This is a genomic window from Bhargavaea ullalensis (genome assembly GCF_042432615.1).
In the GTDB taxonomy this organism is placed as follows: domain Bacteria; phylum Bacillota; class Bacilli; order Bacillales_A; family Planococcaceae; genus Bhargavaea; species Bhargavaea ullalensis.
The window spans coordinates 57672-169552 of record NZ_JBHLWY010000042.1; the positions used below are offsets into that span (position 1 = coordinate 57672).

The window sequence follows — 111881 nt, forward strand, 5'->3', positions numbered from 1 at the left end:
GCCGACTGTCCGGTCCTGATTGTAAAATGAAAGACTGGGAAGGGACAGTGGGGCGTAATTTCGGAGTATGGGATGCAAATTCGGAGGATGACCGTCAAATTCGGAGTATGGAACGGAATATCGGAGCATGGCGCCCGATTTCGGAGTATGGGATCGAAAATCGGAGCAAGGCCGTCAAATTCGGAGCATGGAACGAAATATCGGAGCATGGCGCCCGATTTCGGAGTATGGGATCGAAAATCGGAGCAAGGCCGTCAAATTCGGAGTAAGGCACAAAATATCGGAGCATGGCGGATTTCGTAATAAGGAACATAATTTCGGGGTATGTCCACTAGAATCGGGATTGTATCCGGTCAATCGAAAAAAACAGAACACACGTTCTTCCCCGGCAAAACCGGCATTCCACAGCAAAAAAGCAGCGCATGAAGAGAATGATTCCTCTTCATGCGCTGCTTTTGTATCATCCTTTTCATGATGGACGGTCTTGCGCTTTGTCGGCGACGGCGATGAGGCGCTGTTTGAGCTCTTCTTCCATCCGGGCGATTTCGGCTTCGGCGGCTTTGCGCTTGGCACGGCCGTCTGCCTGGATCGCCAGCGTTTCCTCGATTGTCGAGATCAGGTTTTCCTGAGTCTTTTTCAGCGTGTCAATCTCGACGATGCCGCGTTCGTTCTCTTTGGCGGTTTCGATCGAATTCATCTTCAGCATTTCGGAGTTGCGGAGCAGCAGGTCGTTTGTCGTCTTCGTGACAAGCTTCTGGGATTCCACGGCCTGGCGCTGTCGATTGAGCGTCAGCGCGATGGCGATCTGGTTTTTCCAGAGAGGGATGGATGTCATGATCGACGACTGGATCTTCTCTGCGAGCGTCTGGTTCGTCTGCTGGATCATCCGGATCTGCGGCGCACTCTGAATGGTGATCTGGCGGGACAGCTGGAGGTCGTAGATCCGTTTTTCAAGACGGTCCACGAACTGGGCCATGTCATTCACATCCTGGAGTGCCATCTGGTCGTTGGAGGCCTCCGCTTCCGCACGCATCTTCGGCAGAATTTCGGTGACGATTTCATCCCGCTTAAGCTCGGCCGCGGCGATATAGACGTTCAGTGCCTGGAAATACGCCTTGTTCTGCTCATACAGATTGTCGAGCATATGGACGTCCTCGATGAGCCCGCGCTTGGAATGTTCCAGTTGGATGCCGATCCGGTCCACCTGGGTGCTCAGTTTCTGGTACTTCGTCATCATCTCCTGGACGGAACGCTGGACGCGGCCGAACAGCTTTTTCAGACCGCTTTTCTTTTCCATGCTGAGGTCTTCCGGATCGATGGCGTTCAGCTTGCCCATCAGGTCGCTCAAAATGTCGCCGACGGGCCCGATGTCCTTGGCCTGCACATGATCAAGCATTTTGTGGGAAAAGGATGAAAGCTGATTTTGCGCGTTGGCGCCGTAGGTCAGAATCGCTTCATAGTCGCCCGCCGGAATCTGTTTGGCCAGCTCCTTCGCTTTTTCCCGTTCTTCCTCACTCAGACGGTCCATCAGTTTGACCCCCGGCTTGGCCGGCGCCTGTGTCTGCATTTCTTCCGGAAGCAGCGCCGCTTCCGGTTTCAGGTCAAACGGGTTGTCGAGCAGGTCATCCATTGTTGTATTCATCGGTTCATGAGCCGATCTGTTTTCGGTCATCCGAGTCATCTCCTTCCAGAGGCAGCGTTTTGTCTTTCGGTGCTTCAAGTTCCTTTTTCTCTTTACCCGTCAGGACGTCCGCATAGTCCAGTTCGAAGCGGAGCGTTTCCAGATCGGTGGCAAGTGCGCGCTTGACGTCCTTTTGAATTTCAATGTTCAAATCGCCAAGGGTCTCCCGGGTCTGCTGCAGCGCCGCCTTCATTTCTTCGTCTTTCGTCGGCTGATTGGCGAGGAGCGCATACTTGGAAGAGAGCTCGACGGCCGAATCGAGATGGGCATAGAAGAACTTCTCGACATTGTAGAACTTCTTCGGATTTTGGCGGACGATGCCGATGATCCGCTTGGAAAGTTTGTTCAGTTCATTCAGCTGGCGGAACGCCTGCACCGAGCGGATGTTGCCGTAATGGGCATTCAGTTGGCGGAGCTTGGCCTTCGCCTCGCTGAGCTGATGATCAATATGTTTATATTCGGAGCGGGTCATGCCGAGCCGCTTCACTTCGGAAGTGGTCTGAATCTGCCGGATGGAGAAGTCACCCGCCAGGTAGATGGCGATGAGCAGGCCGGTCGCCGGCACAAATCCCATCCCTGCTCCGAGAAGCAGGGCGAGCCATGACCCGAAGCTGACTGGCAGCATGATGGCCTGCCTTGTCAGGAATTGCTGAAAGTTATTCATGAGCAGCCGGACCTCCTGTTTGAATCTTATCTTTAGCTACGTTTCGGAAAGGAAAAAAGTTTCACCGTCTCCCATTTTCCATTCCGGTCCTTGGCTATATTATAGCGCATCGCCGTCCGGACGGCATCCGAACCGCATGGTCCTTTGAGCAGTTAAGTGGAGGGCGGATTCAAATCTGCTAAAATGGGGGACATAGACCAATCGACAAAAGAGGCTGATCACAATGTATGAAATTATCTACATGAGGGCAGATTATGAGCCGTGGTGGCTGTTTGAAGGCTGGCAGGATGAAGTCGTGCAGCGCTGGACCTATGACTGTCCCGAGGAGGCATCCGTCCAGCTTGCGCGGATACTGGAAGGATTCAGGAAGGAACACCGGAACGAGGCTTCCCGAGATCAACGGTTCTGGGCCTTCTGGTCAGAAAAGGAAAGCTGCTTTTGTGAAGACTGTGCCGAAGATCTCCAGCTTTATCACGGGATTCTGACGCTCAGGGACGGACAGCCGTCGCCGTTTTCACGAAAATGAAAAATGTTCTGCAAAATCGATTGACAACGACTTGGAAGATGCTATACTTGTCTTTAATCGAACAAGGGGACCAAACGCGGATTCACATATTATAAAAAGTGATCGGGGTCGTTGCGGTACTTTTTATAATATGTGAATTTTTTTGTTCATCAAAAGGGTTCCATATTAATTTTTGATTTTGATCTGGGGGTATCATGATGAAACAAGGTACAGTGAAATGGTTCAATGCTGAAAAGGGCTTCGGATTCATCGAAGTCGAAGGCGAGGACGACGTATTCGTCCACTTCTCCGCCATTCAGGGCGAAGGCTTCAAAACGCTTGACGAAGGCCAGCAGGTCGAGTTCGAAGTTGTCGAAGGCAACCGCGGACCGCAGGCGGCAAACGTCGTCAAACTGTAATAGCCGACATTCAAAAGGAGCATCCGGTATTCCGGATGCTCCTTTTTTTCGGTCCGTCCGCTTACATGCCGGACACTGATTCCAGTACGGAAGTGACGACAAACGGCTCCTGGCCTTCCTCTTCCATCACTGATTCTCTTTTCACTTCCCCAAATCCGGGAACGAGCCATGTACGGTTCGTGAAGTCTGCCGTTTCCTCTTCAATGAGGACCGCATGCTCAAACGTCTTGAACGGCGTCTCTACGGACTCATCTGTGCTGACCACTTTCCAGCCTTCAAATTCTGCGCCTTCTTGTGCAGGGAAGACGAGGTAGGTGTTCATCGGATCCATGGCACCGAGTTCTTCGGCTGTCGGCACGGGTTCGGTGCCTTCAAGCGGCATGGCCATCACTTGTTCAATACGGTCGTCACCGATGCGGTAAGCTTTGCGCATCGTGACGCCGCCGTTGTCTTCGTCGAAGACAACATGCTTGCCGTCCGACAGAAGCACCCGGATATCCAGTTCGGCAAACTCATTGCCTTCTCCTTTGAAATGCATCTGTGCGCCTTCAGGAGGGAACAAACCGGATGCGGTGAATTCGGACCCGGATTCGATATTCTCCTGTTGCCCGCCGCTTTCCTCATCCTCGGAAACCTCGCCGTCTTCTTCGCCGTCTTCTTCTGCGGCTGCTTCCTGATCGTCTGTTTCCTTGTCAGGCGCCTGTTCGGTACCCGGGTCCGTTTCGGCGCCCGTTACTTCGCCGGAATCTTCCGTGACCGCATCGTCCGCTTTGTCACCGTTTTCGTTGTTTCCGGCCCCGCAGCCTGCAAGCAGAAGCGCAATCGATGCTGCGGCGGCCCATCTCAGTTGTTTCATAGATGTCTCTCCTTTCCGTTGACTACACCCATTCTACCTAATTTGTCGTCCGCGGTGGTAAAGAGGTTTCAAAAAGAGTCGAAACCGGTAATTTAATCGTAGAAGGGGCGTGTGCCGAATGGAACAAGAACTCAAACAGCCGCTGCCGTCTCCGGAAGAGCAGCAGGGCTTCTATGAACGGCTCCGCTCCCGGATTGCCCGATGGCTCGGGCAGAAGCCGGGGAAGCGGGGGAAGGTCGCAGATATCGTCCTGTTTGCGCCGGATCTGTTTCATCTGCTCATGAAGTCGATGACGGACGGACGCATCGACCGGAAAAGCAAGCTGCTCATCGCGAGCGGCATCTTGTACTTCATCAGTCCGATCGATTTTCTGCCGGAAGGGCTGCTCGGGCCCGGCGGCTATCTCGATGATGTGGCAGTGGCGTCATTCATCGTCACAACGCTCATCGGAAGCGCCGGAGAAGAAGTGATGCAGGATCATTGGACGGGAAGTACGCGACTGCTCCGTACGCTGGAGAAGATCAGCAATAAAGGCGGACGCCTCGTGCGGAAACTGCCTGCGGGCGTGCTGGCGAGACGGTATTTGAGGAAAAAGTAAAAGGGAGGCGGATGTCCGCCTCCCTTTTAAGCTGTTCAGTTGGCGACGCTCTGTGAGTCCCGCCATTCCAGATATTCGTCGTAGGTGAGCTGCTTATCGAGAATCGACCCGTCGTCCATGATTTCGATGACGCGGTTTGCGATCGTCTGGATGAACTGATGGTCATGAGAAGTGAACATCATTGCACCCTTGAAGGCGATCAGTCCATTGTTGAGCGCCTGGATCGATTCAAGGTCCAGGTGGTTCGTCGGCTCATCAAGAAGCAGGACGTTCGCATTCGTCAGCATCATCTTCGAAAGCATGCAGCGGACTTTTTCTCCGCCGGAAAGAACCGACGGCTTTTTCTTCACTTCTTCGCCCGAGAAGAGCATGCGGCCGAGGAAGCCGCGGAGGAATGTCTCCGTCTGGTCTTCAGGTGAGTACTGGCGCAGCCAATCGACAAGCGTCGGCTCGCTGCCGGAGAAGTACTCTTCGTTGTCCTGAGGGAAATACGCCTGGGAAGTCGTCACGCCCCATTTATAGGAACCGGCATCCGGCTCTTTTTCGCCTGCAAGCACATCAAGCAAAGCGGACTTTGCCAATGGGTTGCCGATGAGGATGATTTTGTCATCCTTGTTCATCGTGAAGTTGATGTTCTCGACGAACGTGTGTCCTTCCTCGGAGATCGTAAGGTCCTTCACTTGGAGGACGTCATTGCCGATTTCGCGGGAAACCTGGAAATTGACGTACGGATAGCGTCGGGAAGACGGACGAATGTCGTCCAGTTCGATTTTGTCGAGCATTTTCTTCCGGGAAGTCGCCTGTTTGGATTTGGAGGCATTGGCGCTGAAGCGCGCGATGAATGCCTGCAGTTCCTTGATCTTTTCTTCTTTTTTCTTGTTTTGCTCGGAGGCCATCTTGGCTGCGAGCTGGCTCGATTCATACCAGAAGTCATAGTTGCCGACGTACAGCTGGATCTTGCTGAAGTCGAGGTCGGCGATATGGGTGCACACTTTGTTCAGGAAGTGGCGGTCGTGGGAAACGACGATGACGGTGTTTTCAAAGTTGATGAGGAACTCTTCAAGCCAGCGGATGGCCTGAAGGTCCAGGTGGTTTGTCGGCTCATCGAGCAGCAGGACATCCGGCTTGCCGAACAGGGCCTGAGCGAGGAGCACTTTCACTTTGTCGGAACCGGTGAGTTCCTTCATCTTTGTGTGGTGAAGCGATTCCGGAATGCCGAGGCCCTGGAGGAGGATGGATGCGTCGGTTTCCGCCTCCCATCCGTTCATCTCCGCGAATTCGCCTTCAAGTTCCGCTGCGCGCATGCCGTCTTCGTCGGAGAAGTCTTCCTTCATATAGATTGCGTTCTTTTCGTTCATCACTTCATAGAGGCGCTTGTAGCCCATGATGACTGTTTCGAGGACTTCGTTTTCTTCATATTCGAAGTGGTTCTGTTTCAGGATGGCGAGCCGCTCATCCGGCCCCATCGAGACATTGCCCGTCTGGGGTTCGAGTTCTCCGGAAAGGACCTTGAGGAAGGTCGATTTACCGGCGCCGTTCGCACCGATGAGCCCGTAGCAGTTGCCCGGGTTGAATTTTATGTTGACGTCTTCGAACAGCTTGCGGTCGCCGAAGCGAAGACTGACGTTACTGACTTGGATCATGAGTTCTCCTCCTTGTACACAATGCTCCGATTATACCATAAAGCGCCCCCGGACCGAAACAGCCGGGGACGCACAAAGACAAAAGGGGGATGACGGCGGGTCAAGAGACATCCAGGCCGCGGGCGCTTCTGCGGTTTTGGTAATGGTTGAGCGTGCCCAGTTCTTCGTTGACGAGCTCTTCCATTGCCGTATAATCGCGCCGCTCCGGCAGCATGCCGTATTCGCCGCCCCGTGAGGAATACAGGAAATAATAGTCCCCGATTCTCCTGAACAGGAAAACCGTTTCGGGGAAGTCATCGAACAAGGCCTTTACCTGATACTTGCGGGTATAGGCCCACTGCATCAGCTTCATATGATGATCACCTTCCTGCTATATTTTACCTGCAGGGAGCGAAGGGTGCAAGTCCGGCGTGTGCGGACAAACCGGCAGTCCAAAATAAAAAGCATCCGCCGGAGCGGGTGCCGTCAATTTTTCCAATGCCCCGCGATAAATTCATCACGGCCCGAATCCGAGCGATCTTGTTCATAATGGCCGGGTTCTTTGAGATAATAGTCCTGATGATACGATTCAGCGGGATAAAAGACCGACGCGGGCAGAATTTCCGTGACGACCGGTTTGCCGAAGCGGCCGCTTTCATCCAGTGCTCTGCGGGAACGGAGGGCCTCCTCCTTTTGTCCATCCGTTGTCCAGAAGATGGCCGTCCGGTAGGAGTCTCCGCGGTCATGGAACTGACCGCCGTCATCGGTCGGATCGATCTGCTGCCAATACACATTGAGAAGTTCCGAATAAGGGAAGACGTCCGGGTCAAACTCGATCTCGACGGCCTCGTAATGGCCGGTACCGCCTTTTTTCACTTCTTCGTAGGTCGGATTTTCCAGCGTCCCTCCGGTATAGCCCGAGACTACATCCACGATGCCGTCCCATTCCTTGAACGGCTTCACCATGCACCAGAAGCATCCGCCTGCGAAGATCGCTTTCTCTGTCTTGGCTTGCGACATGTCGGTCACCCTCTTTTCTGTTCTGCGGTGATTGTAGCACGGCGGCCGAACCGGCGGCAAGGCACGTGCAACCCGGGGGTTGCACATGCCGTCCTATGAACGAATACAACTTTGGAGGAATTTTTATGGAACAGCCACATACAAGGGCGCAGCGAAAAAAACGGAGAAAGCTCCGGCCGTTCAGGACACTGTTTGCCCTCTTGTTCGTCGGGTTCATCGCCGGCGGCCTGTATTCCGTCTGGCAGTACAACCAGGGCAAGGAATTGGCGGCAGGAAACAAGCCGGACTCCGGCACATTCCGCGGAGACCCGGCTGATGCCAGGCAGCCGTACATTGAAAACTACCTGCTGCTCGGCGTAGACGACGACGGTTCCGGCAAGTCCCGGTCCGACACGATGCTGCTGGCCTCCTGGAACCGCGAGTCCGGAAAAGTGAAGCTGGTCTCCTTCATGCGGGACATTTATGCGGACATCCCCGGCTACAAGTCGTACAAGCTGAACACCGCCTATTATCTTGGAGGCGTCCAGCTTGCAAAAGACACGATATCCGGAATGTTCGGCGTGCCGATCCACCATTATGCGGTGACGGACTTTGACAATTTTGAAAAGCTGATCGATATTGCCGCGCCGAACGGTGTCACGATCGATGTCGAGAAGGAAATGTCCGAGAAAATCGGCGTCACCCTCTTGCCCGGGGTCCACGACCTGAACGGGAAGGAACTGCTCGGGTACGCCCGGTTCCGTGCAGACAGGGAAGGGGACTTCGGACGCGTGGACAGGCAGCAGAAAGTCATCGCTGCGCTGAAAGACGAAATTGTGTCGCCTAAGACGCTGACAAGGCTTCCGAAACTCGCCGGAGCGGCAACCGGCTACGTGGAAACGGACATCGGCGGGATGGACGGCCTCCAGAAAGTGATGCGGGCCATCCTTTCCGGAGGCGTGGAGATCGAGCGCATGACCGTGCCGGAGGAAGGCACTTATTCATTCGCCTCTTATCCGCATGCCGGGTCCGTACTTGAAATCGACGTGCCCGCCAACCGGGAGGCGCTCGGGAAGTTTCTTGACCTTCCGCTCACCGAAACGGGCGCGTCTGCATTCGCCAACTAACGATCTGGGGGAAAACCAATGGAGAAAAGGGGAGAGTCGAGGGTGATCCGCTTTCTCGGCGGTCGCAGCACGCTGTTTGTGCTTTCCGCCGTCCTGCTGGCAGGGCTGATCATCCTCGTCTACGATCGGGTTTCGTTTATCTTCACGCCGGTGAGGGTGCTGTTGCAGACCGTCGTCCTGCCGGTCATCCTGGCGATGATTTTGTTTTATCTGCTGCGTCCGTTGCTGCGGCTTCTGGAGCGGGCCAGGGTGCCGCGTTTATGGGGAATCTTGATCATCTACATCGGCGGGATCGGCCTCATCACGCTCATCATCTTTCTGATTTTCCCGTTCCTGAAAGAACAGTTCCACAATCTCGTTCAGGAATTCCCGGGCTATTTCCGGACGCTTATGCTGAATATCGACAAGTACTTGAGCACTTCGCTGTTTGCGACTTATTACAATGAGCTGAATTTCAGCCTGGCCACAATTACGGATACGTTTTTTGAGAATATCGCAGGGTTCTTCCAAGACACCGCCGGAGGCATTGCGTCGGGCATTAGTAATTTCATCTCGACGCTCACCGGTATCATCCTGTCGGTCATCACCGTCCCGTTCATCCTGTTTTATCTGCTGAAGGACGGCGAGCAGTTGCCGCGGTATGTCCTGAACCTGCTGCCGCCGAGGATGAGGGACGATGCGACCGAGATCTTCACGGATGCGGACCGCCAGCTCAGCGCGTATATTCTCGGCCAGGTGCTCGTATCGTTGTGCATCGGGTTCATGGTCTCGATCGGGTTTCTCATCATCGGCATGAAGTATGCACTTGTGCTCGGCGCACTTGCCGCCGTCACGAGTGTCGTGCCGTACCTCGGCCCGGTGATCGCGATCACGCCCGCACTGATCATCGCGCTCGTCACCTCGCCGTTCATGATTTTGAAGCTTGCGGTCGTCTGGACAGCCGTCCAGCTCGTCGAGTCGAAGTTTATTTCTCCGCAGATCATGGGTAAAACAATGCATATCCATCCGGTCACAATCATTTTCGTCTTGCTGACGTCCGGTTCGCTGTTCGGCGTCCCCGGGGTCATCCTCGGGATTCCGGGCTATGCGCTGGTCAAAGTGCTGGCAACCCATTTGTTCAAGCTGTTCAAAAAGCGATATGATGAACATGAAGAACCGGCGATGCGCTATACGGAAAATACCTTCGTGCCGGATGAGACAGGGAGAGATTGAGTGAGATGCTGAAATCCTTTTTATCGAAAATCGGGATCGGAAGTCTCCAGGTGGACACGGTGGTTGACAATCAGGTGCTGGAAGAAGGAGAAATCCTAAACGGTACGATTTACATTGACGGCGGGGAAGCCGACCAGATGATCGATCATATTACACTGGAAGTATTCGTACGGACGCACAACTACTCGCCGGACAGCGACTTCGACACAATCGACAAGCCCATCACCAGACAGTCTATTGAACTGGTCGGAGATGTCCGTTCAAAGGAAACCCGGATGATCCCGTTTGAGATCGTGCCGGATGAGCGCTGGCAGATCGATCCGGAAAAGTCTTCGCTCATGTTGAAGACGACGGTCCACATTCCGGGCGGCGCAGATGCATACGATGAAGACCAAATCCAATACGGCTAAAAAAGCGCATCCGGCTTTCCGGGTGCGCTTTTTGTTTTTTGAATGTACAATTAATAAAGCGGTTGACCAAAGGGGAGGGGATGGAAGTTGGATGAACTGCTGAGAATGTTCCATACATTGAACGGTGAATTGAACAAAGTGCACAAAGAGGCCTGCAAGGAAGTTTCTGTGCAGCAAAGCACGATCATGCATGAGATCCAAAACCTCAACGCCCCGTCCATGCAGGAAACAGCACGGGGCGTCGGCATGGACATTACGACCTTCTCCAGGCAGATCCAGTCACTTGTCACGTCCGGCCATGTGTCGAGAAAACCGTATCCCGGAGACCGGCGAATCCAGATCCTTTCATTGACCGAGACGGGGGAAGCGGCAGTGCAACAGATAGATGAAAAGATTATGATACAGCTGGAAGCTGCCTTTTCGGGAATGAAGGATTTTGAAAAAGAAATCATCATCCGATCTTTGCAGGAACTATATAAAAAGATGAACAGCAGCGAATAAAACTCCTTGTTGCATTGAGCAACTATTCTTTTTGATTGATACTTGCAATATTCAAGTTAATTGGTTGAGAGCTGATTGTTTATAGGTTGCAAGGTGATAGTTTCGCATTGCAACCATCAAAATTGCACTTTTCAACTTCGATAGATGCAATCTGCATCCTTGATGGATGCGCTATGCAACCACGTGGATTTCACAGAAGCTGACACGAGTTTTTATTGAGCGGGACTGTAATGAAACAGAAATTAAAAACGAATGAGTACAGCCGCAGATCCGGCTTATGTAAAACAGTCTGGCACGGATACGGAACACGGAAATGATGAACGTCCGAATGATCGGGCTTTGGTTTTGGTTTGTCTGCGTCTGGAGCCGATCACGAAAATCCGTGGCAGCCAGAGACAGATTCTGCCGGGACACGAAATCGACTCGGCGGCTTGAGCCAGACGGCCAAATAAACAGCAGCAGCTTTGGCAGGGAAAAACCGGCTGTCGGTCAAAAACAACCGGTTGCCGTGATACAATGATGAAGGACGTTACATGTAAGGAAGGGAGGCAAACAAAGCACCTCTCTTGACTGCTGTCTCTTTTAGTTTACATAATTTCTATTTTCGGAAGTTGCATATCATTGTTTAGTATACTTGAAACAGTGAGATGGAATGCGTTTTTTCAGTTGAAACGGCTTGCTTTTATGTCCGTTCGGTTGATTGTCATCTGGCGCAGATCCTGCGGTTTTATTGCGCTGCGCCTTGCTTGGCTTGGATACTGATCCGGCTTGTTTCAGTTGTTTTTCTGAGACCGCCGTCTCATCAGGTGTCGTCCGGCTATCGGACTTGTTCGTTCGTTGTTTCGTGATTTCTTGGTTCACCGTCTCATTAACCTGTGTTTTTTAATTGATGAACAATGCCCGAGTGATCTGTTTGATCCATTTGCCGACCGGATCCGCTCAGCAGCTCCATCCGATTAACCCGCGCATGCACACCAGCAACAGATTCGATTCCTGTGCCCATTCCATCCGCCATTTGGCCCGGGTTATGTCCCCTTCTTTCACCCCTTCGAAAGAAAATTCATCAAATCTCTTTACAAGCCCCTATTGTTGTTGTAGAGTTGTCTGCAAGATTCAAAATTGAATAGCAATGGATGAGGTGCAAAGATCATCAGTACCCCGCGGCAACGGCTGAGAACCGGCGGCGGGCGAAAGGGAGATTTGCCGAAATGGAGACCGGTTCTCAGGCCGTCTCCGTTGGACTGTATGTGAACAGCATGCAGGCTGTCATTATTCTTCGTGATAATGGAGTGCTTCCACTTGTGACCTTCCAGGTCGTGCATCGCATAAGCCAACAAGTCGGAATCGTAACCAGGTTCCGGCTTGTTTTTATTTTGCGTTGCATGGGACATTTCATCCATTGTCCGGGCATTCGTACCGGAAACCGGGAAACCGGAATACACTGGATAGAAAGAGGGATGGAACATGAATCATCTGTTTACCGGAGTTGCAGCAGCCGTCACCACCCCGTTCAACAATCAGCAGGTCGACTATGAAAGCTTCCGCCGGCATCTTGAGTTCCTGATCGGCAACCGGATCCAGGCGCTGGTCATCAACGGGACGACCGGAGAAGGATCCACGCTGACGGCAGAAGAACGCCGCCGCCTGCTTGAGATTGCCGTGCAGACATCGGCGGGACGCGTGCCGGTCATCGCCGGAACCGGGTCCAACTCGACGATCGAATCCATCGAAGCTTCCCGCGAAGCGAAGCAGATCGGTGCGGACGGCATCATGCTCATCACGCCCTACTACAATAAAACGAGCCAGCGCGGACTCATCCGCCATTTTGAAGCGATTGTCGATGCCGCGCAGATTCCGGCGCTTCTGTACAACGTCCCGTCGCGGACCGGCATGACGATCGAGCCGGATACGGTGCTGGAGCTCAGCCGGCATCCGATGATCGTCGGCCTGAAGGATGCGACCGGTGACTTGAACTACATGTCTCAGGTGCGGCTCATGACCGACCCGTCGTTCGCCCTTTACAGCGGCAATGACGACACTGCCCTCCCCTTCCTTTCCCTCGGAGGCAACGGCGTCATCTCCGTCGTCGCCAATGTCGTTCCCGATGAATTCCAGGAAATGTTCGAATGCTCCCAGACGGGCCCGGCCGGCGCACAGGAGATCCATTACCGGCTCACTCCGCTCATTGCCGCGCTGTCTGTGGACGTCAATCCGATCCCGATCAAAGTCCTCACTTCGCACCTCGGTTTCGGGGGCTATGAAGTGCGGCTTCCCCTTCTGCCGCTTGAGGAGGCGGGACGCGGGCGCCTGATCCGCCAATTTGAATCCATCCGGATGGAGGTTTGACCATGAAACTGCTGCTCTGCGGCTACGGCGCGATGAATCGCCGGGTTGCCGCTCTTGCCACGGGACGCGGCCATGAGGTCGCCGGGGTTCTGCTCACCCGCGGAAGCTCTGCGGACGGCCATCCGGTGTACCGGCCGGACGAACGGCTTCCGGAAGCAGATGCCATCATTGATTTTTCCCATCCTGCGCTCACTTCGGCGCTCCTTGAAGCGGAGACCGGCCTGCCGCTCGTCATTGCGACGACCGGCGAAAAAGAGGCGCTGACCGAAATGATGAGGGAAAAAGCGCAGGGCCAGCCGATCTTCTTCAGCGCCAACATGAGCGCCGGCGTGCATATGCTGACGGAAATCGTCCGTTATGCCGCTTCCCTTCTTCCTTCATTCGATATTGAACTGACAGAGCGCCATCACCGGAAAAAAGTCGATGCGCCGAGCGGGACGCTCATCAAGCTGTTCGACGCCATCGCTTCGGCCAGGCCGGACGTCCACCCCGTCCACGACCGCCACCAGTCGGAAAACCGCCGCACCGACGAGGAAATCGGCATTCATTCGCTGCGCGGCGGGACGATCGCCGGTGAGCATGAAGTGCTGTTTGCGGGACACGAAGAAACGATCACGATCGCCCACCATGCCCAGTCGAAGGACATTTTCGCGTCAGGGGCGCTGGACGTGGCTCAGCGGCTGATCGATAAGAAAAACGGTTTTTATACTTACGATAACCTGGGGGTTGACTGACCATGAATGAATTCACTGCAGAAGAAATCATCTCGTTCATCAGCAATGCAAACAAAACCACACCGCTTAAAATTTATGTGAACACGCAGCTCGACCGCTCACAGTTCCCGGACAGCTTCCACGTGTTCGGAAACGGCGGTTCCTACACGATCTTTGCCGACCATTCTGACTGGGCCCCCTTTGAAGAAGCCAACCGCGAACGGCTGGAAGACGTTGTCATCGAGCAGGACCGCCGCAACAGCGCCGTCCCTCTCCTTGATGCAACAAATGTGAACGCACGGATCGAGCCGGGTGCCTATATCCGCGAGCATGCATCCATCGGCGACAATGCCGTCATCATGATGGGCGCGGTCATCAACATCGGTGCCGTCGTCGGCGAAGGCACGATGGTCGATATGAATGCCGTGCTCGGCGGGCGCGCCATCACCGGGCGCAACGTCCATGTCGGCGCCGGTGCCGTCCTCGCCGGCGTCATCGAACCGGCGAGTGCCGTGCCGGTGACCGTCGGCGACAATGTCCTCATCGGCGCGAATGCCGTCCTCCTGGAAGGCGTCCGGGTCGGAGACGGCGCCGTCATCGCGGCTGGGAGCATCGTGACGGATGATGTGCCGGCGGGTGCGGTCGTTGCCGGCACACCGGCGCGGGTGATCAAACAGGCAGCGGACGTCCGGTCCGGCAAAATCGGGATCGTGGATGCACTGCGCAGGCTGAACGACTGAGTTTTCGACTTTGAGGGAAGGGGCCTCCCTTCCCTTTTTACATATTCACGGGGGTGGACTGCATGGAACTGATGGAACGACTGACCCGGCACAGGCGGGCGCTGCACCGGATTCCGGAAGCCGGATTCCGGGAAGTCAAAACGGCCGCTTATATCCGGCGGGAACTGGACGCGCTTGGGATCCGCTTTGAGACGCCGATGGAAACGGCGACCGTCGCCCGGATTGACGGACGTTCGGAGCGGACGATCGCTTTCCGTGCGGACATCGACGGCCTGCCGATCGAGGAAGAAACCGGTCTTCCGTTCGCATCCGGACATACCGGCTGGATGCATGCATGCGGACATGACGGGCACAGCGCCATCCTGCTTGCGTTCGCCGAGCGCTGCATGGAGTTGAAACAGGACGGCGCCCTGCCCTGCAGCGTCCTGCTCATCTTCCAGCCTTCAGAGGAATCCGGCGGCGGCGCGGCACACCTTGTCCGGACCGGTATTTTTGAAAAACACCGGCCGGATGCGGTGTTCGGGCTTCATGTGATGCCCGATGAGGCGGAAGGCCGGCTGCTCACGAGAAGCGGCGAACTGACCGCCAGCGCGACCGAATACCGGCTGCGGGTGTCCGGCCGGGCGGCGCATGTCGCAAACAAGCAGAACGGCGCATCCGCACTCGGCGCGCTCGTCCACCTTGCCTCCGGCATCGAGCGGATTCAGCATTACCGGCTTGACGGGCTCAACCGCAACATCATCCACGTCGGCAAGATGAACGCAGGCGAAGCGATCAATACGGTCGCTTCCTCGGCTTATCTGGAAGGGACGATCCGGACTTATTCCGAGGATGATCTTGAAACGGCCACCGATGCCCTGAGGAATCTGGCAGACAGCGCGGACTTGCTGTTCGGCACAAAAACAGAGCTGGACGTTTCCGAGGGCTATCCGGCCGTCGTGAATTCCCCTTCCCTCCTGCCGCTTTCAAAGCGGGCGGCGGAGGCAGCCGGCCTGCAGTTCATCGAAAAAGAAAAGCCGTACCTCTTCGGCGAAGATTTTTCGTTTTACCGCGAGGCGGCGCCGGTGCATTTTGCTTTTCTCGGCGTGCGCAATGAAGCGCTCGGCCACACGTCGGCACTGCATACGCCGACACTGAACTTCCGGGAAGAGGCGCTCGCACCGGGCGTGCACTTTTTTGAGCAGGTGCTTCTTCATTCAGGAGGTGACGTCTGATGCCGGCCGTACTGGAGATCAACAGGGGCCGCATGCTCACCAAGGCGGCGGAAGTCCAAAAAGATGCACCCGTGCTCGCCGTCGTGAAAAATGATGCCTACAACACCGGTCTTCCCCTCGCCTGGCGGACGTTCCGTGAAGCGGGCATCCGGGCGTTCGCGACGACCAGTCTCAGAGAAGCGGTGGCACTTCGGCGGATGGATCCGGACTGCACGCTTTTCCTCATGAACCCGGTGATTGATTTTGACCTGCTCCGGGAATACCGGATCGACATGACGCTCCCTTCGCTTGATTTTTACGAAACGCACAAAGAACGCCTGCACGGAATCCGCCTTCATCTGGAATACCGGAACCTTCTCCGGCGCTCCGGATTTGAGACGGCGGAACAGATGGAGCGGGTGTTCCTGGACAAACAGGCGGATATCACCGGAATCTGGACCCATTTTGCGTTCGCCGATGAACCCGGTGCCGAACACGACCGGGAAAAGCGGGACTGGCTCGGACTGCTGGAACAGCTTTCCGGCCATGTCCGCAGCCTGCCGTTCATCCACGCCCAGAACAGCGCCTCCTACATGCTGGACGGACTGCTGCCGGGCCACACGCATGTCCGGCCGGGGATTCTCCTGTACGGTTCGAGGCCCTGTTCCGGGATTCCCGAATCCGCCGTGCCGAACGTCATCACGCTCAGCGCCCGGGTTATCCAGACGATCCGGCTCAAGAAAGGCGAATCATCCGGCTATTGTTCCGCTTTCAGGGCGGACGAGGACTGCACGGTCGCCGTCTGCGACATCGGCTACGGAGACGGATTGCTGCGGACGCGCGCCCGCCACGATGTGATGATCAACGGCCGCCGGTTTCCGGTCGCCGCGCTCATGATGAGCCACCTGCTCGTGCAAACGGATGATTCGGTGCATGCCGGCGACCGGGTCGATCTGTACAGTGACGAGCTGCGGGTGGACCATTACACCGCGCTGGGCGTCGGGGCAAATTCAGAACAGATGTCCGCGCTGAACCGGATGTCGCTCCATACGATCATCAAGGAATGAAAAATCCCGTGCACCGGCTCCACAGAGCCCTGCACGGGATTTGTTTATTCTTCTTTTGTTTCCATGTCGATCTCGGTGTAAAGGGCCGTCACATCGCCGTCTTCCTTTTGATCCGCGGCGAAGGAGCCGTTGGAATAGCGGTCGGCGAGCCGGTACCCGCCCGGATCCACCGCGATCCGCTTGTCCTTGTCAGTGAGCAACATGACCCGGATGCCTTTCTGGACGGCGACCACCCCGGCCACCCGGTGGGGGTTCGACTTGAGTTCTTTCAGGCAGACGAGTCCGCGCTTGGCACGCGTGGACAATTCGAATTCGGACACCGGCATTTTCTTGACGGCACCGCGGTGTGTTGCGAGGAACAGCGCCTCTTCATCACCCGGCCGGTTTACAACAGAAGAGACGACGGTGTCGCCTTCTTTCAGGTTGATCCCTTTCACGCCGGCCGTGCGCACGCCCGTTTCGGACACTTCCGACAGCGGGAAGCGGAGACCGTAGGCGAGGCGGGTGAACAGCAGGAGTTCCCCTTCTGCCGGCACGAGATGGACTGCCTGCAGCGCATCGCCTTTTTTCAGGGACACGGCCTTGTAGGTCCTGCCGTGGCGCTGGACCTGGTAGTCGGCAAGCGCCGATCGCTTCACGAAGCCGTTTGCCGTGACGGTCAGGATGCCCGCTCCCGGTTCGTCAAATGAGCCGACGCCGAACGCCGTGACGATTTCTTCCTCCGGTGCAAGCGGCACGATGCTGGAGAGATGCTGGCCGAGGTCCTTCCAGCGGATGTCCGGCAGTTCATGAACCGGCTGGTAAACATAATTGCCGAGCGACGTGAACAGAAGAAGCGCCTGCTGGGTGTTGAGCGTTCCGCCGAACAGCAGCCGGTCGGATTCCTTCATTTCCAGGTCCCGCCCGCCCGACGCGCCGTACGAGCGCTGGCTTGTCCGCTTCACATAGCCGTCTTTTGTCACCGTGACGACCACATCCTCGCTCGGAATGAGAATGTCGAGGTCCAGCTTGATCTCCGCGATTTGTTCTTCGATGACCGAGCGGCGCGGTTCGGAAAACTGTTTGCGGATCTCCTTCAACTCGGTTTTGATGACTTTCATCAGTTTCTTTTCCGAGCCGAGGATGCCGGACAGCTCTTCAATGAGCGCGTTCAGTTCTTCCTGTTCGCGCTGCAGTTCGGTGATGTCCGTATTCGTCAGTCGGTAAAGCTGCAGGGAGACGATCGCCTCGGCCTGCGGTTCCGTGAAGTTGAATGCGCTGACGAGGTTGTTTTTGGCGTCCCGCTTGTCTTCGGAGGCCCGGATCGTCCGGATGACCTCATCGAGGATCGACAGGGCCTTCATGAGTCCCTCGACGATGTGGAGCCGGTCTTTCGCCCGCAGCAGGTCGTATTCGGACCGCTTGGTGATCACGTCCCGCCGGTGGCCGATGTAGGCATCGAGCATCATGCCGAGCGACATGAGCTTCGGCCGCCGTCCTTCGATGGCGATCATGTTGAAGTTGTAGTTCACCTGCAGGTCCGTGTTTTTGAACAGATACTGCAGAATCCCTTCGCCGGCGATGTCTTTTTTCAGTTCGATGACGATCCGGAGGCCCGTCCGGTCGGATTCGTCCCGGACTTCGGAAATTCCTTCAAGTTTGCGGTCCAGGCGGAGTTCATCGATTTTCTTGACCAGATTGGCTTTGTTGACGTCGTACGGGATTTCCGTGACAACGATCTGTTCCTTGCCGCCGCGCAGCGTTTCGACTTCCGTCTTTGCGCGGATGACGATTTTGCCGCGGCCGGTCTCATAGGCCTTGCGGATCCCGTCGGCTCCCTGGATGATGCCGCCCGTCGGGAAATCGGGACCTCGCAGGACGGTCATCAGCTCATCGGTGGAAACGGCCGGGTTGTCGATCCTCATGAGGACCGCGTCGATCACTTCATGCAGGGCATGCGGCGGGATGTCGGTCGCGTAGCCGGCGGCGATCCCCGTCGAACCGTTGATGAGCAGGTTCGGCAGCCGGGCCGGCAATACGGTCGGCTCGGTTTCGTTGTCATCGTAGTTCGGCACAAATTCGACCGTCCGCTTGCCGATGTCGCGGAGCATTTCCGCTGCAATCGCGGACAGCCTCGCTTCCGTGTACCGCATTGCGGCGGCCGGGTCTCCGTCAAGCGAGCCGTTGTTTCCGTGCATTTCAATGAGCGGATGGCGGAGCTTCCAGTCCTGGCTCATCCGCACCATCGCTTCATACACCGACGAGTCGCCGTGCGGGTGATAATTCCCGATGACGTTCCCGACAGTCTTCGCCGATTTCCGGAACGATTTTTCGTGTGTGTTGCCTTCCATGTGCATCGCATACAGGATGCGCCGCTGGACCGGCTTCAGCCCGTCGCGTGCATCGGGCAGCGCCCGGTCCTGGATGATGTACTTGCTGTAGCGGCCGAACCGGTCGCCGATCACTTCTTCAAGCGGAAGATCCTGATATTGTGCGTTTTCATTCATGAGATGATGTCCTCCTCAGCCGTCAGGAATTCGTTCTCGAGGATGTTGTCCCCGTCTTCCATGCCGAAGTCGACATTCTCTTCGATCCATTTGCGCCGCGGGTCGACTTTGTCGCCCATGAGCGTCGTCACCCGGCGCTCGGACTTCGCCCCGTCTTCAATCGTGACGCGGATGAGCGTCCGGGTTTCCGGATTCATCGTCGTTTCCCACAGCTGATCGGCGTTCATTTCCCCGAGGCCCTTATAGCGCTGGAGCATGTAGCCTTTGCCGACTTTCTTGATCGCCCCGTCCAGCTCCGCTTCCGTCCAGGCATATTCGATCTTTTCTTTCTTGCCCGTTCCCTTGGACACTTTAAAGAGCGGAGGAAGGGCGATGTACACCTTGCCCGCCTCCATGAGCGGTTTCATATAGCGGTAGAAGAAGGTGAGGAGGAGCACCTGGATATGTGCGCCGTCGGTATCGGCATCGGTCATGATGACCACTTTGTCGTAGGCGATGTCATTGATGTTGAAGTCGGCGCCGACTCCCCCGCCGATCGCATGGATGATCGTTGAGATCTCCTCGTTTTTCATGATGTCTTCAAGCTTCGCCTTCTCGGTGTTGATGACCTTGCCCCGGAGCGGCAGGATGGCTTGGAAGGTGCGGTCCCTTCCCTGCTTGGCGGAGCCGCCCGCGGAGTCGCCCTCGACGAGGTACAATTCGTTCTTTGCGGCGTTCCGCGACTGTGCCGGCGTCAGCTTGCCCGAAAGCAGGGCTTCCGAGCGCTTGCGCTTCTTGCCGGAGCGGGCGTCTTCGCGCGCTTTGCGTGCCGCTTCCCTCGCCTGCTGGGCACGGACGGCCTTGCGCACAAGCGCGGCGGACAGCTCGGCATTTTCCTCAAGGAAATAAAGCAGCTTCTGCGAAACGATCGCGTCCGTCACGGTCCGCGCTTCGCTTGTCCCGAGTTTGCTTTTCGTCTGTCCCTCGAACTGCAGGACGGCTTCCGGGATCCGGACCGAAATGATCGCCGAAATCCCTTCCCGGATATCGGCGCCGTCGAGGTTTTTATCTTTCGGCTTGAGCAGGCCCGCCTTGCGCCCGTATTCATTGAACACGCGGGTCATGGCCGTCTTGACGCCGGTTTCATGCGTGCCGCCGTCTTTCGTGCGCACATTGTTGACGAAAGACAGGATCGTCTCGGAATAGCCGTCGGTGAACTGGAAGGCGAACTCCAGTTCGATGCCGTCCTGTTCCCCTTCGATATAGGCCACTTCATGGAGCGTGTCTTTTTCTTCATTCAGATAATGGACGAACGCTTCGATGCCGGTCTCAAAATGGAAGGCATCGGACTTTCCGTTTTCTTCGTCGGTGATCGTGATTTTCATGCCTTTGAGCAGGAAGGCCGATTCCCGGAGCCGTTCACTGAGCGTCTCGTAATTGTATTTGACCGTCGAAAAGATGGCCGGGTCTGGCTTGAATTGAAGCAGTGTGCCGTGTTCCCTCGTTTTCCCGATTTCTTCAAGTCCCGTGACCGCATGGCCGCCGTGCTCGAAGCGCTGGCGGAATTTCTTCCCGTCCTTGAAGACGGTCACTTCCAGCCATTCGGAAAGGGCGTTGACGACCGAGGCCCCGACGCCGTGGAGGCCGCCGCTTGTTTTATAGCCGCCCTGGCCGAATTTACCGCCGGCGTGAAGGACGGTCAGGATCACTTCCGTCGTCGGCTTGCCCGTGCTGTGCATCCCGGTCGGCATGCCCCGGCCGTGGTCGCGCACACTGACGCTGCCGTCTTTATGGATGATCACATTGATCTCCTCGCCGAAGCCGGCCAGCGCCTCGTCGACCGCGTTGTCGACAATTTCATAGACAAGGTGATGAAGGCCGCGTGAATCGGTTGAGCCGATATACATGCCCGGCCGTTTCCGGACCGCGTCAAGACCTTCGAGCACCTGGATCGATTCATCGTTATATGTGGTGATTTCACTGATGTTAGTCAAAGATTCTCCCCCATCAAACGTTTGTTCTCATTTTATTTTAATCGTAATCGTTTTGCCGGAGCCTGTCAAACCGGCGGCTTCCGGCACTCCCGGTCTTCATTGTATGACATCGGGGCGCTCCGTGGCAATGTTGCCGGGAACGGGAGTGCCGTCCGCGACACCGGATTTTCGCGCCTGCCCCGCCTGTTGCATCCTGTTTTTCCGCCTGGTGACATTGTACGGGACGGTCGGTTAAGGTAAACTGAAAGTACCTTTTTACGGTACTATGAATCAACGGGGTGCGTTTTATGCAGATTGCAGTGATGCTTGTGATCGCTTACCTGCTCGGATCGATTCCGACGGGTCTGTGGATCGGAAAGCTATTTTACCATACGGATATCCGCGAGTCCGGCAGCGGGAACCTCGGGGCGACGAACTCGTTCCGCGTCCTCGGCAAAAAAGCGGGAATCGCCGTCACGGTGATCGACATCCTTAAAGGAACGGCGGCCGTGCTTCTGCTCCATCTGCCCGCCTTCCAGGACGCCGGCATCCACCCGCTGACGCTCGGGATTGCGGCGGTCGTCGGCCATATGTTCCCGGTGTTCGCAAAGTTCCGCGGCGGCAAGGCGGTGGCGACGTCCGGCGGCGTGATCCTCGGCTACAGCTGGCCGTTTTTCATTGTCTTGATCGCCTCGTTCCTGATCGTGCTCAAGCTGACGAAGATGGTCTCCCTCACTTCGATGGCGATGGGCATCGTCGGGCTCGCTTATGCGGCCGTGAATTACTTCATGACCGGCGATCTGTACCTGCTTGTCGTGATTTTCCTGCTCACCGCATTCATCTTCTACCGCCACCGGGCGAATATCGGCCGGATCAAGGCGGGAACCGAGCCAAAGGTGAAGTGGCTCTAGTATACTGGGGGCATCTACCCGAAAGGCGGTGGCACGCTTGAAGATCAAGATCAGCGACGGGGCGCTCGCCTGGTTCAAAGATGAAATGGATGTGTCCGCCGGAGACCATATCCGGTTCCGCGTCCGCTACGGCGGCGCCGGCCTGCAGCCCGGCTTTTCCATCGGGCTGTCCCCTGATGATCCGGACTCCCCGGCAGCAAGCGAGGAGCGGGACGGCGTCACGTTCTTCGTCGAGAAAGACGACGAATGGTACTTTGACGGACACGACCTGATCGTGGACTACGATGAAAACCTCGATGAACCCGATTATCGTTATGAAAAAGCGTGAGCCCTATGCGGCTCACGCTTTTTCATGTTCTCGGGCGCATGCGGAACCTTTCGATCAGGTCTTGCCGGCCCTCTGCTTCAAGGATGGCGTATTCTCTCTCCCCGAACAAGTCGAAATGGGGATACAGGTCCTTGTGGTCGATCCATTCTGGACGGAGGCCGTGTTTTCTCCCCCATGCTTCCAGTTTCGCCAGGTCGGCGCACCCCGCTTTCGTGACGGTGTTGCATCCCGGAAACCGGTCGTCCAGCCAGTAGTGGGTCAAAAATGCGATTTCCCCGCGCCGGACCGCAGTCTTCCACGCGTTCAGCTCATCGCGTTTGATCCCGAACGCCATCAGTCCGTTTCCTTCGCGATCTCTATGTACTTCGCTTCCCACAGCGGATCGATCTTCCGGAGTGCCACCGGGCGGAACGTGTCTTTGTGGACAAGTGTATGCTCGGACCGGGCGGTTGCCGCCACGGTTCCGTCCGGGTGGGCGATTTCGTAGCCGTAAGTCGTCCGGAGCTTGCCGTGGCGCTCGATCCACGTGCGGATGACCGCCGTGTCCCCGTAGCGCATCGGCTGCTTGTACTGGATGTTCAGGTCGATCACCGGTGATAAATACCCTTTTTCCTCAAGCCCGGCATACGAGAACCCGATGTCGCGTATGAGGGCCGTGCGCCCGATCTCCATCCAGACGAGATAATTGGCGTGGTAAACGACGCCCATTTGATCCGTCTCCGCGTACCGGACTTCCACTGTTGTTTCACTGATCTGCATGATTTCTCACCTCTGTCTACTATTATAAAGGAAACCTCTCCGGTTCGCCGGCCCGGGGGATGCAGTCCAATGAAGTTCTTGGACATCATCCAGGAGGCTGCCCGGGGTGAGTGGAATCATACAGGCCGTGAGTGAGCGCGTTGCCTGGGTGAGTGGAATCGTAGGGCCTGTGAGTGAGCGCGTTGCCAAGGTGAGTGGAATCATGGAATGATTGTGGTCAGTTCTCTGTGTCATTTCACTTAGAAGGAGAAGAAATCCGCGAGACGGGCGGGAAAAGCGTCAGGCGAAGACCCCGCAGAGCGCAGCTCGAGGAGACTGCGGCGACGCCCGCGGTAAGCGAGCGGATTTCTTCGACTGATGGAGTTTTGGACGCCATCCATGGAGCTCCCGGGACGAGTGGAATCATACAGGCCGTGAGTGAGCGCGTTGCCGGGTTGAGTGGAATCATAGGGCCTGTGAGTGAGCGCGTTGCCGGAGTGAGTGGAATCATGGAATGATTGTGGCCAGTTCTCTGTTCTTCGACTGATGGGGTTTGCACAATGCTGTGGCCACGCTTGATTTGCCTAAAGTATGCACCAAAAAAGCCGGAGGGAACGGGTCCCTTCCGGCTTTTCTTAAATCAGATATTTTTCAGTTTGTCGCGGAGGACCATCTGAAGGATGCCGCCGTTGCGGTAGTAGTCCACTTCCACTTCGGAGTCGAAGCGTGCGAGTGCCTGGAATTCCTTGACGGAGCCGTCCGGCGATTTGGCCGTGACAGTCAGGATATCGCGCGGCTTGACGCTGTCCGTGAGGTTCACGCTGATTTCCTCTTCGCCGGTGAGGCCGAGGGTTTCGGCGTTTTCGCCTTTCATGAACTGAAGCGGAAGAACGCCCATCATGACGAGGTTCGAACGGTGGATCCGCTCGTAGCTTTCCGCGATGACGGTCTTGATGCCGAGAAGGTTTGTGCCTTTCGCAGCCCAGTCACGGGAAGAGCCCATGCCGTAGTCTTTGCCGGCGAGGATCGCAAGGCCCGTGCCGTCTTCCTGATAACGCATCGCTGCGTCATAGATCGCGCAGATCTCTTTTGTCGGCCAGTAGGTCGTGTAGCCGCCTTCAGTGCCTTTTGCGATCTGGTTGCGGATCCGGATGTTGGCGAATGTGCCGCGCATCATGACTTCGTGGTTGCCCCGGCGGGAACCGTACGAGTTGAAGTAGCGCGGTTCCACACCGCGTTCGCGCAGGTATTTGCCGGCCGGCGTATCTTTGCCGATGGCGCCTGCAGGCGAGATGTGGTCCGTTGTGATGGAATCGCCGAACTTGCCGATGACGCGCAGTCCGGAAAGCGTTTCGATCGGGCTTTCTTCTCTCGAGAGGCCTTCAAAGAACGGCGGGTTCTGGATGTACGTCGAGTTTTCATCGAAGTCATACAGGGAATCATCCGTCGTCTCGATGGCATTCCAGCGCTCGTTTTCCGTGAAGACATGCTCATACTCTTTGCGGAACAGGTCAGGCGTGACCGTCTTCTCGATCTCCGCCTTCACTTCTTCCGTGGATGGCCAGATGTCTTTCAGGTAAACGTCCGTGCCGTCGCTTCCGCGGCCGATCGGCTCTTTGTCAAAGTCGATGTCGACCTTGCCGGCGAGCGCGTAGGCCACGACGAGCGGCGGCGAAGCGAGATAGTTGGCTTTGACGAGCGGGTGGATCCGGCCTTCAAAGTTCCGGTTGCCGGAAAGAACGGAAGACACGAGCAGGTCGTTGTCCATGATCGTCTTTTCGATTTCCGGGAGAAGCGGACCAGAGTTCCCGATGCACGTTGTGCAGCCGTAGCCGACTGTGTTGAAACCGATTTGGTCGAGGTAGTTGTCGAGACCTGATGCCTGAAGGTAGCCGGTGACAACTTTCGAACCCGGTGCGAGCGAAGTCTTGACGTAAGCCGGCGGGTGGATGCCGCGCTCAACCGCTTTTTTCGCGACGAGCCCTGCACCGAGCATGACGTACGGGTTCGATGTGTTCGTGCAGGAAGTGATCGCCGCAATCGCGAGATCGCCCGTCTTCATGTCGACCGTGCGGCCGTCTTCGAATTCGATCGTGCCTTTTTTGTCGAATTCTTTTTCCGGAAGGCCGAAGCCCTGGTTGCCGGCAGGCGCCGTGACGGACTTGATGAACTCTTCCTTCATCTTGGACATCGGAATGCGGTCCTGTGGACGTTTCGGTCCGGAAAGGCTTGCTTCGATCGTCGACAGGTCCAATTCCACAACATCCGTGTAGAATGGATCTTCTTTGTCCGCAGTGAAGAACATGCCGTTTTCTTCGAGGTATTTCTTTGTCACGGCGATGTGGTCTTCATCACGGCCGGTCAGGCGCATGTAGTTGAGGGATTCTTCGTCAACCGGGAAGAATCCGCATGTGGCGCCGTATTCAGGTGCCATGTTGGCGATCGTCGCGCGGTCCGCAAGCGGAAGCTTCGATACACCCGGTCCGAAGAACTCGACGAACTTGCCGACCACGCCTTTTTCGCGCAGAAGCTGCGTGACGCGGAGGGCCAGGTCAGTCGCCGTGGAGCCGTTCGGCAGGTCGCCGGTCAGCTTCACGCCGATGACTTCCGGAATCGGGAAGTACGAAGGCTGTCCGAGCATGCCGGCTTCGGCTTCGATGCCGCCGACGCCCCAGCCGAGGACGCCGAGTCCGTTGATCATCGTCGTGTGGGAGTCCGTGCCGACGAGTGTGTCCGGATACGTTTCGAACGTTCCGTCTTCATTCTCGTTTTCATGGACGACGCTTGCCAGGTACTCCAGGTTGACCTGGTGGACGATGCCGGTTGCAGGAGGAACGGCACGGTAGTTGTCATAGGCTTTTTGCGCCCAGTTCAGGAACTGGTAGCGTTCGGCGTTGCGCTCGAACTCGAGTTCCATGTTCGCACGGAGCGCATCTTCCGTACCATAGCGGTCGACCTGTACGGAGTGGTCGATGACGAGGTCAACCGGGATTTCCGGATTGATCTTGTCCGGGTTGCCGCCCATGTCGGCCATTGCCTGGCGCATCGACGCAAGGTCGACGACGACCGGGACACCCGTGAAGTCCTGAAGGATGACGCGGGAAGGCTTGAACGGCACTTCCGCTGCAGGATCGGCGTCTTTCCCCCATTTTGCAAGGTTTTCAACGTGCTCATCTTTGATCACATAGCCATCATGCTGACGAAGGACGGACTCGAGCAGCACTTTGATGGAGTAAGGCAGGCGGGATACGTCTGCGATGCCCGCATCCTGAAGCGCTGCAAGACGATAGAAGTTGTACGTCTTGCCGTTCAGTTCGAACGATTTGCGGCTGTTGTGCAGATTGCTTTTAGCCATTAGCTTTTCCTCCTCTGACTCTACTGAAAAGGTCGGTTGGACCCACTTTTCACCCTTCCATCATATCGGATTGGAGATGATAAGTAAAATACATAATCTAGATTGAAGAACATAAGGAAAAGTGATCGATCGTCGGTTGCTGCATCGCCTCTGCTTTTTTGGGCACACTAAAACCCGGCGCCGAAGCACCGGGTTTTGAAGGGTTCGTCAGCTTTTCTTCAATAGAACGTCAAAAACTCGGTTGCGAGGGAGATGATGAATACCGAATGCACCGCAGCGAACAACAAACCGTAGCGATCAAGCTTCTTTGTCAGTTCCATATCCATTTGACCATCTCCTTTTCCTGATTATAAAGGAAAGGATCCGAAAACTCAATACTGTAAACATTCAAAATACGTATTTTTTCATTGGAAAATCGAAAGGAACTTGCGTATTTAGGTTTTGCTTTTGCGCATAATGGATATATCAATTAATGTAAGCAGCATTAATCATCATCAACAACAAAGGAGGAAATCATCATGGGATTCATTCTGTATCTGATCGTCGGCGGTATCATCGGCTGGCTCGCAGGACTCATCCTTGGCAAAGACATCCCGGGTGGCATCATCGGCAACATCATCGCAGGGATCATCGGAGCTTGGGTCGGCGGAGCACTCTTCGGGGACTGGGGTCCTGACCTTGCGGGAATCGCCATTGTACCGGCATTGATCGGCGCAATCATTCTCGTGTTTATTGTCAGCTTCATTCTCAAAGCCATGCGCAGAGCATAACATCAAAAAGCAACAAAAAAAAGGACCTGAAAAGGTCCTTTTTTGTTGCTTTCCTTTATTCCAGGTCCTGAATCCTCGCCTCGTAGTCTTCATAAAACGCCAGCACGTCCTTGACGTATCGATCGCTGTGGTTGTAACGGAAGACCGCCCGCTCGATCTCCCCGTCCGCCGCCCCGTTCTTGGACAGATAATAAGCCGCGCTGTAGACGGCGTCTTTCAGATTGTACGGATCCGCCTTGCCGTCCCCGTCCGCATCAATGCCGTACCCGCCGTATTTGCCGATCACTTCGGGGTCGGTCTTTTCCTCTTCCGGGATGTCTCCTTCCCCGAGGCCGGAGCATGTCGGGTGCTCCCATCCGACCCACGTGCACGGCATGAACTGCATGTGGCCTTCCGCTCCGGCCGGAGACAGAAGCGGATCCATGGTGCTGAACCGGGTCTCCACCCGGTGGTGGGCTGCAAGCAGTGTCCACGGGATTCCGTACTCCGCCGCCGCTTCCTTGTACAGCGGGATGTAATTTTTAGGGACGTCCACATCAAACAGCCGGTCCGGTGCATGGAGCGCGTACTCATTGAGTTCCCGGATCCCCGGCAGTTCCCGTAGCGTGTCCCAGAACAGGGCCGTGGCCACATACATCACGATGAGTGAAGGGATGAGGAAGATGAAGGCCGCCAGCAGGCAGCCCCCTTTTCTGATTCTGCGTTTTGAGCGCTTTTTTGATGTTCTGCCCGCAGCCATCGGCTCCCCCCTCACACAAAAGGCCGGCGCTCGCGCCGGCCATGGTCACTTGCCTTCTTTGATCAATGCTTCCATGTCTTCGGTAATGATGTCAAACGGAACATCGACATACCCGTCATAGCTCTTCACGGCATGGCCTTCCTGGTTGACGAGGAAGAACGACGTGCCGTGCGTCACCTGGTCGGAATTCGGATCGTCGATGACCGGTGTCTTGAACGATTTCACCGCAAAGTTGCCGATGTCTTCCTGTTTATAGCCGGTCAGCATTTCCCATTTTGATTCGTCGGCGACATCGAACATATCGAGGTAATCCTGCAGGGCTTCCGGCGTGTCATGATCCGGGTCGACACTGAAGGAAACGATTTTATAGTCGGCGATCCCCTTGTCCTTGATCCGGTCCTGCAGTTCGGTCATGTTGAACATCATCGGCGGGCAGACCGAGTCGCAGTTCGTGAAGACAAACTGAGCGAGCCAAACGTGCCCTTTCAGATCGTCAAGCGACACTTTTTCGCCGTGCTGGTCCGTAAATTCAAACGGCTGGACTTTCCAGTTGAAGTCCCCTTGGAATTTCCCCGCATTGCAGGCACCCAGCAACAGGGCGGCCGCCAATGCCAAAGCCGTGAATGAAAGGAGTTTTCTCATCTTTATGTCATCCTCCCACATTTCATCTTTTCCCATCTTATCCGATGGGAACGGCCTCTTCAAGCGGGAAGGCGGTGTATTTTCCGACAAATTGTTGTCTTCAATGCGCTTTCATCGCAACGAGTGCGTCATGGATGGCCACAAGTTTCGACTCCACACGGTGCATCAGATAAAACGATACAAAAATCGGAAATCCGAGATCCTGTATGAACGACATCCACTGTTCCATGTCCATGCCCCCCTTTCCGTACCCAAACAGGGCCTCCCGGTTAAACTCCGGGAGGCCCTGTTGTCACGCCATGATCAGATCCGTCACTTCACGGGCGATGATGCGCGCCGTGGCCACTTCCGCGATCGGATGCCCTTCCGCTCCGAACACCCCGCTTGCGATGACGGCTTCCATGCCTTCCCGCACTTCCGCTGCCGTCAGCCCCTCTTTCGGCTCATCGACGGTCAGTGTCATTTTCTTGCCGCCGGATGTCGTGAATCCGAGTTCCAGTGTTTTTGCCATTTCTTCTCCCCCCTTTTACGATCCAGACGGATGATGATCACGCCATGATGACTGCGGTCTCGATCCGGTCCGCCGACAGGAACGGCAATTCCGACAGCTCGCCGAGCGCGAGTACAGCTCCGAACAGGTCTTCCGCATCCGCTTCTCCGTTCACATTGCGGTAGACTTTCGTCTTGCGGACCGGTTTCCCCTCGCCGTCCGTCCCGGCGTCGAAGTAGAGCCGGACGGAGGCATCCTTGAATTCGATGCTTGCCATGTTTCATCCCCTCCTTTCAACCGTTACATAGAGCCGTCCGGCCGGAAGGATACAGGAGATGAAATTTATTCGCCGCCCCTTTATAATTGAGAGAGAATCCAAATGAGGTGAGAATGTTGCTCCAAGGCTGGTTCCTTTGGTTTATCCTGTTCTGGGTCGTCGTCCTCGTCGGCCTGTTTGCAATCGGCGGCTTTTTCATGTTCCGAAAGTTTTTGAAGGTGTTCCCGAAAGAAGACGGGAAATCCACGCTCGACTGGGAAGAATATTATGTGGACCGCTCCCTGAAGCTTTGGACACCCGAATCCAAGAACCTGCTCAATGAGCTGGTTACCCCGGTCCCCGAGCTGTTCCGGCCTGTCGCCAAGCAAAAGATCGCAGGGAAAATCGGTCAGCTGGCACTTGAGGAAAAGGCGAAGCGGATCGAATTCGACCATATTATCCGCGGGTACATTCTCGCAACGCCAAAGCGCGACCATAAGTTCCTGCGCAAGAAGCTGGACGAAATGAAGATCGATGTCCGTCCATACGAACAGTTGTTTTAAGACGCAGAAAAGCCGCCGTCCGGTTTGATTCCGGAGGGCGGCTTTTCTGTCTGCATCGATGGAAGGGCTCAGCCTTCGCTTCGGAGGGCGGCCGTTTTCAGCCGGCGGTTCAGCTTTTGGAACTGGACATACATGGCGATCCGCCACGGGACGATCATGGCGAACGCAAGCAGGAAGAACATGCCCGCAAGCTCGCCGACATCGATCGAGCTGCTCAGGATGAGCTTGGCGATCACCCGGAAAATGAGCAGGCCGACGAGGATGAAGATGAATGCCTTCGACGGTTTCAGGTAGATGTCCCCTTCAAGCGTCTCGAACTTGGACGTCTTGATGAGGATCACCGAAAACAAAAGACCGACGACTGAGGCTTCCAGCACATGCGTCCAAGGAACCTTGAACGGGTCGAACAGGAACATGAGCGCTCCCGTTGACATCATGATTGGCGGAAGGAGGATTTTCTTGGCACTTGCCGGCCGCTTGGCGGACTTGGAGCGGACGATGAGCGCCATCGTCCCCATGAAGGCAAAAATAACCGTGGAACCGATGATGAGAACCGGTGCCGGCACTTCGTTGAACACCCAGTTCAACCAGTCATTGATCATCGGTCTCACCCGCCGCTTCTTCCAGTTCGTCCATCCGCCGTTCAAGTTCCGCCATCGGCACGAACCGGGCGAACCGGGCGAATTCCCGGCCGCTTCGGAACAGCAGGACGACCGGAGCGGAAAACAGGGACAGCTGCCCCGCCAGTTCCGGCACCCGGGCGGCGTTCACATAATAAAACGGAAACCCGTAATCCTCTTCCAATGCGGCGACCTGGGGAAACAGGGCTTCACAGACCGAGCAGTTGTCGGTCTTGACGAAGAGAAGGAACGTCTCCTCTTCGGCGAGTTCCTGCAGCCAGCCGTCATACGTATTGATTGCCTCCATATTCAATTTCTCCTTTTTTCAAAATCAGAATCCCTGGAAGTCCCCAAAGAACGGGCTCAGCCAGCCGATGATTTTCGTCATGCCGTCAAAGAACAGCAGGATTCCGACGAGGATCATGATCCAGCCGCCGATTTTCATGATGATGTTGCTGTATTTCCGGATCACGCCGAGCTTCGTGATGAAGAATGACAGCACGAAGAACGGAATGGCGAACCCGAACACGTAGGAAAGCATATACAGCATGCCGGCATCGGGATGCTGTCCGGCGAGCGTGATGATGGCCCCGACGATCGGGCCGTTGCACGGTGTCCATCCGGCCGCGAAGGCAAGGCCGATGACCAGGGTGCCGAGATATCCGGCCGGCCGGTTCTTGAATTGGAACTTTCGTTCTTTCATGAGGAACTCCGGCTGCAGCACCCCGACGATCATCAGACCGAACAGGATGATGAAAATGGCTCCGACCTGCCGGAGCAGGTTATCGTATTTCAGGAAGAACTCCCCGATGTAGGAAGTCCCGAATCCGAGCGCCACGAAGATGATCGAAAAGCCGATGAGGAAAAACAATGTGTGCAGGATGCCGGTCCTCGTCATCTTTTTCTGGTCGGATTTCAGGTCCTCAAGCGACATTCCCGTGATGTACGAAACAAATGCAGGATACAGTGGCAGCGAGCACGGAGAGATGAAGCTGAGAAACCCCGCCCCGAAGGCCAGGAGTATATTGAGATCCGTTGACATACCGGTCCCCCTTTCTCAGTTGCTCATCCTATCGTATCAAAAACCCGCCGGATTGGCGCCTGTTGCGCCTGTGACAGTTTGTTGACCGGTTGTGCGGGCGGGGTGTCGGCGCCCGTTTTTTTGGGGGCGTTGGGGGGCGAGTGGGATCATACGGGGCGCGAGTGAGCGCATAGACGGCCTGAGTGGCATCATATGGGGCGCGAGTGGGCGCATAGACGGCCTGAGTGGCATCATATGGGGCGTGAGTGAGCGCATGCGGCTTCCGGGCGGTTTCAATGGCCCCCTTTCCGCCCGGCCGGAGTTTTCCCGGCCGGAACAAGAAAAAGCAGGACCGCGGTTTTGCCGGTCCTGCTTTTTGGATCAGCCTGCTTCGTTTCCGAGGATGCCGTTCTGCAGGCGATACATGTTGTAATAAAGCCCTTTTTGGGCGAGGAGTTCGCGGTGGGTGCCGCGCTCGACGATCTCGCCCTGGTGCAGGACGAGGATGAGCTCCGCGTCCTGGATCGTGCTGAGCCGGTGGGCGATGGCGATCGTCGTCCGGCCTTTGCGCATGCGGGAGAGCCCTTCCTGGATCGCCGCTTCGGTTTCCGTGTCGATGTTCGCCGTCGCCTCGTCGAGCACGAGGATCTTCGGGTCGGCGGCCATCGTGCGGGCGAACGCGACAAGCTGGCGCTGGCCGCCCGAGAAGGTCGTCCCCCGCTCCGTCACCTTCTGCCGGTAGCCGTCCGGCAGCCGGCGGATGAACGGATCCGCCTGGAAGAATTCGGCGGCCGCCCGGACATCCGCCGGCGTCACCGACTCATTGAACAGCCGGATGTTGCTTTCGATGTCGCCGTAGAACAAGAACGGATCCTGCAGGACGAGCCCCATCTTCTGCCGCAGTTCCGATTGCGGGTATTCGCGGATCGGCTTTCCGTCGATCAGGATCTCGCCGCGGCTGAATTCATAGAACCGCATGAGCAGGTTGATGATCGAACTTTTGCCGGAGCCGGTATGGCCAACGAGCGCCACGGTTTCGCCCGGGTTCGCGGTGAAGGTGATGTGCTTCAGGACGTCGTTTTCCCCGTCGTAGGCAAATGACACGTCCTTGAACTCGATTTTCCCGTCCCCGATCTTCGCTCCTCCGTCCGCCGGCTGCGCCGGTTCCAATTCTTCGTCATCCATGAGTTTGAACACCCGGTGGGCGGCGACGATCGCCTGCTGGAAAATCGACAGCCGCTGCATGACCTGGTTGATCGGCTCAAAGAACCGGTCAAGGTAAGTGACGAATGCATAGATGACGCCGATCTCCACCGGACTGTTGAACGATGTGATGCCGAAGTAGGACAGCAGAAGGATGAGGCCGAGCGCATACACCAGGTCGACCGCGGGCCGCAGAAGCAGCCCGTCGAGCCGGATGTTGCGCATGCCGGCGTCATAGTGCTTTTCATTGATGTCCCCGAATTCCTTCCGCAGCCGTTTTTCCTGCCGGAACGCCTGGACCATCCCCATTCCGTTGAGCGACTCGGCGATCTTGCCGTTGAGCTGGCTGAGCCGCTCGCGCAGATCCTGGTAAAACACCGAGCTGTATTTCCGGTAGATCGCCATGATGACGAAGATGAGCGGAAGCAGCAGGAGCGTGATGAGCGCAAGGCGGACATTGAGCACGAACATGGCGATATAGACGCCGACAATGAGAAAGCCGCTCTGCAGGAATCCGACGAGCACGTCCACGAACATTTCAAGGATCGCTTCGGTGTCGTTCGTCACACGCGAGACGATGCCGCCCGCCGGCGTCCGGTCAAAGAAGCGCATCCCGAGCCGCTGGACTTTGGAAAACACGTCGATCCGGATCTGGCGGACGATGTTCAGCGCGATTTCCTGGAACTTGAGCAGCTGGATGTAGCCGAACACCGTATTGAGCACGAGGATGAGGAGATAGGCGGCCGCAAGCATTCCGAGCGGTCCTGCCGGGAAAGTTCCCGGCGTCAGGTAGTCGTCGATGAAGATCTTGATGAGCACCGGGCCGAGCACATCGCCGAGCACCATGAGCCCGAGCAGCACGAGCGCGAAAACCGCCGTCTTTGCATGGGGCCGGATGTAGCCCGTCAGCCGCTTGAGCACCTGCCACTGTTCCCGGTTGCCGAGGGCCGGCTGCTGTTCATTTTTGTTCATTACGATTCCCCTCCCTGCTCGACGAGCGCCTCCAGCCGCTGCAGCTCGTACATTTCGTAATACTGCCCGCGCAGGGCCATCAGTTCGTCATGAGTCCCCTTTTCGGCGACCGTGCCGCCGTCCATGACGAGGATCTGGTGCGCATGCTGGATCGCGCTCATCCGGTGGGAGGTGATGATCGTCGTCTCCCCCTGCCGCTCCGCCTTCAGCGAACGGAGGATCGCTTCCTCCGTCCTCGCGTCGACTGCGGACAGCGAATCGTCGAGGATGAGCAGCTCGGGATTCATGAGGAGGGCGCGCGCGATTGAAATGCGCTGTTTCTGCCCTCCGGAAAGCGAGACGCCCCGCTCCCCGACGACCGTCTCATAGCCGTCCGCAAATCCGAGAATGTCCCCGTCGATCTGGGCGAGGCGGGCAGCCCGCCGCACTTCCTCAAGCGGTGCCCCGATGTCCGTGAAGGCGATGTTCTCCCGGATGGTCGTTGAAAACAGGAAGTGGTCCTGCGGCACGTAGCCGATCGCCTCCCGGAGCCGCTCCTTCCGGTAGTCGCCGATCGGGACGCCTCCGTATGCAATCGAGCCGTCAAAACCGTCGAACTCCCGCAGCAAGAGCTTCAGGATCGCCGTCTTGCCTGAACCGGTCCGGCCGACGATGCCGAGCGTCTCCCCGCGCCGGAGTTCAAACCGCACGTCTTTCAGCGCGGGCCGCTCATCGCCCGGAAAGCGGAATTCCCGGACGTCAAACGACAGGTCGCCCTCCGGTTTCCGGTCGATCGCGCCCGGCACGTCTTTCACTTCCGGCTCCACGGCCAGCAGGTCCATAATCCGGCCGTAGGAGGCCCGCCCCCGCTCCACGATGTTGAACAGGAAGCCGAACGCGAGCATCGGCCAGACGAGCAGCCCGAGGTACGCCGTGAAGGCGACGAGGTCCCCGACCGACATTTCATCCGCAAGAATGAAGCGGGCGCCGAATGTGACCGAGAGGAAAAACGACACGCCGACGATGAGCGAGATCGTCGGGTCGAACAGCGCGTCCACTTTCGCGACCCGGACGTTTTTGTCGACCACGTCCGCGGACAGCCGGCGGAAGTCCTCGATGTCTTCCTCTTCCTGGCCGAATGTCTTGATGACCTTGATGCCCGAGACGCTTTCCTGCGTTTTGTCGTTCAGGTCGGAGAACGCTTCCTGTGCCCCGCGGAACCGCTCGTGGAGCATCCGCCCGTACCAGCTCGTCAAAACGGCCATGAACGGCATCGGCAGGAGGGCGATCAGCGTCAGCTTCCAGTTGATCGTGATCGCCATGGCGAGGATGACCGCCCCGCCCGTCGTGAGCGAGTCGACGAGCGTGAGGACCCCCTGGCCTGCCGTCATCTGGACCGCCCGGAGGTCATTCGTCGCATGCGCCATCAAGTCGCCGACCCGCCGCTGCTGGTAGAACGACGGCGACTGGTCGGTAAAATGGCGGAACAGCCGCTCGCGCATCTGACGCCCGAGCAGCACGGAAGAACCGAAAATCATGATCCGCCAGTAGTAGCGGAGAACATACATCCCGAGCGCCGCGGCCGCCAGGATCAGCAGCCATTTCTCGAGTCCGCCCGGCGTCAGCTCGCCGAGACGGATTTCATCGACGACGAATCCGATGATCCGCGGCGGCAGAAGCTGGAGCACGGCCACGACGATCAGCATGAGGATGCCGAAGAGATACTGCTTTTTCCTTTCTTTAAAGAACCACCCCAACTGCATGAATACTTTCACGGAAAACGGTCCCCCTTTGATTTTCGAACCGGATTCCAGTGTAGCAAATGTTCCGAATTTAGAGAAGCACCGGAAATCTGATTATCCGACCACTGAAATATCATGGACGTCCGCCGTCCGGATCATCTGCGGCTCCCCGTCCCCGTCCACCATCCGGATCGTTCCGGACAGCGGATCGAAATGGTGGACCGGCCCCGCGAAAGTCCTTTCTCCGCCGGCCGTCCGGCACCGGATGGCGAGTCCGCCTCCGAATTCGAGCGCTTCGTGCAGCAGCCGGTCCCACTCCTCCAGCTGCTGGGAATCCGGTTCCGCCGGCTCCCGCCTCTCTTCCCCCTCCTGCCATTCCCTCAACAGCTTCAGGTGTTCCGGCAGCATCATCGCCGTCCACTTGATGTTCCCTCTGTCGCGGATCATCCGCACCACTCCTTTCCCGAAATCAACCACCGTCCGGCCAAACTGAAACTTTTCCGGGTCCGGCCCCGTATGGAACTGTGTACATAAATCCTTCCAAGAAGGAGGAAACCTGATGATGAAACCGATTTTGACTTTCCTGCTTGCCGGCACTCTGCTCGCCGGCTGCTCGGGCGGCGCCGGAAAAGCCGGCGGCGGAGAAAAAACCGACCGACCGCCGGAAACCGCGGCGGACCCTGCTGAGGCCCCTGCTGAGGAGAACGCCGCCGCGGACGCCCCGCTTTCCGCCGTCACGGAAGCCGGGTCGCCCGAAGAGCTGGCCGCACTTCCCGCCGGCACGCTGACCGCGGACATCCCCGTTGAAGAGGAAGCGTCCCTCTGGAGCCGGCGGGAAGTGCCCGAAGATCTCCGCGGGGCCTTCCTTGATGAAATGAAATCCGTCTCTGCAGGCGAGGAAGACGCCGACGCCTGGTTCAGTGCCGTAACCGCCGCGCTCGCCACCCCCGCCTACGCGGAACAAGTCCCTTGGCTCGTCGGATTCCGTCCGGATTTCGATGAACCGCTCCTGCCGGAACCTGAAGAACGGCCCGCCGGGGAAGAGCGCGGCCAAGCGCCGGACCGGGCGGTCATTCTTCTTGACGCCAGCTCCAGCATGCTGCTGGAAGCGGACGGCGAACTGAAGATGGACACCGCCAAAAGTGCAGTGAGGAGCTTCGGCCGCACGATCGGCCAGAACAGCGACGTGTCCCTCTATGCATACGGACACGCAGGCACCCAGAACCGGGCCGACAAGGAACTGTCCTGCGGCACGATCGACGAAGTGTACCCGGCCGGATCTTATGATGAAGAACGCTTCAATGAGGCCGTCGCCGGCGTGAAGGCTGCCGGCTGGACGCCGCTCGCCGGCGCAATCCGTCAGGCGAACGAGGACCTTGCCGGGAGCGACGGCGACATCACCGTTTATATCGTGAGCGACGGGGCGGAAACATGCGGCGGCGACCCGGTCGCGGAAGCCGCCGCCTTCGCAGCCGGCCATCCGGGCCGCCATGTCGACATCATCGGCTTCCAGGTCGACGCAGACGCCGAAAGCCAGCTCCAGTCGGTGGCGGAAGCCGGGAACGGTCGCTACCTCGGTGCCGATACACTCGAAGAAATGACCGGCGGCATCGCGGACATGTGGCTGCCGTCCGACCTCGACCTCTCCCTCCTCGTGTATCAGTCGCCAACCGGCTGGGCGACCGCCACGGCGCTCCACGAAATTTCGGAAACGTCCGGCCACGCCAAGCGGTCCGTCTTCACCGAGCATCTCCGCTTTCTCGGCGCAGCCGACCTTCTGCTGGAAGAAGGGCTGATCGGCGCGTCCACACGCGATGAGCTCGTCGCGCTGATGGACAGCCGGAAGGAAACCCACGCCCGGCTGCTGGACGAACTGTCGGAAGAAAAGCGGGAGACCGTCACTTCGGAGGCCGAACGCATCGACAAGAAGATCGACGACTACCGCACCCGGATGGAAAAACTGAAGGAAGAACAGGGCAGTTGAGCCCGTTGCAGGCGGCCGTTCCGGGATGGAGCGGCCGCCTGTTTTGGTGTGCGGCGGGATGAGTGAGCGCATTGGGGTCGTGAGTGAGCGCGTTCGCCCCGTGAGTGAGCGCGTTGGGGCCGTGAGTGAGCGCGTTCGCCCCGTGAGTGAGCGCGTTGGGTTGCCCGGCGGGGCCGGGGTTCCTTTTTCAGGTTTTGTGGCCGCCGATCAGCTTTGCGCGGCCGACCGCCGTGCCGGCGTCGGTGTAGGAGACGGCGCGGAGAATGGCGGCCGGCCCGTATTTCGAGCGGATGGCGTCCATCGCGGCGCCAAGCTTCCGTTCTTCCCATTTGTTCTCCTCGAACAGGCTCAGCTGCATGGAATGCTCTTCTTCCAGATTGGAGAGCGAAATCGCCAGGCGCCGGATGGGCCGCCCGTCGTGGAACTCATCAAGCAGTTTTGTGCACACCCGGTAGATCGCCATCGTGGCGTTGACCGCCTCATCGACGGAGCGCGACCGGCTGAACCCGCCGCCGTACGCGTCTTCGCTGTAGCCGGCCGACAGATGGACGGTCCGCCCCGCCCGGCCGGCTTCGCGCGCCCTGCGCCCGACGTCTTCGCACATTTCGAGCAAGACGGCGAGGATGTCCTCCCGCTTCGAGTAGTCGCGGAACAGCACCTGCCCTTTCCCGTAGCTCACCTGGCCCTCGATGAGCGGTGCCCCAAGCTCCGACAGATCGACGCCCCAGGCATGGTGATGCAGCTGGTTGCCCATCACGCCAAATTCTTTTTCCAGTACGGCGAGATCGGCATGGGCGAGGTCGCCGACGGAGAAGATGCCGAGGCCGTTCAGGCGCTTCTCGAGCCGGCGGCCGATGCCCCACATGCCGGAAAGGGGCGCAACCGGCCACAGTTTCTCCGGCACGTCTTCATAGCCCCATTTGGCGAAGCCCCGCTTTTTCGCCTCCAGATCAAGTGCCAGCTTGGCCAGCAGCATGTTCGGTCCCATGCCGATCGCGGATGGCATCTGGAACTGGGCGAGCAGCTGGTCGCCGATCCGCTTCGCCGTCTTTTCGGGCGGCCCCCACAGCCGCTCCGTGCCGCCGAGGTCGACGAACGCCTCGTCGATGCTGTATACGTGGATCGCTTCTTTTGGAACATACTCGCTCAAGAGGCGGGTGATCTCCATGGAAATGCCGATATAGAAGCCCATCTTCGGTTCGATGAGCCGGATGGACGGATCGTCGGGTATTTCGTACAGCCGGTTGCCCGTCCGCACGCCGAATTCCTTTTTCAGCCGCGGCGAGGCGGCGAGCACGACACTGCCCTTCCGCTCCCGGTCGCCGATGATGGCGATCGGCTCCTTCATCACATCGAGCCCTTCATCGGCCGCCGCGCAGCTGGCGTAGAAGCTGCGCATGTCGAGACAGATGATTTTCCGCTCCGGCAGTCCTTCATACATCCGGATTTCCTCCCTTCCTCTGCATTTATTCGACTTAGAACAAGTGTTCCCCTCCTTCAGTATAGCCAAACCGGACGGAATCATTCAACGGCAATTTCGGGAAATGGAGGAAGGAAATCAACGGAACCACTGCGTATACGGGTTTTCGTTTCCATAAAAAAAGACCGGGAAGGATTCCGGCCAGGATATACGCGGTCTGCTTTAGACCCATGCCTTTTTCAGAAGCTCCGCCCCGAGCCCGATCTCTTCGGCAGAGAGGCTGCTGAACCCGAGCTTGATCATGGGGCGGTCTGGATGGTTGCAGATAAAATAAGCGGATGAAGGATAAACACGGACTCCCTGCAAGGCTGCACGGCGGATCAGTTCTTCTTCGGTGTACGGAAGATGCACCTTGATCAGGAGGAACAGGCCTGATTCCTTCCCGACCATCGTCACCTGTCCGCCGAAAAGCCGATCCAGCACGGAAATGAGCTGCATCATCTTGCGCTTATACACAAGCCGCATCCGCTTGATATGGCGGCTCCATTCCCCGTCTTCCATAAACCGGGCCATGGCGAGCTGGTTCGGAAGCGAAGCGGTCGTCTCGAAATTATGGAAACGGGTGCGATACCGATCGAGCAGACCGGGCGGCAGGACCATATAACCGAGCCGGATCCCCGGCAGAAAAGACTTTGAGAAATTCCCTAGGTAGACGACCCGCGACGAATCGATGGCCGCAAGCGCCGGGAATGGCTTGCCGGTATACCGGAACTCGCTGTCATAGTCGTCCTCGATGACGTATCCCTCCCTCGAGGCGGCCCAGTTCAGAAGTGCCTGGCGTTGCCGGATGGTCATGCTGACACCGAGCGGACTCTGGTGGGAAGGTGTGACATAGGCCACCCCGGCATCCGTCCGGTCGAGATGAGACAGGTCAATGCCTGTCTCATGGACCGGCAGCGTCCGGATTCCGAATGAGTGGAAACGAAAGGCCTCCCAGGCACCGTCATACCCGGGATCCTCCACGGCGACGGCGGAATGATCCTCCCTCAGAACATGGCCGAGCTGGAGGAGCATCTGCTGGGTGCTGCTCCCGATGATGATGGCATCGGGATCGGCCGATACGCCGCGCGACTGGAAAAGGTACTTCGTAATCTGTTCACGCAGGCGCCGCTCGCCGAACGGGTCCCCGTACAAGAAACTCTCTTTCTCCGCCAGCACCCGGTTAAGCATCCTTCTCCATGCCTTCAGCGGGAAGTGCGCCTGATCGACGGCGCCCGCCCGGAAATCGACGGTCACGGAAGGTTCCGGAGAAGCAGGTCTGACGGACCGGGAAGGCGCTTCACGGAGGAAAAGCGGTTCCATCCGGTTCACGAAATAGCCCCTCCGGCTCTCACCCTGTATGTATCCTTCGGCCATGAGCTGTTCGTAGGCCATCAGCGTCGTGTTCCGGCTCACTTGGAGCGAATCCGCGAGGCGGCGGATGGACGGCAGTTGCTCGCCTGGCAGCAGTTCGCCCTGCTCAATCCATCGCTTGAATCGTTCATACACCTGTTTATACTTCGGGGATCCTTCATGGAATGTGAAAATGATATCTTTCATGGGCAAACATCCTCTGACATGTGGACTTTTCTGATATTGTACCTTTTTCCATGACAGCCTGCATCGTATACTTTCAGAAAGAGGACCAAAACTGGAGGCGTTGTTCATGTACATACCAAGAAAATATCGGATCCGGGATATGGAAGAGATTGAATCGTTCATTCGGGCGAATCCGTTCGGCATTGTGGTCACCGTGAAAGAAGGCAGTCCCGTCGCAACCCATATCCCCCTGCAGTTTCGCACGGTGGACGGGGAACATTTCCTCACCGGGCATCTGGCCTACGGGAACGCTCAGTGGAAGGCATTCGGGGCGGATGAAGAGGTCCTCGTGATCTTCCAGGGTCCGCACGCGTACATCTCCCCCTCCTGGTATGAGCAGGAAAACGTGCCGACCTGGAACTACCAGGCCGTGCACGTGTACGGGAAGCCGGAGATCATTGAAGGCGAAGAACTGCACCGGGACCTCGCCCTCCTGATGGAGAAATACGAAAAACACCGGGAACACCCTGTGCTCTGGAAAACACTGTCCCCTGAACTGCTGGAGACCGAACTGAAGGGGATCGTCGGATTCAAGATCAGGGTGGAGAGGTTCGAAGCGGCCTATAAAATGAGCCAGAACCGCAATGAACGGGACTACCGGAACATCATCGACCGCCTTGGCGAGGAAGGCGATCCGCTATCGGATCAAGTGGCGGAAGTGATGAAAAAAATCCAGCCATAAAAAAGCAGACCGGAGCACCTTTTTGGGTGCCGGTCTGCTTTTCCGTCTTATTGAATGGTCTGGCAGAGTGCTTCCTTCGCCTTCCCGATCTGCGCAAGCACCTGGTCGAAGCCGGTGCCCCCGTAGGAGTTTCTCCGGCGGACGGCCGCTTCGGGCGCGAGCACGGCGTAGATGTCTTCTTCGATCAGCTTGCTTTCCTCCTGCATATCGGTGAGCGGCAGGTCTTTCAGGACGCAGCCTTTCTGGATGCAGGTGAAGACGAGCTTTCCGGTCACTTCATGCGCTTCGCGGAACGGCATGCCCTTCGCGGCCAGGTAGTCGGCGAGCTCGGTGGCGTTCGAGAAGTCTTTGGCGACCTCCTGCTCCATGACGTCCGCGTTCACGGTCATCGTGCGGATCATGCCCGCGAAAATGCGGAGCGAGCCGGTGACGGTCTTGACCGTGTCGAACATGCCTTCCTTGTCTTCCTGCATGTCTTTGTTGTAGGCGAGCGGCAGGCCCTTCAGCGTTGTGAGCAGGCCGGTCAGGTTGCCGTACACCCGGCCGGTCTTGCCGCGGATGAGTTCCGCCATGTCGGGGTTCTTCTTCTGCGGCATGATGCTCGAGCCGGTGGAGAACGCGTCGTCGAGCTCAATGAAGCCGAATTCCTGGCTCGACCAGAGGATGATTTCCTCAGCGAACCGAGACAAGTGCGCCATGAGCAGCGACGAGGCGGACAGGAACTCGACGATGAAGTCCCGGTCGCTCACCGCGTCCATGCTGTTTTCGTACACGCCGGCAAATCCGAGCAGTTCCGCGGACAGATGGCGGTCGATCGGGAACGTCGTCCCGGCGAGTGCGCCCGCGCCGAGCGGAGACAGATCGGTCCGCTTGAGCGAGTCTGTGAAGCGGCCTTTATCCCGCTCGAGCATCCAGAAGTACGCCATCAGGTGATGCGCGAACGATACCGGCTGGGCGCGCTGGAGATGTGTGTAGCCCGGTGCGAGCGTCTCGACATGCGTTTCCGCCTGCTCGAGGATTGCCTTCTGGAAGTCTTCGATGAGCACGATGACTTCCTTCAGGCGCGCCTTCAGATACAAGTGCATGTCGGTCGCGACCTGGTCGTTGCGGCTGCGTCCGGTATGGAGCTTGCCGCCGACCGGACCGATGTCGTCCGTCAGCATCTTCTCGAGGTTCAGGTGAATGTCTTCAAGTTCCACGGAAAATTCCAGTTCATCCGTCTCCGCCTTTTCCTTCAGGCGTGCGAGGCCGCCGAGGATGGCGTCCGTCTCCTCACTGGTGAGGATGCCGCACTTCCCGAGCATCCGGACGTGCGCCGTGCTGCCTTCCAGGTCCTCCAGGACGAGTTCCCGGTCGAAGCCGATCGACGCGCCGAACTCGTCGACCCATTCCTCGGCGCTCTTCTGGAAACGGCCGCCCCAGAGTTTCTCGGTCATGACTGCACCTTCTCCGGCTTCTTCGCGGACTCGGCGGCAGCCTTGTTGACGGATGCATGGACTTTCGTCGGCAGGCCCCACAGCTCGATGAAGCCGACGGCGGATTCATGATTGAACGCGTCTTCCTTCGTATAAGTCGCGAGCTTTTCGTCATAGAGGGAGTTCGGCGACTTGCGGCCTTCGACGATCGCATGTCCCTTGAACAGCTTCACGCGGACGGTGCCGTTGACGAACTGCTGGGTCTCTTTCAGGAAGGCCTGGAGCGCTTTTGTGAGCGGCGAGAACCAGAGTCCTTCGTAGATGAGCTCGGTCAGCTTCTTGCCGACGACCGGCTTAAAGTGCGCGAGTTCCTTCACGAGCGTGATGTCTTCGAGTTCCTTGTGCGCCGTGAGCAGCGTCATCGCGCCCGGGCACTCGTACACTTCGCGGGACTTGATGCCGACGAGGCGGTTCTCGACGTGGTCGATGCGGCCGACGCCGTGCTTGCCGGCGATGTCGTTGAGGCTGAGGATCAGTTCGTCCAGCTCCATCTTCTCGCCGTCGAGCGTGACCGGAACGCCGTGCTCAAAGCCGATTTCAATGACGTCCGGCGTGTCCGGTGCGTCTTCGAGGGCAACCGTCAGGTCATATGCATCTTCCGGCGGCGCCGCCCACGGGTTCTCGAGAATGCCGCATTCATTCGAACGGCCCCACAGGTTCTGGTCGATCGAGTACGGGCTGTCAAGGTTGATCGGAATCGGGATGTTGTGCTCTTTCGCGTATTCGATTTCTTCTTCACGCGACCAGCTCCACTCGCGGACCGGTGCAATCACTTCAAGTGACGGGTCAAGTGCCTTGATCGACACTTCAAAGCGGACCTGGTCATTCCCCTTGCCCGTACAGCCGTGTGCGACGGCGTCTGCGTTCGTTTCATGTGCAATCTCAACAAGCTTTTTCGAAATGAGCGGACGGGACAGCGCCGAGACGAGCGGATACTTTTCCTCGTAGAGCGTGTGGCCCTGGAGTGCAGGAAGCACGAATTCTTCCGCAAATTCCTTTTTCGCGTCGATCATGTAGCTTTCGGATGCGCCGACCTGGAGCGCCTTCTCCTTGACGAACGCGAGGTCCTTTCCTTCGCCGACGTCGAGGCAGACCGCAACCACTTCGTACCCCTGCTCCTTCAGCCATGTGACCGCCACCGATGTATCAAGACCTCCTGAATATGCGAGAACCACTTTTTTGCCCATATGCAATCCCTCCGTGTATGTTTATTCATGTTATTCATGTTTTATTCATGAGTGAATCTTAACACGGAATAAAAATCGATGCAAGCAAATGTTTATGCATTTTCAAAGAATTCTTTTTCAAGAGGGTCAGAGAGTGTGAGTGAGCGCGTAGGCCGTTTGAGTGAGCGCATAGGACGGCCGAGTGAGCGCGTAGAGGCGGCGAGTGGAATCATAGCCCTTCGCCACGGCCGATCCAGGCTGCTTTTAGGGTTGATGAGGACCCAAAAAGCGAGCCTGCGTCCGGATAGCCGGGTGCGGGCTCGCTTATGATCATTCGCTTTTTGGTTCTTTCGTATATTCATGGCTTTCGATGTCGAGTTCCACGGTGTAGGTTTCGTTGGATTCGACGATCGTGTAGTCGAACTTGATCAGGTCTTTGCCGAGCTCCGGCTTGCCGAGGAGGACGAAATCACTGCCCTCTTTTTCGAGGAACGCCTGGAATGCTTCGGTCTGGCGCTGGGACAGGTCGTCTTTCGGCACGACAAACACGGACGCATGCCCCTGGCCGGGGAACGATTTCGCGATCATGCCGGAATGATAAACGTCCGCGCGCATTCCCTTCTCCAGGTCGCTGAGCTCCAGTTCCCGTTCCGCACCGTCGCCGATCGAGACGAAGTGGGTTTCATCGTCGATCGTGTAGTAGATGTCGTTGACGAGCACCCGGTCTTCGTCGATGTCGGTGATGAATCCTTTCGCTTCCTCCATCCCTTCCACCGGGACGGACAGTTTGTCTTCGTCTTTCGGCGCATCGGCGCTTCCGCCGCTCCCGCCGTCCGTTCCGCTTGTGCCGCAGGCCGAAAGGAACACGGCCGCCGCTGTGCAAAACAGCAATTTTTTCATGAGATCACTCCTTCGGTAATGGAACCGTCAGTCCTCTGCCGGCTCTTTCGAATACTCGTGCGTGCCTGTGTCGAGCTCCACGGCGAACGCTTCATTGGAAGAAAGGACCGTGCACCGGAACCGGATCTTTCCTTCCCCGAATTGCGGCGCGCTGATCAGGAGCGGTTCGCCTTCCTTGTCCAGGAATGAACGGAACGCTTCTTCCCGCTCCGTCTCTTCTTCCCCGTCCGGGACGGTGAACACATCCGCATAAGCCTGGCCGGGATAAGACATGGCGACCGCTTCGGAATGGTACACATCCGCCCTCATGCCCGGTTTTAGATCATCTGCGGTCAATTTCTGTTCTCCCCCGTCGCCGAGCCGGACCAGGTGGGTGTTGTCGTCGATCAGGTAGTATGTATCATTGACAAGCACACGGTCGCCGTCAATTTCGACAATGAACCCATCCGTTTTCTCCATTCCCTCAACAGACACGGATAATTCCCCGTCCCCGGAGTTTCCGGAAGGTGCGGAAGAGCCGCCGCCCGTTCCGCAGGCGGACAGCAGCACCGCCGCGGCGGCGAAAATCAATAACTTCTTCAAAATTTTCACCCCCTCAACCGATCAGACGGTCGAGGGGGTGAGGAGTTTCATTTCTTTTCAAAGAAATTCCGGCCGAGCTTTTCGGTGAGTCCGGGGGCGATGGAATGGGCCTTGGCGGCGGCCGCCATGTACCACGGAAGGTCGATGTCGCGGACCGGACGGCCGAGTGCCCGGACGGCGGCTTCAGCGATTCGTTCCGGAGGCGTGAGGTAGCCGGCCATGGACGCCCGGTAATCGGCGCCCGGAGCGGCCAGATCAAGAAACGGTGTGTCCACCGGTCCCGGATTGACGGACGTGACCGAAATCCCGTACGGCGCCATTTCGAGCCGCAGGGCATCCGCATAGCCGAGGATGGCGCTTTTGGAAGCCGCATACACCGAGGCTTTTTTCGTCGCAACTTTCCCGGCGGCGGAAGCGATGAAGATCACCTGTCCGGCTCCCCGCACCATCATGCCCGGCAGAATCCGGCGAAGCAGCTTCATCGGGGAGGCGGCGTTCACTTCGAGCATCCGGCCGATCGATTCGTCGGACAGCTCATGGGCGTGGAGGAAAGTGCCGACGCCGGATGCGAGAATGACCGCGTCGGGCGCTCCCGCCGTCCGTGCCACCCGGTCGAGTCCGGCAATGGTCGTGAGGTCGGCCTCCAGAATCCCTGCCCCTTCCCGCCTGATGTCTTCAAGGATCGCCCGGTTGCGTCCGGTGGCGAGCACGAGATGCCCTTCCTTCAGCAGCCGCGAGACGATCGACCGGCCGATGCCGCCGGTCGCGCCGGTGACGAGCACCCGCTTACGCTTTTTCATAATCAAGCACCCCGTCTTCCCGGCGCACTTCCCTGGCAAGCCCTTCCTCGACGAGCCAGTCCGTCTGCCCGATCGTTTCGGACAAGGTCAGGCCGAGTTCTTTCTGATACATCGTCGGAAACAGCCGCTTCGTTAGCTCGAAGATCGTCTTCGGCCCGTCTTCCATCATGCCGAGCACTTTCATCGCGCGGTCTTTCTGCTGTTCGAGGCGGTGTTCGATGAGCGGCGCGATCCCCCGCACTTCTTCGCCGTGCCCCGGGTAGATGACCTCCACCGGCAGCGCGGCGACCCGCCGGAGCGAGTGGTTGTATTCCAGCAGCGATTTCGGCCGTCCGGCTTTCGGATCGAGCGGCGGTTCGATGAGCGGATTGGAGGAAATTTTCCCGAGCACGAGGTCGCCGCCGATCATGTCGCCCGTCTTTTCGTTGAAAAATGCAAGATGGCTTCGGGCATGTCCCGGCGTTTCGAGCGAGGACCAGCCGGGGTGCCCCGGCACGGCGTCACTGTCGGCAAGCCGGGCATCGAGCGGCCGGCTGCCCATGAAGCCGACCGGACGCTTCATCTTGGACACCCAGCGCAAGTATTCTTCCGGCACGCCTTCTTCGGTCAGGCAGTCCAGGTAAAACCGGTCGTGGTATTCAAAGAACGCCTCGTCGCGGCGCAGCCACGGGTCGTTGTAGGCGTGCCCGAGCAGCCGCGCCCGCTCAAAGCGGTCGACGAGCCCCGCGTGGTCCGGATGATGATGCGTCAGGATGACCTGCTCGATGTCTTCCGGCCGGTATCCGGCTTCCTTGAGCCCGTGAAGCAGGGCTTCCCAGGATTCCGGCGTGTTCGTTCCGGCGTCGAACAGGGTGAGTGCATCCCCTTTCAATAAATAAGCGTTGACGTCCCCGACCGCGAACGGCGTCGGCATGGTGATCGTATGGATCATCGGAATCCCCCCGTTGAATGAATCGTGATTCATTTATTGTACATGAGCCGAACCGCCGCGTCACCTGTTGACACCGCGGAAGACGATGCGTATAATCACGTTAACCGAATGAACGGAATGCTCCGACGAAGACGAGTACGGGCGGTGAAGGCGCACAGAAAATGCGGTCACCGGCTGAGAGCCGCATCCCCTCTCCCGCCCCGAACCTGCTTCCGAGCCGCCGTGGAAACACGGCCGCCCCCCGCTGCGTTAAGGCGGATGAGCCGCACCGGCCCTGCCGGTGAATGAAGGTGGTACCGCGGAAACCGATGCGTTTTCGTCCTTTTTCATGATGAGTCATGACTTGGGACGAGAACGCATCTTTTATTTTGGAAAAGGAGGATGAGCGGGATGAAAAATGTATTGTTTGTCGGCGCAGGCTCGATGGCCGAAGCCATCATGGCCGGGATCATTGGGAAAGGTGCCGTGGACCCGTCGTCCGTATTCGTGATGAACAAGTCTGATGAGGCGCGGCTGTATGGATTGAAGGAGAAGTACGGCGTCGTGCCGGTGAGGAAAGAAGACGTCGCGGTCGGACAGGCGGAACTTGTCGTGTTTGCGACGAAGCCGAAGGATGTGCGCCAGGCGATGGGAGACGTTGCCGGACGGCTTCATCCGGAGGCGGCGGTCCTGTCGGTGATGGCGGGCATCCCGATCTCTACTTTTGAAGAAGGGCTCGGCAGCCGGCCGGTGGCGCGCTCGATGCCGAACACATCGGCGACGATCGGGCTTGCCGCGACGGGCGTGGCGATGAATGAGGCCGTGTGCGACCGGGTGCGCGGGGACATTCTCTCCCTTCTCGGGGCGGTCGGCATCGTGAAGGAAGTGGCCGAAGACGATCTTCATCTGGTGACCGCCCTTTCCGGAAGCGGCCCGGCGTATGTGTATTATTTTACGGAAGCGCTGGAGGAAGCGGCGAAGGCGGCCGGTTTTGACGGAAGCGACGCGCGCGAACTCATCATCCAGACGCTTGAAGGCGCAGCGGCGATGATGCGGCAGACCCGGATGGAGCCTTCCGTGCTCCGGGAGAACGTGACGAGCCCCGGCGGGACCACGGCAGCGGGGCTCCGCGCGCTGGAGGAAGCGGGATTCCACCGGGCGGTCGCCTCCTGCATCCGGGCGGCGGAAAATCGATCCCGTGAGCTTGCGGACGGGAAGTGACAGGCCGCAACTGGTAGAATGGATTGGAATTCTGTCAGGGGAAGGTGAGTATGGATGGCAACATTGTTCGAACCGATCAAATTTGGCGAAGTGACCTTGCGCAACCGCATCGCCATGGCGCCGATGTGCATGTATTCCTGTCCGGAAGGAGACGGGCGGGTGCAGGACTGGCACCTCGTCCACTATCCTTCGCGGGCGGTCGGCGGCGCCGGCCTCATCATCTTGGAGGCGACCGCGGTCCAGCCGGAAGGCCGGATTTCCAATGAAGACCTCGGCATCTGGGAAGACGGCCAGACTGAGGGGCTCGGCCGGCTGACGGGTCTGATCAAGCAGCACGGTGCGGCCGCCGGCATCCAGTTGGCCCACGCCGGCCGCAAGTCGGAGACCGACGGGGACATCTTCGCCCCGTCGCCAATCGCCTTCAGCGACCGGTACAAAGAGCCGAAGGAAATGAGCGCCGAAGACATCCGGGCGACCGTTGAGGCATTCCGGGAAGCGGCACGCCGGGCGAAGGAAGCCGGTTTTGATGTCATCGAGCTCCACGGGGCCCACGGCTATCTGATCAACGAGTTCCTTTCCCCGCTCTCCAACCGGCGGGAAGACGAATACGGCGGCAACGCGGAAAACCGCTACCGGTTCCTGCGCGAGACGATCGACGCCGTCAAGGAAGTGTGGGACGGGCCGCTGTTCATCCGGATTTCTGCAAGCGACTGGGCGGACGGCGGGATGACGCCGGACGACTATGTGCCGATGGCGGGATGGATGAAGGAACAGGGCGTCGACCTGATCGACGTCAGCTCGGGCGCCGTCGTGCCGGCCGCGATCGAGAGCTATCCGGGCTACCAGGTGCCGTTTTCCGAGACGATCCGGAATGGCGCCGGCATCGCCACAGGTGCCGTCGGCCTGATCAACGAGCCGGAGCACGCGGAGGAAATTGTCCGCAACGGACGCGCCGACCTTGTGCTGCTCGGGCGCGAACTGCTCCGCGATCCGTACTGGCCGCGGCGCGCGGCAGATGCGCTCGGAGCGGACATCGAGGCACCGGTCCAATACCGGCGCGGATGGAATTGAAACAGAGCCGGACGGGATACGATTCCCGTCCGGCTCTGTTTTTGTAACTGGAGAATCGGAATCGTTCGATTCAAAGAGCTAATCATTCGACTCGGCGAGCTAATCGTTCGATTCAAACGGCTAATCATTCGACTCGGCGAGCGAATCGTTCGATTTGCGGCCGTGCTCCCATACCGCCCGTGATCCTCCGGAAATTCCCCGGATCGGTATCGCCTTCCGTGTTAACGGCCAGGACGACGGATGACGCATCAAGCCCCAGCATTTCCCGGTCGACGGAAGTGAGTCCGCCCAGAAGGCCTACCGCCACGGCTGCTCCGGATTCACCTGATACGACACGGGGATCCCCCGCGGATGGACGGGACAGGATCCGCATGCCGTTCGTGCTGACTTCATCGCTGCACGAGGCAAAGTGAGACACGAGCGGCTTCAGGATTGCCCAAGCATCGGGGCTCGGCACACCACAGGCGAGTCCGGCCATCATCGTGTCCAGGTCGCCGCCCACTTCGGCCGCGGCCCCGTCCCCTTTCAGTGCCGACCGGTAAAAACAGTCGGCCTTGTCCGGTTCCATCACAATGATTTTTGGCGCGTCTTTCCCGAGCCGGGCCGCCACATAGGCCGCCATGGCTGCGGCGAACGAGCCGACACCGGCCTGCAGGAATAGATGGGTGACGGGCGGCGCCGACGCTTCTTCCAGCTGACCGAACGCTTCGTCGATGAGCGTCAGATAGCCCTGCATGATGAGCCGCGGGACCTTCTCATAACCGGTCCATGCGGTGGCCTGGACGAGCACCCAGCCGTTGCACGCCGCTTCTTCTTCGGCAAGCCGGACCGTGTCGTCATAATTCAGTTCGGTGACGCGCGCATCCGCCCCCTGCTCCCGGATGGCGTCCACCCGTTCTTTTGCGGACCCGGCCGGCAGGAAAACGACTGCCCGCTGCCCGAGTTCCCTCGCCGCCCAGGCGAGTCCCTTTCCGTGGTTGCCGTCGGTGGCCGTGGCAAATGTGACGGTTTCCCCGCTTCCGCCGTGCAGCCGGCCGAGCGCATAGGAAGCGCCGAGCCCTTTGAATGCATGTAAGCCGAACCGCTCCGACTCATCTTTGACGTACAATCCGCCGATTCCGAATGACCGGGCCAGCCCGCCAAGCGAATAAAGCGGTGTTTCAGCGTATGCCGGAAGGCTCTCGTGAAATTTCCTCGCCCGCTTCGCCTCTTCCCATGAAAAAAGCTCTATCAGATCGGATGGTCGCTCCCCCGCATACGGGTTGGCCATCCACTTCATATTCCCCACTCCAGATCCCCCCTGATCTTTCGTTCCCCTACGGCAGCCGTCTCAGCTGCCCGTCTTTCCATTCGAATTCCGCAAGGTCTTCCGCGATTTCGACGACCGGGAACAGGTCGGCGGCCTCGCCTGCCAGTTTGCGGGCGTCTTCTGGCAGGAAGCGCGCGCTGATGTGGTTGGCGATCAGGGCCCCCGCGCCGGCTTCGCGCGCAACCTGTGCGGCGTCGAGGATCGTCGAATGGCCGTACGGTGCGGCGAGATGGGCGGTTGCCCCGTCATAAGTGGCTTCGTGGACGACGATGTCCGCCCCGCGCGCCAGCTCGATCGAATTGGCCGTAAAGCGGGTGTCGCCGAGGATCGCGACCGTGAAACCGGGCTGAGGCGGTCCGGTGACGTCGCCGCTCCGGATGATGCTTCCGTCTTCCAGCACAACGTCCCGCCCTTCCTTCAATTCCCGGAGCAGCGGCCCTTTCGGCACGCCGGCTTCGGTCGCACGGTCGATGAGCAATTTGCCGGGGAGCGGCTTTTGTTCGATCCGGTAGCCGAAGCTCGGAATCACATGATCTAGCGGCTGCACCTCCACGCGGAACGTTTCGTCTTCAAAGACGGTGCCTTCTTCCACTTCATGCACCGCCAGCTCATAGTTCAGATGGGTTCTGCTGATCCGGAGGGTGACTTCGATCCATTCTGCCAATCCAACAGGCCCGTACAGATCGAGCCGCTCCGTGCCGCCGAGAAACCCCCTTGAGCCGAGCAGCCCCGGCAAACCGAAAATGTGATCCCCGTGAAGATGGGTAATGAAGATTTTCTCCAGTTTTTTCGGCTTCAGGGTGGTGTGCAGCATACGGTGCTGGGTTGCTTCGCCGCAGTCAAACAGCCAGAACGTCCCCCGCTCCTCAAGCAGCTTCAGTGCAAGCGCGCTCGTATTGCGCTGTTTGGACGGCATGCCCGCGCCGGTCCCCAAAAATTCAATCTGCATGTTTTCCCTGCTTTCTTTCCGGCGCCGTTTCCCGGATGCCCCGGGTCACGGCGCCCTTCCCGAATTTCTGTTCCAGTTCGCCGAGCGCCTTCAGCACCGGCTCTTCCCTTGCATGCTTTTCGTAGCTGAAGATGGACAACTGTTCGGTCGCCTCCGAGCGGCTGACGACCCGGCCCACGGTGACCCCGAGCAGGCGGACGGGCTGCCCTTCCCAGTGCCGGTCAAGAAGCGCCTCGGCCTCCCGGAAGATCGCTTCTTCCGCATACACCGGATTCGTCAGCGTCCGGCTCCTGGAATGGTTCACCCAGTCCGCATCGCGGATCTGCAGGGTCACGACGTCCCCCGCGAGTTCCCGGCGGGCGAGCCGGAGCGCGACTTTTCCTGCCAGCATCTTCAGCGTCTTTTTCAGCTCGTCCGGATCCGTCTCGTCGATCGGCAGCGTGACCGACCCGCCGACACTTTTCCGCTCGTTCGCGGATTCCGGATCGACGGGCCGGTTGTCGACGCCGTTTGCCCGGGCCTTCAGATAAAGTCCCCGCTTTCCGAGATGTTCGCGGAGAAGGCCGTCGGGCGCTGCGGCGAGTTCGCCGATCGTTTTGATGCCGACCGAGTTCATTTTCTCTTCCGTACTCTTTCCGACGCCGTGCATCTCGATGACCGGGAGCGGCCAAAGCACGGCGGGGACGTCTCGCTTCCGGAGAATCGTGATGCCCATCGGCTTTTTCATGTCGGAAGCGGTTTTGGCGAGGAACTTATTGGGTGCAATTCCGATCGAGCACGGCAGGTCCAGTTCCGCCAGCACCCGGCGCTGGATCTCCTCGGCCAGGCCGACGGCGGATCCCGGCCAATCGGTTTCCGTTACGTCCAGATACCCTTCGTCAATCGACACCGGTTCAATCAGGTCGGTGAACGTCGCCAGAAGCTGAAACATCGCGTTCGACGCTTCCCGGTACCGGTTGTGGTCAGGCGGGATGACGATGAGGTCCGGGCACTTTTTCCGGGCTTCCCACACGGGCATCGTCGTATAAACGCCGTATGCCCGGGCTTCGTAGGAACAGGTGACGACGATGCCGCGACGCTCTTTCGGATTGCCGGCGATCGCCACCGGCTTTCCTTTAAGCGACGGATCATGCGCCTGCTCGACCGACGCAAAAAATGAATTCATGTCGATATGGAAAATGATCCGGGCCTTGCTGCGTCCGCGGTTGTGCATCGCCATCTCACCTCCCTCTCTTCTTCCATTATATCAACGGCGGCACGCAATGCACAAAAACCGCATGGAAAAAGCGGGCGTCCGGCCCGCTTTTGTGTTCGTTCCTTATGACTGTTTCGCTGCTTCTTTGACGATTTCCACAAGCAGGTCCGCCAGCTTTTCAAGTTCTTCGACCGGCATGCGCTCGTTCGTCGTGTGGATTTCTTCGTAACCGACGGACAGCGTGACCGTCGGAACGCCGAAGCCGTTGAAGATGTTGCCGTCGCTTCCGCCGCCGCTCGTCATCAGCTGTGGCTCGCGGCCGACTTTGCGGATGGCGGCCGCCGCGGTGCGGATGACCGGGTCTTCTTCCCCGATCGAAAAGCCCGGGTACATGAGGCGGACGTCGGTTTCCGCCGAGCCGCCCATCAGGCTCGCCTGCCGTTCGAACGTCCGGACCATGTGCTCCGTCTGCTCGTCAAGTTTCGCTTTGTCGATCGAACGGGCTTCGGAGAGGATCTTCACTTCGTCGCAGACGATGTTCGTCGCCTGTCCGCCTTCAAACCGGCCGATGTTGGCCGTCGTTTCCGAATCAATGCGGCCGAGCGACATGTTGGCGATCGCCTTCGCCGCGATTGTGATGGCGGAAACGCCTTTTTCGGGCGCGACCCCGGCGTGCGCAGTGCGCCCCTTGATCACCGTCTCAAGCTTCGCCTGATACGGCGCGGACGTGACGATGCCGCCGACTTTTCCGTCCGAGTCGACCGCGTAGCCGTAGTCGGCCCGGATGGCGTCCGGCGACAGTTCCCTTGCGCCGGCGAGCCCGCTTTCCTCGCCCGCCGTGATGATGAACTGAATATCGCCGTGCGGAATGTTTTCCTCGTTCACCCGGCGCATCATTTCAAACAGTGCCGCGAGACCGGCTTTATCATCCGCCCCGAGGATCGTCGTGCCGTCCGAATAAATAAAGCCGTCTTCCTTCAACTGCGGCCGGATGCCCTTGCCGGGGGTGACCGTGTCCATATGGCAGGTGAAGTAGATCCGGTCGGCACCTTCCGCGTTTCCCTTCATCGTGGCGATCAGATTGCCCGCCCCGTGGCCGGAGCGCTCCGCGGAATCGTCTTCTTCCACTTCAAAGCCGAGCGCCTCCATCTTTTCTTTCAGCACCCCGACGATTTCCTGTTCGTGCTTTGTTTCGGAGTCGATCCGGACGAGCTCCATGAATTCCTCTACCAGCCTGCTTTGTGCCATGCTGCATTCTCCTTTCTTTTATCAAAACAGCAGGACGCACCGCCGCAAAAAAACTGCCGGTGCGTCCGTTCCCCGCATCAGAGCGGAATGTTGCCGTGCTTTTTCGCCGGCCGGTCTTCTTTCTTGTTGCGCATCATCTCAAGCGCCTGGATGAGCTTGATCCGCGTTTCGCGCGGGTCGATGACATCGTCGACCATGCCATGGCTGGCGGCGACGTACGGGTTCGCGAACTTGTTCTTGTATTCCTCGATCTTCGCCGCGCGGGTCGCCTCCGGATTGTCGCTGTTCGCGATTTCGCGTGCGAAGATGATATTCGCCGCTCCTTCCGGTCCCATCACCGCGATTTCTGCATTCGGCCACGCATACACGATGTCGGCGCCGATCGATTTCGAATTGAGCGCGACATACGCGCCGCCGAACGCCTTGCGGAGGATGACGGTCATCTTCGGCACGGTCGCCTCCGAATACGCATACAGGATCTTCGCGCCGTGGCGGATGATGCCGCCGTGCTCCTGTTTGATCCCCGGGAAGAAGCCCGTGACGTCCTCGAACGTGATGATCGGGATGTTGAACGAGTCGCAGAAGCGGATGAACCGCGCCGCTTTGTCGGACGAGTCGATGTCGAGTCCGCCCGCCATCACCTTCGGCTGGTTGCAGACGAGGCCGACGACTTCACCCTTGATCCGCGCGAGGCCGACGACGATGTTCTTTGCGAACTCCGACTGGACTTCCATGAACGAATCCGCATCGACGACCTGGTCGATCACCTTGCGCACGTCATACGGCCGGATCGTTTCGAATGGAACGATGTCTGCAAGATCCGGTCGGTCGTCTTTTTCCGCATCCGCTTCGAGCCGAGGCGGCATTTCGTTGTTGTTCTGCGGCAGGTAGGAAAGCAGCCGCCGGACGTCTTCGAGCACTTCCTGTTCGGACGCCCCGCGGAAATGCGCATTCCCGCTGATCGCATTATGTACTTTCGATCCGCCGAGGTCTTCGGAAGAGATCTTTTCACCGGTGACGGTCTCGATGACCTTGGGGCCGGTGATGAACATCTGGCTCGTCTTGTCGGTCATGAAGACGAAATCGGTGATCGCCGGGGAATAAACCGCCCCGCCCGCACACGGTCCGAGGATGACGGAGATCTGCGGAATGACGCCGGAATAAATGGCGTTCCGGTAGAAAATCTCGCCGTAGCCGTCAAGCGACACGACCCCTTCCTGGATTCGCGCGCCGCCCGAGTCGTTCAGTCCGATGAACGGAGCGCCGTTCTTCGCCGCCAGGTCCATGACGTTCGCGATCTTCATGGCGTGCATTTCCCCGAGCGCTCCGCCGAACACCGTGAAGTCCTGGGAGAACAGGTACACCGGGCGGCCGTTCACTTTCCCGTAGCCCGTCACGACGCCGTCCCCCGGCCCCTTCTGCTTGTCCATGCCGAAGTCCTGCGTCCGGTGGGTGACGAACGGGTTCAGCTCGACGAACGTTCCTTCATCGAGAAGGAGGTCGATCCGCTCTCGGGCGGTCAGCTTGCCCTTTTCGTGCTGCTTGTCGATCCGTTCGTCCCCGCCGCCGAGCTCGATTTCGCGCCGGCGGTCATACAGTTCATTGATCTTTTCATAGATATCCATCAGCTGATCACTCCCGGTCTCCGGATTTGTCGCAGAGTTCATAAAGCACGCCGTAGGACGATTTCGGATGCATGAACGCCACCTGCGCCCCGCCCGCACCCGGACGCGGCTCGTCCGACAGCAGCCGGACGCCGTGCGCCTTCAGCTCGTCCATCCGCTCCTGAATATCGGTCACCCCGAAGGCGATGTGATGTACGCCTTCCCCCCGCTTTTCGAGAAACTTAGCGACGGCGCTGTCTTCTGAAACCGGCTCCAGCAGCTCAAGTTTAATGTTGCCGGCATCCAGGAACGCCACCTTCAGCCCCTGGCTCGGCACGTCTTCCATGCCGATCAGAGGGATGCCGAGCGTATCCGTGTAATATGGCAAGGTTTCGCTGATGCTCTTAACGGCAATGCCGATATGATCCACGCGCTTCATTTCCTCATGCCCCCTTTTTGTATCCGCCTTCAATTGTACCGCGTTGAAGGAGAAATCTCTATATATTGCGCGAACAACGAAAAAACCGTAGAATGGTGGCATCATGAACGAAGGAGACCGAACGTGAACAAAAAAATTCAGAAAACCGTCGTATACATCATGATCCTGCTCATGGTCCTCTCCATGGTCGTCTTCGGGCTGAGCATGGCGCTTTAAATCCAAAGCGGAGATAGGTGGATCAGGGACAAAACGTTGATTGTATCCACGGAAACGTTGATTGTATTCGGATAAACGTTGATTGTATCAGCGAAAACGTTGATTGTATCCGACTGACACGCTCGCAGCAATCCGCTATTAGATAAAGCCGGTTCAACTAAAGCGTAACGTGCCGTTCTGACCGGCCGGCTTAGCGGAAGGCAGCGGAAATACGCGAGTAAGCGGGATAAACAATTTGCGTCTCACTCGCGGACGAAAGCGTCTCACTCGCGGGCAAAAGCGTCTCACTCGGAGCCCATTGCGACTCACTCACAGACGAAAGCGTCTCACTCGGAGCCCATTGCGTCTCACTCACGCACAAAAGCGACTCACTCAATCAAAAAAAGAGAACCGGACGCCGCCTCATGCGGTGCCGGTTCTCTTTTTCACATTAAAGCTCTTCGCAGTTTTCCTCGAACTGGGCCTGAAGGTTGACGACGACCGACATCGGGTCGTGGCCTTCGATTTCGTGGCGCGGCACTTCGCCGACCACTTTGCCGTCTTTCATGAGGACGAATGCCGGGGACGACGGAAGGTGGTCGTCGCCGAAGTGCATGCGGGCCTGTGCCGTCGCTTCCTTGTCCTGGCCGGCGAAGACCGTGACGAGGTGGTCCGGACGCTTGTCGTAGTGGACCGCGTGTGCCGCAGCCGGACGTGCGATGCCGCCTGCGCATCCGCATACGGAGTTGACCATGAAGAGTGTCGTGCCTTCGCGTTTCACCGCATCCTCCACGGCTTCTGGCGTTGTCAGTTGTTCATAGCCGGACGCTTCCATTTCGCTGCGAGCCTGGCGGATCATATCTTGCATAAACAGGTTCATGTCCATGTTCATGGTTGCCTACCCCTTTCGGTTCATTCATTCGAATTTTACCAGTTTGGCGACAGGACTGCAAAGGACCGGTCTCAGTCGCCGAGCAGCTTGTCCAGCGCCGCGGTGACGGTCAGTTTTCCGCTGAGGATTTCCTGCTCCAGGGCGCTGACCTGTTCTTTACGGCCGGTCTCTGCAAAGAAGCGCTCGATGAGCCGGTCCTCGATGGCCGCCCGGAACCATTCCTTCAGCTGCCCGTTCCTCCGGGTCTCCCACCCGCCGGACGCTTCGAGCTGTCCGCGGAACCGGACAATCGTCTCCCAGACATCCTCCAACCCCTCAGGAATGATGGATGAAACCGGCAGCACGGACGTCTGCCATCCCGGCGTCGCCGGCTGCAGCATCCGAAGAAACTGCTTGTATTCCCTCGCCGTCCGTTTGGCGGCGAGCACATTGTCTCCGTCCGCTTTATGGACGATGATGCCGTCGGCGAGCTCCATGATCCCTTTTTTCACGCCCTGCAGCTCGTCTCCCGCTCCGGTGAGCACGAGCAGGAGGAAGAAGTCCGCCATCCCGCGCACAGCCGTCTCGCTTTGCCCGACCCCGACCGTCTCGATCAGGATGACGTCATAGCCCGCGGCCTCGCACAGCAGCATCGTCTCCCGGGTTTTCCGGTGGACGCCGCCGAGCGTGCCGGAAGACGGGGACGGCCGGATGAACGCGTTCGGATGCCGGGCCAGCTCTTCCATCCGCGTCTTGTCGCCGAGGATGCTGCCGCCCGTAACGGTCGAACTCGGATCGATCGCGAGCACCGCGACTTTGTGTCCGGCCTCTGCGAGCATGAGGCCGAACGCCTCGATGAACGTGCTCTTGCCCGCACCCGGCACGCCGGTGATCCCGATCCGGATGCTGTTCCCGGAATCCGGCAGCAGGCCGAGCAGCAGCTCCTGCGCCGCCGCCCGGTCATCCGCCGAACGGCTTTCCAGCAGGGTGATGCCCTTGGCGAGCGCCAGGCGGGAGCCGTCCCGGATGTCCTGGCTCAGTTCTGCGACGGGCACCGGCCGCTTCTTTTTCACAAAACGCCTGCGGGGACCGGCCGCCATTCCGTCATGCGGGGGAACCCCGCCGGCCGGCCTCTCCTCTCCGCCGAAATGTCCCGTCAATCGGATGTCGCCTCATAGCCGAGGCCTTCGTAGATCGACTCGATCACTTTCTGGGCGGAAACCGGGATGACGGTGCCCGGTCCGAAAATCGCCGCGACGCCCGCTTCGTAAAGGAACTCATAGTCCTTCGCCGGGATGACGCCGCCTGCAAAGACGACGATGTCCTCGCGGCCGAGCTTCTTCAGCTCCGCAATGAGTTCAGGGATGAGCGTCTTGTGCCCGGCCGCGAGCGAGCTGACGCCGACTGCATGCACGTCGTTCTCCGCCGCCTGAAGCGCCGTTTCGGCAGGCGTCTGGAACAGCGGGCCGATGTCAACGTCAAAGCCGAGGTCAGCGAATGCGGTGGCGACGACTTTCGCCCCCCGGTCGTGGCCGTCCTGGCCCATCTTGGCGACCATGACGCGCGGACGGCGGCCTTCGTTTTCAAGGAACTCGTCCGCCATTTCCTTCACTTCCCGGATCGCTTCGGAGTCCGAGTAGTTCGTGCTGTATACGCCGCTGATCGAACGGATGACCGCTTTATGACGGCCGGACGCCTTCTCGATCGCATCGGAAATCTCCCCGATCGATGCACGGGTCCGCGCCGCATCGACGGCCAGCGCCAGCAGGTTCCCTTCCCCGCTTTTCGCCGCGTCTGTGAGCTTGTCGAGCGCCATGCGGACGACCGCCTCATCCCGGTCCGCCTTCATTTTCTCCAGCCGCTCGATCTGTTTGCGGCGGACTTCCGTGTTGTCGATATCGAGGATCTCGATCGGGTCTTCCTCGTCCGGACGGTATTTGTTCACGCCGATGATCGACTCGGCACCCGAATCGATCTGCGCCTGGCGCTTCGCCGCGGCTTCCTCGATCTTCATCTTCGGAACGCCGGTCTCGATCGCCTTCGCCATGCCGCCGAGCTCCTCGATCTCCTCGATGAGCGCCCAGGCCTTCTCCATCAGCTCATCCGTCAGCTTCTCCACGTAGTATGAACCGCCCCACGGGTCGATGACGTTCGTCATCTGCGTCTCTTCCTGCAGGAACAGCTGTGTGTTGCGGGCGATGCGTGCCGAGAAATCGGTCGGCAGCGCAATCGCCTCGTCAAGCGCATTCGTATGGAGCGACTGCGTATGCCCCATCGCCGCCGCGTTCGCCTCAATCAGCGTCCGCGTGACGTTGTTGAACGGATCCTGCTCGGTCAGGCTCCAGCCGGACGTCTGCGAATGGGTCCGGAGCGCAAGCGACTTCGGATTTTTCGGGTCAAATGACTTCATCATCTGCGCCCAGATCCGGCGCGCCGCCCGCATTTTGGCGACTTCCATGAAGTAGTTCATGCCGATCGCCCAGAAAAAGCTGAGCCGCGGGGCGAATGAATCGATATCGATGCCCGCCGCAAGGCCCGTCCGCACATATTCAAGTCCGTCGGCGAGCGTATAGGCGAGCTCGATGTCCGCGGTCGCGCCCGCTTCCTGCATGTGATAGCCGGAAATCGAGATCGAGTTGAACTTCGGCATGCGGTTCGATGTGTAGTCGAAAATGTCCGCGATGATCCGCATCGACATCTCCGGCGGATAAATGTATGTGTTGCGGACCATGTACTCCTTCAGAATATCGTTTTGGATCGTGCCGGCCAGTTTTTCGGGCGGAACGCCCTGTTCCTCGGCCGCCACAATGTAAAACGCCATGACGGGGATGACCGCCCCGTTCATCGTCATCGACACCGACATCTGATCAAGCGGGATGCCGTCAAACAGGATCTTCATGTCTTCGACGGAATCGATTGCAACGCCCGCCTTTCCGACGTCACCGGACACACGCGGATGATCGGAGTCGTAACCCCGGTGGGTCGCGAGGTCAAATGCGACCGACAGCCCCTTCTGGCCCATCGCGAGGTTCCGCCGGTAAAACGCGTTGCTTTCCTCAGCAGTGGAGAAGCCGGCGTACTGCCGGACAGTCCACGGGCGCGACACGTACATCGTCGGATACGGCCCGCGCGTGTTCGGCGCGATGCCCGGCAGGTCGGACAGGTGCGAGAGGCCGTCCAGATCCTGTTCTGAATAAACCGGCTTGATCTGGATTCCTTCATAGGACTCCACCGGCGCTGCGGACTCTGCTGCCCGGGTCGCTCCCTTCAGCACCGCGGATGGGTCCACCTTCGAAAAATCAGGCTTGTTCATGCTGCGTACCCCCTTCAAGAATCCCTTTCAGCTCTTCCAGCTTGGCGAGGATGTCCTGCCCGCGCCGGTAGAATCCGGACAGCCCGGCTTCCAGGAGCGCCGCCTCGTCTTCAAAACGTCCGGCCGCATCGAGCCTGAGCCTCTCCGGCTTGTCCCGGAGCAATCCGGCGACCACCGTTTCCGCCTGAGCGGCCGGCGCGCAGACGACCGCATAGCCGACCGCGTTCTCGCGGACATAGTGAAGCGCTTCTTCCGTATTGTCAAACAGCGGGGACAGCTCGGGGCGGATGCCGCCGACCGCAAGCACCCCGGCCGTGAAGTCGGACACCGGCTTGACGTCTTTGAGTGATCCGAACTGCAGCAGGTGGACGGTTTTCCCTTGGAGTGAAAGCCGCAATTCTTCAAACGGCACGGCCAAACGCCCGTCCGCTGAGCTTCCGGCTGCAGCCGCATGAATCGGTTCATCCGGATCCGCGTACTGGTTCGTTCCGATGAGCGAATCTTTCCGGAGGGCGAGCCGCCGGACGCGCTGTTCCTGGAGGCCGGACAGAAGATCAGTCAATGTCCCGTCGGCCGAAATGGCTTCATACCCGCCCTTTTCTTCGAATTCAATGAAAAGGGCCCAGGCTTTCCGGTAAAGCGCCTCCGTCAGGGTCTCTATGTAGTACGAGCCGCCAGCCGGATCGAGCACCCGGTCGGCATGGACTTCTTCCTTTAAAATGTGCTGAACGTTTCGGGCAACCCGTTCGGAAAACACCGAGCCGCCGGTCAGACGGTCAAAAGGCGCCACCGAAATGGCATCCGCCCCTCCGACCGCCGCCGAGAACGCTTCGTTCGCGGAACGCAACAGGTTGACGTATGGATCCGCAAGCGTGAACGTCCGGAGCGATGTGCAGGCGATGACCGGCACGGCGGGCTCCTCCACCCCGTATGCGCTTGCAAAAGAACGGAACATGAGCCGGAATGCCCGCAGTTTCGCCACTTCGGTGAAGAAATGCGTATCCACGGCGAATGAGAAGAACAGACGGTCCGCCATGGCAGTAAAGTCGTCTTCCCCCGCAGCGATGCCCGCCGCTTTTGAGAACGCAACGGCAAGCTCGGTCACAGCATCCGCACCCTGCATCTGCTCGTCCACCGTACTGATGCCGATTGTGCGGAGTGCCGGGAACAGCCGGGACAGATCCGCCGACCGCTCAACGTCCGCGAATCCCGTGACGAGATCGCGGCGTCCTTCATCGACCGCGCCAAATACACCAAGGAACGGATCGTCAGGAGCGCACCGGACATAGACCGGCCACTCGGTGATCAGTCCGGCCAATTCCTTTAGGACCGGCTTGTCCCCTTCTGTGGTCCAGCCGCCCGTATAGACGACCGCGCCGTTGCCACGGCTGATCGACTCCTTCGTCCGCTCAAGGAAAGCAGCGGGATCTTCCGAATAGGTTTCCTGAAGGATGGTCCAGTCCGTCCCCTTCATCCCCTGTCGGATGGCGGAAATACGCTCTTCCGTCCCGGCCGTCAGATCATCGGTTGTGTAAAGCGGCTTCAGTGTAATCCCTTCAGGTGTTTCGGTCTCGAGCGCTGCAAGCGGTTTCCCTTTCAGCGAAGCCTCGGCCGTCTCCCGCCATTTCTCCAGGGACGGCGAATCAAACGATGTGTCTTTCATCTCTTGGATGGTCATCTGCTTCCTCCCGATTCGAATTTTTCTTATTTTCATTTTACCGGAGATTCCTACATCTTGAAAGTTGAAACACGAAAACAGGCGAATCCGTTCCTATCCGCAGATAGGATCGGATTCGCCTAGCATCATGCCGCCCTTATGCTAGCCACCAAAAAAACGCCACTCTCACCAGACGATAAAGACGCAGGCAACACCATCTGCCGAGAGCCAACATCGATTGACCGCTTAAACGGATGCCACAGCAAACGGTACAACTTCAATGAGCGTTCTATTTGTTAGTTAGCGTCCATTTTCATCCCAGTCTTCATACGAATTAAAATTATGATTAGGGTCTACAAAGTCTCTTCCAGCTTCCATTAAGCTGCTAGCACATTCTTTACAAAAAGATTCACCATCTGTCAGTAATTCCGGGTCAAGTTGATTTTTAGAGAATTCTCCTCCACACTCATTACAAATATAATTTTTCATCAGAATCCCCCAATTTTAATAGTGTATCTAAACATTGATTTCACAGAAAAAATATGTGTTTTTACTAGGCGCAATTACAATGCGATACACACACTGTCCAGAAAAGAGCCTGACATTTTTATAGGAAAATATTTTTGTAAGTTATCACATGACACAGATAAACGATTCATTCGCAAAAAACCACCAAGGCCCTTGCTGCTAAATTATAATAAATCTTTAGTCCGAACAGGCCGCCAGTCAGTAAACCGACGTATTCTCCGCCGTAATGTTCTCCAGGATCTCCTTCACTCGCGCCAGGAAGTTTCCTGCAACCAGGCCATCAAGCACGCGGTGGTCAAGCGACAGGCAGAGGTTGACCATGTCGCGGACGGCGATCATGCCGCCGTCCATGACGACCGGCCGCTTGACGATCGATTCCACCTGCAGGATTGCGGCCTGCGGGTAGTTGATGATGCCCATCGACTGGACGGATCCGAACGAGCCGGTGTTGTTGACGGTGAATGTGCCGCCCTGCATTTCGTCGGATTTCAGCTTGCCGGAGCGGACTTTCGCCGCGAGTTCGTTCACTTCGCGGGCGATGCCCTTGACCGTCTTTTCGTCGGCGTCTTTGATGACGGGGACGAAGAGGGCGTCTTCCGTTGCGACGGCGATCGAGATGTTGATTGCCTTCTTCTGGATGATCTTGTCGCCCGCCCACATTGAGTTCATCATCGGGAATTCCTTCAGTGCCTGTGCGACCGCCTTGACGAAGAAGGCGAAGTACGTCAGGTTGAAGCCTTCCTTCTTCTTGAAGTCGGCTTTGAGGGAATCCCGGTAGCTGACAAGGTTCGTCACGTCGACTTCGACCATCGTCCACGCATGCGGCGCCTCGTGCTTCGAGCGCAGCATGTTGTTCGCGATCGCGCGGCGCACGCCGGTCACCGGAATCTCGATGTCGCCTGCTGCGGTCTCGACACCTGCTGCCGGACGCTCCGCCGGCTTGGATGAAGCGGCAGGCTGGGACGCAGCCGGTTGTGAAGGGGCAGGTGCCGCTTCTTTCGCCGGTTCTGCAGCCGGGCGGCTTCCTTCTTTCGGAATGTTGCCGGATTCGATCAGGCTCAGCAGGTCTTTCCGCGTGATGCGGCCGCCTTTGCCGGATCCTTCCACCTGGGACAGGTCAATCCCGTTCTCCTGCGAAAGCCGGAGAACGGCCGGGGAATAGCGCCCGCCCGCCTGTTTCTGCGAAGCCGGTGAACTGTTGGTGCCTTTCGTGCCGGACAGGTTTTCCGGCTTGTCGGAACCGGCGGCCGGCATTTCGTTCGCCGGCTCATCCGCTGCGGGGGATGCTTCAGGTTCCGCCTCCCCGCCGCCTTCCGTCTCGATCGTGCAGACGGGCGCGCCGACTTCAAGCGTCTCGCCTTCCCCTGCGAGCAGTTCCTTGATCGTCCCGGAGAAGGACGAAGGAATTTCCGCCGTTACCTTGTCTGTGTTCACTTCTGCGAGCGCATCGTATTTTTCAACGGTGTCGCCCGGTTTCACGAGCCATCGCTCGATCGTGCCCTCGGTCACGGATTCTCCGAGCTGGGGCATTTTAATCTGTTCGGTCGCCAATGGTAACCCTCCGTCCGATTTAGAATTCCGCAAGTTCCCGCATGGCCTTTTCGACTTTGTCCGGGTTGATCATGAAGAACTTCTCCATAGTCGGCGCATATGGCATCGCCGGCACATCCGGTCCTGCCAGCCGCTGGATCGGGGCATCGAGATCAAACAGGCATTCTTCGCCGATGATCGCCGCCACTTCGCTCATGATGCTGCCTTCTTTGTTGTCTTCCGTGACGAGCAGAACCTTCCCCGTCTTGGACGCCGCTTCGACGATCGCTTCGCGGTCAAGCGGATAGACCGTCCGCAGGTCGAGGATATGCGCGGAAATGCCGTCTTCCGCCAGGCGTTCCGCTGCCTGCAGGGCAAAGTGGACGGCGAGGCCGTACGTGATGACGGTGATGTCGTCGCCTTCTCGCTTCACATCCGCCTTGCCGATCGGCAGGGTGTAATCGTCCGCCGGCACTTCCCCCTTGATCAGGCGGTAGGCCCGCTTGTGTTCAAAGAACAGCACCGGATCCTCGTCGCGGATAGCCGCCTTCAGCAGGCCCTTCGCGTCATAAGGAGTGGAAGGGATGACGATCTTCAGCCCCGGCTGGTTGGCGAATACCGCTTCCACCGACTGCGAGTGGTAAAGCGCCCCGTGGACGCCGCCGCCGAACGGTGCACGCACGACGAGCGGGCAGCTCCAGTCGTTGTTGGACCGGTAGCGGATGCGCGATGCCTCGGAGATGATCTGGTTGACCGCCGGCATGATGAAGTCGGCGAACTGCATTTCCGCGATCGGGCGCATGCCGTACATGGCCGCCCCGATGGCGACACCGGCAATCGCAGACTCGGCGAGCGGCGAGTCGATGACCCGCTCTTCGCCGAACTCATCGTAGAGACCCTGTGTCGCCTTGAACACGCCGCCTTTCTTGCCGACGTCTTCGCCGAGGATGAAGACATTTTCATCGCGCTCCATCTCTTCTTTCATCGCGAGTGTGATGGCATCGATATAGGACATGACCGGCATCACTCGTCTCCCCCTTTCTCCGCGTACACATACTTCAGCGCATCTTCCGGCTTTGCATAAGGAGCCGCTTCCGCATAGTCGGTCGCTTCGTTGACGACCTTCTTCACTTTCTCTTCAAGCGCTTTTTCTGTTTCTTCGTCCAGGACGCCCGTTTCTTTCAGATAAGCGGCGAATCTTGGAATCGGATCTTTTTCGCGCTCTGCCTTCAGGTCTTCATCCGACCGGTACGCCCGGTGGTCGTCATCGGACGAGTGGGCGGTCAGGCGGTAGCAGATCGTTTCGACGAGCGACGGGCCTTCTCCGCTGCGCGCGCGGTCTGCCGCTTCTTTCATCACCTTGTATACTTCAAGCGGATCGGTGCCATCAACGGTGACGCCCGGCATGCCGTAGCCGATCGCACGGTCCGAGACGTGTTCGCACGCGAGCTGCTTTTCAATCGGAACGGAAATCGCGTATTTATTGTTTTCGACCATGATGATCGTCGGCAGTTTATGGACGCCCGCAAAGTTTGCGCCTTCGTGGAAGTCGCCCTGGTTGGACGAGCCTTCCCCGAGCGTCACGAATGTGATGAAGTCCTTTTTCTTGATCTTCGCGGCGAGCGCGACGCCGACCGCATGCGGCAGCTGGGTCGTGACGGGCGAAGAGCCGGTAAGGATCCGGTTCTTTTTCTGCCCGAAGTGGCCCGGCATCTGGCGTCCGCCCGAGTTTGGGTCTTCCGCCTTCGCGAATGCGCTGAGCATGAGTTCCTTCGGCGTCATGCCGAAATGGAGCACGACGCCCATATCCCGGTAGTACGGGGCGATGTAGTCTTTGTCTTTGTCGAGCGCGTAGGCGGCGCCGACCTGGGCGGCCTCCTGGCCCTGGCACGAGATGACGAACGGGATCTTGCCGGCCCGGTTGAGCAGCCACATCCGCTCATCGAGGCGGCGTGCCGTCAGCATCGTTTCGTACATGTGCAGGACGTCCTCGTTGGACAGCCCGAGCTCTTCATGACGGTTGTTGGTCACTTGGTTTTCCCCCTTCATCACATATGGATCGCTTTGCCGTCGACGGCGAGCGCCGCTTCCCCCATCACTTCGCTGAGCGTCGGATGCGGGTGGACGAGCGATGCGATTTCCCAAGGTGTTGCGTCCAGCACTTTCGCAAGACCCGCTTCGGAGATCATGTCGGTCACGTGCGGACCAATCATGTGGACGCCGAGCAGGTCATCGGTTTCCTTGTCGGCGATAATCTTGACGAATCCTTCCGATTCGCCGTGGACGAGCGCCTTGCCGATCGCCTTGAACGGGAACTTGCCGATTTTCACGTCATGTCCCTGTTCTTTCGCCTGGGCTTCCGTCAAGCCTACGGACGCGGCTTCCGGGCTGGAATAAATGCAGCGCGGCACCAGGTCCGCATCCACATGACCGGCCGCTTCCCCGGCGATGTGTTCGACGGCAGCGATTCCTTCATGAGACGCGACATGCGCAAGCTGCAGTCCTCCGATAACGTCGCCGATCGCGTAAATATGCGATTCTTTCGTCTGGTAGGTCTTTTTCACTTTGATGAAGCCGCGGTCGACTTCGATGTCGGTGTTTTCAAGACCGATGCCTTCGGTGTTCGCCTGGCGGCCGACGCTGACGAGGATCTTGTCTGCCGTGAAGGTCTCTTGTCCGCTTTCCATGTCCGCAGAAATGGTGACGGCGCCTTCTTCTTTCTGGAGGGTTTCCGGCAGGACTTTCGCTGAGGTAAAAATGTTCACGCCCCGCTTTTTGAGCAGTTTCTCCATTTCCCTGGAGATGTCTGCATCTTCCGTCGGCAGGATCCGGTCGGCGTATTCGACGACCGTCGTCTCGACACCGAAGTCATTGAGCATGGACGCCCATTCGATGCCGATGACGCCGCCGCCGATGATAATGATCGACTTCGGCAGACTTTCCATGTTAAGCGCCTCGTCCGAGGTCAGCACGTGCTCGCCGTCGATCTCAAGACCCGGCAGCGTGCGCGGCCGGGAGCCGGTCGCCACGATGACATTGTTCGGGATGAGCATTTCATTTTCATCGCCGTTTTCATACTCGACGGAGATGGTGCCCGGCATCGGGGAGAAGATCGACGGACCGAGAATGCGCCCGGTGCCTTCAAAGACATCGATCTTCCCTTTTTTCATGAGTCCCTGGACGCCTTTGTGGAGTCCGGAGACGATCGATTCTTTCCGCTTTTGGACCTTGCCGAAGTCGAGCGATACTTCACCCGTCGAAACCCCGAACGACTCGGCGTCATCCTTGGCCAGACGGTACACTTCCGCACTGCGCAGAAGCGCCTTTGACGGAATGCATCCCCTATGGAGGCAGGTGCCCCCGAGTTTTCCTTTTTCAACGATCGCCGTCTTCAGGCCGAGCTGCGCGGAACGGATCGCCGCGACGTAGCCGCCGGTGCCGCCCCCGAGGATGACGACATCATATTCAAGTGCCATTGGTTAAACTCCTTTCGCTTCAAGGACGATTTCAGATCAGCGGTTCGACAGGCTGTCCTTGCCGTTCCGGAGAAACTGGCTGCGGGACTTCGCCACATTGGCGATGCGTTCTTCAGCCAGGCGGTCCGCCGCTGCGTAGGTCGGGATGTTGTCGCGCTTGGAGATGGCGATGACTTTCTCGATCGTGTCGTAGATCTTCTCGACTTTCTTCAGAGCCCGCTCTTCGTTGAATCCGTCGAGCTCGTCCGCCACGTTGATGACGCCGCCGGCATTGATGATGTAGTCCGGTGCATAGACGATGCCCATTTCGTGGATGCGGTCGCCGTGTTCAGGCGTTTTCAGCTGGTTGTTCGCGGATCCTGCGATGACTTTCACTTTCAGCTGAGGAATCGTCTCGTCGTTGATCGACGCGCCGAGTGCGCAAGGTGCGTAAATGTCCGCTTCCACGCCGTAGATGTCGTTGATGCCGACCGCTTCTGCGCCGAATTCTTCGACTGCGCGCTGGACGGCCTGTTCGTTGATGTCGGTGACGATGAGCTTCGCGCCTTCTTCATGGAGATGGCGGCAGAGCGTGAATGCGACGTTGCCGACGCCCTGGACGGCGACCGTGCGGCCTTCGAGCGAATCCGTGCCGAATGCTTCCTTGGCCGCCGCTTTCATGCCGCGGTAAACGCCGTATGCCGTGACCGGGGACGGGTTGCCGGACGAGCCGGATGTGGTCGGGGAGACGCCTGTGACAAAGTCCGTCTCCAGGTGGATGAGGTCCATGTCGGCTTCGGTCGTGCCGACGTCTTCAGCCGTTATGTAGCGGCCGTTGAGGCCCTGGACAAAACGGCCGAATGCCCGGAACAGCTCTTCGCTTTTGTCGGTTTTCGGATCGCCGATGATGACCGTCTTGCCGCCGCCGAGGTTCAGGCCGGCCGCCGCGTTCTTGTAAGTCATGCCGCGTGCGAGGCGGAGTGCGTCTTCCACCGCTTCTTCTTCGGATCCGTAGGTCCACATGCGGACGCCGCCGAGTGCCGGTCCAAGTGTCGTGTCATGAATGGCGATGATCGCCTTGAGTCCGGAAGTTTCGTCTTGGCAGAACACCACTTGCTCGTAATCGTATTTTCCCATGTATTTGAACAGTTCCATCATCGTTCTCCTCCTTTTATGTACAGGCGGACGCCTGTCCCCGCTCACAGCAGGTTATGCTTCTCGAGTTTATAGTAAAGCGTTCGCACAGAAATGCCCAGCAGCCTGGCGGTTTCGGATTTGTTGCCGCCGCCCGTTGTAAGCGCTTCCTTAAGAATGATTTTTTCATGGGCATCCAGCTGCTCGGCGAGCGTTCCGGATGCCCCTCCGCCTTCCGCCCGGAAGACGGCGGCCAGCTCGGCCCTGCCGAGGATTTTGTCCATCGGCTGCATGAAAATCAAGGCACGGCTGATCACGTTTTCAAGTTCCCTGACGTTGCCGGGCCACTCGTGCTGCATGAGAAGCTCTGCCGCCTCCGGGTGGATCTCCTCGACGGAGCGGTCCAGGTCCCGATTGAGACGAGGCAGCAATTTCGCGGCGAGTGCCGGAATGTCTTCTTTGCGGCTGCGCAGCGGCGGCAGGTGAACCGGCATCCGGTTCAGCCGGTGGAACAGGTCCTCCCGGAACCGGCCTTCTTTCATCGCCTTCTCCAGGTTGCTGTTCGAAGCCGCGATGATGCGCGCGGTGACCGGCACCGGCCTGCTGCCGCCCGCCCGGTGGATCTCCTTTTCTTCAATGGCTCTCAGAAGTCCCGACTGGACATTCAGCGGCAGTTCCCCGATTTCATCGAGGAACAGGGTGCCGCCGTCCGCTTCCTCGAACAGGCCGGCTGACGGATCGTTTCCGTCAGATCCGAACAGTTCGCGTTCCAGTCGGTCACCCGGGAGTGCGGCACAGTTCACCCGGATAAATGCGCCGCTGCCGGATTCGTTGTGGATCGCCTGGGCGAACACTTCCTTGCCCGTTCCGGATTCCCCGCGCAGCAGGATCGGCACATACATCGCCGAAGCGAGCTTCGCCTGCTGGATCGCCAGCTTCATCTCCGGCGTCCCGCCGGCAATATCGTCGAATGAATAACGGGTTTCAAGCGACCGGATCAGCCGCCTGGCCTGGTCCAGCTCTTCGGAAAGCGACCGGATTTCCGTCAGGTCATGGATGATCCCGACGCTTCCCTTCAGTTTGTCGCCGACAAGGACGGGCGCCACATTGACGACGACTTCCCTGCGCGCCGGCCCGACGCGCATCCGGACGCCGCGGATCGGGCGCCCGGTCTCCAGCACTTTCATATGGATGCTCTCGCCTTCCGTTATGTCCACGGTTGCGGGCTTGCCGATGACCTCTTCCTCGGAAAGGCCGGTCAGTCGGGTGTAGGCGGGATTGACGATGAGGCCGCGGCCCTCTTCGTCTACGACGGAAATGGCATCGTCGCTTGACTGGATGATCGCCTTGAGCATCGACTGGATCTCCCGGAGGTCCGTGATTTCCTCCGCCAGCTCAAGCAGCCCCGTCACATCGCGGAACACGGCGAATGAACCGGTCCGCACTCCGCTGCTGTCCTGCAGGGGCCGCCTGGAAGTGACGACCCGCACACCGTTGGACAGCGTCAATTCGCGGTTCAGCTCCGGCATGCCTGTTTCGGCCACCCGGGGCAGCCCGCTTCCGGGAATGATCTCTTCGACGGGGGAGCCGATTGCATCCGATGCGGGAACTCCGGTGATGAGCGCGGCGCTCCGATTGTAGAACCGGATGATGCCGTCGAGCCCGATCCCGATCATTCCCTCATCAAGCGAGTTGAAGATCATCCGGTTCCGAAACGATTCCGAACGGAGCTGCCGGATGTATTGCCCGTTCTCCTCCAACAGGCTGACGAGGAGCCGGGCGATGGTGCCGGGAATGACGACGGCATGGGCCGGCCGGGATTTCAGCAGTTCGCCGAACACGCCCTGCTCGCCCGTCACGTCGAAGATCAGATGCAGGTCATTCGCAAGAAAGCCCTTCCAATCCGACCCGGTCGGAATTTCATTTTCTGCAGCCAGCGCAAGTCCCGGGGCATCCGGATTCGGATCAACCATTCCGGTCACCTGCATGTAGTCCAGCTGCAGCATCAGTTTTAGGATGGCGGTACCGCCAGCTCCGGCACCGACGATAAGCACATTCTGCAAAATCGTTCAGGCCCTTCGTATGATTTATGCAAAGCTTTGCAATACCATCCCCATCATAACCGATTGCGGCTTTCTTGACAATCCTGACATGGCATCGGAAAATGAGAACGAGAGAAAAGGGGAGATCAGCATGCAGCGGCTTGCCGCTTTTATTGTCCTGCTCATTCCCGGTATCGGCGCCGCGTGGGGCATCAAGCTGATGAGGGATTCCTTCTTCGGAATCCGGTTCGGCCTGTTCCCGTGGGTCTGGCTGCAGTTTTTGGCGGGTCTCGCCCTGCTGATCGTCTGCATCGGCTTTTTTGCAGGGTTTCTGCTTCGCCGCGACCAGCGAAAAGGCAAGATACCGGAAGACCGGTTCAAACGAAAAAAAGAGGGTTCCTGACGATTCCCGTCAGAAACCCTTTTTCATTGCCTGTTGGACCTGTTCCGGATAATCGGTGATCCAGCCTTTGACAAATGCTTCGGGCCGCATGATGAACGGCTCGCTCCCGTCCACTCCGTACACCCGGACGGCTTTTCCGCTATCGGCGAGTGCTTCAAGATAGCGTCCCGTCCACAGCCTCTTATGAATATGGAAGGCATCCGCGGACCGGTAGCCGGCCAGGTTGTCCCAGTCTGACTTTTTCGTTGCTATGAGTGCAGTTTCCACAGAGGGATCCAGCCACTTGGCTTTGACGAGCAACGGATAATGGAAGGAGGACAGATGAACATCTCCGAATTCATTGCAGATGTCCAGCACACTCCCCACCTTTTCCGGCCTTTCCAGGAACGTTTCTTTGATTTCAATGTTGAAGGCGACGCCCGGGTGGCCGGCCGCCCACGCGGCCAGGTCCCGGAGCGTCATCATCCGCTCGCCGGACAGCCGCTTCCAGCGGTTTCTCCCCAGCCTGAGGCGGGCCGCTTCTTGTGCGCTCAGCTCCGTGATGAACTTCCGTTTGCCGGTGACCCTGTACAGGTCCGCGTCATGCACAATGACCGGTTCTCCGTCTCCCGTGAGCTGCACATCGGTCTCGATCCCGTCCGCACCGAGCCGGACCGCTTCCTCAAAGGCATGGCGGGTGTTTTCAAACGCCGAGCCGGACGCTCCCCTGTGCGCATAGATCCTCATGATCCCTCACCACCGTCCTTTTGCGCCGGCAATTTCGCCACACGGCGTGTATACCCGCAGAACGGATGCAATTAACGCGAAAGGACCGTGAGGCGGTCGCAGGCAGGATCACGCGATCATGAACTCCAGGCGCAGCCGGTCAGAGACCATTGCGATGAACTCCGAGTTGGTCGGCTTGCTCTTCATATGATGGACCGTATAGCCGAACATCTTCGAAATGACTTCGTAGTTGCCCCGGTTCCAGGCCACTTCGATGGCATGGCGGATCGCCCGCTCAACACGCGACGGCGTCGTCGAGAATTTCTCGGCGATTTCCGGATAGAGGACTTTCGTCACGGAGCCGAGAAGATCGACGTCGTTGTAGACCATCGTGATCGCTTCACGGAGGAACGCATAGCCCTTGATGTGGGCCGGCACGCCGATTTCCTTGATGATCGCGGTGACGGCGGTGTCGATCGCTTTTTTGCTGACGGTCTGCTGTCGCCCTGTCTCCAGCACGGATGCCGGCTGCTTCACCGAACGGCCGCCCTTCATCTGGAGAATCTGGTGGACGAGCCGGTCAAACTCAAACGGCTTGAGGATGAAATAGGAAGCGCCCAGTTCCGCCGCCTGTTTCATGATTTCTTCCTGACCGAATGCCGTCAGCATGATGATGTCCATGTTGTCTGCCCGGCCATCCGCACGCAGCTCCTCCAGCACGCCGATTCCGTCCAGGTGCGGCATGATAATGTCGAGAAGGAGGACATCCGGCGATTGTTCTTCCAGCATCGACAAACAGAGCTTCCCGTTTGCGGCCGTTCCCGTCACTTCAATCTCCGGATGATTTTCGAAGTATTGCAACATCGTTTTCACCAATTCACGGTTGTCGTCGGCGATTGCGACTTTAATTTTATCCACTTTCATGCTCCCCCTTTATAAGTGAAGACCATCCCAGGCACTTACCCGTGTAATTCGACATTTGCGACCTCTCCCCTCCATGGATTGGAAAATTGAGACCTTTGGACGAACTTTTAGACAAGATTCGACGTGATTCCACAATTCGCACTCTGTGATGTACACTTTCATTATAATGAAAAATCAGGAAAAGACCATACCTGCTTAGGTATGGCCGACAACTTTCTATTCAAGGTTTTTTCTTTGTCATTTCTCCGACAGGAAGACCCGCGCCTTTCGTCGGCTCTTCCACAAACATATGGGTGATCACACCCGCAAATTTCCCGTCCTGGATGATCGGACTGCCGCTCATTCCCTGGAGAATCCCGCCCGTTTTTTTGATGAGTTCCTCATCGGTCACAGTGAAGCGGAATGCGCCGGATGCCGTGGAAGTGATGCGGATGCCGTAAGTTCCGATCTCCACGCCTTCGATGGTCGTCAAGATCTTGGCGTCGCCTTCCTTGATTTCCTCCGGCCGCATAACTCCGAGTGGTTCGGGGAATGCTCCTTTTAACGATGATGTCCATTTGCCGAAAATCCCGTATACATCATTATCCCGGATGTCTCCGAGCAGTTTTGTGCCGGATTTCACCGAGGAAATTTTGTACCCGGGAACACCCGGCTCACTTTTGCGGATCTGCTCGATGTCGGCCAGGTGGATCGACCCGCCCGTAAACGGTGGCGGTCCGTCCAGCGCACGGTCGACGATCTGATGGCCGAGCGCACCGTACTCGCCCGTCTGCGGATCGATATAAGAAAGCGTTCCGACGCCTTCCGTCCGTTCTCTGATGAATGCCGGCAGATTTTCAAGTTCCTTTTTTTCTGCCGTCACGACCACCGGTTTTCCTTCCCGCTCAACAGACAGCTCTGCCTCCGCCCCGTCTTTCAGATTGCCGGCAAGTTGGGTGATGCCGGCCGTGTCGGTGACTTTGGCTCCGTCCAGTGACTCGATGAAATCGCCAGCCCTCAGCCAGTTTCCGTTTCCGACCATCACGTCATCGGTCACCATCACCCTGCCCAGGTCAAGATGGATTCCGATCGAGTGGCCCATCGGGATGAGTGATTTCGGCTTCTGCGCCATCGCGGCGCCGGCCGGAAGCATCATCAACAAAAGGAGGACCGGCAACAACAGTTTCCGGCTAATCCATCGCATGTTTCACCTCCTGATCGTTGTACCGTTATGATGCTCGCGGCGGCTTTTGTTATGTCCGGTACTTTTAAGCAGGAGAGGAACTTCGAAAAGCAAAATTTACATTAAAAAACAATAGAAAAAGACACGCAATCACCCTGCGTGTCCGGAAAGTTCAATCTTTCGTTCTTCGGCCATGCGGAGAAGCTCATCCGCATGCTGTTTTGTCAATTCCGTCATTTCCGCCCCGGTCATCATCCGGCTCAGTTCTTCCGTCCTGCCGACGCCCGCCAGTTCCTCCACGGTCGTCTCGGTCCGGTCTCCCGTGACATCCTTGCGGATCAGGAGATGGTGGTCTGCCATCGCCGCCACCTGCGGAAGATGGGAAATGCAAAGAACCTGGGAATGAATGCTGATTGCGGCAATTTTTTCGGCAATTGACTGTGCCACCCGTCCGCTGACGCCTGTGTCGACTTCGTCAAAGATGATCGACGTCACTTCCTGGTGTTTGGAGAAGATGGACTTCAGGGCCAGCATGATCCGCGACAGTTCCCCGCCGGAAGCCACTTTGGCAAGCGGCTTCAGCGGCTCGCCGACGTTTGCCGAAATGAGGAACGTCACGTCCTCCGCCCCTTCCCGGTCGAACCTCTCCCGAGGACTGAAGGAAACACTGAACTCCGCCTTCTCCATATACAGCTCCTTCAGCTGCCTGTGGATCGCTTCGGAAAGATCCTCTGCGGCGCGCCGCCGCAACACCGCCAGTTCCTCCGCTTCCACCTTCAGATCTTCTTCCAGCGCATCGATTTCGCCCCTGTCTTCGCGGAGCCGTTCATCCCGGTTTTCCAGCTTTTCAAGTTCCGAACCGATCTTCTCCCGGTAAGCGATGATCTCCGGAATGTCGGAGCCGTACTTCCGCTTCATGGATTGCAGGAGGGCCAGCCTCTGCTCGACTTCATCGAGCCGGACCGGATCAAATTCCATTTCATCCATGAGTCCCTTGAGCGAAAACGCCGCGTCCTGCAATGTATAAAAGGCATCCGATACGGCAGTGGACTGCTCTCCGACGGCCGGGTCGACGGTAGCGGCATGTTCCAGGTCGCTCATCGCGGCTCCGGTCCAGTCGAGTCCCTTCGACTCGCCCTGGATCGCTTCATAGGCCGATGCGATCCGCTCGTAGATCGTGTGGAAGTTCTTCAGCCTCGAACGTTCTTCCGTCAGCTCTTCTTCCTCCTGGTCATGGAAGCCGGCATCATCGATTTCACCGATCTGGAAACGGTACAGGTCGATTTTATGGGCGATCTGCTGTTCGGAGTCTTCATACTGCGTCAGCCGGCGGCGGAGCTTCGAGTATCGCTCGAACAGCTTCGTGTAGCTTTCCTTTGCCGGCGCGACCGACTCCCAGCCGAACTGGTCAAGCAGAAGCACATGGCGCTGCTCATCCATCAGTTCCTGTGTTTCATGCTGGCCGTGGATATCGATGATCGACGCGCCGATTTCCCGCAGGATGGCGATCGTCACGAGCTTGCCGTTGATCCGGCATGTGCTTTTGCCGGACTGGGCGATATCGCGCCTGAGGATGACGGTGCCTTCCTCATGGGAGATGCCGTTCTCCTCCAGCTTCCGGAAGACGGCGTGTGCCGGATTGTCGAGGATGAACATGCCCTCGAGCTCCGCTTTCTTTTCGCCGTGGCGGATGAATTCGCTGGAACCCCTGCCGCCCGCGAGCAGCTGGACGGCATCGATGATGATCGACTTTCCTGCGCCGGTCTCACCGGTCAAAACGGTCAGCCCGGAGTCGAAGCTGATCGATAACTCACTGATGATCGCAAAATTCTTGATGGATAATTCACGCAGCATCCGGAACACCTCCGATCAAAGCATGCCGAGCAGTTTCTCCCTGAACTCGGAGCGCTGCTCGCTGTCGCGGCAAAGGATGAGAATCGTATCGTCCCCGCAGATCGTCCCGATCACTTCCTCCCATTCGATCTGGTCGATCAGGGAGCCGATGGCATGGGCGTTTCCGGGGAGTGTTTTCATGACGAGGAAATGCCCGGCCCCGTCGATGCTGACAAAAGCGTCCGTCAGCGCACGGTGAAGTTTTCTGCTCGGGTCGAAACTGCGCTCTGCCGGCAGATTATATTTATAGCGTCCGTCCTTCAGCGGGACTTTCACCAAGTGAAGTTCTTTGATGTCACGAGAAATGGTGGCCTGGGTGACATTGAACCCTTCCGCCCTGAGCCGGTCGACAAGCTCGTCCTGGGTCTCGATTTCATGATGGGCGATGATTTCGCGGATGCGTATATGGCGTTGCCCTTTGCTCACATTTTTCCCTCCGGTCGGTTTGCTGCAATGCTTGATTTCTAATATGAATGTACCATTATCCAATTTGGCGGACAATTAATATGGATTGCTTTCAATGCGAAAACGCCTGGCGGCTCCACGAAATTTCCTGCACAGAAAAAGCAAAAAGCAAGGAGCGCGGCCGTTTCACAAAGGCCGGCTGCCGCGTTGCCCATTCAGGATTCCGCGACTTCCTTGCTTTTTGCTGACTGTGGGCATTTCAATGTGAGTGGAGAGCCCCTGCGTCCCGGTCGCCGTTTTTCAGTGATCCAGCGCCGCATGTGCCTGTTTCACGACTTCCGCCAGCCTGCCGCTTTCAAGACGGATGCCCGGTTGATCGGAGGACCGGAGATGGAACAGGAACTCGATGTTCCCTTCCCCGCCGGTCACGGGGGAAAATTCAGCCGCCAGCAGATCGAAGCCGCTATTCACGGCGATGTCCGCCGTTTTTTCCAGCACTTCAAGATGGATGGCCGGATCGCGGATGATCCCCTTTTTTCCGACCTTTTCCCGTCCTGCCTCGAACTGGGGCTTGACGAGTGAAATCACGTCGCCGCCGGGCATCAGGATCGTCTTGAGCGTCGGAAGGATGAGCGCCAGTGAAATGAAGGACACATCGATCGTGGCAAATTCCGGTGCGCCTTCCGTGAACAGATCCGGCGTCGCATGTCGGAAGTTGACCCTCTCCATGACGGTGACGCGTGGATCTTCCCTCAGTTTCCAGGCGAGCTGGTTGTAGCCGACATCCAGCGCATAGCCCCGGACGGCGCCGTTCTGCAGTGCACAGTCGGTGAAACCGCCGGTTGAGGCGCCAATGTCGAGGAACCGCTTGCCTTCGACGGAAAGATCAAAGACGTCGAGCGCTTTTTCCAGCTTCAGCCCGCCCCGGCTCACATACTTCGGCCGGTCGCCCTTGACGCGGATTGCCGAATCCGCCGGCAGCTTTTCACCCGGCTTGTCGATCCGCCGGTCACCGGAAAAGATGATGCCCGCCATGACCGCCCGCTTGGCCTGCTCGCGCGAGTCAAACAGCCCGCGCTCCACGAGCAGCGTGTCGATTCGTTCTTTCGGCTGCCGCTCCGTCACAGGACCTTCGTCCTTTCCTCGCGGGACAGACCGACGAGCTCTTCCACGCGGACCGCCAGGTTTTCATCGGTCATCCCGATTTCCTTCAGCAGTTCACCGACATTGCCGTGTTCGATGAAATGATCGGGAATCCCCATCCGGCCGATCACCGAATGGTGGTAGCCGTGATCATGGGCGAACTCGAGGACGCCGCTGCCAAAACCGCCGGCTAGCACCGCTTCTTCCACCGTCATGATCGGGATGTTCCGGTCGAGCAGGCTGATCAGCATCTCCTCGTCGAACGGCTTGATGAAGCGGGCGTTGACGATTTCCGCGTCAATGCCTTTTTCGGCCAGCCGTTCCGCTGCGGCAAATGCCATCGGGATGGTGGTCCCGAATGTGACGATCGCGGCATCTTTGCCTTCCTTGAGGATTTCCCATGAACCGATCGGGATTTCGCGGAGTTCCTCGTCCATCGGCACACCGATGCCGTTGCCGCGCGGATATCTGAGCGCAATCGGCCCGCTGTCGTACGAGATTGCCGTGCGGACCATGTGCTGTCCTTCATTTTCGTCTTTTGGCATCATGATCGTGAAGTTCGGCATGCTGCGGAGGAACGCGATGTCGAACACGCCCTGATGGGTCTCCCCGTCCGCTCCGACAAGGCCGGCGCGGTCGATACCGACGAAGACATTCAGATTTTGCCTGGAGATGTCGTGCAGCATCTGGTCATAGGCACGCTGCAGGAACGTCGAGTAGATCGCAAGGAACGGCTTCATGCCTTCCGCGGCCATGCCCGCCGCCATCGTGGCGGCATGCTGTTCGGCAATCCCGACATCGAACATCCGGTCCGGGAATTCCGATGCGAATCCTTCCAGCTTGGATCCGACCGGCATGGCCGGCGTGATGGCCGCCACCCGGCGGTCCGTGCGGGCGACCTTGCGCACAGTTTCGGAGATGAGCGCACTCCAGGCGGGACCGGCTGCAGGAGACTTGATGAGTGCGCCCGTTTCGAGCTTGTACGGACCGGTGCCGTGCCAGGTGCCCACTTTGTCTTCTTCGGCCGGACGGAATCCCTTGCCTTTTTTCGTGATCACATGAACGAGCACCGGGCCGTCCATTTTTTTCGCGTAATTCAGCGTGGACTCCAGATCTTCGAAGCTGTGTCCGTCGACAGGTCCGAGATAAGTGAATCCGAGCTCCTCGAAGAACACGCCGGAGACGAGCAGGTATTTCAGGCTGTCCTTGACGCGCTCCGCCGTTGCGGCAAGCTTGCCGCCGACTGCCGGAACTTTTTTGAGAAGCAGTTCAAGCTCGTCCTTCGCCTTGTTGTACTTGCCTGCCGTGCGCAGGCGTCCAAGTACGTTGTGCAGCGCACCGACGTTCGGGGCGATGGACATTTCATTGTCATTCAGGATGACCGTCATGTCCGTTTTTTCCGAGCCGATGTGGTTCAGCGCTTCCAGTGCCATTCCTCCGGTCAGCGCACCGTCGCCGATCACCGGCACCACATAATTGTTCATCCGTTTGATGTCACGGGCTGCCGCCATTCCCATCGCAGCGGAAAGTGACGTGGAGCTGTGTCCGGTTTCCCAAACGTCATGCTCGCTTTCGATCCGCTTCGGAAATCCGCACAGTCCCTTGAATTGACGGAGCGTCGCAAAATCGCAGGCGCGCCCGGTCAGGATTTTATGAACATATGCCTGATGCCCGACATCCCAGAGGATCTTGTCCTTCGGGCTGTCGAATGCCCGGTGAAGGGCGATCGTCAGCTCGACGACTCCGAGGTTCGGGCCGATGTGGCCGCCGGTTGCCGACAGTTCATTGATGAGGAATTTCCGGATGTCCGTTGCCAGCGCCTCAAGCTCGTCATTGCTGAGATCCTTCAGAAAGGATGGATCGGAAATCGAAGTCAAATCCATCGCCATCACTCACCTTTATCGTTTAAATAAATGGTATACATTTTTTCCGTATACATTCTTTGTCCATTATATCAGTGTCCGCCCATTGTACAAATTATAGCCGCTCACGATGACCGCTTTACGATGTAATCCGCGAGCAGGCGGAGCATCGGCTCGGGCTCTTTCAGGAACGAAATGGCCTTCACCGCTTCGGAGTGGTGGTGGATCAATTTTTGTTTGGCCCCCTCAAGCGTCAGGAGGGACGGGTAGGTGTTTTTGCCGTGGGCCGCATCGGTGCCGAGCTTTTTGCCGGTCAGCGCCTCGTCCCCTTCCACGTCAAGGATGTCATCCTGAATCTGGAAGGCAAGCCCGATGTGGCGGGCATAGCGCTTCAAGTCTTCTCTCTGCTGCGCCGTGGCGCCTGCCAGAATGGCTCCGGCACCAACGGAAAAACCGAGGAGTGCCCCGGTCTTCAGCCGATGAACTTGCTCCAGCCCCTCTTCGGAGAGCGTCTTGTCTTCGGACTGGATATCAAGCACCTGGCCGCCGACCATTCCTTCTGCGCCCGAAGCGCGGACAAGATCGACGATCAGTTCGACTTTATCGTCGGATGAAAGCGCAGGCGCCCTGCCGATCAGCCCGAAACTTTCGGTCAGGAGCGCATCGCCGGCGAGAATCGCCGCGGCTTCCCCGAACACCTTGTGGTTGGTCGGCTTTCCCCTGCGCAGATCATCATCATCCATGCTCGGCAGGTCATCGTGGACCAGCGAGTACGTATGGATGAGTTCAACGGCCGCCCCGACATGCAGTTCGGCAGGATGGACCTTCCCGAGATCATGGAGGACCGCGGAAACGAGAAGCGGACGGATCCGCTTGCCGCCTGCCATGAGCGAATAAAGCATCGATTCTTTCAGAACAGAAGGGGCGGACAGCCGGCGCACCGACTCTTCAAGCACAGGCACCAGATCATCCGCACGGCTTTCCATGAAACGGCGGAGCAGCTCATTCATTCCGGGTTCCTCCGTTCGCGGGGTTGAACGGGGTCTGCGAGCCGTCTTCCCCGATCAGCGTCACGAGCTGCTTCTCCGCTGCCTGCAGCTTGCCGTGGCACACGGCGGACAGCTCCAACCCCTTTTTGTAGAGACTGATGGCATCTTCAAGCGGGACGTCGCCGGATTCCAGCCGGCGGACGATTTCCTCGAGTCGCGAAATCGCTTCTTCAAACTTGATCTCTTCCTTGCGTTCTTCCATTTATGTATTCCCGTCCTTTCCTTCTGCTGTCGAGAGGACTTCGGCTTCCGCCGTCCCGTCTCTGAAAGAAATGCCGATCCGGTCGCCGGCGGAAAGTGCCGCCGCGGATTTGACGACCCGGTCGCCGCTCCTCACGATGCTGTAGCCGCGCTCCATGACGGCCAGCGGATTCAGAGCCTGGAGCGTCCTCAGCGACGAGGCGAATGTCCGCCCGTGCAGTTTCACCGTTTCGCGGGCGTTCCTCTCCAGTTCCCGGCCGAGTCGGTCCGTCCGGTCTTTCGCCGCATCGATGAGCACGCCGGGGCTTCTGGCATGAAGCCGCGTGTCCAGATTGACGGCGGCATGACGGCGGTCCCCGATGAGCCGCTGCGCCGACTGGAGGAAACGCTCTTCCAGCGCGTCGAGCCGCTCCGCAAACGGGCGGTAGAGCCGTTCCGGAAACTGCAGCGGATAAGAAGATTCCAGCGCTTCAAGCCGGCGGGTTTCCTGCCGCATTCGGCCGAGGAGGCTCTGGTGCATGCGGGACTTCACTTCCAGGATCCGCCTCGCCAGTTCGACGCTGTCCGGCACGGCCATTTCCGCGGCCGCTGTCGGAGTGGGTGCGCGAAGATCCGCGACAAAATCCGAGATAACGGTATCGGTCTCATGGCCGACTGCGCTGATGACCGGGATGCGGGAAGAGAAAATTTCCCTGACCACCGGCTCTTCGTTGAATGCCCACAGATCCTCGATGGAGCCTCCGCCCCGTCCGACGATGAGCACATCGATTCCTCCGAAGTCATTGGCTTTCCGGATGGCGGACACGATTGACGAAGCCGCGTTTTCGCCCTGCACGACGGCAGGGAAAAGGAGCACCTCCGCAAGCGGGTATCTCCTGGCCAGCGTCGTGCAGATGTCGCGCACCGCTGCGCCGGTCGGGGCGGTCACGACGCCGACCTTTCCGGGGAACCTCGGAATCGGCTGTTTCCACTGCGGGTTGAACAGACCTTCTTTTCCGAGCCGTTCCTTCAGCTGTTCAAAGGCGATGTACAGCTCTCCGACGCCGTCTGGCTGCATCGAGTTGGCGTAAAGCTGATACTGGCCCGCCGCCTCATAGACATTGACGTCTCCGCGGACGAGGACATTCATGCCTTCTTCCGGACGGAATTTGAGCTTGGAGGCGTTTCCCCGGAACATGGCGGCGTTGATCCGGGACTTTTCGTCTTTCAGCGTGAAATAAATATGACCGCTTGAATGGAGCTTGACGTTTGAAAGCTCCCCCTTCACGTACACATCCCGGAGATGAATGTCCGCGTCGAACTTCCGCTTGATATACCGGTTGAGCGCCGCCACGGACAAATATGGATTATCCATGCTGCTCCCTCCTTCAGGTTCGTGATCATGTAACAGTAACCCGGGAATGAAATAAAAAACGGCAAGGTGACGGGCTGTGCCGTTGGAGTGCCTGGCCGAGGCCGATTTCAAGATCGGCTTCCGCCCCGCTCAGCCTTCGCTGCGCGGAATCCGGTTCCTGGCCGGCTTTTCCGCAGGAGCATCCCGCCGTCCTTGCCGTTTTATTTATTTGCGGATCGGCGTCATGCGGATCTTGCCTTTTCGGTTTACGGACGTGCGGCTTTTTAGTTGTTCTGACTGCCGCACGTCTTTTTGGCGCTTTCCACCGTGTTGGCCATGAGCATCGCGATCGTCATCGGACCGACGCCTCTCGGGACCGGTGTGATTTTTGAAACAACCGGAAGGACGGCTTCAAAATCGACATCGCCGTGAAGTTTCCCGTCTTCGCCGCGGTTGATGCCGACATCGATGACGACGCAGCCTTCCTTCACATGTTCACGGCCGATCATGGCTTCCCGTCCCACTGCGGCGACAAGGATGTCCGCCTGCTTTGTGATCGCCGGGAGGTCTGCGGTTTTCGAGTGGCAGACGGTGACGGTGGCGTCTTTTTGCAGCAGCAGCATGGACATCGGCTTGCCGACGATGTTGCTTCTGCCGACCACGACAGCATGTTTCCCTTTCAGGTCAACGCCCGAGCGCTCGAGCAGCACCATGATGCCGAGCGGCGTGCACGGCACGAACCCGTCCAGGCCGGCCATCAGTTTGCCGGCGTTGACCGGGTGGAAGCCGTCCACGTCTTTTTCCGGTGTGATGGCCGAAATGATCCGCTGTTCGTCGATCTGAGCCGGCAGCGGCAGCTGGACCAGGATTCCGTGAATGGCAGGATCATCGTTCAGACGGCTGATTTCGCCGAGCAGCTCTCCTTCGGACGTCGAGCTTTCCATCCGGATCACTTCGGAATGCATGCCGAGCGCCTGGACAGTCCGTTCCTTGCTTCCCACATAGGAAGCGGATGCCGGATCGTCCCCGACGAGGATGACTGCAAGGCCCGGTGTGCAGCCTTCCGATTTGAGCCGTTCCACTTCCTGCTTCACTTCTTCTTTGATCTGCCTGCTGATTTCTCTTCCGTCAATGATCTTGCCGTCCACTCTCTTCACTCCAAGCTGTTCAGATTCACTCTTTGGTGTATTTTGAAAGGACCCCGTTGACAAAACGGCCCGACGTTTCATCGCCGAACGTTTTGCAAAGTTCGATGGCTTCGTTCAGGACGACTTTCGCGGGCGTCCCTTCCATGTAATTCAATTCGTAGACCGCCATGCGGAGGACGGTGCGCTCCACTTTCGGAAGGCGGTCGAGTGTCCAGTTCTCCAGTTTGGTCCGGAGCGACTCGTCGATGGCGGCCCGGTTTTCAAATGTCCCGTTGACCAGTTCCGAGTAGAAAGAGTCCCGCTCTTCACCGACGATATGGGTCATTGCCTCTTCCGGGCTCATTTCCGTGCTGTCCAGCTGAAACAGCGTCTGCATGGCCTTCTCGCGTGCTTCATGTCTCTTCATCATCGGGCAGTTCTCCTCTTTTTCTTCGTTCTGGTTTATGATAGCACATTTATTGCCCGGCATCCGTCACTTTGCCGAAAAAACAGGAGTGCGCGGCACTGCTTGCGCACATCCTGCCGGCGGCTGGAATACCTGGACCGGAGAAGCCGTATCTGAAAGAAGGGACATTCCCGCAGTGCCGGAATGCCCCTCTTTTGATTATTTTTCAGCCGGCAGGTCGAACTGGATGCCGGTGATATGGACGTTCACTTCTTTTGCTTCGATTGCCGTCATGTTGAGAACCGTCTGCCGGACGGCCTGCTGGATTTCCTTTGCAACCGCCGGGATTGCGTAGCCGTAAAGAACGGTGCAGTGAATGTCGATGAAGAGTCCGTCATCCCCAAATTCAAGTTTGATGCCCTTGCCGTGAACTTTTTTGCCGAACTTTTCCGCCACATCGCTTGCAAACGATCCCCGCGTATCGGCCACGCCTTCCACCTCGGTTGTGGCAATGCCGACGATCACTTCAAGCACCTCGGGCGCAAGTTCGACCTTGCCGAGCGCTTCTTTTTCGGAAGCGGCATGTTCATTGGAAGGAATCGATTGTTCCGTCATCCGGATCATCCCCTTCTTAGTATTGTTCTGCCTCTTCAGCCATCACGTCATACTTTTCCAGGAACTTCGTGTCAAAATCCCCTGACTTGAACACTTCATGGTCCATCAGGTTCAAGTGGAACGGAATGGTCGTGTCCACGCCCTCGACGACGAATTCGGACAGGGCGCGCTTCATCCGCGCGACCGCCTCTTCCCTCGTGTCGGCAAATGCAATCAGTTTGGCGACCATCGAATCGTAGTATGGCGGAATCGTATAGCCGGTATAGACGGCCGAATCCACTCTGACTCCGTTGCCGCCCGGCGCCATGTACATCTCCACTTTGCCCGGTGACGGCATGAAGTTGCGCGACGGATTTTCCGCGTTGATGCGGCATTCGATCGCCCATCCCCTGATCTGCACGTCCTCCTGCTTGATGGAGAGAGGCTCGCCGGAAGCGACCTTGAGCTGCTGGACGATCAGGTCGATGCCGGTGACCATTTCGGTTACCGGGTGCTCCACCTGGATCCGGGTGTTCATCTCCATGAAATAAAACTTGCCGTTGACATGGTCATAGATGAACTCTACCGTGCCGGCACCGCGGTAGCCGACAGCCTCGGCCGCCTTGACCGCCGCATCCCCCATTTTGGCCCGGGTTTCCGGCGAAAGTGCAGGCGACGGCGCTTCCTCAACGAGCTTTTGCATGCGCCGCTGGATCGAGCAGTCGCGCTCGCCGAGGTGGATGACGCTGCCGTATTTGTCGGCAAGCACCTGGATCTCGACATGGCGGAATTCTTCGATGAACTTCTCGATGTAGACGCCCGGATTGCCGAACGCTGCCGCCGCTTCTTTCTGGGTGATCTCGACGCCCTTCCGGAGTTCGGCTTCGTCTTTGGCAACACGGATGCCTTTGCCTCCGCCGCCGGCAGTCGCCTTGATGATGACCGGGAATCCGATTTCCCGTGCCACTTCAAGCGCACCCTCCGGACCGTCGACGATGCCCTTGGATCCCGGTACGACCGGGACACCGGCTGCGCGCATCGTTTCGCGGGCCACATCTTTTGTGCCCATTTTGGCGATGGCGTCTGCGGTCGGGCCGATGAATTCCACGTTCACTTCTTCGCACAGTTCCGCGAAGTCGGCGTTCTCCGCCAGGAAGCCGTAGCCCGGATGGATGCCGTCACAGCCGGTCATCTTGGCCACGCTGATGACGCTTGTGAAGTTCAGGTAGCTGTCTTTTGACAGTTTGGGGCCGATGCAATAAGCTTCGTCCGCCATTTCTACGTGCAGGGCATCGCGGTCCGCCTCCGAATAGACGGCCACCGTTTCAATCCCGAGATCCCGGCAGGCCCGGATGATCCTGACCGCGATTTCGCCCCGGTTTGCGATAAGTACCTTTTTCAGCATGAGAGACCCTCCTTATTCCGGCTTGACCAGGAACAGAGGCTGGCCGTATTCGACGAGCTGGCCGTCTTCGACGAGAATCTCGACGATTTCCCCGCCCGTCTCCGCTTCGATTTCATTGAACAGCTTCATCGCTTCCACGATGCAGACGACGCTGTCCGGCTTGACTTTGTCGCCGATCTGTACGAATGCAGGCGCATCCGGAGAAGGCGATTTGTAGAACGTGCCGACCATCGGCGATTTGACTTCTTCAAGTCCTTCTTCCGCAGCAGGGGCGGCGGCAGCCGGCGCTTCTTTTGGAGCAGCGGGCTCCTGCGAAACGACCGGTGCGGCGGCTGCAGGAGCAGCAGGTGCCGGTGCAGGCGCTTCCTGGACTGCAGGGGCGGCCGGGGCAGCGGAAACGGAAGTGAAGGCGCCGCCCTTTTTGAGCTTGATCTCCCCTTCTTCCGTCTTGTACTTGAATTCCTCGATCCCGGATTGGTCGATAAGTTTGATGATTTCTCGGATTTCCTGGATTTTCAGCATTTCGACGACTCCTCTTACTAATGAAATGTGTACTCTTCCATTTTAGACGTTTCTCTGACTTTTTGAAACAAATAACGGGCAATTGAACGAAAACCGCATTAAGACCCGAACAAAATCCCTTCGGTGGATGGGTGCTGTGAAAGATCCGGTCGTTGTGGATACAGAGAATTGGCCATGATCCCCGCACGAATCCACTCGCCCCGCCAACGCGCTCACTCACAGGCGTTATGATTCCACTCGCGATGTCAACGCGCTCACTCACGCGGTCTATGATTCCACTCGCCAGGCAGCTTTCAGCCCAAGAATCCCGCGGCTTCGGCGCCTGAAAAATGAAGCGTAGAGCGGCATCGCGCGGTGTTTGACTGACGCTTCCCCCCGAAAGAGTGTTGTGTAAGCATCCATCAGTCGAAGAAATCCGCTCGCTTACCGCGGGCGTTGCCTCAGCCTCCTCGAGCTCCGCTCTGCGGGGTCTTCAGCTAACGCTTTTCCCGCAGGTGTCTCGCGGATTTCTTCTCCTTCTGAGTGAAGTTTACACAGAAGCCTGGACACTATCGAAAGAGAAACGGAGTATGAGTGGGGAAGACTAATTCGGAGTATGGAACGGAATATCGGAGTATGGGGGACTAATTCGGAGTATGGGAGACTAATTCGGAGTATGGAATGGAATATCGGAGTATGGGAGGCAATTTCGGACTATGGAAGACTAATTCGGAGTATGGAATGGAATATCGGAGTACAGGAGGTGGTCTCGGAGTATGCGACCCGATATCGGAGTAAGGGAGGATAGAGTCCATAATATTATGTAAACACCGTCAATCAAACGCTCACTTGCTGTTGGCGCCGGCCCTACCACCTAAACGCTATAAGAGTAAAGTTGGACACTGTGCCATAGTAATTGACAGACGACCGACCGCTCCTGCGGGAGAATCAACTCTCCATGTCGCTGCACTTACCCCAACACCAACACCACCCACCCGCCGACCCGGCCGGCTGAATCCCCTTCCGCCATTTCCTCTCCGCAAAAATAAAATCAGGTCCGAACAACTCGTCCGGACCTGATTGGTTCTGCATTGCGGACCTTCCGCGGAAGGCCGGTCATTTTTCGGATTTGAAGTCCACCTGGACGGTCCGGGCGTCGTCCCACTCGCTCTTGACGGTGTAGACGATCTGATCGGCTTGTTTCGGTGACATCTCGGCGGCGATGACGCTCACTTTCACGCTGCCGTTTTCCGCACGGACCACCGCATCTTCATATCCGAGGTCCTTGATGAGCATTTCGAGCATCGCCTCTGCGGTTTCCCGCTTTGTCAGCGTCTGCATCTCGTCAAATGCCGCATTGCGCTCCTCGGCGGTCATGTCGTCGGAGGTGATTTTCTGGGTGAGCTGCTCGCGGAGCTGGCTGCGCTCGTTGCGCACTTCCATCCTCATTTCCTCGAACAGATAACTTTCCGCGAACACCGGCGTCGTGTCTTTGCCCGACTCGCCGATCTCCGTGCCGTTCAGTGTATCGTCCGAGAAAATCGTGATGCCGTCAAATGGCTTCGGCGCTTTTTCAAGCAGATAATAAACGCCGATCACCGCCGTCAGGCTGAGCAGTGTGAGCAGCCAGACGCCTCTTTTCCTAACCTTCATCGGTCTTCCCCCTCTTTTTTCATTTCCACCACGACAATGCGGTGCTCGGGCAGCTGCAACACGCCGGACAGGATCCGGACAAGCTCATTCCGGACTTTCGGGTCCCCGGCACCTTCCGCCACGACAAGGACGCCGCCGGAGGGCGTGTCCCCCGTACCGGTTGAGCCGCCCCCGAAGTAGCCGGCAAGCGACAGCATCCCGCTGTCTCCCCCTTCTTCCGCATCCTGCCGGTAGATCCTGACCGAACCGACTCCTTGGATTTCGGACAGGACCGACTCCAGCCCGGTCCTGACGGCTTCCACTTCGCCGCCGCCCTTGCCCCAGCCCGTCAGCGCCGGGAACAGGATGAGCAATGCCGCGCCTGCGGCAAGCAGGAATGGAAGTCCGAATCGCTTCTGCATCTTATCCATGTCATCCCACGCTTCCCGTCCCTTCCGCCATGGTGATCCATCCTGAGACAATGTATGCCGGCCCCGAACAAGCTATGACCTAACCCGCGATCCCCGATGCGGAACGGATCATCCAGATCAGCACCGCCAGGCGGATGAGCGGCAAGACGCGCTCCTGGTTTTCCTCGCCGAGGATGAGCGGCAGCACGGCGGCAGCAAACAAAATCGCCACAAGTCCCGCAAAAAATTGGCCAAGCACCCCTTCACCCCGTTCCCGCGATGACTTTGATGAGAATGACGGCGAGCAGCACGGTATAAAACACGGCGAACGCCACGATGAACGTGATGCCGCAGAGCACGAACATCGTTTTGCCGAGGTCATCGAACAGACCCGACAGCTCTTCGTTCGCAAACGGTTCACTCAGCGCGGCGAGCCATTTATAGAAAAAGGCGGTGAGCAGCACCTGTGCGGCCGGGATCAGGCACACAACGAGGATCGTGCCGATGAGCCAGCCTCCGGCAATCGCCGCCGTTCCCGCCGAATATTTGCCGAACACGCCGAGCGCATCGGTCACGAACGACCCGACGATCGGGATGTTCTGGCGGAGCAACACCTTCAGCGGCTCCCCTGCGGCGCCGGATCCGGCCCATGCCATGATACCCGTAGACGTGATGAACAGCGTATAGCAGGCCGCGATGACCGAGACGGCGCCGATGATCGTCACCCGGATCATTTCGGCCATCCGCGTGAACGGAACATCCGGCACGAGCCGGGACAGGTAATCAAACAAAAAGCTGGCGGTCAAGAGCGGAATCAGCCATTTCCCCCCGAGCACGACCGCTCCCTGCACGAACAGAAAAACCGCCGGATTCCAGCCGGCAAGCGTCAATGCGCCGCCGGCCGTTGCCATGCCGGCGGTCAAAAGCGGATAAACTCCCAGGAACAGCCCGGTCATTTTTCCCGTCAGTCCGTCCAGAAGCCGGAGGGCCTCGACGGCGGGTCCGAGCGCCATCGTGCCCACGGCAATGAACAGGAAAGTCCTTGTCCACTCCCTGAACGACGGAAAGAGAAAATCCGCCGCCAGCCCGGCCGCACACAAGATGAGGACAGTCTGGAACAGGCGGATGACGGGTGCGGCGGCGGCATGTACGATATCCCACAAAGAAGACCCTCCCTTCACGGCGGTTTCCGGTCACGGCAGAAGTCCGATGACCGTCCTGGACGCCTCCAGCAGCTGCTCGGACCATGCGGCGAGGATGAGCAGCTTCGCCGCGGTGTGCGAAATGCGTCCGACGGGACCGAATCCGGCATCCTCCATCATCCGGCTGAATGATTCGGACAAATGGAAGACGAGCGCGGATCCCGCGAGCAGCGCCACCAGGCCGCCCGCCGGCAATCCGGCGGCGGCGATCGTCCGGATCGCCGGAATGAGGAGTCTCATCGTCAGCTGGGCAAGAAGCAGAAAATAAAAGATCATCAGGAAAAACGGCAAAAGACCCGGCGCGTGCATCTGGATGAGCATCAGAAGGAAAGCGGCGATGACCGCAGTCAGGATAATGTCCATTGCCCTGCCTCACGCGGACAGCCATTGAAAGAAAGCGACGATTTCATTGAAAAACAGCCGGAGAAACCGGAGCATTTCGACCGTGATGTACAGATAGGCGACAAAAAACAGGAAAAAAGAGAATTCCTTCTTGCCTGTATGCTCGAAAAACAGGTGAAGGAAGGCAATGACCAGCCCGATGCCGGCCACCCGGAGAATATCCTGAAGCTCCAAACGGCGGACCTCCCGTTTTATCGTTGTAGTGGACCGAACCAGTGACGGCTTGGACCAGCGGGGCGCTCGTCGCTCCTGCCGGCCGGCGGAAGTGTTGATCTGCCCGCCGTCTTGTTCACTGTATGTGGGAGTTTTTCTTCATATGAAAAGGCCCCCGCCGATGCGGAGGCCTTGCGTCGCTTATGCGCGGGAGACGTAGTCGCCTTCCGATGTGTTGATGATGAGCTTGTCGCCGGTGTTGACGAAGAACGGAACCTGGACGACCAGTCCGGTTTCCATCGTGGCCGGCTTGGAGCCGCCGCTTGCCGTGTCGCCTTTGATGCCCGGCTCGGTTTCCGTCACTTCCAGTTCTACGGTCGCGGGCAGTTCGACGCCGAGCGTCTCGCCCTGGTACTGGATCACATGGACTTCCATGTTTTCCTTGAGGAATTTCAGTTCATACTCGATCTGGGATTCGTTCAGCTCGATCTGCTCGTATGAATCGTTGTCCATGAAGACATGGTCATCCCCGTTTGCGTAGAGGTACTGCATGCGCCGGTTGTCGATCTGCGCACGCTCCACTTTCTCACCGCCGCGGAACGTTTTTTCCGTGACGTTCCCGTTTCTGAGGTTGCGCAGCTTGGAGCGCACGAACGCGGCACCCTTGCCGGGCTTGACGTGCTGGAAATCCAGCACCCGGAAGATGTCCCCGTCGACCTCGATCGTGAGGCCGGTCTTGAAGTCGTTGACTGAAATCATGTTGGTTCCTCCAATGGTTGTTATAGGATGATAAGTTCTTTCGGTGAAGAAGTGAGCACTTCCGCACCGCCTTCGGTGATCAGCGCATCATCCTCGATGCGGACACCGCCGAGTCCCGGCACATAAATGCCCGGTTCGACCGTGACGGCCATGCCCGGCTCGAGCTTCGTGTCGGAGCGGAAGGAAAGGGCCGGCTGTTCGTGGACTTCGAGACCGATTCCGTGGCCGGTGGAGTGACCGAACGCCTCTCCGTATCCGTGTTCCTTGATGTAATCGCGGGCAACGGCATCCGCCTCTATTCCCGTCATACCCGGTTTCAGAGCGGCTAATGCACGTTTTTGCGCTTCCAGCACGATCCCGTAGATTTTGCGCAGCTCTTCGGGCGGCTCGCCGACGGAAACCGTCCTTGTGATATCGGAAATATAGCCGTTGTAGAGCGCGCCATAATCAAGCGTGATCATGTCTCCCTGCTCGATCACCTTGTTTGTCGCCACCCCGTGCGGGAGCGCTGAACGCTTGCCGGAGGCGACGATGATGTCAAATGAAGAAGATGTCGCCCCCTGCCGCCTCATGAAGAATTCCAGCTCATTGGAGACATCCAGCTCAGTGATGCCCGGCCGGATGAACTTCACGATGTGACTGAACGCATCATCGGCAATTTTTGCGGCGTCGCGGAGCACCTGGGCCTCTTCATCCGTCTTGTACATGCGGAGTTTTTCGATGACGCCGGACACCGGCACAAAGTCCACATCGGTCGCAGCCTGTTGGAAACGGTCATAGTCTGCATACGGCAGTGTATCCTGCTCAAAGCCGATGTTGCGGATTCCCATTTCCCCGATGACTTTCGCCGCGTCGTCCGCAAGCGTGCCGGACTGCTTGACGATCCGGTACCCCTTCACTTGCTCGGCAGCCTGTTCGGTGTAGCGGAAATCCGTGATGAACGCCGCATCTTCCCGCGAAACGACCGCAATGCCGGCCGTCCCCGTGAAGCCGGTCATGTATCTGCGGTTGAACGGGCCGGTCACGAGAAAGCCGTCAATCCCGTTTTCTTCAAACGTGTTTCGGAACGCCTTCAATTTGTCCATGATCATTCCCCTTTTCCGTGCCGAAGAAGGGCGAGCAGCGCGAGCTCGTAGCCCTGCGTGCCAAGCCCGGCGATCTGGCCGATGCAGACCGGCGCAATGAGCGAACGGTGACGGAATTCCTCCCGGGTATGTATGTTCGAGATGTGGACCTCGACGGCCGGAAGCGCAACCGAGGCGAGCGCATCACGGAGCGCGATGCTCGTGTGCGTGTAGGCGCCGGGATTGAAAATGATTCCCTCCGTCCCGCCGTCCGCCGCTTCGTGGATCCGGTCGATGAGCAGGCCCTCGTGGTTTGACTGATAAAACACCACGCGGCTGTTGTGAACGGCTGCCAGTCCGGCAAGCCGTTCCTCCACATCACGGAGCGTTTCCGTCCCGTATATGCCGGGCTCCCGTTTGCCGAGCCGGTTCAGGTTCGGCCCGTTCAGGCAAAGGATTTCCATTTGCCCACCCCCTTCTGCAGTTTCCTTCCCATTTTATCATAAGCGGGCGCCTGGACAACTCATTTCGGAGGGTCGGGGTGCCGTTTTTTGTGGAAGATGGCCGTTTCCATGACAAATCGGACGGCAATGAGGACGAGCACGATGAACGGAACCGACAATCTGTCTTTGAACGAGGAGAGGGTGTCCGGCCGGAAGATGAGCCATTCCGCGAGCAGAGCGGCCGCCACTCCGATGATCAGCGCCGTGACGCCGGACGGCCATTTCGCGAGCATGCGGGAAATGAAATACAGAATGAGGGCGGCAAGAAACAGTCCTGCGAACAAGAGGGCCCAGTCAATCGGCCATGCGGCATTTTTCACGCCGATTTTGTCCGTCCATCCTGCGGGATGCCACCGGATGAACTTGAAATAGTGCAGGAACTTCAATCCCAGGCAGGTCATGAGCGCCACGGCGCCGGCCGTCCAGAAGGGCATCTTCTTGGCCATGATTCATCAATCCTTCCGAACTCAGTCTTATTTTCATCCTCCCTCTCTCCCGCCGAAAATATACCTGCACACAAAACGGGGCGGACGCGCCGTTTTGGCTGCGTCCGCCCCGCGGATAATTGGATTAAGTGAAGTCCGTTCCGATCAGAGACCGCATTTCAGCTGTGCGCCGCAGTTCGTGCAGGAATTGCAGCCGCCCAGTTCTTCCACAGTCCCTTTTCGGCAGACCGGGCAAGTGTCGCCGATTTCGGAACCGATCGTCACATTGGTCGAGCGGAGATCCTGGATCGTATCCACGAGCACGACCGGCCGCTTTTCCTCGACTTTCTCTTCCACCCGCTCGTCCATGTCGTTTTCCTCCGCCTTGAGCGTGAGCACCTGGGAGTCGCGGGAGCCGTCGACGTAAACCGTGCCGCCCTTGGCACCGCCGCGGTAAAGGCGCTCGTAGACGCTCTCCACCTGCTGCACGGTGTAGCCTTTCGGCGCGTTCACCGTCTTGGAGATGGAGCTGTCGATCCAGCGCTGGATGACGCACTGGACGTCCGCGTGTTCTTCCGGCGTGAGATCCATCGAGGTGACGAACCAGTCCGGAAGATGGTCGGGATCGGCCTCCGGATGCCTGTCCAGATACTCTTCGACGATTTCCGCCTTCACTTCGATGAACTTGCCGAGGCGTCCGCTCCGGTAGTAGGTGAAGGAGAAGTAAGGCTCCAGGCCCGTGCTGACGCCGACCATCGTGCCAGTGCTGCCCGTAGGCGCGACCGTCAGGAGGTGCGAATTGCGGATGCCGTGCTCCAGCACGCCTTCGCGGACGTCCTCCGGCATGCCTTCCATGAAGCCGGTGCTGATGAAGCGCTCGCGCAGCGCCCTCGTTTCTTCTTCGGTTGCGCCGACGAGGAACGGGAAGCTTCCCTTTTCCTTGGCGAGGTCGATCGATTCGCGGTAGGCCGTCTCGGCGATCGTGCGGAACACCTCTTCAACGAGGCGGTTGCCTTCTTCAGAGCCGTAGCGCTTGCCGCAGTAGATCAGAAGGTCTGCCAGTCCCATGACCCCGAGGCCGATCCGCCGCTCGCCGAGTGCCTGCTTTTCGTTTTCCGGCAGGAAGTACGGAGTGGCGTCGATGACGTTGTCCTGCATGCGGACACCCGTCCGGACGGTGTCGCGGAGTTTGCCGAAGTCGACTTCCATCTTGTCGCGGTCCGCCATTTCAGCGAGGTTGACGGCGGCCAGGTTGCAGACCGAGTAAGGAGCGAGCGGCTGCTCACCGCACGGGTTGGTCGCTACGACCTGCTGCCCGTATGCCTTGGCGTTCGTCATGTCGTTGGCATTGTCGATGAAGAAGATGCCGGGCTCCGCCGAATAAGTGGCGCAGATGTTGATGAGGTTCCACAGTTCGCGCGCCTTCATCGTCCGGTAGGTGCGGATGGCGAAGCCCCGCTTTTCCCATTCGCGGACGTCGCCGGTCTGGTGCCATTCCTCATTGTAGAGCTTCATTTCCTCCGGTGTGTAGCGCTCGACGTAAGGGAAGCGGAGACGGTGCTCCCCGTCTTCCTCCACGGCTTTCATGAAGTCGTCGGTCAGCGTCACCGAAATGTTCGCGCCCGTCAGGAATTCCGGATTGTGGACGGAATAAGTGCCGCCGTCGCGGAGCTTCTGTTCGGCGTCGCGGATGATGCCTTCATTGAACCCGCCGTGTCCCGGGATGTTCTTGTAATTGACGATCCCCTGGTACATGGCTTCTTCCTGCTGGGTGAACGGCTTGAACTTCAGCTTTTCGTTCGCAAGCTTTCGGATCTGTTCATCTTCCGTGTTTTCGACGAGGAACCGGAGAATCCGGGGATTCTGCATTTTGGAAATGATGAATTCGGCGATGTCCGGGTGCCAGTCCGCAAGCATGATCATCTGCGCACCGCGGCGTGATCCGCCCTGTTCGACAAGATGCGTCAGCTTGGCGATGTCGTCCAGCCAGGAAACAGACCCCGACGACTTGCCGTTGACCCCGCGTGCAAGCGTGTTGCGCGGACGGAGCGTCGAACCGTTTGTGCCGACGCCGCCGCCGCGGCTCATGATTTCCATGACCTGCTTGCGGTGGTCGGAGATGCCTTCCCGGGAGTCCGGGACAAACGGCATGACGTAACAGTTGAAGTAAGTCACGTCCGTTTCCGAACCCGCGCCGTACAGGACACGGCCTGCCGGGATGAAGTTCAGCGAGACCAGTTCGCGGTAGAAGCGGCTGAATGATTCGGAGCGCTTTTTTTCGTCCTGCTCGACGGAGGCGAGGCCGGTCGCGTTGCGCAGGGCAATCTGTTCATAGAACACTTCAAGCGGCTTCTCGATCACTTCGAGCGGCCGGGAGACGATGCCTTTTTCCTGTTCGTCGGGATTGTCGATCGCGGTCCGGTATTCCGGCTCGATCCAAACTTCCGCCCTGCCGGCTTCCCGGTCGACGGACAGGATGTACCCGAGTCCCCTTGCCGGGAACTTCGGATCTTCCTTGACCGTAAGCACGACGAAATCCCCTTCGCCGAGTGTTTCCTTTTCCATGTCCTTGAACGAATAGCGGTCGATCATGACCAGCCGCGAAACCCCTTTGTGGGTGATTTTCATATCTTCCGTCACCGGATGGACCTGAGGGAACCGAGAAATATCCGAGTTCAGTTTTTGCTTGTCCAGCACCGGCGGATTCTGTTGAGAGGCGATGACCATAAAATGACCTCCTCCTGTCTATTTCTGTATTGATACAACATGTTGTGCTTATGTACTTCCCTAATCTACTACATATTGAAACTCGGGTTCAAGAATCGAAATTCCGCTTGACTTTTGAACGCGGAGCGCGGACCTTTGGGGCGCTTGCTTTTCCGCTTGCATGGAAATAAAAGGGTGGCTAAAAATGAGCCGAAAGACCCGTTTTCACTTTCTGTAATTCCATAGGTCCGAAGCATATTTTTCCTCTTCGATCCGGCGGATGAGTGTTTCCTGTTCAGCCGTCGGGGTGTAGTCTTCCAGTTCGATGCCAAGCCCTTCTTGGAAGCCGCTGCGGAACGCATCCGCACAGACGTCCATGCCGACCGGGCGCCCGAGCAGCCCCTCGATCGATACTGCCTTCCCTTCGAGCTTGCGCTTCATTTCGTTGCGCCGCTCTTCGGACGAAAAGCGGAACACCGAAACGAGCTTGTCCAGATCCAGGCCGACCGGAATCGCGCCGTGCTGGAGGATGACACCCTTCTGGCGGGTCTGTGCGCTGCCCGCCGCCTTCCTGCCCTCGACGACGAGCTCATACCAGCTCGGCGCATCAAAGCAGACGGCGCTTTTCGGCTTTCTCAGCGCTTCACGTTCTTCGCGGCCGGCAGGAACCGCCAGTTCCGCGTCAAGGCCGAGGTTCCGGAAACCTTGAAGCAGGCCCGCGCTGATCACGCGATAGGCCTCCGTCACGCTCTCCGGCATAAGCGGATGGGATTCCGAGACGATCACACTGTACGTGAGTTCGCGGTCATGGAGAACGGCCCTGCCGCCGGTCGGACGGCGCACGAAGCCGAAATTTTGACGGCGGACCGAATCGAGGTCCACCGCCTTTTCGGCCTCCTGAAAATAACCGATCGACAAGGTCGGCGGATTCCATTCATAAAAGCGGATCACCGGAGGAATAACCCCCCGGCTGTGCAGATCGAGCAGCGCTTCATCGAGCGCCATATTGTAAGAGGGACTCTGGGGTCCGGAATTGATGAACAGCCATTTTTCCGACATTTCACCATCACCTTTCGAAAAACACAATGGTTCCAGTTTATCATATTTCAACGCTGAATTTTTGCCGGTCCGGTGAATAAATTTCGGGGAACGTGGACGGAATGCTCCAGTTCTTTTATAATCATTTTGAGAGAGAAAGGGGAAAACGGCTTTGACTACACTTTATCTGATTGCGGCGATCTTGTTTGCCATGATCGTCTATATGCTCGTTACGGTTCTCAGAACCCGCGGTGCCGTGGCGCCGCTCACCCAGGACGAATTCATCGCAGGCTACCGGAAGGCCCAGCTCATCGACGTGCGCGAACCGAAGGACTTCGACGCCGGACACATCCTCGGCGCCCGGAACATCCCGCTCACCCAGTTCCGCCAGCGCTACAAGGAGATCCGTCCGGACAAGCCCGTCTACCTGTACGACCAGAACGGTTCCCGCAGCGGACGCGCCGCCCTGTTCCTGAAAAAGCGCGGCTGCAGCCAACTCTACATGCTCAAAGGCGGCTTCCGCCAATGGACCGGTAAAATCAAAACGAAATAACCGCGGACCCTCAAACAAAAGCCGGACAGGAGACCCTTCTCCTGTCCGGCTTTTTAGGTTCAATCACTCAAGCACAGCCGCCGGCAGGCTTGGCGAGGCTTCCAGGAAAAGTATAAAGCGCCTGCTTCCGCTTGTTTGGTAGAGTTATTTAAAATCCAACAGTCGACGAAATACGGACGCCGCCTCAGCCTGCGCCAATACGAAGATTGGCGGCATCGTTCTGTCAGCGTCCAAGAATGAAGCGTTGGAAAGCAATGCTCTTTCTGCGTCTAAGAGCGAAGCATTGGACAGCAACGCGGGGGCTTCGACGGACGCTTTAGCCGCCCATCCCGTGTACTTCTTCTCCTTCTGATTGAAATCACACAGGGAACCGGACAGCATCGCTCCATGAATCCACTCTCTTCGGTAACTCTATGATTCCACTCACCAGGGCAACGCGCTCACTCACGAGGTCTATGATTCCACTCACCCCCGCAACGCGCTCACTCACAGCCTTTATGATTCCACTCATCCCGGACAGCATCATTGATCATTTCCAAGAACTCCATCAGTCAAAAAAATCCGCCCGCTTACCGCGTGCGTCGCCACCCATACTCCGAATTTGGCTTCCATACTCCGATTTTCCATCCCTTACTCCGATTTCATCTCCCTTGCTCCGAAATTCCATCCCATACTCCGATTTCGTCTCCCTTACTCCGAAATTCCGTCCCTTACTCCGATTTCGTCTCCCTTACTCCGATTTTCCGTCCCATACTCCGATTCCATCCCCCTTACTCCGATTTTCCATCCCATACTCCGATTCCATCCCCCTTACTCCGATTTTCCATCCCATACTCCGATTTCGTCCCCCTTACTCCGATTTTCCGTCCCATACTCCGATTCCATCTCCCTTACTCCGATTTTCCATCCCATACTCCGATTTCGTCTCCCATACTCCGATTCCATCCCCTTACTCCGATTTCCCGCCTCATACTCCTCATTTAGCACTCATCATGTCAAATTCGAGCAAGGGGCCGCATCGGAAACCCCTTGGAACGTAAAAACTGCAGCCAGAGGAGCATGACGCTCACTCTGGCTGCAGTCTATTGTTGTTTCCATACCGGTGATCAGTTCACCGCAACGGGTTCGGATTCTTCTTTCCGGACGTATTTCAGGACCGGCTTGCGCGCGGCCTTCGTTTCGTCGAGTCGGGTGACGACGGTCGTGTGAGGGGCTTCCTGGACGATTTCCGGCGTTTCCTCGACTTCCTTGGCAATCTGGATCATGGCGTCGATGAAAGCGTCCAGCGTTTCCTTCGACTCCGTCTCGGTCGGCTCGATCATCATGCCTTCCTCGACGTTGAGCGGGAAGTAGACAGTCGGCGGGTGGAAGCCGAAGTCCAGCAGCCGCTTCGCGATGTCCAGCGTGCGAACGCCGAGTTTTTTCTGGCGGCGGCCGCTCAGGACAAATTCATGCTTGCAGTGCTGCTCATACGGCGTATCGAAATACGGCGCAAGCCGGCGCAGCATGTAATTCGCGTTCAGGACCGCATACTCGGAAACGAGCTTCAGCCCTTCCGCGCCCATCGACCGGATGTAGGCATACGCACGCACGTTGATGCCGAAGTTGCCGTAGAACGGCTTGACGCGGCCGATCGACTGCGGGCGGTCGTAGTCGAATGTGTAGCGGTCTTCCTTCTTCACGAGGACCGGCTTCGGAAGGTAAGGAATGAGCTCTTTCTTGACGCCGACCGGACCGGAGCCCGGGCCGCCGCCGCCGTGAGGACCGGTGAACGTCTTGTGAAGGTTCAGGTGGACGGCGTCAAAGCCCATGTCCCCCGGACGTGACTTCGACATGACGGCATTCAGATTCGCGCCGTCATAGTAGAGCTTGCCGCCGACGCCGTGGATGATTTCGGCCATCTCCAGGATATGCTCTTCAAACAGGCCGAGCGTGTTCGGGTTCGTCAGCATAAGCGCAGCGGTGTCTTCGCCCGCCACTCTCCGCAGGTCTTCCAGGTCGACGAGCCCGTCTTCATTCGACTGGACCGTGACCGTGTCAAATCCGGCCACCGCGGCGGATGCCGGGTTCGTGCCGTGGGCCGTGTCCGGAACGATGACTTTCGTGCGCTGATGGTCACCGTTCGCTTCGTGGAAGGCACGGATCATCATAAGCGCCGTCCATTCGCCCTGCGCGCCTGCGGCGGACTGGAGCGTCACTTCGTCCATCCCCGTGATTTCCACCAGATGTTCCTGCAGATCATACATAAGCGCCATCGCGCCCTGCACCGACGATTCGTCCTGGAGCGGATGGATGTCCGCGAATCCGGAAAGCCGTGCAACGGCCTCGTTCACTTTCGGATTGTATTTCATTGTGCACGATCCGAGCGGATAAAATCCGGAATCAATGCCGTGGTTCCGATTGGACAGCGCCGTGTAGTGGCGCATGATGTCCAGCTCCGACACTTCCGGCAGCGCTGCCGGCTCTTCCCGGAGCAGTCCCTCCGGCAGGAAGCTTGAAAGATCGACTTCCGGAACATCCAGTTCGGGAAGGCTGTATCCGATCCGTCCTTCTTTGCTGATTTCAAAAATGAGCGGCTGATTTTCGTTATGCATGGATGGCCTCCATTTCCTGCACAAGTGCATCGATTTCTTCCTTGGTCCGCTGTTCGGTGACGGCGAGGAGCGCGTGGTTCTTGAACTCGGGATAAATGAGCCCCAGGTCGTAGCCGCCGATGATGCCGGCGCCGAGCAGACGCTTGTTGAGTTCCCCGACCGGCTCTTTGCAGTCCACGACGAACTCATTGAAGCACGGGCCGCCGAATTTCACGTCAAAGCCGGCCGCCTTGAACGCTTCGATGGCGTATCGGGTCTTTGAAATGTTCTGGATCGCCATTTCCCGCACGCCGTTGCGGCCGAGCGCCGTCATGGCGACGGAAGCGGCAAGTGCGTTGAGCGCCTGATTCGAGCAGATGTTGGACGTCGCCTTTTCCCGGCGGATGTGCTGTTCGCGGGCCTGAAGGGTGAGAACATAGCCGCGGCGGCCCTGTTCGTCGTTCGTTTCGCCGATGAGGCGGCCCGGCACTTTCCGCATTAGCTTCTCGGTTACGGCGAAGTAGCCGCAGTGCGGTCCGCCGAACGATTCGGGAATGCCGAACGGCTGCGCATCGCCGACCGTGATGTCTGCACCGAGTTTGCCCGGCGGCGTCAGGACGGCGAGTGCGAGCGGATTCGCGGAAACGACGAAGAGCGCCTTCTGTTCATGGGCTAAATCCGCGAAATGGCCAATGTCTTCGATCTGGCCGAAGAAGTTCGGGTACTGGACCATAACGGCCGCCGTGTCGCCGTCGATCATCGAGGCGAGCGCATCCGCATCGGTCTTGCCGTCCTTGAGCGGGACTTCGACGACTTCGACGGACTGGCCCGCCGCATAGGTGCGGACGACGTCCCGGTATTCCGGATGGACCGCTTCCGAAATCAGAAGTTTCTTGCGTCGCGTATGTCCCGCGGCAAGCGTGCCTGCCTCCGCCAGCGAAGTGCCGCCGTCGTACATCGACGAGTTGGCGATGTCCATTCCGGTCAGTTCGCAGATCATCGTCTGGAACTCGAAAATTGCCTGCAGCTCGCCCTGCGACAGTTCCGGCTGATAAGGCGTATAGGCTGTGTAAAATTCCGAACGGGAAATGACATGGTCGACGATGACCGGCTTGTAATGGTCATAGACGCCCGCCCCGATGAACGAGGCATGCGAACGGCTGTCGGCATTTTGGCCTGCAAGGGCGGCCAGCTCTTTCAGCAGATCGGTTTCAGAAAGTGCTGGCTTGATGTCATAATCGCGCTCAAAGCGCACTTTTTCAGGAATATCGGCAAACAGTTCATCGATCGAATCAATGCCGATCGTGTCGAGCATTTCCTTTTTGTCGGTTTCGGTCATCGGCAGATAGCGGTGCTTCATTATGATCTTGACCTCTCTTCGTTAGGATTTCGAACGCTTATAGAACGGGGTTTCCACGATTTTGGCCTTCAGGCGGCGCTTCCTCACTTCAACTTCCACTTCTTCACCGGGATTCGCGAACTCCGACTTGATGAGTGCATTTCCGATGTTTTTGCCGAGTGTGGGCGACTGGGTTCCGGTCGTCACTTCCCCGACCTTCTCTTCTCCGTGATACACCGCATAGCCGGTGCGCGGGATTCCCTTGTCGATCATCTCAAGGCCGACGAGCTTGCGCGGAATGCCTTCTTCCTTTTGTGCGGCAAGCGCGGACTTGCCGATGAAGTCTTCCTCTTTTCCGAGCTTCACGACAAAACCGAGGCCCGCCTCAAGCGGGGAGATGTCGTCGGACAGCTCCTGGCCGTAGAGCGGAAGGCCGGCTTCAAAACGCAGCGTGTCCCGGGCGCCGAGGCCGGCGGGAACCAGCCCATCCGACTCGCCCGCCTGCAGAAGGTCCTTCCAGAGCGCACGGGCGGAATCCGGACTCGCATAGATTTCAAATCCGTCCTCGCCCGTATAGCCCGTGCGGGAAACGAGGGCTTTTTTGCCGGCGATGTCCACACCTTCCTTGAAACGGAAGAACTTGATCTCAGCAAGCGGCTCGTCGGTCAGCTTCGACAGAATCCTTTCGGCATTCGGCCCCTGCAGCGCGAGCAGTGCATAGTCCGGAGAAACATCGGTGATGGTGACGTCCCCCTCCGCATGCTCGTTCATCCAGTTCACGTCTTTTTCCGTGTTTGCGGCATTGACGACGACGAAGTACTTGTCACCGGACATCTTATAGATGAGGAGATCGTCCACCGTGCCGCCCTTTTCATTGCACATGACGGTGTACTGGGCCCGTCCTTCAGTGAGCTTGGACACATCGTTGGTAACGAGCTTCTGAAGGAACTTGGTGCTGTCAGGCCCCTCCACGATCACTTCGCCCATATGGGACACGTCAAACAGCCCCGCACGGGTCCGGACCGCTTCATGCTCGGCTTTGATGCCGGAAAACTGGACGGGCAGGTCCCATCCTCCAAAATCGATCGTTTTCGCCCCGTTCGCTGAATAAAGATCAAACAGCGGGGTGCGCAGCAACTCTTCAGCCACTCAGTTTTCCCCCTTTTTCCAGATAAAAAAGACAGAGGCCCCTTGAAACGGGTCCTCTGTCCTGTCACCTGAAAGTTTTCCTGATCGGTTTTCCTCGTTGGTGGCCGGCTTTCCCGGCACTCTCCAGAGATGCGTCCTGTACGAGTCTTTTTGCCTGAGAGATTCATAACATCCGTTACTTGCTCCTTCGGCGACGCAAAATCGCGTTCTCTCCCCGTACAATCATCCGCCCGGCGCAAAGCGCCCTGTTATTCAACTGTCGGATTACTTCAAAGCGTCTGCCGCTTTGCCTATATCCTAACATTGAACAGGCAGAAAACGCAATCTTTTTTCTGGGCACCTGAATAGACGAATGAAATTATTCGCTCCTTCCCTATTGTTCGTGATTAGAGGGGGCGGTACAAAATCACTTCCCCTTCAGCCGCCTCACTTGCCGGGCCGCATACTCCGTCGCCTGCCGGAGCGACCTGCCTTCCGTGTTGACCGTGATGTGGGCCGTCCTGCGGTAGATTTTCTTTCGTTCATTGTAAAGGTTCTGAAGTTCCTCGCGGGTCGAGCGCTGGACGATCGGGCGGTTGCGATCGGTTCTGATCCGGCGCCAGATCTCATGGAACGGGGCATTGAGGAACAGGACGAGCCCGGTCTTTCTCATGATCTCCCGGTTCTCCGGCCTGATCGGGGTGCCGCCGCCTGTTGAAATGATGCACCATTCATCCCGGAATTCCTTCAAAAACTCGGTTTCCAGCGCACGGAAATGCTCTTCGCCGAATGTTTCGAAAATCTCAGGTATTTTCATGCCCAATTTCCGCTCAATCTCCCGGTCCATGTCGTAATACGGCATCTTCAGCGCGTAGCTCAGTCTCCTGCCGATCGCCGATTTCCCCGATCCCATGTACCCGATCAGATACACTTTCTTCATCTTCCCACCTGCCTGCTTGTGAAGCCGATTCATGTGAACCCGATTCGATTTTCATTATCGTATCACGAGTGGACGCCGATTCCAACATCGTATAGGCGTGCAACTGGCTTTCATAAGCGGCAAGTGAAGAGAAAATAAACGCCGAGGCGAGCAGAAGAAGAAGGAGAGCAGCCGGCAAAGACGCCCCGCGTTCATTCCCCGTCTTCCTTGAAAACAAGCGTATGGGTGGTCCTCCTTTCGGTTCCATTGCTGAATTTGGCAATCAGGACCAGCTGGCGGTTTCCTTCCATAAAGAAGCGGGCACGCCCCACCCCCGTCAGCATTTGTTCATGCCCTTCCCGGTCCACGCGCTTGCGGATCACTTCCCCGTGACGCTCGATGTCGGTGATTGTCCCGCTTTTGCCGACGGACACTCCTTCTCCGCCAGCGTGGACCCGGATGTCGTCAATGCCGCGCAGATACGGCATCAGTTCCCTCCGGAACAATTCCCACTCAACGGCCGTATCGTCCGTCATTTTCCCGGCCGTCTGTCCGGCCCAGGTGAGGAAAGCAAGCGAAAACAGGCAGAACATCGAAAAGATCGTCAGCTGGAGCAGTGAATCGATGAACGTGTAACCGCCTTCCCTGCTAGGGCGCGATGCAGAGCGACTGCCATCCCGACAGCGACCGGTATGCCACACAGATGCCCTCCCCTTCCATTCTCCAGTCAAAATGGGTTCCGTCGATCAGCAGGGTGCCCTCGTGTTCCCCGTACGCAACGTGGGCGTCCACTGCATCGGATGCGGCGGCAGCCGCCTGTGCGGCCAGCCTCCGTTCATCGAGACGGAGTGTCATTTTGTCCGCCGCGGGCACCAGCGTGAGCCAGATAATCGACACGATGAGCAGGCTCAGCATGGACTCGGGCCAGGAATATCCCCGTTCATCCTTCAAACCGGACACGTCCCTTGCCGATGTGCACCCGCATCGTCCGAGTGCCGGCGGGGGTGTTGAAATAGACGGTGCCGAACGCAAGGACGGAGCCGTTCGAGTTGAATGCCACAGTCTTGAGCGTGTTGCCGAACGGGGACAGCGTTATGCCTTCGGGAAACTCGCGCTCAAACAGCACAACCTTGCCCGGGCCCGCCCCCTGATACCCCTTTCTGTCCCCGCGGAAGACAATCCGCCCTTCCGACCGGTTGGCGAGTGCGTACGCCTGCACGGTTTGAATATCGGTCTTCAGCTGTTCCTCAAAGAACATCGAGGGGCCGGCCGCAGGGGGCAGGCGGCCCGCGGCTGCCGCCACCACGGCCGTGATCACCGACACGACGAACAAGACAAGGAGCACTTCCGCAAAGGTGAAGCCTGCGTCACGGCGCCGGGTTGATGATGACGTCGCCATTGTTCACCGCCACCGTCCGGCCGTCCGAGCAGGTGAGCGCATCCGGATTGTCGTCGAGGAAGTCAGCAGAGACCAGCTCGGCGGCACTGGCCGGATTCTTCCTCAGTTCCAGACGATAGGCCTGGACCTGGCCTTCCACCATTTTCACCAATGCGTCACACCCGGTGTCATCGATTGACTCTGCCCGCTTCATCACGTTCGGTATGGCGATGAGGATGAGCACGGAAATGACGAGAAGGACGATCATCATTTCGATCAGGGTGAAGCCGTCCTCTCTCCCGATAAGTTTTTTCAGCATCTTTTTTCTCCTTTCATTGAATATCGATCATGCTGTACACCGGCAGCATCAGCGCCAAGTAGGCACCAAGGATGCAGACGGCCAAAATCGAAAACAGGACCGGCTGGACCACCGCAATGAGCTTCTCCGACTCCTCCTCAATCTGCTCATCAAGAAGCTCGCCGTAGATGAGCAGCTCCCTCGGCAGGTGTCCTCCTTCTTCGCCGTGCCGGATGAATGAGGAGAAATCTTCCGTAAAGCCGCCGGCGACTCCAACTGCTTTGTGCAGCTGGCTGCCGCGGACCACCTCACTTTCCACCCGGTCGACCAAGTGTTCAAGCATCGATCCCGGCGCTTGTCCCGACAGGATCCGAAGCGAATGCTGAAGCGAGATTCCGCCGATCAGCAACGTGCCCATTTCCCTTGAAAACACGGCCGTATGGGCCATGCGCTGCCATCTTCCTGCTAGCGGAACGGACAGGAGGAGCCGGTGCCGCCTAGCCGGCGTTTGCTTTTTCCAGTAGAAGAACGCAGGAAGCCCCGCAAGCACAGCGGCAAGCACCGCGCCGAACAGCAGATCCGGCAACTTCAGCAGCATGCCGGAAATATCCAGCGCCGCTCCTCCGCCGCCCCGGCTTCCGAGCAGGCGCTCCATATTCGGCATGAACAGCAGCCGAAACAGAATGAACAAAATCGTGATGAAGCCAAACAGGATCGCCGGATACACGGTCGCCTTCTTCAGCTTGTCCATCGTCTTTCCCCGCCGCCTGAGCTTGTCCGCCATCGTGCCGAGCGCTTCGGGGAGGTTCCCGTGCTCCACGGCGATCCCGACCGGCATCAGGGAAGTGCGGCTGAACCCCACGCCTTCCAGGATTTCGACCGGGCCGAGGCCGGAGCGCAGGTTCCGTTCAAGCTGCAGGAGGGCGGGACCCGGGTCACCGAGATGATGGGGCAGCAACATCCGGATTGAATCATGGAACGTATAGCCCTCACCCATGAGTCCCGACGCCCTCTGAAGCAGCCGTTCGGGCTGACGGATCCGCTTTTTCGGACGTGTTTTCCTAACTGCCCGCAATCGTTCCCGGATCTGCACCAATGGCCGTCTCCTTCCAGTCCAGCGACAGATGACGCGGCATGGCGAACGGACGGTCTTCCCTCAGCGCCTCGAAGGCTTCGGCAAGAAGCCGGCCCTGCAGAATTTCATAGACCGCCTGCCGCCCCGCTCCGTTTTCAACGAGCCGCTGTGCGCAGATCATCTCAACCGTCTGCCTCAGCTCTTCCAGCCGGATGCCGAACTCCATCATGCGGAACAGGCTGCCGACGGAATCCTTCGAGTGGACCGTCGCCAGGACAAGATGGCCGGTGAGCGCGGCCTGCACGGCCACTTTCGCCGTTTCGGCGTCGCGGATCTCGCCGATCATGATGACATCCGGCGAATGGCGTAAAATCGCCTTCAGTCCGGCCGAGTAAGTGATTCCCGCCCGCTCATTCACCTGCACCTGAAGCAGATGCGGCTGCGGACTTTCCACCGGGTCTTCCAAAGAAATGACGTGCCGGCTGAGCACGGAGGCGCAGTGCCGGGTGAGTGCGTACATGGTCGTCGTCTTCCCGGAACCGGTCGGACCAGTGAAAAAGACCATGCCCTGGCGGAGGGACGAGGCGTCCTGGAGCAGCCGTGCACTCTCGGTGTCGACCGTCAGCCTGCGAACCGGCAACGCGGCCGCCTGCAGCTGGAACCGGATGGCTGCGCTCTCCTTCATGTTGACCGACGGCAAGGTGGAAATCCTGAACGAATACTCGTCACGGCCGAACTCCATCGTGAAGGCACCGCTCTGGGGCTTTCGTCTTTCTCCGATGTCGAGCGACGACAAATACTTATAAAACGAAATAATCCGTTCTCCCAGGCCGTCCGGGATTTCCGAAGCCGTAATGATCCGGCGGTCCTTCCTGTGCTGGACTTCATAGCCGCCGTCCAACGGATTCAGATGCAGATCCGTCGCACCGCCGTCCAGCGCGCCGCCGAGCAGTTCCCTCGCTTTCTGTTCGATGAAATTGTCCATTGCCATGCCTCCTCTGCAACGGTATCGGACAAGGAAGGACCGCTCTTCCCCGTCTCCTTGAGTATAAGCGGTAAATACCCCCGTGGGTAGCTAACTCCGCAACTTTGCAAAATGAAGCACTTTTTGATGCCAAAATTACAATTTGGCATCAAAAAGTGCTTCAAAATCAAATAACGGCAAACAAACAGGACAGCCATTCTTTTGTCACAAACCGGTTTCCGATTCAGTTTGCACCTTGAAGACAAAACCGATATAATGAACAGGAGATTATTGCACCGCTGATAAAGGAGGGAACGCGCGTGGATAATATGTACAAGCTCATGGGCTTCTGGACAGGCATCTTTGCAGTCATGTTCTATATCGGCGGCATGATGACGCCATCGCTTCTCATGCTGGCAAGCACCGGATTCTTCATCCTGCTTGGGTACATGAACCTGACCGAACGTATGTATATGTACATCCTCGGAGCGTATCTGATGGTCTTTATGGTCGGATTCAGCTATTATACGAACTTCATTCATGTACCGGGCGCAGGCCACTGATCATCTTCGGTACATAACAAAAGCAGCCGGCGAGCCGGCTGCCCCAGACTGCAGGCGGGAGCATCTCATCCCCCTGCAGTTTTTGTTTCCGCTTTTCCTGGAAATCATCCGAATCCATTGAGAAACGGATTGCTTGCCATTTCATCGCCGATCGTCGTCGGGCCGCCGTGCCCCGGGAGGACGACCGTTTCTTCGGGCAGTGTAAGAAGCTTGTCATGGATGGAGCGGATGAGCTTGCCGTGATCGCCGCCCGGCAGGTCCGTCCTTCCGATGCTGCCCTTGAACAGTGCATCACCGGCGACCGCCACCCCCTCATCCGGAAAGTAATAAGCCACGCTGCCAGGGGAATGGCCCGGAACATGCAGTGTGCGGAACCTGAACGGACCTGCTTCGTGCTCCTGTTCTCCGGAAAGGACGCCTTCCGGTCCCGCCATGCGAATTTGAGGAAGGCCCGGATACCGTCCCGAGCCGTTTTGCATCGGATCGGACAGCCACGCTTTCTCTTCTTCATGAAGATGGGCGGGGATCCCGTATTCATCCCGTATGCCTTCCAGGGCCCCGATGTGGTCAAAATGGGCATGCGTCAAGTAGACGGCTGACGGCCGGAGCCCCATCTTCCCGAGTTCCCCGATCAGCCGCTCGGGCTCGCCGCCCGGGTCAAAAATAAGGCACTCCCCATTTTCCGCTTCCGCGATATAGCAGTTGGCCTGGACGGGGCCGAGTGCAATTGCATGGAATTTGATCATGATGACACCTCCGCCCCTATTGTAGCAGAGGACCGCCGGATCATGTTCATACATTCGTCACGAATATTCCTCGACAAACGGCAAGCCAAACATTACAATAGAAGAGGAGTTTATATGCGGTATATTTATTATGATGAACCATGTCGGAAGGAGTGTCACCGATGAACTTATTGATGGTCTTTTTCGGCTTAATCGCCATTCTGGCAGCCGTTGGCACCGTTCAGGGCTTCAAGCAGAGAAACGTCCTGAGCATCGCCTTCAACCTCGTTGCTTTTATCGTTTTCGGAGCATTCGTCGTCCTGACGATCGCTTTCCAGGGTTACCCGCCAAAACTGCATTGATTCAAAAAAAGGGCCGGCACAGTCATTCTGTGCCGGCCCTTTTCCGTCCGGTCTTCCCGTTATAAAAAACAGGGGCACCCGGAGCCTTTCGGCTTTGGGTGCCCCTGTTTTGATTATTTCGCTTCCTGGATCCTGGCTTCGCCGGTTTGCGGCTGCTCGTCGTAGAAGCGGAGAAGGTCTCCGTTGATGACCTTGTCGGAATACATGAGCTCCTGGCGCGCTTTCTCGCTGCCCGGCTCGCATGCCTCCCCGTCGTCCTCTTCCCTCGTATCGAGCCGGTAGCACGTATCACCTGCGTAGATATGGTCAGGCGTGACGAACCGGCCATCCCGGAATGCGACGAACTGGTCGTGTTCCGGCGAGAAGATGTCCGTTCCGAATTCAATGTCTTCCTTCGTGTCCATGCCGAGCAGGTGAAGGACGGTCGGGCGCAGGTCGATTTGACCGGCAAGCTTGTCGACTTCCTCGCCCTTGCCATAGCCCGGAATGTGGATAAAGAGCGGAACCTTCTGAAGTTCTGCCGAGACGAGCGGTGTGATTTCTTCGCCCAAGTACTGGCTCATCGCCTTGTTGTGGTTCTCGGAAATTCCGTAGTGGTCTCCGTACATGACGATGATCGAGTTATCGTAAAGCCCCTGCTTTTTCAGGTCTTCGAAGAACAGCTTCAGCGACTCATCCATGTAGCGGACGGTCTGGAAATACCGGTTTAGCGTCTTCGAGTTCGAATCGTACTCAGGGATATACATGTCTTCTTCATCCAGCGTGAACGGATAGTGGTTCGTCAGAGTGGTAAGCCGCGCGTAGAACGGCTGCTTGATCTCCGACAGATGTGCGGCCGACTGCTCGAAGAACGGGATGTCCTTCATGCCCCAGTTGACGGCATCGCCTTCACCGATCTCGTAGCTGTCGATGTCGTAGAATTTGTCGATGTCGAGCGCCTTGTACATCATGTCGCGGTTCCAGAAGCTCTTGCTGTTCGCGTGCAGGACGTTGGACGAATAGCCGTACTGGCCGACTTTCTCGGCGAGGGAGTTGTACGTGTTCCCGCCGTGCGTGAAGAATACCGCACCGCCGCCGAGCCCGAACAGAGAGTTCTCAAACAGGAACTCGGAATCGGATGTTTTGCCGAGACCGGTCTGGTGGTAGAAGTTAGAGAAGTAGAACGTGTCTTTGTCCTGCGTCAGGCTGTTCAGGAACGGCGTGACGACTTCCCCGTTCATTTCGTTGTTGATCGGGAAGTTCTGCAGCGATTCCATGGACACGACGATCAGGTTGCGGCCCTTCGCCGCACCGAACATGTCTTTGTCCGGCTCTGCGTAGTTCGCGGCGGTGTAGTTCTCGATCTCCGCGAGTTCGGAGCCGTCGGCAAGGGCACGCTGCGCATGCGACTTCGACTGGATATAAATGTCATAGAGATGATAGTTGTACGTACCCAGGTTTTTCACGAGAAGCTCCCGGTCAAAGCTGCGCGTGAGCAGCTGCGGACGCTCCGTCTCGGCGAGGCCGAGGTTCAGCACAAGCAGCGCCGCCACGCCGACAAAGTAGATCCTGCGCATCATCGGTCGGACAACCCGGTATTCGCCGGCGTCCTTCAGTTTGCGGGCTGCAAACCAGATGATGAGGATATCAATGAAGTAAAGCGGATCCTGAAGGCGCAGGCTCGACGTGACGGACGAGCCGAGATCGCCGAAGTTGTTCGTCTGGAACAGGACCGGCAAAGTGATGAAGTCGCTGTAGAACCGGTAAAACACGACGTTGGCATACAGGACCACGGTCAGGATCGTGCTGACGGTGAGCAGGTACCGGACCGCGCCTTTCCAGGTTTTCATGAAAAGGGCGATGCCGTAGATGAAGAGCAGGAAGCTGAGAGGATTGATGAAAAGGATCAGTTCCTGCATCGGATTATCGATATTGAGGTTGAAGCTCGTCTTGTAGGTAAGGTAGGTCTTCAGCCATGTTGCCACCACTGCGATAAGCAGCAGGGGCAGGATTTTGGACTTTTTCGATTGAGTCACTGTTGGTCTAACCCCTTTCTGGATGAGAGTCCGGTGGTCCGGACAAGATATGATGGCGGGTTTCTTTGAAAATACCTGGAGCACGCATAAATCCGTATACCCCTATTAAGACGGAAGCAAACACCGGAAAGTTTCACTCTCGGAGAAAGTTCAACAATTCTCAAGAATTGAAGCCCCTAATCGCCTTTCCTCAAAATCAGGATCGCCTTCATGAAGTCCTCGGTGCCGATCATGCCGTTCTCCCGCAGTTCGCGCAGTTCCATTTCAAGCAGCACAAGGTCGGCGTTCCGGTCTCCCGTGTATACATATGTTCCAAAACGCTTCAGCAGTTTCATGACATCAAGAACGGTCTCCATCTCGTGCCTCCCCGCATTCGATCGTCCGGCTTTCCGTCATGATCGAACCGACGGGAATGTCGTGCGGCTCAGCGGGCAGCCCCTCCGTCAGCTGGCCTTCCAGGGCGAGCGAAACCGTTTCGCCGCGGTAGCCGGCCAGGTAGCGGTCATAATAGCCGCCGCCGAAGCCGATTCTGAAGCCGTCCGGGGAAAACACCACCCCCGGAACGACGATGAGGCCGATTTCCTCTTTGGCCACCGGCCGGGTCCGGCCCTCCGCCGGTTCACGCAGGTCCATATAAACGGTTTCCAGCTGGTCAAAGGAAGTGATTTCCCGAAACTGCATGCTTCTGTCGGCGGGATGGCACCTCGGCACCGCCACACGCTTTCCGGCCTTCCAGGCGGCCCGGATCACCGGCAGCGTGTCGATCTCCGGATGTCTGGAGACCGTGATGCCGATCGTGTCGGCCTCCCCAAACCGGTTGTCGGAGATCAGCCGGTCCGCTGCCCTTCGGCCTTTTATCCGGTGATCGTCTTCGGAAAGTCCCCTCAGCCAGCCCAGTACTGCCCTTCGGATTTCCTTCTTATCCATCGGCCCCACCCCTTTAACGAAAAAACCAAAACCGGTGAGGGTTTTGGCAGTATCCGCTTATTTTGTTTCACGGTGCAGAGTTTGTTTGTTGTCACGCGAGCAGAATTTCTTCATTTCAATGCGTTCCGGATTGGTCCGCTTGTTTTTCGTAGTGATGTAATTGCGCTCGCCGCATTCTGTGCAGGCAAGTGTCACATTAACGCGCATTCGATTTCCCTCCCACTCATACAGGATCGAAGAGTTGAGCATGATTCATGAGCATTTTTTGAGCAAGATTTATACGACTGTTCCATTATAGCATAATCCGGACGGATGTCCATAAAAATATGAACGGAAGCGGAAAGTCCCCTTTCCGCCTCACTCGCCCTCCCGGATGGCCTCGCCGTTTTCCGGCTCCTTGAGCGTGTAGTCCACGTCGGGTCCGGAAATTCCTTCTGCCGCTCTCTTTTCTTTGAGTTCAAAGTAAAAGTCGGCCATATGGCGTGCGATTTCGTTGTTCGGGTGCGGAACTTTTGACGGCACCGTCGTGACGTTCGGCACAAGGACCGCGTAGGCCATTTCGGGCTCTTCGAACGGAGCAAATCCGACGTGGGAGACCGTGACGGTGTCTTTAGTGTAAAACGGGCTTTCCGGATCGTCGTAGTATTTTTTCTGCGCGGTGCCGGTTTTCCCGGCGGCCTTATATTTTGTGTCATGGAAATCTTTGTAGGCGGTGCCCCGCTGGTTATAGTAGACCGAATACATGGCCTGCTGGATGCGGTCGATTTCGGTGTTGCTGTTGGCGATCCGGTTCAGGATGGTCGGCCGGACCTCTTCCGACAGCTGGCCGAGCGTTTTCCCGTCCACGGATGGCTCCCGGATCTCTTTGACGACATGCGGGGCGATCCGGTAACCGCCATTCGCCACGGTTGACACAT

The 111881-nt window shown here is 58.0% G+C and carries 118 protein-coding genes and 2 riboswitches (2 of these 120 cut by a window edge); of the genes, 26 read left to right on the top strand and 92 right to left on the bottom strand.

Features of this window, described 5'->3' with window-relative positions; all coding sequences use genetic code 11:
- Positions 1-269, top strand: the 3' portion of a protein-coding gene (locus ACFFIY_RS14380; protein ID WP_435521450.1) for a universal stress protein. It extends 400 nt beyond the left edge of the window; the window shows 269 of its 669 coding nt (coding positions 401-669); its start codon lies beyond the left edge, outside the window; it ends in the stop codon at positions 267-269.
- Positions 270-469: 200 nt separating this feature from the next.
- Here the strand turns inward: ACFFIY_RS14380 and ACFFIY_RS10345 are convergent, their stop codons facing one another.
- The gene (locus ACFFIY_RS10345) at positions 470-1672 is read right to left on the bottom strand and encodes a toxic anion resistance protein (RefSeq protein ID WP_354195474.1); all 1203 of its coding nucleotides are present in this window, start codon (positions 1670-1672) and stop codon (positions 470-472) included.
- The gene (locus ACFFIY_RS10350; protein WP_354195472.1) at positions 1647-2345 is read right to left on the bottom strand and encodes a 5-bromo-4-chloroindolyl phosphate hydrolysis family protein; all 699 of its coding nucleotides are present in this window, start codon (positions 2343-2345) and stop codon (positions 1647-1649) included. The genes ACFFIY_RS10345 and ACFFIY_RS10350 overlap by 26 nt, the downstream gene beginning before the upstream one ends.
- A 223-nt stretch (positions 2346-2568) precedes the next feature.
- On the opposite strand from ACFFIY_RS10350, the gene ACFFIY_RS10355 reads away from it, so the two are divergent.
- Together ACFFIY_RS10355 and ACFFIY_RS10360 are read left to right on the top strand one after the other, a co-directional pair.
- Positions 2569-2871 carry a DUF1033 family protein gene (locus ACFFIY_RS10355; RefSeq protein ID WP_354195470.1) on the top strand — a complete coding sequence of 101 codons (303 nt, stop codon included), beginning with the start codon at positions 2569-2571 and terminating at the stop codon, positions 2869-2871.
- Between the two features lie 197 nt (positions 2872-3068).
- The gene (locus tag ACFFIY_RS10360) at positions 3069-3269 is read left to right on the top strand and encodes a cold-shock protein (RefSeq protein ID WP_008298364.1); all 201 of its coding nucleotides are present in this window, start codon (positions 3069-3071) and stop codon (positions 3267-3269) included.
- 61 nt (positions 3270-3330) lie between these two features.
- On the opposite strand, the gene ACFFIY_RS10365 is transcribed toward ACFFIY_RS10360, so the two are convergent.
- A complete protein-coding gene (locus tag ACFFIY_RS10365; RefSeq protein ID WP_354195467.1) occupies positions 3331-4125 on the bottom strand; it encodes a hypothetical protein in 795 nt (264 codons plus the stop codon).
- Positions 4126-4243: 118 nt separating this feature from the next.
- On the opposite strand from ACFFIY_RS10365, the gene ACFFIY_RS10370 reads away from it, so the two are divergent.
- Positions 4244-4723, top strand: a complete 480-nt coding sequence (locus ACFFIY_RS10370; protein ID WP_354195465.1) for a YkvA family protein — start codon at positions 4244-4246, stop codon at positions 4721-4723.
- Positions 4724-4758: 35 nt separating this feature from the next.
- Here ACFFIY_RS10370 and ACFFIY_RS10375 read toward each other — a convergent pair whose 3' ends face one another.
- From ACFFIY_RS10375 to msrA, 3 genes are all read right to left on the bottom strand, one after another.
- Positions 4759-6366: an ABC-F family ATP-binding cassette domain-containing protein gene (locus tag ACFFIY_RS10375; protein WP_354195463.1), complete on the bottom strand. Its 1608-nt coding sequence runs from the start codon at positions 6364-6366 to the stop codon at positions 4759-4761.
- 100 nt (positions 6367-6466) lie between these two features.
- A complete protein-coding gene (locus ACFFIY_RS10380) occupies positions 6467-6718 on the bottom strand; it encodes a protein YuzH (protein ID WP_354195461.1) in 252 nt (83 codons plus the stop codon).
- A 113-nt stretch (positions 6719-6831) separates the two neighbouring features.
- Complete coding sequence (msrA, locus tag ACFFIY_RS10385) at positions 6832-7365, bottom strand: peptide-methionine (S)-S-oxide reductase MsrA (RefSeq protein WP_354195459.1); 534 nt, start codon at positions 7363-7365, stop codon at positions 6832-6834.
- 125 nt (positions 7366-7490) lie between these two features.
- On the opposite strand from msrA, the gene ACFFIY_RS10390 reads away from it, so the two are divergent.
- From ACFFIY_RS10390 to ACFFIY_RS10405, 4 genes are all read left to right on the top strand, one after another.
- A complete protein-coding gene (locus tag ACFFIY_RS10390) occupies positions 7491-8471 on the top strand; it encodes an LCP family protein (RefSeq protein ID WP_354195457.1) in 981 nt (326 codons plus the stop codon).
- 18 nt (positions 8472-8489) lie between these two features.
- Positions 8490-9683, top strand: coding sequence for an AI-2E family transporter (locus tag ACFFIY_RS10395; RefSeq protein WP_354195455.1), 1194 nt, complete (start codon positions 8490-8492; stop codon positions 9681-9683).
- Positions 9684-9688: 5 nt separating this feature from the next.
- Positions 9689-10093 carry a sporulation protein gene (locus ACFFIY_RS10400; protein ID WP_354195453.1) on the top strand — a complete coding sequence of 135 codons (405 nt, stop codon included), beginning with the start codon at positions 9689-9691 and terminating at the stop codon, positions 10091-10093.
- 87 nt (positions 10094-10180) lie between these two features.
- Positions 10181-10594 carry a MarR family winged helix-turn-helix transcriptional regulator gene (locus ACFFIY_RS10405; RefSeq protein ID WP_354195451.1) on the top strand — a complete coding sequence of 138 codons (414 nt, stop codon included), beginning with the start codon at positions 10181-10183 and terminating at the stop codon, positions 10592-10594.
- A gap of 618 nt (positions 10595-11212) precedes the next feature.
- Here the strand turns inward: ACFFIY_RS10405 and ACFFIY_RS10410 are convergent.
- Both ACFFIY_RS10410 and ACFFIY_RS10415 read right to left on the bottom strand, forming a co-directional pair.
- Entirely contained in the window at positions 11213-11455 is a 243-nt protein-coding gene (locus ACFFIY_RS10410; RefSeq protein WP_354195449.1) for a hypothetical protein, read from the bottom strand.
- A 7-nt stretch (positions 11456-11462) separates the two neighbouring features.
- Positions 11463-11609 carry a hypothetical protein gene (locus ACFFIY_RS10415; RefSeq protein ID WP_354195447.1) on the bottom strand — a complete coding sequence of 49 codons (147 nt, stop codon included), beginning with the start codon at positions 11607-11609 and terminating at the stop codon, positions 11463-11465.
- Positions 11610-11719: 110 nt separating this feature from the next.
- A riboswitch (Lysine riboswitch) is annotated at positions 11720-11897 on the top strand.
- Positions 11898-12058: 161 nt separating this feature from the next.
- Here ACFFIY_RS10415 and dapA point away from each other — a divergent pair.
- The 5 genes from dapA to ACFFIY_RS10440 all read left to right on the top strand — a co-directional run bounded on the left by dapA (position 12059) and on the right by ACFFIY_RS10440 (position 16653).
- On the top strand, positions 12059-12940 hold the full coding sequence (gene dapA / locus ACFFIY_RS10420; protein WP_354195445.1) for a 4-hydroxy-tetrahydrodipicolinate synthase: 882 nt from the start codon (positions 12059-12061) through the stop codon (positions 12938-12940).
- Between the two features lie 2 nt (positions 12941-12942).
- On the top strand, positions 12943-13674 hold the full coding sequence (gene dapB, locus ACFFIY_RS10425) for a 4-hydroxy-tetrahydrodipicolinate reductase (RefSeq protein WP_354195443.1): 732 nt from the start codon (positions 12943-12945) through the stop codon (positions 13672-13674).
- Positions 13675-13676: 2 nt separating this feature from the next.
- Positions 13677-14393, top strand: coding sequence for a 2,3,4,5-tetrahydropyridine-2,6-dicarboxylate N-acetyltransferase (dapD, locus tag ACFFIY_RS10430; protein ID WP_354195441.1), 717 nt, complete (start codon positions 13677-13679; stop codon positions 14391-14393).
- 62 nt (positions 14394-14455) lie between these two features.
- A complete protein-coding gene (locus ACFFIY_RS10435) occupies positions 14456-15607 on the top strand; it encodes a M20 metallopeptidase family protein (protein WP_354195439.1) in 1152 nt (383 codons plus the stop codon).
- A complete protein-coding gene (locus ACFFIY_RS10440; RefSeq protein ID WP_354195437.1) occupies positions 15607-16653 on the top strand; it encodes an alanine racemase in 1047 nt (348 codons plus the stop codon). Before ACFFIY_RS10435 ends, ACFFIY_RS10440 begins: the two co-directional genes overlap by 1 nt.
- A gap of 44 nt (positions 16654-16697) precedes the next feature.
- On the opposite strand, the gene parC is transcribed toward ACFFIY_RS10440, so the two are convergent.
- Complete coding sequence (parC, locus tag ACFFIY_RS10445) at positions 16698-19139, bottom strand: DNA topoisomerase IV subunit A (protein WP_354195435.1); 2442 nt, start codon at positions 19137-19139, stop codon at positions 16698-16700.
- Positions 19136-21112, bottom strand: a complete 1977-nt coding sequence (parE, locus tag ACFFIY_RS10450) for a DNA topoisomerase IV subunit B (RefSeq protein ID WP_376837262.1) — start codon at positions 21110-21112, stop codon at positions 19136-19138. Before parE ends, parC begins: the two co-directional genes overlap by 4 nt.
- Positions 21113-21399: 287 nt before the next feature.
- Between parE and plsY the strand changes: the two genes are divergently transcribed.
- Positions 21400-22002 (top strand): glycerol-3-phosphate 1-O-acyltransferase PlsY, encoded by a 603-nt coding sequence (gene plsY / locus ACFFIY_RS10455; RefSeq protein WP_354195433.1) that lies wholly within the window; start codon positions 21400-21402, stop codon positions 22000-22002.
- Between the two features lie 28 nt (positions 22003-22030).
- Positions 22031-22330, top strand: a complete 300-nt coding sequence (locus tag ACFFIY_RS10460) for a HesB/YadR/YfhF family protein (RefSeq protein WP_376837263.1) — start codon at positions 22031-22033, stop codon at positions 22328-22330.
- A gap of 22 nt (positions 22331-22352) precedes the next feature.
- Here ACFFIY_RS10460 and ACFFIY_RS10465 read toward each other — a convergent pair whose 3' ends face one another.
- The 3 genes from ACFFIY_RS10465 to acnA all read right to left on the bottom strand — a co-directional run bounded on the left by ACFFIY_RS10465 (position 22353) and on the right by acnA (position 26423).
- Complete coding sequence (locus tag ACFFIY_RS10465) at positions 22353-22664, bottom strand: hypothetical protein (RefSeq protein WP_354195429.1); 312 nt, start codon at positions 22662-22664, stop codon at positions 22353-22355.
- Positions 22664-23089 carry an acyl-CoA thioesterase gene (locus tag ACFFIY_RS10470; protein WP_354195427.1) on the bottom strand — a complete coding sequence of 142 codons (426 nt, stop codon included), beginning with the start codon at positions 23087-23089 and terminating at the stop codon, positions 22664-22666. Before ACFFIY_RS10470 ends, ACFFIY_RS10465 begins: the two co-directional genes overlap by 1 nt.
- A 619-nt stretch (positions 23090-23708) precedes the next feature.
- A complete protein-coding gene (acnA, locus tag ACFFIY_RS10475) occupies positions 23709-26423 on the bottom strand; it encodes an aconitate hydratase AcnA (protein WP_354195425.1) in 2715 nt (904 codons plus the stop codon).
- Positions 26424-26941: 518 nt separating this feature from the next.
- On the opposite strand from acnA, the gene ACFFIY_RS10480 reads away from it, so the two are divergent.
- Entirely contained in the window at positions 26942-27193 is a 252-nt protein-coding gene (locus tag ACFFIY_RS10480) for a GlsB/YeaQ/YmgE family stress response membrane protein (protein WP_354195423.1), read from the top strand.
- A 55-nt stretch (positions 27194-27248) separates the two neighbouring features.
- Here ACFFIY_RS10480 and ACFFIY_RS10485 read toward each other — a convergent pair whose 3' ends face one another.
- The 5 genes from ACFFIY_RS10485 to ACFFIY_RS10505 all read right to left on the bottom strand — a co-directional run bounded on the left by ACFFIY_RS10485 (position 27249) and on the right by ACFFIY_RS10505 (position 29341).
- On the bottom strand, positions 27249-27932 hold the full coding sequence (locus tag ACFFIY_RS10485; RefSeq protein WP_354195421.1) for a lytic transglycosylase domain-containing protein: 684 nt from the start codon (positions 27930-27932) through the stop codon (positions 27249-27251).
- 45 nt (positions 27933-27977) lie between these two features.
- Complete coding sequence (locus ACFFIY_RS10490; protein WP_354195419.1) at positions 27978-28574, bottom strand: SCO family protein; 597 nt, start codon at positions 28572-28574, stop codon at positions 27978-27980.
- A 100-nt stretch (positions 28575-28674) separates the two neighbouring features.
- Positions 28675-28803, bottom strand: a complete 129-nt coding sequence (locus ACFFIY_RS10495) for a YvrJ family protein (RefSeq protein WP_354195417.1) — start codon at positions 28801-28803, stop codon at positions 28675-28677.
- A 63-nt stretch (positions 28804-28866) separates the two neighbouring features.
- Positions 28867-29085 carry a DUF2922 domain-containing protein gene (locus ACFFIY_RS10500; protein ID WP_354195415.1) on the bottom strand — a complete coding sequence of 73 codons (219 nt, stop codon included), beginning with the start codon at positions 29083-29085 and terminating at the stop codon, positions 28867-28869.
- 37 nt (positions 29086-29122) lie between these two features.
- Complete coding sequence (locus tag ACFFIY_RS10505) at positions 29123-29341, bottom strand: DUF1659 domain-containing protein (RefSeq protein WP_354195413.1); 219 nt, start codon at positions 29339-29341, stop codon at positions 29123-29125.
- Positions 29342-29454: 113 nt separating this feature from the next.
- Between ACFFIY_RS10505 and ACFFIY_RS10510 the strand changes: the two genes are divergently transcribed.
- Positions 29455-29883, top strand: a complete 429-nt coding sequence (locus ACFFIY_RS10510) for a DUF2621 domain-containing protein (RefSeq protein ID WP_354195594.1) — start codon at positions 29455-29457, stop codon at positions 29881-29883.
- Positions 29884-29951: 68 nt separating this feature from the next.
- Here ACFFIY_RS10510 and ACFFIY_RS10515 read toward each other — a convergent pair whose 3' ends face one another.
- From ACFFIY_RS10515 to ACFFIY_RS10540, 6 genes are all read right to left on the bottom strand, one after another.
- Entirely contained in the window at positions 29952-30485 is a 534-nt protein-coding gene (locus tag ACFFIY_RS10515; RefSeq protein ID WP_376837266.1) for a CcdC family protein, read from the bottom strand.
- Complete coding sequence (locus ACFFIY_RS10520; RefSeq protein WP_354195411.1) at positions 30475-30810, bottom strand: thioredoxin family protein; 336 nt, start codon at positions 30808-30810, stop codon at positions 30475-30477. The genes ACFFIY_RS10515 and ACFFIY_RS10520 overlap by 11 nt, the downstream gene beginning before the upstream one ends.
- 24 nt (positions 30811-30834) lie before the next feature.
- A complete protein-coding gene (locus tag ACFFIY_RS10525; RefSeq protein ID WP_354195409.1) occupies positions 30835-31545 on the bottom strand; it encodes a cytochrome c biogenesis CcdA family protein in 711 nt (236 codons plus the stop codon).
- A 360-nt stretch (positions 31546-31905) separates the two neighbouring features.
- Positions 31906-33699: an ABC transporter ATP-binding protein gene (locus tag ACFFIY_RS10530; RefSeq protein ID WP_354195407.1), complete on the bottom strand. Its 1794-nt coding sequence runs from the start codon at positions 33697-33699 to the stop codon at positions 31906-31908.
- Positions 33699-35453, bottom strand: a complete 1755-nt coding sequence (locus tag ACFFIY_RS10535) for an ABC transporter ATP-binding protein (protein ID WP_354195405.1) — start codon at positions 35451-35453, stop codon at positions 33699-33701. Before ACFFIY_RS10535 ends, ACFFIY_RS10530 begins: the two co-directional genes overlap by 1 nt.
- An 81-nt stretch (positions 35454-35534) precedes the next feature.
- Positions 35535-35867, bottom strand: a complete 333-nt coding sequence (locus ACFFIY_RS10540) for a YolD-like family protein (protein WP_354195403.1) — start codon at positions 35865-35867, stop codon at positions 35535-35537.
- A 112-nt stretch (positions 35868-35979) separates the two neighbouring features.
- Here ACFFIY_RS10540 and ACFFIY_RS10545 point away from each other — a divergent pair, with 112 nt between their 5' ends.
- The gene (locus tag ACFFIY_RS10545; RefSeq protein WP_354195401.1) at positions 35980-37404 is read left to right on the top strand and encodes a vWA domain-containing protein; all 1425 of its coding nucleotides are present in this window, start codon (positions 35980-35982) and stop codon (positions 37402-37404) included.
- A 187-nt stretch (positions 37405-37591) separates the two neighbouring features.
- Here ACFFIY_RS10545 and ACFFIY_RS10550 read toward each other — a convergent pair whose 3' ends face one another.
- Together ACFFIY_RS10550 and pdxR are read right to left on the bottom strand one after the other, a co-directional pair.
- A complete protein-coding gene (locus ACFFIY_RS10550; RefSeq protein ID WP_354195399.1) occupies positions 37592-38845 on the bottom strand; it encodes a Y-family DNA polymerase in 1254 nt (417 codons plus the stop codon).
- 201 nt (positions 38846-39046) lie between these two features.
- Positions 39047-40423 carry a MocR-like pyridoxine biosynthesis transcription factor PdxR gene (pdxR, locus tag ACFFIY_RS10555; protein WP_354195397.1) on the bottom strand — a complete coding sequence of 459 codons (1377 nt, stop codon included), beginning with the start codon at positions 40421-40423 and terminating at the stop codon, positions 39047-39049.
- Between the two features lie 106 nt (positions 40424-40529).
- On the opposite strand from pdxR, the gene ACFFIY_RS10560 reads away from it, so the two are divergent.
- On the top strand, positions 40530-41144 hold the full coding sequence (locus ACFFIY_RS10560; protein WP_354195395.1) for an FMN-binding negative transcriptional regulator: 615 nt from the start codon (positions 40530-40532) through the stop codon (positions 41142-41144).
- A gap of 47 nt (positions 41145-41191) precedes the next feature.
- Here the strand turns inward: ACFFIY_RS10560 and argH are convergent, their stop codons facing one another.
- The 6 genes from argH to ACFFIY_RS10590 form a co-directional block, all read right to left on the bottom strand.
- On the bottom strand, positions 41192-42580 hold the full coding sequence (gene argH / locus ACFFIY_RS10565; protein WP_354195393.1) for an argininosuccinate lyase: 1389 nt from the start codon (positions 42578-42580) through the stop codon (positions 41192-41194).
- On the bottom strand, positions 42577-43806 hold the full coding sequence (locus tag ACFFIY_RS10570) for an argininosuccinate synthase (protein WP_354195391.1): 1230 nt from the start codon (positions 43804-43806) through the stop codon (positions 42577-42579). Before ACFFIY_RS10570 ends, argH begins: the two co-directional genes overlap by 4 nt.
- Before the next feature lie 309 nt (positions 43807-44115).
- Positions 44116-44685, bottom strand: coding sequence for a hypothetical protein (locus ACFFIY_RS10575; RefSeq protein ID WP_354195389.1), 570 nt, complete (start codon positions 44683-44685; stop codon positions 44116-44118).
- 27 nt (positions 44686-44712) lie between these two features.
- Positions 44713-45267, bottom strand: coding sequence for a hypothetical protein (locus ACFFIY_RS10580; RefSeq protein ID WP_354195387.1), 555 nt, complete (start codon positions 45265-45267; stop codon positions 44713-44715).
- Positions 45268-45314: 47 nt separating this feature from the next.
- Positions 45315-46067, bottom strand: coding sequence for an SDR family NAD(P)-dependent oxidoreductase (locus ACFFIY_RS10585; RefSeq protein ID WP_354195385.1), 753 nt, complete (start codon positions 46065-46067; stop codon positions 45315-45317).
- A complete protein-coding gene (locus tag ACFFIY_RS10590; protein ID WP_376837268.1) occupies positions 46054-47031 on the bottom strand; it encodes an MBL fold metallo-hydrolase in 978 nt (325 codons plus the stop codon). The genes ACFFIY_RS10585 and ACFFIY_RS10590 overlap by 14 nt, the downstream gene beginning before the upstream one ends.
- A 357-nt stretch (positions 47032-47388) precedes the next feature.
- Between ACFFIY_RS10590 and proC the strand changes: the two genes are divergently transcribed.
- A complete protein-coding gene (gene proC, locus ACFFIY_RS10595) occupies positions 47389-48198 on the top strand; it encodes a pyrroline-5-carboxylate reductase (RefSeq protein ID WP_354195381.1) in 810 nt (269 codons plus the stop codon).
- Between the two features lie 54 nt (positions 48199-48252).
- A complete protein-coding gene (namA, locus tag ACFFIY_RS10600) occupies positions 48253-49269 on the top strand; it encodes an NADPH dehydrogenase NamA (RefSeq protein ID WP_354195379.1) in 1017 nt (338 codons plus the stop codon).
- A gap of 124 nt (positions 49270-49393) precedes the next feature.
- On the opposite strand, the gene ACFFIY_RS10605 is transcribed toward namA, so the two are convergent.
- The 6 genes from ACFFIY_RS10605 to mce all read right to left on the bottom strand — a co-directional run bounded on the left by ACFFIY_RS10605 (position 49394) and on the right by mce (position 56013).
- The gene (locus ACFFIY_RS10605) at positions 49394-50548 is read right to left on the bottom strand and encodes a diaminopropionate ammonia-lyase (protein ID WP_354195590.1); all 1155 of its coding nucleotides are present in this window, start codon (positions 50546-50548) and stop codon (positions 49394-49396) included.
- 37 nt (positions 50549-50585) lie between these two features.
- Positions 50586-51527 (bottom strand): ribonuclease Z, encoded by a 942-nt coding sequence (gene rnz, locus ACFFIY_RS10610; protein ID WP_354195377.1) that lies wholly within the window; start codon positions 51525-51527, stop codon positions 50586-50588.
- Positions 51517-52746 carry a DNA polymerase IV gene (locus tag ACFFIY_RS10615; protein WP_354195375.1) on the bottom strand — a complete coding sequence of 410 codons (1230 nt, stop codon included), beginning with the start codon at positions 52744-52746 and terminating at the stop codon, positions 51517-51519. The genes rnz and ACFFIY_RS10615 overlap by 11 nt, the downstream gene beginning before the upstream one ends.
- 99 nt (positions 52747-52845) lie before the next feature.
- Positions 52846-53970 (bottom strand): M20/M25/M40 family metallo-hydrolase, encoded by a 1125-nt coding sequence (locus ACFFIY_RS10620; protein WP_354195373.1) that lies wholly within the window; start codon positions 53968-53970, stop codon positions 52846-52848.
- 77 nt (positions 53971-54047) lie between these two features.
- Positions 54048-55595 carry an acyl-CoA carboxylase subunit beta gene (locus ACFFIY_RS10625; RefSeq protein ID WP_354195371.1) on the bottom strand — a complete coding sequence of 516 codons (1548 nt, stop codon included), beginning with the start codon at positions 55593-55595 and terminating at the stop codon, positions 54048-54050.
- A 7-nt stretch (positions 55596-55602) separates the two neighbouring features.
- On the bottom strand, positions 55603-56013 hold the full coding sequence (mce, locus tag ACFFIY_RS10630) for a methylmalonyl-CoA epimerase (RefSeq protein ID WP_354195369.1): 411 nt from the start codon (positions 56011-56013) through the stop codon (positions 55603-55605).
- Positions 56014-56136: 123 nt separating this feature from the next.
- Between mce and prli42 the strand changes: the two genes are divergently transcribed.
- Entirely contained in the window at positions 56137-56229 is a 93-nt protein-coding gene (gene prli42 / locus ACFFIY_RS10635; RefSeq protein ID WP_354195367.1) for a stressosome-associated protein Prli42, read from the top strand.
- 430 nt (positions 56230-56659) lie between these two features.
- Here prli42 and ACFFIY_RS10640 read toward each other — a convergent pair whose 3' ends face one another.
- The 11 genes from ACFFIY_RS10640 to ACFFIY_RS10690 all read right to left on the bottom strand — a co-directional run bounded on the left by ACFFIY_RS10640 (position 56660) and on the right by ACFFIY_RS10690 (position 70759).
- Positions 56660-57100: a BrxA/BrxB family bacilliredoxin gene (locus tag ACFFIY_RS10640; RefSeq protein WP_354195365.1), complete on the bottom strand. Its 441-nt coding sequence runs from the start codon at positions 57098-57100 to the stop codon at positions 56660-56662.
- Positions 57101-57171: 71 nt separating this feature from the next.
- Positions 57172-58179, bottom strand: coding sequence for a methylmalonyl Co-A mutase-associated GTPase MeaB (meaB, locus tag ACFFIY_RS10645; protein ID WP_354195588.1), 1008 nt, complete (start codon positions 58177-58179; stop codon positions 57172-57174).
- A gap of 56 nt (positions 58180-58235) precedes the next feature.
- A complete protein-coding gene (scpA, locus tag ACFFIY_RS10650) occupies positions 58236-60392 on the bottom strand; it encodes a methylmalonyl-CoA mutase (RefSeq protein ID WP_354195363.1) in 2157 nt (718 codons plus the stop codon).
- Positions 60379-62070 (bottom strand): methylmalonyl-CoA mutase family protein, encoded by a 1692-nt coding sequence (locus tag ACFFIY_RS10655; protein ID WP_354195361.1) that lies wholly within the window; start codon positions 62068-62070, stop codon positions 60379-60381. Before ACFFIY_RS10655 ends, scpA begins: the two co-directional genes overlap by 14 nt.
- A 279-nt stretch (positions 62071-62349) precedes the next feature.
- On the bottom strand, positions 62350-62538 hold the full coding sequence (locus ACFFIY_RS10660; RefSeq protein ID WP_354195359.1) for a hypothetical protein: 189 nt from the start codon (positions 62536-62538) through the stop codon (positions 62350-62352).
- Positions 62539-62775: 237 nt separating this feature from the next.
- Complete coding sequence (locus tag ACFFIY_RS10665; protein ID WP_354195357.1) at positions 62776-64128, bottom strand: dihydrolipoamide acetyltransferase family protein; 1353 nt, start codon at positions 64126-64128, stop codon at positions 62776-62778.
- Between the two features lie 19 nt (positions 64129-64147).
- On the bottom strand, positions 64148-65131 hold the full coding sequence (locus ACFFIY_RS10670; RefSeq protein ID WP_354195355.1) for an alpha-ketoacid dehydrogenase subunit beta: 984 nt from the start codon (positions 65129-65131) through the stop codon (positions 64148-64150).
- Positions 65131-66138 (bottom strand): thiamine pyrophosphate-dependent dehydrogenase E1 component subunit alpha, encoded by a 1008-nt coding sequence (locus ACFFIY_RS10675; RefSeq protein WP_354195353.1) that lies wholly within the window; start codon positions 66136-66138, stop codon positions 65131-65133. The genes ACFFIY_RS10670 and ACFFIY_RS10675 overlap by 1 nt, the downstream gene beginning before the upstream one ends.
- A 17-nt stretch (positions 66139-66155) precedes the next feature.
- Positions 66156-67583: a dihydrolipoyl dehydrogenase gene (gene lpdA / locus ACFFIY_RS10680; protein ID WP_354195351.1), complete on the bottom strand. Its 1428-nt coding sequence runs from the start codon at positions 67581-67583 to the stop codon at positions 66156-66158.
- A gap of 36 nt (positions 67584-67619) precedes the next feature.
- Positions 67620-68717, bottom strand: coding sequence for a branched-chain amino acid dehydrogenase (bcd, locus tag ACFFIY_RS10685; protein WP_354195349.1), 1098 nt, complete (start codon positions 68715-68717; stop codon positions 67620-67622).
- A 44-nt stretch (positions 68718-68761) separates the two neighbouring features.
- Positions 68762-70759: a sigma 54-interacting transcriptional regulator gene (locus tag ACFFIY_RS10690; RefSeq protein WP_354195347.1), complete on the bottom strand. Its 1998-nt coding sequence runs from the start codon at positions 70757-70759 to the stop codon at positions 68762-68764.
- An 88-nt stretch (positions 70760-70847) separates the two neighbouring features.
- Between ACFFIY_RS10690 and ACFFIY_RS10695 the strand changes: the two genes are divergently transcribed.
- On the top strand, positions 70848-71141 hold the full coding sequence (locus ACFFIY_RS10695) for a DUF2627 domain-containing protein (protein WP_376837271.1): 294 nt from the start codon (positions 70848-70850) through the stop codon (positions 71139-71141).
- 9 nt (positions 71142-71150) lie between these two features.
- Here ACFFIY_RS10695 and ACFFIY_RS10700 read toward each other — a convergent pair whose 3' ends face one another.
- The 27 genes from ACFFIY_RS10700 to lipM form a co-directional block, all read right to left on the bottom strand.
- The gene (locus ACFFIY_RS10700; RefSeq protein ID WP_354195345.1) at positions 71151-71867 is read right to left on the bottom strand and encodes a glycerophosphodiester phosphodiesterase; all 717 of its coding nucleotides are present in this window, start codon (positions 71865-71867) and stop codon (positions 71151-71153) included.
- A 108-nt stretch (positions 71868-71975) separates the two neighbouring features.
- Complete coding sequence (gene spo0A, locus ACFFIY_RS10705; protein ID WP_354195343.1) at positions 71976-72764, bottom strand: sporulation transcription factor Spo0A; 789 nt, start codon at positions 72762-72764, stop codon at positions 71976-71978.
- A gap of 226 nt (positions 72765-72990) precedes the next feature.
- Positions 72991-73953 (bottom strand): SpoIVB peptidase S55 domain-containing protein, encoded by a 963-nt coding sequence (locus tag ACFFIY_RS10710; protein WP_354195341.1) that lies wholly within the window; start codon positions 73951-73953, stop codon positions 72991-72993.
- Between the two features lie 129 nt (positions 73954-74082).
- The gene (recN, locus tag ACFFIY_RS10715) at positions 74083-75786 is read right to left on the bottom strand and encodes a DNA repair protein RecN (protein WP_354195339.1); all 1704 of its coding nucleotides are present in this window, start codon (positions 75784-75786) and stop codon (positions 74083-74085) included.
- Between the two features lie 15 nt (positions 75787-75801).
- The gene (gene ahrC, locus ACFFIY_RS10720) at positions 75802-76251 is read right to left on the bottom strand and encodes a transcriptional regulator AhrC/ArgR (RefSeq protein WP_354195337.1); all 450 of its coding nucleotides are present in this window, start codon (positions 76249-76251) and stop codon (positions 75802-75804) included.
- 279 nt (positions 76252-76530) lie between these two features.
- On the bottom strand, positions 76531-77355 hold the full coding sequence (locus ACFFIY_RS10725; RefSeq protein WP_354195335.1) for a TlyA family RNA methyltransferase: 825 nt from the start codon (positions 77353-77355) through the stop codon (positions 76531-76533).
- On the bottom strand, positions 77352-79256 hold the full coding sequence (dxs, locus tag ACFFIY_RS10730) for a 1-deoxy-D-xylulose-5-phosphate synthase (RefSeq protein WP_354195333.1): 1905 nt from the start codon (positions 79254-79256) through the stop codon (positions 77352-77354). Before dxs ends, ACFFIY_RS10725 begins: the two co-directional genes overlap by 4 nt.
- A gap of 104 nt (positions 79257-79360) precedes the next feature.
- Complete coding sequence (locus ACFFIY_RS10735) at positions 79361-80245, bottom strand: polyprenyl synthetase family protein (RefSeq protein ID WP_354195331.1); 885 nt, start codon at positions 80243-80245, stop codon at positions 79361-79363.
- Positions 80238-80486: an exodeoxyribonuclease VII small subunit gene (locus ACFFIY_RS10740; protein ID WP_354195329.1), complete on the bottom strand. Its 249-nt coding sequence runs from the start codon at positions 80484-80486 to the stop codon at positions 80238-80240. The genes ACFFIY_RS10735 and ACFFIY_RS10740 overlap by 8 nt, the downstream gene beginning before the upstream one ends.
- Positions 80487-81839 carry an exodeoxyribonuclease VII large subunit gene (gene xseA / locus ACFFIY_RS10745; RefSeq protein ID WP_354195327.1) on the bottom strand — a complete coding sequence of 451 codons (1353 nt, stop codon included), beginning with the start codon at positions 81837-81839 and terminating at the stop codon, positions 80487-80489.
- A 263-nt stretch (positions 81840-82102) separates the two neighbouring features.
- Positions 82103-82966 (bottom strand): bifunctional methylenetetrahydrofolate dehydrogenase/methenyltetrahydrofolate cyclohydrolase FolD, encoded by an 864-nt coding sequence (folD, locus tag ACFFIY_RS10750; protein WP_354195584.1) that lies wholly within the window; start codon positions 82964-82966, stop codon positions 82103-82105.
- Between the two features lie 25 nt (positions 82967-82991).
- Complete coding sequence (gene nusB / locus ACFFIY_RS10755; protein WP_354195582.1) at positions 82992-83372, bottom strand: transcription antitermination factor NusB; 381 nt, start codon at positions 83370-83372, stop codon at positions 82992-82994.
- Positions 83373-83570: 198 nt separating this feature from the next.
- Positions 83571-83966, bottom strand: coding sequence for an Asp23/Gls24 family envelope stress response protein (locus ACFFIY_RS10760; protein WP_354195325.1), 396 nt, complete (start codon positions 83964-83966; stop codon positions 83571-83573).
- A 16-nt stretch (positions 83967-83982) separates the two neighbouring features.
- Positions 83983-85350, bottom strand: a complete 1368-nt coding sequence (gene accC, locus ACFFIY_RS10765) for an acetyl-CoA carboxylase biotin carboxylase subunit (protein ID WP_354195323.1) — start codon at positions 85348-85350, stop codon at positions 83983-83985.
- Between the two features lie 12 nt (positions 85351-85362).
- Positions 85363-85872 (bottom strand): acetyl-CoA carboxylase biotin carboxyl carrier protein, encoded by a 510-nt coding sequence (accB, locus tag ACFFIY_RS10770; protein ID WP_354195321.1) that lies wholly within the window; start codon positions 85870-85872, stop codon positions 85363-85365.
- 1095 nt (positions 85873-86967) lie between these two features.
- The gene (locus tag ACFFIY_RS10775) at positions 86968-87504 is read right to left on the bottom strand and encodes a SpoIIIAH-like family protein (RefSeq protein ID WP_354195319.1); all 537 of its coding nucleotides are present in this window, start codon (positions 87502-87504) and stop codon (positions 86968-86970) included.
- Positions 87501-87914, bottom strand: a complete 414-nt coding sequence (locus ACFFIY_RS10780) for a SpoIIIAG-related protein (protein ID WP_354195317.1) — start codon at positions 87912-87914, stop codon at positions 87501-87503. Before ACFFIY_RS10780 ends, ACFFIY_RS10775 begins: the two co-directional genes overlap by 4 nt.
- A gap of 79 nt (positions 87915-87993) precedes the next feature.
- A complete protein-coding gene (locus tag ACFFIY_RS10785; protein WP_354195315.1) occupies positions 87994-88152 on the bottom strand; it encodes a hypothetical protein in 159 nt (52 codons plus the stop codon).
- 4 nt (positions 88153-88156) lie between these two features.
- Positions 88157-89056 (bottom strand): stage III sporulation protein AE, encoded by a 900-nt coding sequence (locus ACFFIY_RS10790; protein ID WP_354195313.1) that lies wholly within the window; start codon positions 89054-89056, stop codon positions 88157-88159.
- A gap of 30 nt (positions 89057-89086) precedes the next feature.
- The gene (locus ACFFIY_RS10795) at positions 89087-89458 is read right to left on the bottom strand and encodes a hypothetical protein (protein WP_354195311.1); all 372 of its coding nucleotides are present in this window, start codon (positions 89456-89458) and stop codon (positions 89087-89089) included.
- A 9-nt stretch (positions 89459-89467) separates the two neighbouring features.
- A complete protein-coding gene (locus tag ACFFIY_RS10800) occupies positions 89468-89671 on the bottom strand; it encodes a SpoIIIAC/SpoIIIAD family protein (protein ID WP_354195308.1) in 204 nt (67 codons plus the stop codon).
- A gap of 180 nt (positions 89672-89851) precedes the next feature.
- Positions 89852-90409: an elongation factor P gene (efp, locus tag ACFFIY_RS10805; RefSeq protein WP_354195306.1), complete on the bottom strand. Its 558-nt coding sequence runs from the start codon at positions 90407-90409 to the stop codon at positions 89852-89854.
- 20 nt (positions 90410-90429) lie between these two features.
- Complete coding sequence (locus ACFFIY_RS10810; protein WP_354195304.1) at positions 90430-91494, bottom strand: M24 family metallopeptidase; 1065 nt, start codon at positions 91492-91494, stop codon at positions 90430-90432.
- A gap of 2 nt (positions 91495-91496) precedes the next feature.
- Positions 91497-91937, bottom strand: coding sequence for a type II 3-dehydroquinate dehydratase (gene aroQ, locus ACFFIY_RS10815; protein WP_354195302.1), 441 nt, complete (start codon positions 91935-91937; stop codon positions 91497-91499).
- A gap of 59 nt (positions 91938-91996) precedes the next feature.
- A complete protein-coding gene (locus ACFFIY_RS10820; RefSeq protein ID WP_354195300.1) occupies positions 91997-92422 on the bottom strand; it encodes a hypothetical protein in 426 nt (141 codons plus the stop codon).
- A gap of 144 nt (positions 92423-92566) precedes the next feature.
- Complete coding sequence (locus ACFFIY_RS10825) at positions 92567-95128, bottom strand: vitamin B12-dependent ribonucleotide reductase (protein ID WP_354195298.1); 2562 nt, start codon at positions 95126-95128, stop codon at positions 92567-92569.
- Positions 95129-95332: 204 nt separating this feature from the next.
- Positions 95333-96166: an octanoyltransferase LipM gene (lipM, locus tag ACFFIY_RS10830; RefSeq protein WP_354195296.1), complete on the bottom strand. Its 834-nt coding sequence runs from the start codon at positions 96164-96166 to the stop codon at positions 95333-95335.
- A 151-nt stretch (positions 96167-96317) separates the two neighbouring features.
- Here lipM and ACFFIY_RS10835 point away from each other — a divergent pair, with 151 nt between their 5' ends.
- Entirely contained in the window at positions 96318-96698 is a 381-nt protein-coding gene (locus ACFFIY_RS10835; protein WP_354195294.1) for a rhodanese-like domain-containing protein, read from the top strand.
- 1106 nt (positions 96699-97804) lie between these two features.
- Here the strand turns inward: ACFFIY_RS10835 and gcvPB are convergent.
- From gcvPB to comGA, 10 genes are all read right to left on the bottom strand, one after another.
- Positions 97805-99292 (bottom strand): aminomethyl-transferring glycine dehydrogenase subunit GcvPB, encoded by a 1488-nt coding sequence (gene gcvPB / locus ACFFIY_RS10840; protein WP_354195292.1) that lies wholly within the window; start codon positions 99290-99292, stop codon positions 97805-97807.
- Positions 99285-100631, bottom strand: coding sequence for an aminomethyl-transferring glycine dehydrogenase subunit GcvPA (gene gcvPA / locus ACFFIY_RS10845; RefSeq protein ID WP_354195290.1), 1347 nt, complete (start codon positions 100629-100631; stop codon positions 99285-99287). Before gcvPA ends, gcvPB begins: the two co-directional genes overlap by 8 nt.
- Positions 100632-100652: 21 nt before the next feature.
- Positions 100653-101759, bottom strand: coding sequence for a glycine cleavage system aminomethyltransferase GcvT (gene gcvT, locus ACFFIY_RS10850; protein WP_354195288.1), 1107 nt, complete (start codon positions 101757-101759; stop codon positions 100653-100655).
- Between the two features lie 132 nt (positions 101760-101891).
- Positions 101892-101985: riboswitch (glycine riboswitch) on the bottom strand.
- 180 nt (positions 101986-102165) lie between these two features.
- Positions 102166-102678 carry a shikimate kinase gene (locus ACFFIY_RS10855; RefSeq protein WP_354195286.1) on the bottom strand — a complete coding sequence of 171 codons (513 nt, stop codon included), beginning with the start codon at positions 102676-102678 and terminating at the stop codon, positions 102166-102168.
- Positions 102679-102869: 191 nt separating this feature from the next.
- Positions 102870-103358, bottom strand: a complete 489-nt coding sequence (locus ACFFIY_RS10860) for a competence type IV pilus minor pilin ComGF (RefSeq protein ID WP_354195284.1) — start codon at positions 103356-103358, stop codon at positions 102870-102872.
- Positions 103306-103608 (bottom strand): hypothetical protein, encoded by a 303-nt coding sequence (locus ACFFIY_RS10865; protein WP_354195282.1) that lies wholly within the window; start codon positions 103606-103608, stop codon positions 103306-103308. The genes ACFFIY_RS10860 and ACFFIY_RS10865 overlap by 53 nt, the downstream gene beginning before the upstream one ends.
- Positions 103598-104056, bottom strand: a complete 459-nt coding sequence (locus ACFFIY_RS10870; protein WP_354195280.1) for a prepilin-type N-terminal cleavage/methylation domain-containing protein — start codon at positions 104054-104056, stop codon at positions 103598-103600. Before ACFFIY_RS10870 ends, ACFFIY_RS10865 begins: the two co-directional genes overlap by 11 nt.
- On the bottom strand, positions 104025-104354 hold the full coding sequence (comGC, locus tag ACFFIY_RS10875) for a competence type IV pilus major pilin ComGC (protein WP_354195278.1): 330 nt from the start codon (positions 104352-104354) through the stop codon (positions 104025-104027). Before comGC ends, ACFFIY_RS10870 begins: the two co-directional genes overlap by 32 nt.
- A gap of 13 nt (positions 104355-104367) precedes the next feature.
- On the bottom strand, positions 104368-105426 hold the full coding sequence (comGB, locus tag ACFFIY_RS10880) for a competence type IV pilus assembly protein ComGB (protein ID WP_354195276.1): 1059 nt from the start codon (positions 105424-105426) through the stop codon (positions 104368-104370).
- Positions 105395-106393, bottom strand: a complete 999-nt coding sequence (comGA, locus tag ACFFIY_RS10885) for a competence type IV pilus ATPase ComGA (RefSeq protein WP_354195274.1) — start codon at positions 106391-106393, stop codon at positions 105395-105397. Before comGA ends, comGB begins: the two co-directional genes overlap by 32 nt.
- A 308-nt stretch (positions 106394-106701) precedes the next feature.
- Here comGA and ACFFIY_RS10890 point away from each other — a divergent pair, with 308 nt between their 5' ends.
- Positions 106702-106935, top strand: a complete 234-nt coding sequence (locus ACFFIY_RS10890) for a DUF2626 family protein (protein ID WP_376837290.1) — start codon at positions 106702-106704, stop codon at positions 106933-106935.
- Between the two features lie 104 nt (positions 106936-107039).
- Here ACFFIY_RS10890 and ACFFIY_RS10895 read toward each other — a convergent pair whose 3' ends face one another.
- Positions 107040-107681, bottom strand: coding sequence for an MBL fold metallo-hydrolase (locus ACFFIY_RS10895; protein ID WP_354195270.1), 642 nt, complete (start codon positions 107679-107681; stop codon positions 107040-107042).
- Positions 107682-107842: 161 nt separating this feature from the next.
- Here ACFFIY_RS10895 and ACFFIY_RS10900 point away from each other — a divergent pair, with 161 nt between their 5' ends.
- A complete protein-coding gene (locus ACFFIY_RS10900) occupies positions 107843-108022 on the top strand; it encodes a DUF2759 family protein (RefSeq protein WP_354195268.1) in 180 nt (59 codons plus the stop codon).
- A 113-nt stretch (positions 108023-108135) separates the two neighbouring features.
- Here ACFFIY_RS10900 and ACFFIY_RS10905 read toward each other — a convergent pair whose 3' ends face one another.
- The 5 genes from ACFFIY_RS10905 to ACFFIY_RS10925 form a co-directional block, all read right to left on the bottom strand.
- Positions 108136-110037: an LTA synthase family protein gene (locus tag ACFFIY_RS10905; RefSeq protein WP_354195266.1), complete on the bottom strand. Its 1902-nt coding sequence runs from the start codon at positions 110035-110037 to the stop codon at positions 108136-108138.
- Positions 110038-110213: 176 nt separating this feature from the next.
- The gene (locus ACFFIY_RS10910; protein ID WP_354195264.1) at positions 110214-110393 is read right to left on the bottom strand and encodes a YqgQ family protein; all 180 of its coding nucleotides are present in this window, start codon (positions 110391-110393) and stop codon (positions 110214-110216) included.
- Positions 110377-110964 carry a 5-formyltetrahydrofolate cyclo-ligase gene (locus ACFFIY_RS10915; RefSeq protein WP_354195262.1) on the bottom strand — a complete coding sequence of 196 codons (588 nt, stop codon included), beginning with the start codon at positions 110962-110964 and terminating at the stop codon, positions 110377-110379. The genes ACFFIY_RS10910 and ACFFIY_RS10915 overlap by 17 nt, the downstream gene beginning before the upstream one ends.
- Positions 110965-111021: 57 nt before the next feature.
- Positions 111022-111171, bottom strand: a complete 150-nt coding sequence (rpmG, locus tag ACFFIY_RS10920; protein ID WP_040228798.1) for a 50S ribosomal protein L33 — start codon at positions 111169-111171, stop codon at positions 111022-111024.
- 150 nt (positions 111172-111321) lie between these two features.
- Positions 111322-111881: the 3' portion of a peptidoglycan D,D-transpeptidase FtsI family protein gene (locus tag ACFFIY_RS10925; RefSeq protein WP_354195259.1), read on the bottom strand. The gene runs 1633 nt beyond the window's last position; 560 of the gene's 2193 nt are visible here — the last part of the coding sequence; its start codon lies beyond the right edge, outside the window; it ends in the stop codon at positions 111322-111324.

Bases quoted from the DNA above. Each gene is read 5' to 3' on its own strand.
- ACFFIY_RS10345 (WP_354195474.1), bottom strand. From the start codon at position 1,672: ATGACCGAAAACAGATCGGCTCATGAACCGATGAATACAACAATGGAT.
- ACFFIY_RS10350 (WP_354195472.1), bottom strand. From the start codon at position 2,345: ATGAATAACTTTCAGCAATTCCTGACAAGGCAGGCCATCATGCTGCCA.
- ACFFIY_RS10355 (WP_354195470.1), top strand. From the start codon at position 2,569: ATGTATGAAATTATCTACATGAGGGCAGATTATGAGCCGTGGTGGCTG.
- ACFFIY_RS10360 (WP_008298364.1), top strand. From the start codon at position 3,069: ATGAAACAAGGTACAGTGAAATGGTTCAATGCTGAAAAGGGCTTCGGA.
- ACFFIY_RS10365 (WP_354195467.1), bottom strand. From the start codon at position 4,125: ATGAAACAACTGAGATGGGCCGCCGCAGCATCGATTGCGCTTCTGCTT.
- ACFFIY_RS10370 (WP_354195465.1), top strand. From the start codon at position 4,244: ATGGAACAAGAACTCAAACAGCCGCTGCCGTCTCCGGAAGAGCAGCAG.
- ACFFIY_RS10375 (WP_354195463.1), bottom strand. From the start codon at position 6,366: ATGATCCAAGTCAGTAACGTCAGTCTTCGCTTCGGCGACCGCAAGCTG.
- ACFFIY_RS10380 (WP_354195461.1), bottom strand. From the start codon at position 6,718: ATGAAGCTGATGCAGTGGGCCTATACCCGCAAGTATCAGGTAAAGGCC.
- msrA (WP_354195459.1), bottom strand. From the start codon at position 7,365: ATGTCGCAAGCCAAGACAGAGAAAGCGATCTTCGCAGGCGGATGCTTC.
- ACFFIY_RS10390 (WP_354195457.1), top strand. From the start codon at position 7,491: ATGGAACAGCCACATACAAGGGCGCAGCGAAAAAAACGGAGAAAGCTC.
- ACFFIY_RS10395 (WP_354195455.1), top strand. From the start codon at position 8,490: ATGGAGAAAAGGGGAGAGTCGAGGGTGATCCGCTTTCTCGGCGGTCGC.
- ACFFIY_RS10400 (WP_354195453.1), top strand. From the start codon at position 9,689: ATGCTGAAATCCTTTTTATCGAAAATCGGGATCGGAAGTCTCCAGGTG.
- ACFFIY_RS10415 (WP_354195447.1), bottom strand. From the start codon at position 11,609: ATGGCGGATGGAATGGGCACAGGAATCGAATCTGTTGCTGGTGTGCAT.
- dapA (WP_354195445.1), top strand. From the start codon at position 12,059: ATGAATCATCTGTTTACCGGAGTTGCAGCAGCCGTCACCACCCCGTTC.
- dapB (WP_354195443.1), top strand. From the start codon at position 12,943: ATGAAACTGCTGCTCTGCGGCTACGGCGCGATGAATCGCCGGGTTGCC.
- dapD (WP_354195441.1), top strand. From the start codon at position 13,677: ATGAATGAATTCACTGCAGAAGAAATCATCTCGTTCATCAGCAATGCA.
- ACFFIY_RS10435 (WP_354195439.1), top strand. From the start codon at position 14,456: ATGGAACTGATGGAACGACTGACCCGGCACAGGCGGGCGCTGCACCGG.
- ACFFIY_RS10440 (WP_354195437.1), top strand. From the start codon at position 15,607: ATGCCGGCCGTACTGGAGATCAACAGGGGCCGCATGCTCACCAAGGCG.
- parC (WP_354195435.1), bottom strand. From the start codon at position 19,139: ATGAATGAAAACGCACAATATCAGGATCTTCCGCTTGAAGAAGTGATC.
- plsY (WP_354195433.1), top strand. From the start codon at position 21,400: ATGCAGATTGCAGTGATGCTTGTGATCGCTTACCTGCTCGGATCGATT.
- ACFFIY_RS10465 (WP_354195429.1), bottom strand. From the start codon at position 22,664: ATGGCGTTCGGGATCAAACGCGATGAGCTGAACGCGTGGAAGACTGCG.
- ACFFIY_RS10470 (WP_354195427.1), bottom strand. From the start codon at position 23,089: ATGCAGATCAGTGAAACAACAGTGGAAGTCCGGTACGCGGAGACGGAT.
- acnA (WP_354195425.1), bottom strand. From the start codon at position 26,423: ATGGCTAAAAGCAATCTGCACAACAGCCGCAAATCGTTCGAACTGAAC.
- ACFFIY_RS10480 (WP_354195423.1), top strand. From the start codon at position 26,942: ATGGGATTCATTCTGTATCTGATCGTCGGCGGTATCATCGGCTGGCTC.
- ACFFIY_RS10485 (WP_354195421.1), bottom strand. From the start codon at position 27,932: ATGGCTGCGGGCAGAACATCAAAAAAGCGCTCAAAACGCAGAATCAGA.
- ACFFIY_RS10490 (WP_354195419.1), bottom strand. From the start codon at position 28,574: ATGAGAAAACTCCTTTCATTCACGGCTTTGGCATTGGCGGCCGCCCTG.
- ACFFIY_RS10495 (WP_354195417.1), bottom strand. From the start codon at position 28,803: ATGGAACAGTGGATGTCGTTCATACAGGATCTCGGATTTCCGATTTTT.
- ACFFIY_RS10500 (WP_354195415.1), bottom strand. From the start codon at position 29,085: ATGGCAAAAACACTGGAACTCGGATTCACGACATCCGGCGGCAAGAAA.
- ACFFIY_RS10505 (WP_354195413.1), bottom strand. From the start codon at position 29,341: ATGGCAAGCATCGAATTCAAGGATGCCTCCGTCCGGCTCTACTTCGAC.
- ACFFIY_RS10510 (WP_354195594.1), top strand. From the start codon at position 29,455: ATGTTGCTCCAAGGCTGGTTCCTTTGGTTTATCCTGTTCTGGGTCGTC.
- ACFFIY_RS10515 (WP_376837266.1), bottom strand. From the start codon at position 30,485: ATGATCAATGACTGGTTGAACTGGGTGTTCAACGAAGTGCCGGCACCG.
- ACFFIY_RS10520 (WP_354195411.1), bottom strand. From the start codon at position 30,810: ATGGAGGCAATCAATACGTATGACGGCTGGCTGCAGGAACTCGCCGAA.
- ACFFIY_RS10525 (WP_354195409.1), bottom strand. From the start codon at position 31,545: ATGTCAACGGATCTCAATATACTCCTGGCCTTCGGGGCGGGGTTTCTC.
- ACFFIY_RS10530 (WP_354195407.1), bottom strand. From the start codon at position 33,699: ATGAACAAAAATGAACAGCAGCCGGCCCTCGGCAACCGGGAACAGTGG.
- ACFFIY_RS10540 (WP_354195403.1), bottom strand. From the start codon at position 35,867: ATGATCCGCGACAGAGGGAACATCAAGTGGACGGCGATGATGCTGCCG.
- ACFFIY_RS10545 (WP_354195401.1), top strand. From the start codon at position 35,980: ATGATGAAACCGATTTTGACTTTCCTGCTTGCCGGCACTCTGCTCGCC.
- ACFFIY_RS10550 (WP_354195399.1), bottom strand. From the start codon at position 38,845: ATGTATGAAGGACTGCCGGAGCGGAAAATCATCTGTCTCGACATGCGC.
- pdxR (WP_354195397.1), bottom strand. From the start codon at position 40,423: ATGAAAGATATCATTTTCACATTCCATGAAGGATCCCCGAAGTATAAA.
- ACFFIY_RS10560 (WP_354195395.1), top strand. From the start codon at position 40,530: ATGTACATACCAAGAAAATATCGGATCCGGGATATGGAAGAGATTGAA.
- argH (WP_354195393.1), bottom strand. From the start codon at position 42,580: ATGACCGAGAAACTCTGGGGCGGCCGTTTCCAGAAGAGCGCCGAGGAA.
- ACFFIY_RS10570 (WP_354195391.1), bottom strand. From the start codon at position 43,806: ATGGGCAAAAAAGTGGTTCTCGCATATTCAGGAGGTCTTGATACATCG.
- ACFFIY_RS10575 (WP_354195389.1), bottom strand. From the start codon at position 44,685: ATGAAAAAATTGCTGTTTTGCACAGCGGCGGCCGTGTTCCTTTCGGCC.
- ACFFIY_RS10585 (WP_354195385.1), bottom strand. From the start codon at position 46,067: ATGAAAAAGCGTAAGCGGGTGCTCGTCACCGGCGCGACCGGCGGCATC.
- ACFFIY_RS10590 (WP_376837268.1), bottom strand. From the start codon at position 47,031: ATGAATCACGATTCATTCAACGGGGGGATTCCGATGATCCATACGATC.
- proC (WP_354195381.1), top strand. From the start codon at position 47,389: ATGAAAAATGTATTGTTTGTCGGCGCAGGCTCGATGGCCGAAGCCATC.
- namA (WP_354195379.1), top strand. From the start codon at position 48,253: ATGGCAACATTGTTCGAACCGATCAAATTTGGCGAAGTGACCTTGCGC.
- ACFFIY_RS10605 (WP_354195590.1), bottom strand. From the start codon at position 50,548: ATGAAGTGGATGGCCAACCCGTATGCGGGGGAGCGACCATCCGATCTG.
- rnz (WP_354195377.1), bottom strand. From the start codon at position 51,527: ATGCAGATTGAATTTTTGGGGACCGGCGCGGGCATGCCGTCCAAACAG.
- ACFFIY_RS10615 (WP_354195375.1), bottom strand. From the start codon at position 52,746: ATGGCGATGCACAACCGCGGACGCAGCAAGGCCCGGATCATTTTCCAT.
- ACFFIY_RS10620 (WP_354195373.1), bottom strand. From the start codon at position 53,970: ATGGCACAAAGCAGGCTGGTAGAGGAATTCATGGAGCTCGTCCGGATC.
- ACFFIY_RS10625 (WP_354195371.1), bottom strand. From the start codon at position 55,595: ATGGATATCTATGAAAAGATCAATGAACTGTATGACCGCCGGCGCGAA.
- mce (WP_354195369.1), bottom strand. From the start codon at position 56,013: ATGAAGCGCGTGGATCATATCGGCATTGCCGTTAAGAGCATCAGCGAA.
- ACFFIY_RS10640 (WP_354195365.1), bottom strand. From the start codon at position 57,100: ATGAACATGGACATGAACCTGTTTATGCAAGATATGATCCGCCAGGCT.
- meaB (WP_354195588.1), bottom strand. From the start codon at position 58,179: ATGGCGGCCGGTCCCCGCAGGCGTTTTGTGAAAAAGAAGCGGCCGGTG.
- scpA (WP_354195363.1), bottom strand. From the start codon at position 60,392: ATGAACAAGCCTGATTTTTCGAAGGTGGACCCATCCGCGGTGCTGAAG.
- ACFFIY_RS10655 (WP_354195361.1), bottom strand. From the start codon at position 62,070: ATGACCATCCAAGAGATGAAAGACACATCGTTTGATTCGCCGTCCCTG.
- ACFFIY_RS10660 (WP_354195359.1), bottom strand. From the start codon at position 62,538: ATGAAAAATTATATTTGTAATGAGTGTGGAGGAGAATTCTCTAAAAAT.
- ACFFIY_RS10670 (WP_354195355.1), bottom strand. From the start codon at position 65,131: ATGCCGGTCATGTCCTATATCGATGCCATCACACTCGCGATGAAAGAA.
- lpdA (WP_354195351.1), bottom strand. From the start codon at position 67,583: ATGGCACTTGAATATGATGTCGTCATCCTCGGGGGCGGCACCGGCGGC.
- bcd (WP_354195349.1), bottom strand. From the start codon at position 68,717: ATGGAACTGTTCAAATACATGGGAAAATACGATTACGAGCAAGTGGTG.
- ACFFIY_RS10695 (WP_376837271.1), top strand. From the start codon at position 70,848: ATGGCATCGGAAAATGAGAACGAGAGAAAAGGGGAGATCAGCATGCAG.
- ACFFIY_RS10700 (WP_354195345.1), bottom strand. From the start codon at position 71,867: ATGAGGATCTATGCGCACAGGGGAGCGTCCGGCTCGGCGTTTGAAAAC.
- ACFFIY_RS10710 (WP_354195341.1), bottom strand. From the start codon at position 73,953: ATGCGATGGATTAGCCGGAAACTGTTGTTGCCGGTCCTCCTTTTGTTG.
- recN (WP_354195339.1), bottom strand. From the start codon at position 75,786: ATGCTGCGTGAATTATCCATCAAGAATTTTGCGATCATCAGTGAGTTA.
- dxs (WP_354195333.1), bottom strand. From the start codon at position 79,256: ATGGATTTGACTTCGATTTCCGATCCATCCTTTCTGAAGGATCTCAGC.
- ACFFIY_RS10735 (WP_354195331.1), bottom strand. From the start codon at position 80,245: ATGAATGAGCTGCTCCGCCGTTTCATGGAAAGCCGTGCGGATGATCTG.
- ACFFIY_RS10740 (WP_354195329.1), bottom strand. From the start codon at position 80,486: ATGGAAGAACGCAAGGAAGAGATCAAGTTTGAAGAAGCGATTTCGCGA.
- xseA (WP_354195327.1), bottom strand. From the start codon at position 81,839: ATGGATAATCCATATTTGTCCGTGGCGGCGCTCAACCGGTATATCAAG.
- nusB (WP_354195582.1), bottom strand. From the start codon at position 83,372: ATGAAGAGACATGAAGCACGCGAGAAGGCCATGCAGACGCTGTTTCAG.
- ACFFIY_RS10760 (WP_354195325.1), bottom strand. From the start codon at position 83,966: ATGACGGAACAATCGATTCCTTCCAATGAACATGCCGCTTCCGAAAAA.
- accC (WP_354195323.1), bottom strand. From the start codon at position 85,350: ATGCTGAAAAAGGTACTTATCGCAAACCGGGGCGAAATCGCGGTCAGG.
- accB (WP_354195321.1), bottom strand. From the start codon at position 85,872: ATGCTGAAAATCCAGGAAATCCGAGAAATCATCAAACTTATCGACCAA.
- ACFFIY_RS10775 (WP_354195319.1), bottom strand. From the start codon at position 87,504: ATGAAGGTTAGGAAAAGAGGCGTCTGGCTGCTCACACTGCTCAGCCTG.
- ACFFIY_RS10780 (WP_354195317.1), bottom strand. From the start codon at position 87,914: ATGGATAAGATGCAGAAGCGATTCGGACTTCCATTCCTGCTTGCCGCA.
- ACFFIY_RS10795 (WP_354195311.1), bottom strand. From the start codon at position 89,458: ATGGACATTATCCTGACTGCGGTCATCGCCGCTTTCCTTCTGATGCTC.
- efp (WP_354195306.1), bottom strand. From the start codon at position 90,409: ATGATTTCAGTCAACGACTTCAAGACCGGCCTCACGATCGAGGTCGAC.
- ACFFIY_RS10810 (WP_354195304.1), bottom strand. From the start codon at position 91,494: ATGGACAAATTGAAGGCGTTCCGAAACACGTTTGAAGAAAACGGGATT.
- aroQ (WP_354195302.1), bottom strand. From the start codon at position 91,937: ATGGAAATCCTTTGCCTGAACGGGCCGAACCTGAACCGGCTCGGCAAA.
- ACFFIY_RS10820 (WP_354195300.1), bottom strand. From the start codon at position 92,422: ATGGCCAAGAAGATGCCCTTCTGGACGGCCGGCGCCGTGGCGCTCATG.
- ACFFIY_RS10825 (WP_354195298.1), bottom strand. From the start codon at position 95,128: ATGGTCATCGCCTCTCAACAGAATCCGCCGGTGCTGGACAAGCAAAAA.
- lipM (WP_354195296.1), bottom strand. From the start codon at position 96,166: ATGTCGGAAAAATGGCTGTTCATCAATTCCGGACCCCAGAGTCCCTCT.
- gcvPB (WP_354195292.1), bottom strand. From the start codon at position 99,292: ATGCATAACGAAAATCAGCCGCTCATTTTTGAAATCAGCAAAGAAGGA.
- gcvPA (WP_354195290.1), bottom strand. From the start codon at position 100,631: ATGAAGCACCGCTATCTGCCGATGACCGAAACCGACAAAAAGGAAATG.
- ACFFIY_RS10855 (WP_354195286.1), bottom strand. From the start codon at position 102,678: ATGAAGAAAGTGTATCTGATCGGGTACATGGGATCGGGGAAATCGGCG.
- ACFFIY_RS10870 (WP_354195280.1), bottom strand. From the start codon at position 104,056: ATGGCGACGTCATCATCAACCCGGCGCCGTGACGCAGGCTTCACCTTT.
- comGC (WP_354195278.1), bottom strand. From the start codon at position 104,354: ATGCTGAAAAAACTTATCGGGAGAGAGGACGGCTTCACCCTGATCGAA.
- comGA (WP_354195274.1), bottom strand. From the start codon at position 106,393: ATGGACAATTTCATCGAACAGAAAGCGAGGGAACTGCTCGGCGGCGCG.
- ACFFIY_RS10890 (WP_376837290.1), top strand. From the start codon at position 106,702: ATGTACAAGCTCATGGGCTTCTGGACAGGCATCTTTGCAGTCATGTTC.
- ACFFIY_RS10895 (WP_354195270.1), bottom strand. From the start codon at position 107,681: ATGATCAAATTCCATGCAATTGCACTCGGCCCCGTCCAGGCCAACTGC.
- ACFFIY_RS10900 (WP_354195268.1), top strand. From the start codon at position 107,843: ATGAACTTATTGATGGTCTTTTTCGGCTTAATCGCCATTCTGGCAGCC.
- ACFFIY_RS10910 (WP_354195264.1), bottom strand. From the start codon at position 110,393: ATGGAGACCGTTCTTGATGTCATGAAACTGCTGAAGCGTTTTGGAACA.
- ACFFIY_RS10915 (WP_354195262.1), bottom strand. From the start codon at position 110,964: ATGGATAAGAAGGAAATCCGAAGGGCAGTACTGGGCTGGCTGAGGGGA.
- rpmG (WP_040228798.1), bottom strand. From the start codon at position 111,171: ATGCGCGTTAATGTGACACTTGCCTGCACAGAATGCGGCGAGCGCAAT.